Consider the following 115,343-nt stretch of genomic DNA (forward strand, 5'->3'; position numbering starts at 1 on the left):
TTTCAGCCTGAAGTCCACGGGCGAGCGTTTCGAGGAATCGGCCGAGATTCAAATTACTGTCAAGTAAAGTAACCGAAGCGGACCCCAAAAAACCGGCTCCTATACATCAGGAAGCCGGTTTTTGACATGGGTATCGATCCCGTAGGGATGAGTGAAAGCTATACTTTAATGCGTCCGAGCGCCTTCTCCGCCGGCACGTAGTCGTATCCGAGGTCGCGGGCCACCGCCTCGTAGGTGATGCTGCCGTTGACCACGTTCGCCCCGCTGCGAATGGCGCTGTTCGTTGCCAGCAGATGCTGCAGGTCTTCGCCGGCCAGCTTCAGGGCGAACGGCATGGTGGCGTTCGTCAGCGCCAAGGTGGACGTCTGCGGCACCGCGCCCGGCATGTTCGCCACCGCGTAGTGCACGACGCCGTGCTTCACGTACGTCGGGTTATCGTGTGTCGTGATATGGTCGATCGTCTCGACGATGCCGCCCTGGTCGATCGCCACGTCCACGATGACCGAGCCCGGCTTCATCGATTTGACCATCTCCTCGGTGACGAGGCGCGGCGCTTTGGCGCCCGGAATCAGGACGGCGCAGATCAGGAGGTCCGCCTCCTGAACCGACTTCGCGATGTTCGACGGGCTGGACACCAGCGTCTTGATCTGGCTGCCGAAAATATCGTCCAGCTGGCGCAGCCGCGGAATGCTGAGATCGAGCAGGGTGACGTCGGCGCCGAGACCCACGGCGATTTTCGCCGCGTTCATGCCGACCGTGCCGCCGCCGATGATCGTCACCTTGCCGCGCGATACGCCCGGAACGCCGGAGAGCAGGATGCCCTTGCCGCCATGCGGGCGCTCCAGCAGTTGGGCGCCGATCTGCGCCGCCATGCGTCCGGCCACCTCGCTCATCGGCGTGAGCAGCGGCAGGGTGCCGTTCACGTTTACGGTTTCGTAGGCGATGGCGGTAACGCCGGACTGCACCAGCGCCTCGGCCAGCTTCGGCTCGGCGGCCAGGTGAAGGTACGTGAACAGGATGAGCCCTTTACGGAAATATCCGTATTCGCTGGGAAGCGGCTCCTTCACCTTCATAATCATATCGGCCTGGGACCACACCTCCGATGCTTCCGTCAGAATGGTGGCTCCGGCCTGCTTGTATTCTTCATCGGGAAATCCGCTTTCCGCACCGGCCTGATGCTCGATATATACCGCATGTCCGTGCTGAATCAGTTCGAGGGCACCTGCCGGCGTGACGGCGACGCGATTTTCGTTGTTTTTAATTTCCTTGGGTACTCCGATTTTCATGACAGATCACCTCACCTCATAATATATTAAAAGTGTACAATCGAATCGGCGCGTATTCATCATACGTCTTGTCAATCCGTTTGCCGCAGCGGCAGGACATAATGTTCGGCTGGTGTTACCATAATTAACATAAGGGATGTGAATGCCGATGAGCAGCGGCTTCAACCTGCATATCCGGGAAGTGTTGGAGCGCCCGGTGTTCAAACGGGCCCGGCTGATTGCCGGAGCGAACGGCCTGGACCGTGAGGTGGGCTGGGTGCATATTCTCGAAATCACGAACGTGGCCCCGTTCGTGACGAAGAACGACCTGATCCTCACCACCGGCCTTTGGCTCCATCATTACGAGCAGGAGCGCCTGTCCTACATGCAGCAGCTCATCCGCCAGCAGGCGGCGGGGCTGTGCGTGGAGCTGGGCACGAGCATCGAGAATATTCCGGAGGAAATAATTGAGCTGGCGGACCAGTGCGATTTTCCGCTGCTCGTGTTCGAGCAGCCTGTCCGCTTCGTTGAAATCACCCAGGATATTCACGGGCTGCTGATCAACCAGCAGCATCAGCTGCTGAAGGATCTGGAGGCCTTTTCCCGCCGGCTGCAGCAAATTACCCTGCAGAGTACGGATGTTCATGCCGTTCTCCATGTATTATATGAATACACGGGATATCAAATTGTGTATCATTCGTCCGTGGAGGCGAATAAATTTTGTCCGAAGCCGGCAACCTCGGAGGAGGCCGATGAGCTGACCTTTTTCTACCGCAAGCAGGTTGAGGGAAATGAAGCGGCCGCCCAGGAGCCCAGCCGCTTTCCGATGCCGGGCGACCGGCTGCTGCTCTCGCAGCCCGTCATCTGCCTCGGCGAGACTTTGGCGTACGTGGGGATGATTCTCCCAGGCGAGCAGCCGCTGGACCGGATCGTCCTGCTGCTGGACTACACGGCCAAATCACTGGCTACGCTGCTGCTGCGGATGCTGTTCCTGGAGGAGAAGCATCTGCGGGATCAGAACCAGCTGATCCAGGACATCCTGTCCCACCAGCTGCAGGACGAAGAAACGGCGCGATCCCGGATGGGTGTACGTCCGGCCAAGCAGGGAGAGGTCCTCTTCATCGGCGGCATCGTCGAGCTGGAGTATCCGGACAGCGCCCTGCGGCCCGACAGGGACCGGATCGAAGCGGAGGAGCAGGATCTCCTCGTCCGGCTGCGCGCCCTGCTCAAGAAGCACGGGCTGCGCAATTTGCTGATGCAGAAAGGGCACCGCATCTACATTTTGTGCGCGCGGGAGCGTTCTGCTTCGGGAGACAACGCGGCGGCCTTGAAGCAGGCGGTGCGCCGGATCGTGGAGAGCCTGCGCCTGACGGGCGTGGGTCTTACCCAGCCGTTCAGCCTGCACGCAGGCTTTGGCAGCATCCGCCCGCGGATGACCGACATGCACAAGAGCTTCAAGGAAGCGGAGCAAGTGATGGAGGTGTCCCGCTCGGTGGAGCTGATGCGCAGCAGCCTGTTCTACGAGCGGATCGGCGTCTACCAGTTGCTGAAGGCCATCCCGGACAAGGCGTTCCTCCAATCGTTCGTCGAGGAGCAGCTTGGGGCGCTGATGGCTTACGACAAGGAGCATCACCTGCATTTGGTGCAGACGCTCGACGTCTATTTGCAGTACATGGGCTCGAAGAACGATACGGCCAAGGCGCTGTTTATCCATCGGCAGACCCTGTACAACCGTCTGGACAAACTAAATGAAATTCTCGGGGAGGACTTTTTGGAGCCGGAACGCCGTATATGCCTGGAAATGGCGCTGCTGGCCTGCCCGCTCTTGTCCTGACCCGTAAACCTGTTGATTTTCCAACTCAGAAAGGCAGTGCAGATAAAGGATGATGAAGTTATGAACAAAGTCGGACTGGTCATGAGAAAGATCCAATTTACCGAGAGGCAGGGGCCGCGCGTCTTTGCGGACCGCCTGCAGGCCATCGGCCGCGAGCTGGGGGTGGATATCGTCTTCATATCCCCGGAGCGCCATGTGAGCGGGTATGACTGGGTGCCGGGATATGAGCATGAGAAGGGTGACCTGGTGAACTATGACATCGTGCTGGACCAGATCTACGCGAACGGCATCGAGCACGTGATCTATACCGTATCCGGATTTACCTATCTGAAAATGTTTCTTAAAAACAGCGTACTTTTTCCGCACAGCTTTCCCGATCCGGCCCTGACGGGGTACGATATGATGAAGCCTTTTTATCAAATGGTGGACAAGGCGGTCGTGCAGACCGAGTTTTTGAAAGGCGAGCTTGCCCGCAATTTCGGGGTAACCGACGTGGATGTGATCCCGATCGGATTCAGCGAGGATCTGGCGGAGCGGCATTTTGACCCGTCGCAGATCGTGAACAACCGCATTCTGTGGATCGGACGGGACGAGGAGAACCGCCGGCCGGATCTCGTGCTGGAGTACGCCCGGCGGAATCCGGACAAAGAGGTATACATGGTCTTCGGGGGCGAACGATACCGGGAGAGCATGAAGAAATACGACATCCCGCTCAATGTCCGGCTGCAGTTTGCGCTGAGCCAGGATGATATTTTTAAGCTGATGAACACGGCGAAGGTGTACTGGAACTGTTCGAAATTCGATACGTTCGCTATGCCGTTGACCGAAGCGCTCGCCATGGGCAAAATTGTCGTAAAGCCCGAGCACCCATGCTACGGCCATATCAGCGCCCGGCATTCCTTTTCAGGGAACGAAAAAAATTGGTTTGAGCTGGTCAACATGGCTGCGGCATCGCCGTCTTCTTATTCCTGGGACAACCGGAGCTACGCGTTCGAGAGCTTTTCCAGCCGCATCATGAAGGAAGGTTACCGAGAGTTTTTTGACAAGTGGCTTAGGGAATAAAAGGTTTTTGCCGGATATTGGTCGTGACAGATGACCGAAAAAGGAGTAATCTTCACTAGTGTATATGTCTTAAATTACATATCGGTGAACATGTAGCTTTACCTCAAATAAGCGTAAAAAGGTGATGCAGCCATGTCCTTTTTCAACAAGTATGTCAAGAAATACTGGAAACTGTTTTGCGTAGCGGTATTGTTTCTGGCGGTAGAGTCGCTGTGCGACCTGCTGCAGCCGACTATGATGTCCAAGGTCATCGATGTCGGGGTGGCCCAGAGCCGGATGGATCAAGTCCTCCATTACGGAGGGCTCATGCTCCTGATCACCGCCGTCGGCGCGGTGTCTGCCTCCACTCGGAACATCATTTCAAGCCATGTGTCACAGCGGTTTGGGGCGGAAATGCGGTCCGATTTGTTCCGGAAAATCCAGTCCCTGTCGTTTGAGGACATGGATAAGTTCGACCGGGCCTCGCTCATCACGCGGCTAACAAATGACGTCACCCAGGTGCAGAACTTCGTGAACGGGATGATGCGGTTCTTCGTGAAGGCCCCGCTGCTGTGCGTGGGCAGCCTCATTATGGCCATCCGTTTGGATGTGCATTTGTCGCTCGTGCTGGCGGTGGTGGTGCCGATTGTGGCCGTTCTCATCGTGCTGAACATGAAGATCGGTTTTCCATTCTTTATCCGGGTACAGCGGGCGCTGGATAAAGTGAACGGCGTCATGCGCGAGTATTTGTCGGGCGTAAGGGTGGTCAAGGCGTTCAATCGCTTTGATTACGAAGTGGAAAAATTTGAAAGCGCCAACACGGAGCTGTCCAGCCGCTCGGTTCTGTCGATGAGGGTCATGTCCGTTTTCGGACCGGGGATTTCGCTCTTCCTCAATTTCGGCATCATCGCCGTCCTCTGGATCGGCGGGATTCGGGTCGACAACGGGCAGATGCAGGTCGGCAGCATCATCGCGTTCATCAACTACATGACGCAAATGCTGTTCTCGCTGATGATGATCAGCAACGTCTTCAACATGTTCGTGCGGGCCAAGGCGTCCGCCGGCCGGATTGGTGAAGTGTTTGCCGAAGGAAGCGGGCTGGATGATGGAGGGAAGTCGGCGGCGAAACGCGATTCTCAGCGCGGACGCATCGACTTCGAGCATGTGAGCTTCTCCTATGCTGGGACCCAGGGCGACCCGGTCATTCGCGATTTTACGCTGACCTGCCTTCCCGGGGAGACAGTGGGGATTATTGGCTCGACCGGTTCGGGAAAAAGCACGCTGGTCAGCCTGATTCCGCGCTTTTACGATGCCGGCGAAGGGCGGGTCAAAGTGGCCGGCACCGACGTGCGGGACATGGACCCGCATGCGCTGCGCGAGATGATTGCTGTCGTTCCGCAGAAGATCATGCTCTTCACCGGCACGGTGGAGGACAATTTGAAATGGGGTAAGGAAGACGCGAGCCGTGATGAAATGGAAGAGGCGTGCCGGATCGCCGAAGCGCATGACTTCATCATGGCTTCGCCTGAAGGATATGCCAGCCGGATCGGCCAAGGCGGCGTCAACTTCTCAGGCGGACAAAAGCAGCGCTTGTCCATTGCCAGGGCGCTGGTGAAAAAGCCGGAAATTTTGATTCTCGACGACTGCACGAGCGCGGTGGACGTCGCGACAGAAGCCAGAATCAAGGAGGCGCTGCGGACGTATGCCAGCGAGCTGACCTGCATCCTGATCGCCCAGCGGATCACGTCGGTCATGGATGCCGACCGGATTGTGGTGATGGACCGCGGGGAGATGGTCGGCACGGGCACGCATGAAGAGCTGATGGAGACGTGCCGGGTCTACCAGGAGATTTACCAATCCCAGATGGGAAAGGAGATGCATCCGCATGCCGCAGAATGAAGCAGCACAGGCACAGCAGACGCCGCCTCCGGGAGCACCGGGTCCTGCAGGACGCCCTGGCGGGATGATGAGGGGACCCGGAAGCGGGGGAATGGGCCGGGGCAAGCCGGTCAAGCCCAAAAACTTCCGGAGAACGATGGGGCGCCTGTGGCGTTATTTCGGACGCGAGCGCAAGCTGCTCAGCCTGATCATGGTGTTTATCATCATCGATGCGGGCGTAACCCTGATCGGGCCGTTTCTGATCGGCAAATCGATCGATGCTATGTCCGCGAACCATGGACGCGTTGCTTTCGGGCTGCTTCAGTCGTTTATTATCGTGCTGGCAACAGCCTATATCACGGACGTCGTGCTCGTCTTTCTGCAGGGCTGGCTGATGGCCGGCGTGTCGCAGCGAATCGTTGCCGGACTTCGCCGTTCGTTGTTTCAGAAGCTGCAGAAGCTTCCGGTATCTTATTTTGACGCCCGGTCGCACGGGGAAGTAATGAGCCGGCTGACCAACGATATCGACAATGTGAGCCAGACCGTTTCCCAATCCACCACGCAGCTGATGGCCGGCGGTATCGCCATTATCGGCTCGCTGGTGATGATGATCGTGCTCAGCCCGATCCTTACCTTGGCGAGCCTTATTACCGTGCCGATCCTGTATTTGCTTACGCGCACGGTCACACGCAAAACGTCGGTGCTGTTCAAGGAGCAGCAGGTTCAGCTCGGCATGCTGAACGGACATATCGAAGAGACGATTTCCGGTATGGAAGTCGTCAAGGCGTTCAATCACGAGCACCAGGCGATTAACGAGTTCGAGGCGGTCAACGGCCGCTTATTTGAAGTCGGGCTCAAAGCGCAGATTCGCTCCGGGTTCATGATGCCGCTCATGAACGTCATCAACAACATCGGCTTTGCCGCCGTCGCGCTCGTCGGAGGGATTCTCGCCGTCAAGAGCCTCATTACCGTCGGCGTGATCGCGAGCTTCCTGAGCTACTCCCGCCAGTTTGTTCGCCCGCTGAACGACCTGGCGAACATCTATAATCTGCTCCAGTCCGGCGTGGCGGGTGCAGAGCGGGTGTTCGAGGTGCTGGACGAGCGGGAGGAGCCGGACGATTTGCCGGATGCGGTACGGCTCGATCGCACCAAAGGCCATGTCGTATTCGAGGACGTAAGCTTCGGGTACCGGCCAGAGGTGCCGATCCTGAAAAGGGTCAGCTTCGAATCGAAGCCGGGGACCAGTACGGCGTTGGTGGGGCCGACAGGGGCGGGCAAGACGACGATCGTCAATCTGCTGACACGGTTTTACGACGTGACCGGGGGTTCCATCCGGATCGACGGCGTCGATATCCGCCATTACACCCGCGACAGCCTCCGCCGCATGTTCGGGATCGTGCTGCAGGACACGTACCTGTTCTCCGGCACGATCAAGGAAAACATCAAGTACGGCAAGCCTGACGCGACGGATGAGGAAATCCGCGAAGCCGCCGTGATGGCGAACGCCGACGTATTCATCCGCCGCCTGCCGGACGGCTATGAGACGGAGCTGTCGGAGAACGGTGGCAATCTCAGCCAGGGTCAGCGCCAGCTGCTGGCCATCACCCGCGTCATTCTGGCGAAGCCATCGATCCTCATTCTCGACGAGGCGACGAGCAGCATCGACACGCGAACCGAGCTGCATATCCAGGATGCGCTGCTCCAAATCATGAAGGATCGTACGACCTTCATTATCGCGCATCGGCTCAACACGATCCGGGACGCCGACAACATCATGGTCATCGATCATGGCGAGATCGTGGAGCAGGGCAACCACGACGAATTGATCGGGCGCCAGGGCTTCTACGCCCGGATGTTCGAGAGCCAGTTCAAAAACCTGGAGAGCGCAGGAGAATAATTGGTCGGCTTGCGCTCCCGGAGCTTGTTCACGATTATATTGAATTTGTCTTACTTAATTGAACAAACTCAGATTTCATCCTTCCAATGAGTTTGGTTTACTTAAAAAAATTGAGATGTATCTTTCAATGAAGTCTGTTTATTGACAACGAACAAATTCAGCTTTGTATCTTTCAAGTTGTCCGTTCACTGACAACAAACAAATTCAGATTGCATTTTTCAAGGTGTTTGTTCACTGACAACGAACAAATTTAGATTGTATCTTTCAAGGTGTTTGTTCACTGATAACGAACAAATCTCGATTTTGTCTTTCAAATGCTGGACACTAACACTATATCTTTGCTCTCAGTCACCATCCCATATATTGATTTAAATATAAGTATTAACACAATATATAGGAAAATTTACTATTAATCCGCCTGTAGAAGAATATAGCGTCGTGTCCTCCTTTTGTAAAACAAAACAAGGATATGTCCATTATATGAGGACAGAGGATGTACGAGAGCTATTACAAAATGGAAAGTCTCGGGGAGCAGCTGGTGGGTTTGAGATTTGTGGAGTCTCGGGGAGCAGTTGATTGACTTAGGTTTGTTGAGTGCCAGGGAGCAGTTAGTGGGTTTGTTTGAAACCAGAAGAACAACGGGGGGAAGCCGAACGGTTGTACCCTTGTCGCCCTGATGCTGATTCCCGATTAGACCAGTTTTGTCTACTGACAACGAACATATTGCGATTTTGTCTTTTAAAAGGCGGACAATAGTACCATTCTTTGGTCCAGTATAAAACTTCTATATATAGATAAGGGCTGGGTTTTAACGCTAAATATAGGGGTGAACTCTTCGAATGGCGATCTGAAGAATATTAGTGCCGTGTCTTTCATTTGTAGGACAAAATGGAAAAGTGTCCATTGGATAAGGACGTTTTTGGTGTATCCTCTCTGTTACTCTTATAGGGTAAAGCGAAGGTTCCAATAGAATTGGGGCGTGCAAGAATATACCAGCCACTCAGGTTGGAAGGCCCAGGATGAAAATAACAAACAAGCAACTGCCCCCATCGAAGGGACCCTCAATGAAAAAGCAGCCGTTCCCCATAGGGGAGGCTGCTTTTTATCGGTTTAATGGGCGTTGCGTTGGGCATATTAGCGCTTCTCGACAAGCTGCTTCACCGAAGACTCGGAGGAAGTCTCTTCTTCCTCGACGATTCCGCGCGTGGAGCTTCGGAACTCGCGGAGCGTGTCCCCGAACGCTCTTCCGAGCTGCGGGAGCTTCGATGGCCCGAAGAGGACGAGGGCGATGGCCAAAATAATGACCAGGCCGGATACACCAATGTTGTTCAGCATAGCATGTACACCTCTTTTCTGGATTAACGTCCTAGCCCCAGATGACTGAACGCTGGACGAATGGCGGCTATCGTCTGGTCAGGACTGCGACCCCCGAGTTGCCGGAATACGGAACTGATGCGGTCTCGGGTAGACGGAGAGTGCAATTCCCTAGTTGCCAGACGGATTGAACTGCTGCAGTTGCCAGACTTTGAGGCTGTCCAGCTGCTGATGAGCAGGAACTGCAGTAGTCTAGCAACCGGATGGTCAGGACTGCAACGATTTAGCTGTCAGACGGGCTGTGCAGCTGCTAACGAGCAGGAACTGCAGAAGCCTAGCAACCGGATGGCGGGAATGCAACGACCTAGCTGCCAGACGGGCTGGACTGCATTTTCCGCCACTGGCGGCCGGATACGTAAACGCTGATCTCGAACAGCAGGATGAGCGGAATGGTGACGGACAGGTGCGAGACGAAGTCCGGCGGCGAAATGCAGGAGCCGAGGATCGCCAGCCCCAGGTAAGCGTATTTGCGCGTCTTTTTCAGCGTATCGGGCGTCAAGATTCCGATTCGGGTCAGGAACAGAATGACCACTGGAAGCTCGAAGGCGATGGCCATCGGGATGACCAGATCGAACAGGAACCCGAAGTACCGGTCAATCCCGTACGTTTCGATCGCCCCGATCGTTTGGTTCATGCGCTTCATGAACTTCAGCATCATCGGAAACACGACGTAATAGCTGAACGACAGCCCGGCCAGAAAAAGCATGAATGCGACCGGAATGAAGGGGAACGCGCTCTTCGCCTCATGCTCCGTGAGCCCCGGCTTCACAAAAGCCCACAGCTGGTACAGCAGGACGGGAACCGTGAACATGAGCGCGAAGATCAGCGCGCATTTCATGTAGATCAGAATGCCGTCCGTAAAGGAAAACACGTTCCAGGCGATCGGCTCCGCCAAAGGCTGAGACTTGAGGTAGAGCAGGATGCCGGGGGCGGCGTACAATCCGGCGGCAAACGTCACGATGAAGCAGATGCCGACGATGATCAGCCGCTTTCGCGCCTCGGCGACATGAACAATCCAGTTGTCTTGATCCATTTGATTCCCTCCGCATTTTCCTTGCCCACAGGCGGTGTTTTCGCTTAAACGAGAGATCCGCCTGATTTCAAATATTTCGCAATACCTTCCGCAGCCCGGTAAGCGAGGGCGCCAACGGTGCCTGTCGGGTTATAACCGCTGTTATGCGGGAAGGCGGATGCGCCGACGACAAACACATTTTCGGCATCCCACATCTGGAGATAGTTGTTGACGACCGAAGTTGAAGGGTCCGATCCCATAATCGCCCCGCCGGTGTTGTGCGTGGATTGATACGGCACGATATTGAACGGCCCCAGCTCTTTGGAGGAGCCGATGGACGATGGCTTCATTTCCTTCATGATGGCTTCGGTTTTATCTGCCATGAAGGCGATCATTTGCCGGTCCTGCTCCTCAAAGTCGAACGTGATCCGGACCAGCGGTTTGCCGTAGGCGTCTTTGTAGGTCGGATCCAGATCGAGATAGTGATGCCTCCAAGGCATGCTCGATCCCTGCGCCGCCACGGTCAAGTAGTTGTTCGCATATTTCAGCGAGGTCGCTTTAAAGTCTTTGCCCCACGTTGGCGTCCCTTTCGGAACCGAATTGTTCGCGATCGGGCGGAGCCCGGTTTGTGAAATCCGGATGCCGGCACCGTGGATGAAATTCAGATCGCTGTGGTCAAAGTTGTCGCCGTTGAAGTCCGGGATTTCCATGCCAAGCGCGCCGGCTCCGGCAAACAGGTTGAACTGCTTGTCGTCATAAAAACCGGTCGCTGAACCGCCATTTGTTTGGTAAGCGTAGTTTTTGCCCACAACGCCCGTTCCCGAATTCGGATCGTACGGCTTGCCGAGCTTGGACGTCAGCAGTAGCCGGACGTTGTTGAACACGTAGCTCGCCAGAATGACGACGTCTGCCGGCTGTTCGTATTCCTGGCCGGTCAACGGGTTGACATATTTCACGCCGGTGGCCTTTTTCCCGTCATGCAGAATATCCGTCACATTGGCATACTCACGGAGCTCGAAATGCCCGGATTTCTGTGCGACCGGAAGCACGGTCACGACCGGATCGGCCTTAGCGCCGTATTCGCAGCCAAAGCGCTCGCAATAGCCGCAGTACTGGCAAGGGGCGCGGGTAATGCCGTCCGGGTTCGTATACTGCTCGGACAGGTTGGCCGACGGCATCATATACGGATGGTAGCCAAGCTTTTTGGTCGCTTCCTCGAACATTTTGATCATCGGCGTCTTGGTCATCGGCTTGGTCGGGAACGGCTTGGAGCGTTTGCCGACCATCGCCGCCTGTTCCTGATCCCCGGAAATGCCCGCGACCTCTTCGAACTTGTAGAAATAGGGCTCCAGCTCGTCGTATGTAATGCCCCAGTCCTGAATGGTCATGCCATCCGGAATTTTTTTCTTTCCATAGCGCTCGATCGTTTTGCTCCGGATCTCGAAATCGTACGGCAGAAACCGGTACGTTTGTCCATTCCAGTGGATGCCCGCGCCTCCGAGACCTTCCCCGAGCAGGAAGGCGCCGTATTGGCGCATCGGCAGGGCGGTCATTTTCGACGTGTTCCGAAAAGTGATCGTTTCCTTGGACAAGTCCTGCATCAGCTCATAGCGCTGGGCGTAACGGAGCTCGTCATGGACCATGTAATAATCCTCGGTGGAACGGGGTTTACCGCGTTCCAGGCCGACGACCTTGATTCCCTGTTTGCTTAATTCAGCGGCGATAATGCCGCCGATCCATCCCATCCCGACGATCAATACCGGGACTCTTGGCAATTTCGTAGCCATGGATAACTCTCCTTCTCTGTCAGCATGTAAAAATTAATGTGTGGCCAAATGGTCATGCAGGCTGAGCGGATTTGTTTTTGCAAAAGCGTCCTCACCGACAATTTTGGCATAGGACATCTGGTTGCCCGGATAGTTCCGCATCTTCCAGCCCTCCATGTTGACGTTGCCGCCATAGAGCGGGTCCGCATATACGCCTTCGAGCGTCATATTGCGAAGCAGATCGAAGAAGCTTTTGCCGGTGATGCCGTTAATCACTTCAATGTCACCTTTTTCGAGCGAAGTCAGAATGGCGTCTTTCTCTTCGTCGGCAAGGTCGGTAAACCCCTTTTGGTACTTTTTCTGGCTTGCATTGTCAATGGCGGTAAGCCCGAGCAGGAAGACCTCGTTACGGTTAATGCTCTGATAGTCGCCCTGTGTGGCTTCCCCTTTAACAAAAGGCCCCATGCGGTATTCGCGGGCGTTGAAGCCCCAGTGACCGGCTAACTGGTGGTCGATATAGTAAGCAACACCCAAATCGTTGGCTCCAGGACCGTTATCGTCCTTAGGAAAAATGCGCTCTGTCGCTGCCTGTGTAATTTGCAGCTGGCGCTGGTTGAAGTACATGGTCGCATGGTTATAATCTGCAGCAGGCTGCGTTCCGGTTTGCGGCGAAGTCGGCGCATTTGCAGCCGGCTTTTTCTTGTTGAAGCCGCCGGTAATGGCCCCGCCAATAACGCCACCGACGACCAGACCGCCGATCGCCGTCCCTGAATATTTCAGGAACTGGCGCCTGGACCCGCTTGGTGGTTGTTCCTTTTGTTGTTCTGCCATGGTTTCATTCCTCCTTGTGGGATATGTTCCCCTTTGCTGGGTATATTATGCACTTGCCATGCCAAGCCCAAAAAACCGCAAATACGAAAAATCATGATAATCCGCGTACATGAAAAGCTTATTGCTGGGGCATCGTAGCTGTATTGAGGCAAATTTGAAAAAGTTGAAGGGAGACACCTCCAAATGAAAAAATCGATCATTTTCCTGAGCCTGCTGCTCGTTCTTTCCCTGTCCGCCTGCGGTAAAAGCAGCGACAATAACAACAACCAGGGTGCAGCCAATAACAACGCCGGCACTACCGGGAATACGGGTACAACGACCGGGCAAACCGGCGGCAACGCAGCAGCCGGCAACGGGGAAGCGACCTTTAAAGCCAACTGTGTCAGCTGCCACGGCAACAATCTCGAAGGCGCCGTAGGACCGAACCTGCAAAAGGTCGGAGCCAAATACTCCGCGGACGAAATCGCCGGGATCGTATCGAACGGCCGCGGCGGCATGCCGGCTTTCAAAGGCCAACTGTCCGATGCTGACATTCAAGGCGTAGCCCAGTGGCTGGCTGCCAAAAAATAAGCTGCGCTTCGGCCCAGCCATGCAAAAAGCAGCCTTTCCGTCAGGGGGCTGCTTTTTTTACTTCGCCGGGAAGACGGCGCTGCATTCGCATGTTCGCCGCAGGCTTCATGCTTGGCGGCTTGTTTATTTTTCGACAAAATCGGGTAATTTTAGAGAAAATTCAACATCAAGAATTTCGATATGGGGGGTTTCGCATGAAAATGGGAAGAATCCTTCTGGCCTGCCTGCTGCTCGCGTCGATGCTGACGGCCTGCGGGAATAACGGGGAGAACGCCGGGAAGGTCAAGCTGGAGTTTTTTCAAAACAAGCCGGAGGCCAAAGGCTCCTTTGATAAGCTGGTGGCCAAGTTCAACGCTTCGCACCCCGGGATCCAGGTCACCCAGGTGAATCCGCCGGATGCCGAAACGGTCCTCAAGACAAGGGTCGTCAAGAACGACATTCCCGACGTCATCGGCATGGGGGCGACCGACACGTATTCGATCCTGGCGCAGAGCGATATTTTCGCCGATCTGACCCAGAGCAAGCTGGTCGAATCCATTGATCCGAACTACATAAAAATGCTCAAGGACGTAACGGGGCTGAGTAAAATTACCGGCATCCCTTACGCAACCAACGCCAACGGCATTATGTACAACAAGGACATCTTCAAGAAGCTGGGGCTGAGCGTTCCGAAAACGTGGGATGAGCTGATTGCGACTGCCCAAAAGGTGAAGGACAGCGGCATCATTCCGTTTTATTTTACATACAAGGACGACTGGCAGACGAATCTGCCGTTTAATGCGCTAGCACCCAACCTGGTCGGCATCGATTTCTTCAAGCAGCGCCGTGAGAATCAGGTGACCTTCCAAGAGAAGTTCCGTGAGGTGGCGGAGAAGCAGCTGAAGCTGCTCGATTACGGACATGGGGACAACTTCGGGAAAACGTACGCGGACGGCAACCGTGCTTTTGCACGCGGGGAATCGGCCATGTATATCCAGGGCAGCTGGGCCATTCCGGAAATCCGAAAATCGAACCCGAACGCGAATATCGGCTTCTTCCCGTTCCCGACCGGAAACGACCCGGACAAGAACAAGCTGATCTCCGGGGTGGACACGCTGCTGACCATCTCCGAGAGCACCAAGCATAAAAAAGAAGCGGAGGAATTCATCGCTTTTCTCCTCGAGCCGGACAACATCGGCCAGTACATCAAAGAGCAAACCGCGTTCTCGGCCGTCAAGGGCGTAACGCAGGACGACCCGGCGGTTGCCGAGCTGCAGCCTTATTTCAAGGCGGGCCGAGTCGTCGATTTTGCCGACCACTATATCCCGGCCGCCGTGCAGCTGAACTCGATCGTTCAGGGATTCCTGCAAAACCGGAATATCGACGCCTACCTGAAAACGCTCGATACCGAGTGGGACAAAGTCCAGAGCCGGAAATAACACCATGACCAAAAGAGGAGGATGAAGGGATGTCCAAACGACTTACGGCGTTTTATTGGATGACCGTGCCGGCGGTCGTACTGTTCTTCGTATTTATGACACTGCCTGCCCTGCAGGGCATTTACTATTCGTTCACGAACTGGAACGGGTTCGGGAAACATTACGACTTTATCGGGTTCCGCAACTACGCAAACCTCTTTACGGACAGCAATGTGGGGAACGCCTATCTGTTCACCTTCAAGTTCGCGATTGTCGTCACCATTCTGATCAATGTGCTCAGTCTGCTGATCGCCCTTGGCCTGAACGCGCGGATCAAGGCGCGCAACTTCTTCCGCGGCATTTACTTTCTGCCGAACATTTTGAGCGTGCTGATCGTCGGCTACATTTTCAACTATCTGTTCTCCAACGTCTTTACGATCTGGGGTCAGAATCTGGGCATCCATGCGTTCTCAACGAACATTCTGGGCAACGAAAATCTGGCCTGGATCGGGGTCGTCATCGTGGCGGTATGGCAGGGGATTGCGTTTAATACGATTCTGTATCTGGCGGGACTCCAGACCATCCCGGCTTCGCTGTATGAAGCTTCAAATTTGGACGGGGCCAGCCGTTGGCAGGAATTCTGGAGAATTACATTTCCGCTCATTTCCCCGTTTTTCACGATCAATATGGTGCTGGCGATGAAAAACTCGCTGATGGTCTTCGACCAGATCGTCGCCTTGACCAATGGCGGGCCCGGCCGGGCGACACAGTCCATTTCGCACCTGATCTACATCGGCGGGTTCCAGGGAGGCGAGTTCGCTTACCAGTCCGCCAACTCGGTCATTTATTTTATCGTCATTGCGATCATCTCCATCCTGCAGCTTAAATTTCTTCAAGGAAGGGAGAGCGATATGTAATGAGAACGAAAACGAACTGGGCCGTCATGATCCTGATTGCCCTGGGGACGCTGCTGATTTTGTTCCCGCTGTACATGACCTTGACCATTGCACTGAAAAATCCCGAGGAGATGACACGGTCGGTCTTCGCGATTCCGACGACGTTTCACTGGGAAAACTTCTCGAACGCGGTGAAAATGACCAATTTCTTCCGCGCATTCCGCAACAGTGCGCTCGTGACGATCTCGACGGTGGTGCTGACGCTGCTCACCAACTCGCTTGTGGCGTACGCCATCGCCCGGAATATGCACCGGAAGTTCTTCAAGGGGCTGTACTTCTATTTCATCAGCGCCATGTTCATTCCGTTCCCGATCATCATGCTGCCGATCGTCAAGCTGGCGTCGGCGCTGCATATGACCAATCTGGTCGGCCTGACGATTTTGCATACGGTTTATGCGCTGGCCTTTAACGTCTTCGTCTACGTCGGCTACATCCGCTCGATCCCGGCGGCGCTGGAAGAGGCCGCCACGGTGGACGGGGCGACGACGTGGGGCACGTTCTGGAGGATCATTTTCCCGCTGATGGCGCCGATCAACGCCACCGTCGGCATCCTGATCTGCCTGTCGACCTACAACGACTTCCTGCTCCCGCTGATCATCATCAGCGACCAGTCGAGCTATACGCTGCCGCTCGTGCAGTACATTTTCCAGGGACAGTTCAACACGGACTACAACCTGGCCTTCGCTTCGTATCTGATGGCGATGCTGCCGATGATCATCATCTACCTGTTCGCACAAAAATGGATCATCAACGGCGTGACACAGGGCGCCGTCAAATAAAACGTAAAGCGTTCGTTACAAGCCGCTCCCCGGGCAAGCACCAGGGGCGGCTTTTGACGTTCTAAACGATTGCCAGTGCTGCAAGCGTCCGGTCATCGCAGCCGCCGTCTGTCCCACAGCTGTTAGCTGCTCGTTCGTTTGCGCTTGGCCTTAGTCCTCCTGCCGAACTTCGGCTTTGATCCGAGGGGCTGCGGATTTTTTTCTCCGTTTCAGGTACACGACGAGAGCCAGGACCGCAGCAGCCACCAGGATAGCGGCAAGCGAATACTGGGAAATTAAATGCAGAAACTGCTCGATCTTCGAGCCGACCAGCCTGCCGATCATGACATAGACGATAACCCAGGCGAGTCCGCCAATGTAGTTATAGATAAAGAAGGTCCGTACATTGATCCGGAGCACGCCGGACACGTATCCGGTAAAATGCCGAAGACCAGGCACGAAGTAACAGATCAGAATGAGCTTGGTGCCGTACCGGTCGAACCAGCCGGTAATTTTGGCGATCCGGGCCGGGTTCAGGAGGACGTACTTGCCGTATTTTTCAAAGAAGGGCGTTCCCATACGATACCCAATAATATACGTCACCGTCGTGCCGACGATGGCGCCGATATACGAATACAAAATAATTTGCAGCAGGTGAAAGCTCCCCAGCGTTGACATATGGCCAGAGATGGCCATGGCCAGCTCTCCCGGGAAGGGAATCGCCAAAGATTCAGCGAAGAGGCCGCCAAACAGCACCATATACCCGTATTGTTCAAACAGATGGATGATCCACTCCATAGTTTCTCTCCTTACCGGCCCTCGCCGCCTGCAGTCAAATCCAACCTGAGGCCGATGCCGTCTCATGCTTTCGTCCATTCTAACGGAACGGCGGGTCATCCAGAAACTGTCTCTGGACTAGGATCAAACTGGACTTTGGTCTTGGAGATTGCAGAAACTTTGCGAAAATCCCTGAATAATAAGAAAAACGCCTATCGACGTACCTTCAAAGTAGACAGACCGCGGTTAGAGGTTGTTTTTCTTACGATATAAGGAGGAGCACTCTCTGGAGCTTATACTTTCTTATATCTTCAAATAAAAAGAGCACTTCCCCTTCGGTCGAAAGGGAAATGCCTTTTTAAGGTTTACTGGTTATTTCTTCGTGCCATGCTGCTTGGTCGGAAGCTTTGCGCTGGCTCCTTTGCTGATGCCATCCTTGTGTTTGCGGGCTTTTTCCTGGGTATCGTGGAGCTTCTCCACATACTCATGCGTGCTGTCCATGGCTGTACAACCTCCTTGTATTTGCAGTCGGCATTCCCTGTTACTATGACCACTCCGGGCGGCCTGCATTCATCTTGCGGGAGGAAGGCAGAAGAATAAAAATACCCAGAAACGTTTGACAAAAACCGGTCAGCTGTTAGAATAATAACTAAGTCAGTTAATTGAGAATGAATATCATTATTAATTAGATCGAAAGTGACATATGCTTTTTCGGAATATTTTCATTATTTTCAATGACTGGCCAGACTATAGAAAGCGTTGGATAGCCATGAAAAACACTTACCTGTGGACGCTGTGGATCCTGCTTATCGTATTCTCAGCCGCTTCTTTGTTTATCGGGGTGAAGGATATCTCCCCGCTGGATCTGTTTCATCTCACAGCCGAACAGAAGCAGGTGCTCTGGATCAGCCGACTGCCGCGCCTGATCAGCATTATCATCGCCGGCACGAGCATGAGCATTATCGGCCTGATCATGCAGCAGCTGACGAGAAACAAGTTCGTGTCGCCGACGACGGCCGGAACGATGGATTCGGCAAGGTTCGGCATTTTGGTGGCCCTCATGGTGTTTGGTAACGCGGCGCCGCTGGTGAAAATGCTGGTGGCCTTCGTTTTTGCCCTGCTGGGAACGATGATCTTCATGCGGATCCTGGATAAGGTCAAATACAAGGATGCGATTTTTATTCCGCTTGTCGGACTCATGTTCGGCAACATTGTCAGCTCGGTCACGACGTTTTTTGCCTATAAAAACGATCTGATCCAGAACATGTCCTCCTGGCTGCAGGGCGACTTTTCCATGATCCTCAAGGGCCGCTACGAGATGCTGTACATCAGCATTCCGCTCCTGATCATCGCCTATCTGTTCGCGAACCGCTTTACGATTGCGGGCATGGGGGAGGAGTTCGCGGTAAACCTGGGGCTTAACTATAAAGCCGTCGTCAACATCGGACTGGTCATCGTTGCCGCTATTTCATCGGTCGTGATTTTAACCGTGGGGATGATTCCTTTTCTGGGCCTGGTCGTTCCGAACATCGTCACGATGTATCTGGGGGACCATCTGAAGAAAAGCCTGCTACATACTGCACTGCTGGGAGCCGTGTTCGTGCTGTTCTGTGACATTCTGGGCCGGGTCATCATCTTTCCGTATGAAATCTCCATCGGCGTCACCGTCGGGGTGATTGGCAGCGCGATCTTTATCTATTTACTGCTGAGAAGAAGGGCTTATACATGAGCAAATCCAACCTGACCAAGCTGATCGTTCTAACCGTCATCGCACTTGTCCTGATTGCTGTCTTTATGGTGATCCAGTCCGGGGGCAACTGGGACTATATCCTTCCGCGCAGGGGGAAAAAAGTGCTGGCCATGGTCCTGACCGGCGGAGCGATCGCCTTCTCGACGGTCGTGTTCCAGACGATTACCAACAACCGCATTTTGACGCCGAGCATTATGGGGCTGGATTCCCTTTATATGCTGTTTCAGACCTTCATGGTCTATGTTTTCGGCTCGATCAGCCTGACGGCGATGGGCAAAAACGTGAATTTTCTCATCTCCGTCGCTATGATGGCCGTGTTCTCGGTGGTGTTCTACAAGCTCCTGTTCAAAAGGGAAGGGCAAAACATTTATTTTCTGCTTCTGCTCGGTCTGATCTTCGGCACATTGTTTCAGAGCCTGTCCTCCTTTATGGAGGTGCTCATTGATCCGAACGAGTTCCAAATCGTCCAGGACAAAATGTTTGCCAGCTTCAACAACGTCAATACGGATCTGCTGCTGGTGTCGGCGGCCGGGATCGTGCTGGTGACCGCCTATTTTACGCGTTATACCAAGTATCTCGATGTTATTGCTATGGGAAGGGATCACGCTGTCAATCTGGGCGTCGATTACGACCGTGTTGTAAAAAGGCTGCTCATTGTGGTGGCGGTGCTCATTTCCATCGCGACGGCGCTCGTCGGGCCAATCACCTTCCTGGGGCTGCTCGTGGCCAACGTGGCCTATCAGCTGATGCGGACCTACCGGCACACGCTGCTGATTCCGGCTGCGGTGCTGATCAGCATCGTCGCCCTTGTAGGCGGGCAGCTGCTGGTGGAGCGGGTGTTTACTTTCTCCACGACGCTGAGCGTCATCATCAATCTGGTCGGCGGCGTGTACTTTATCTATCTTTTGCTAAAGGGGAGTAAATCATCGTGATCGAGGTTAAAGGGGTTTCCAAACAATATGGCGGCAAAACAGTGGTCGACAACGTCTCGGTGAACATCGCCAAAGGGAAAATCACCTCCTTTATCGGTGCCAACGGGGCGGGCAAAAGCACGCTTCTCTCCATGATCAGCCGCCTCATTTCCTGTTACGGCGGTGAAATCCTGATCGAAGGGGAGCGGGTGGACCGCTGCAAGAGCAGCGAACTCGCCAAGAAGATCTCGATTCTGAAGCAGTCCAATCATATTAACGTCCGCTTGACGGTTAAGGAACTGGTAAGCTTCGGCCGGTTTCCTTACTCGCAGGGCCGGCTGAAGCCGGAGGACTGGAAATACGTCCAGGAAGCCATCGATTATATGGAGCTCGGCGATCTGCAGGACCAGTACCTGGACCGGCTGAGCGGAGGGCAGCAGCAGCGGGCCTTTATCGCGATGGTCATTGCCCAGAACACCGACTATGTGCTGCTGGATGAACCGCTGAACAACCTGGACATGAAGCACTCGGTGCAGATCATGAAGGTGCTGCGGCGGATGGTGGATGAGCTGGGCAAGACGGTCATTATCGTCATTCATGACATCAATTTTGCCTCCGTCTATTCGGACGACATCGTCGCGCTGAAGAACGGCAGAGTCGTGAAGGAAGGAACGGCGGACGAGATCATCGATACGCCGGTGCTGAAGCAGGTCTACGGGATGGATATCCCCATTGAGAACATTAACAACAACAAAATTTGCGTTTATTTTAACTGAAGCCTGAGGCCCGGGAGAGGTAAGAAGCAGCTTGTTTCAACAATAAAATTCTCCCTGAGTTGATTCGGGCCAGGTGAAGAGATCATGTGCAGTGCTAACCAAGGGAAATTATATGCGTGGACTCATCCCAGCCAGGCGCCGGCGGGTAGTTCATCACATAATTTTATACATTTACGGCTTGGTTCAAGCCGAAAACCAAATCAGAACATGGGGTGGATGAAGTTGAAAACAAGAAAGATGATGCTGTTCGTCATCACGGCCGTATTGGTCGTCGTGCTGGCGGCATGCGGCAATAAAAATACGGCAGAACCTGCGAAAGAGGCGTCTGCTGAACCAACCAACACTTCGGCGGCTTCCGGTTCCGAGGAGCTGACGATTAAGCATAAGCTTGGCGAGACAAAGGTCAAAAAAAATCCGCAGAAGGTCGTCGTGTTCGACTTTGGCATTCTGGATACATTGGATAAATTGGGCGTTCAGGTCACCGGGGTTCCGCAGGCGAACATTCCCCCGTACCTGTCCAAATACGCCGACAAGGATGCATACAGCAACGTGGGGAGTCTGAAAGAGCCGGACTTTGAAAAAATCAACGCGCTGAGCCCGGACCTGATTATTATCTCGGGCCGCCAATCCGAAGCTTACGAGGAGCTCAGCAAGATCGCGCCGACGGTCTACCTGGGCCTGGATACGGCGCGGTACATGGAATCGTTTAAGGAGAATATGAACACCGTCGGCCAGATCTTCGGCAAAGAAGACGAGATCCAAACGGAGCTGGACCATGTCGACAAGACGATCGCGGAAATTCACGATAAAGCCGCTGCTTCGGGCAAAAACGCCCTGATCGTGCTGGCGAACGAAGGCAAGCTGAGCGCTTACGGCGCGGGCTCCCGCTTCGGCCTGATCCACGATGTGCTGGGCTTTACGCCGGTGGATGCAAACATTGAAGCTTCTACGCACGGTCAAAGCGTCACATCCGAATACGTAGCCGAGAAGAATCCGGACTACCTGTTCGTCGTGGACCGCGGCGCGGCTGTGGCCGGAGAAGGCGGAGAATCCGTGTCCGCCAAGCAGACGGTGGAGAACGATCTGATCAAAAATACGAAAGCCTTCAAAGAAGGGCACATCGTCTATCTTGACCCGAACTACTGGTACCTCTCCGGCGGCGGACTGCTGTCGGTACAGGAGATGGTCAAGGAAGTCGGAGCAAGCATTCAGTAGTTAGGCAAAGAGTGCGCGGCCGTTGAGGCGCGTTACTTCCCGGAGCTGTCGCGGAGGTCCGTAAGGACGCCGCGGCGGTTTTTTGCGTTTCTTCTCTGCCCCCTTATCGCTGCGGTTCCGCCAGCATCAGGAAGTAGGTGACCAGATAAGCGCAAGAGGTTGCTCCAAACCATGCAAATATGCCCGGGGTCATCGCGAGGTACAAACTAATGGGCAGGGACCAAAGAAAAGCGATCAGCATAAGCGCTTTAAGGCGAAACCATGCAGATACGATCGCAAGGGCAGCCGGCACGCACAGCGTAAAGAAGGTGATTTGAAGGGGGCGGGTTTCGAGGCTGGATGAATACGGATTGAAAAAGCCCAGCATCATCCAAAGCAGGATGGTGGCTGTACCGGCAATCGTTGCGAGCAGAGCTGCCGGGCGTCTGAGTTGACGTATCATCGATAAAACACCTCTTTCGTCACCTTAATGAATCGGGTTGACCCCGACATCTACTTATCTATCGGTTCCTTTTCTTCCCCATCTTGGCCGCTCCTTCCGCCAGAACCGGGGGTTACCTCCAATTCAGAAAAGGGCGACTGGTGGACCATAAAGAAGAAACGGGAATGCCCCATAACGGACAGCTCTTGAGCTTCGTTATTCCCTTTTACGGTCATGCTGGTAATCTTCGGGTCAAACACTTTTCCGGCAAGAATATTCACATTACGCCCCTTCGCGGGTTGAACGGTAAAGCCCCCGGTCATATAAGGAGTATCCTCTCCTTGAAAGTTCCGATAGGGGGACAACCGGTACCACTGATACCCGCGGGACCCCTCGTTCACCCCACCCACTCCGAAGGCGCCGTATTTTTCGTAAAAGATGAGCTCTTCCCCGTCGACCGTAATGGTCGTGAGTACGTCGGACAGTTCAACCTGCTCTTCATGAAGGCCATATTCTACGGCCTGTTCAGCACTGTGAAACCATGGAGAGCCGGGCGACGCCGACGTTGCACGGCTGCAGCCTATCAACAGACAGATGACATATAACACAACCGGTACCATGACCAGTCTGGTTTGAATTTTGATCACGGCTGTACCTCCTTCTCATACCTCAAAACCCAACGTCCTTTACTCTTAAACGTTAATCTGTGATAAAAGTTGGCTGATGGCATCATTTCACCACCCGACCTCCATCCTATTGTGCGGCAAATCGGGAATATGCTTAAATAACAGAAAGGGTTAAAAACGGTCGCCAACATGCGCGGTTGAAGAAAGGGGGCGAGGATGGTGGCCCAGCTGGATTTTGATCCAAGCGGATATACGGTCAGTTACCAGGAGGAGCGCATTTCGCTGCTTGCCAAAGAGTATGCGCTGCTGCAATTTTTATACAGCCATCGCGGTCAGGCTTTTAGCCGGGAACAGCTGCTGGACCGGGTATGGCCGATGGAATATCCAGTGGAGCGGACGGTGGACGACCACATTTACCGTCTGCGTAAGAAGCTGCGTCCTTGGAGTAACCGGGTCTTTCTGAACACGGTGCGCGGCTATGGCTACAGCCTGACGGTCAAAGAGCCGGATCTCCGCAATCCGTCGATGCAGGATACCGAGCTGCAGGCCCAAATGCGGCAGCTGATGAACAAGTACCTCATGTACGGTCAATGCAAATCGATGATTACGCTGGCGAGCCAGCAGGATCTGCTCGGGTTTGAGCTGCCCCCGTCCCACCTGATTTTTATTCGGTACGCGCAGGCGGATATCCACTGGTTTTTAACGGATACCGAATTCCCGCTGTCGAGCAAGCTGTATTATTTGCTGCATTTTTACTTGTACTTTTATCATGAACAGGGAAAATGCCTGGATTATTTCGAGCGAACCATGGCCGCCAACATTGGTCCGGAGGATCATCAGCGGGAGCTGAGGATTTTAAATATTATCGGGCTGTATACCGACAACGGCCGGCCCGAAGAGGATCTGTCCAAGGTTGAGGCGGCATACGAGGCCGTTCGTGAAGCGGGGGGAGATCTGGATATTTTCAATGTCCATATCAAAATGGCGGAGATGTACGTCCACCTGGGTGCAGACAACCTGCCCGAAGCCGAACGCTGCGCGGGCGAAGTCGAACGGATGCTGGAGGAAACCCCGTATTTGCGGGAAATTTGCTTTTATCACGGGCTTAAAGGCCGGTTGCTGCTCCGGCAGGGGAAACGCGCCGAGGCCGCGGCTGCCCTGAACTACGGCATTGAGGTTGGAGAGATGACGCACAACGTGCCGCTGATCGTCGGATCGATCCGGGAAACGCTGGTTTTTCTGGAGCACAACGTGCAGGATCCACAGCTTCATCGCCAGTTTGCCGCGAAATACGCCGAATATAACCGGAAGTATCAACTGGAAGCCAATAAAGTGCCGATCGAAGAAAAAATCGAAAGCATCCTGGGTGCTGTCTGATATTCCTCTGATATTCCTTCGTTACAGTGAGAGTACGCCATATTCTGACTGAACGGAGGAATTTTTCATGTCTACCCTTGTTACTGAGCCGCAGCCCCCCGCAAAATCGGTGTGGGCCAATCGCATCTATGCCAAAATGTTTACGGCTTACGCCATCTCGTCGTTCGGTGAATGGTTCGACGCCTTCGCGATCCAGGTTCTGGTCGCCTACCGCTGGCAGGCCGATCCCTTAATGATTGCGCTGATCCCGGTCATGATGGCCCTGCCGGGCATCCTTCTCGGGTCGCTCGCAGGGGTGGTCGCCGACCGTTGGAAAAAGGTCAACCTGATGCTGATCGCCGATGCGGCCGAGACCGTTCTAACGGTCCTGCTGCTGTTTGCTCCCGGCATGCACTGGCTGCTGCCGCTATTGGCGCTGCGTGCCGCTATGGGCGTATTCCGCGTCCCGTCCCATCAGGCGCTGACACGCCAGGTGGTCCATGAGGATCAGCTGCTGAAGGCGACTTCCTACAACGGTCTGGTCAACCAGTTCTCCAAAATCGCCGGTCCGCTGCTGGGTGCGGTCGTCCTGACGGTGCTATCCCCGCAGCTGTGCATTCTGATGAATGCCGTAACCCGGTTAATCTCCTGCCTGCTGCTGTTTACGCTGCGCCGTATCGAGGCAAATCATACGGCTCCTCAGGCGGACATGAATCCGGGTGAAAATGCTGGTCCGAAGCACGGACAAGGCTTCATCGAACAATGGAAGCAGGGATGGGCGGTGCTGCTGCAGCGCCGGATTCTGCTCACCACGCTGATCGTAAATATGACGGTCATCCTCATTATTCTTATGATTGATTTCCAATTTCCTACGCTCTACAGAGAGATTGCGCCGGATAACGAATCTCTTCTGGGCTGGATGGTCTCCTCAACCGGCGTGGGTGCCGTAGCCACGATCATGATCTTGAACCGCCGGAACCGGATCGGTTACGGCACCGGAATCGGTGGTGGCATCGTCCTGGTAGGCGCTGCGATCGGAGCGATGGGGCTGCTGAGACCCGGTTCTCCGGAGATCTGGAGCATCGTGCTGGGCCTCGTCATCGGGATCGGCAACGGGCTGTTTATGGTGACGAACAATTACGCGCTGCAAAAAGAAACGCCGGAAGGGATGACCGGACGGATATTCGGCATTCAGAACATGATGTCCAGTACGATTATGATCGCAGCTCCATTGGCCGGTGGTTTGCTGATCAAAGGATTTGGCGTGGGAGAGGTGTTCTGCGTCCTAGGCCTGCTCGTTCTTGTTTTTGGCCTCATCTGCCTTTTTCTGCAGCGGATACTCTGGCCGACGGACGCCAAGAAACGCGCCCATGAAGAACCCCTGCGGCAGGTATCCGGGTAGACGGTGCTGCCTTGATCCTGTGCAGTCCGGATAGCTCCCGGACATGAGAACTCCTTCTGCGAGCTCATCCAGAAGCGGCTTGGCAGCCAGACAAACAAAGCCTTAACAAATACAGCCCTGAGCCAATCAACCGGCTCAGGGCTGTTTGTTCTGGCTGAAACTCCCCCTGCTTATTCTGTGAGCGAACTAAACAATGAAGAGGCTTGTATCCCGCACTTTGGTCGGGGGCGGCATCGACCAAAGTCCAGGAAAAAGTCTGGACCCCGGATAGAATTGCCGGAACCTCCTTCTCTGTACAATAAGACGTAATCAATGCCAAAACGTTCGGATGGAGGAGATTATTCATGGAAATGGTCAATGTAAGGAGCGTGGGCGCCCGGTCGGCGTTCCGCTGGTTTGAAGGGGAGAAGTGGCTGGTCCTGACCGCTGTCTTGGGATTTCTGCTGTCCGCCTTCTGCGGAATCTGGACCCTTGTGAACGGGGCGGAAGTAGCCCCTGGGGGCAATGTTCAAAACGCATTTTCTTTTAACGCTGCGATCGGGATATTTTTGCTGTCGACGGCTCTCATTATCCCGTATTCGGGTCTAGGACGAAGAGGCAGAGCCCTTTACCGCTACCCCTACATCGTGCTCGCACTGTATTCCTATTTTGCCGAAACGGTACAAAATTTCCGGGGAGTTAATCCCCGGTTTGTCAAAGACGGGTCCGCCTTTGACAAGGCAGTGGGCAACGTTTTTGCGTTCATCGCCCTGCTGCTCGTCGTCTTTTATCTGTTCCTGGCCGCGCAGTATTTCCGTCGCAAAGTATACGCGGCTCATCCTGAGCTGGTGACGGGCATCCGTTATGCCATGGTAGCCGTGATGCTGTCTTTTGCAGCGGGGATCTGGATTTCGGTTAACCAAGGCCGGACCGTGGGGCTGCATGGCAACATTATTTGGCTGCACGGCTTGGGCTTCCACGCGCTTCAGGCCATCCCGCTCGTCGCCTGGCTGAGTACTCGGACTTCGCTCTCCATTTGGGTACGTCTCCGAATGATCCACCTGACGGGCATTTGCTACGTGCTTGGCTTGGTCTTCATCGGATGGCAGACTTTGTTGGGCCATACGGTTCTTGAATGGTCAACGCTCACTGTCGCTGCCGGCTTCTGCTTCCTGCTCTCCTTGGCTGCCGGTGCTTTGATGCTGCGCAACGCGGACGGATTATTGAGAAAAATGCATTGAGTCATTTGTCTACAGCAAGCAGCCAGAGGAGTAACCTTTTAGGAGTACAGCGCCGCGAGCTTTTCGGCGGTCCGGCCCCATGTGTAATACTGAAGTACCATGCTGCGTCCGCTGCCGCCAAGGCTGCGCCGCAGCTCTTTGCTTTGCCCCAGTGTGACCAGATATTCCGCAAAACCTTCCGGACGCCAGTAGTCATCCACCAGGTAACCGTTTACCCCGTGCTTAATAATCTCAGGAATGCCGCCGATCTGCGAAGCGATGACCGGAAGCCCGGATGCCATCGCCTCGACGTTGACGAGGCCGAAGGCTTCGTGCCGCTGGGAGGGACAGACAAAGCAGTCAGCCATCCGGTAGATGTTGTGAATTTCGCTGTGGTTTTTGTTGCCGGTCCAGGTGACCGATACTCTCAGCTTGGCGGCCTCGGCTCTCAGCTTCCGGATATACCCCTCCTTGCTCCGGCCTGCAATCACAAGATGCAGAGGGACCTGTTTCCTTGCGATTTGCGCGGCCTTCAGCAGAACGGGCACGCCTTTTCTCGGGATGATCCGTCCAGTGAACAGCACGGTGAAGACATCCCCGATTCCATACCGGCTGCGGGCCTGCTCCCGCTCAAAATCGGTTGGCGGACGGAACCGGTCGGTGTCGACGCCAAGCTCGACCGTACGTATTTTGTGCGCTTGTGAGGGAAACCGTACGGACAGCTTTTGCTTTAGCGAAGCGCTGTTGGCGACAATCCACCATGCATGCTTCAGTCTCGCGGCAACGAGCCGTGTCGAAGGCACGAACGTGAGCGAATGGAGAAACAGGGTTACTTTGGCCTGGGGAAAAGCCCGCTGAATAGCAGCCATATATTGGGGACGGTTATCCACCTGGATGACATCGTAAGCTCTCCCTTGAATGAATCGAAGCACCGACGCGAGGTAGACTTTGGAGCTGCCGGAACGGACCCTGACAATACGAACCCCCTCATCCGTGCTCTCCAGAGGCAGTCCCGCGGAGGCTCTGCTTAAGACGGTTACCGCATGCTTCTTGGCAAGCTGCCTGGCGATGGATAAAATGCAGATTTCCACCGAGCCGCTGCCGGGAACAGGGAGCCGTTCGGGGGCTACGATCAGTATGTTCATGCCGCTTTCCTCCCTTACAGCAAAGATGCTGATCCCCGCACCTGCTGCTTCAATTGTTCCATTCTATTATTTATGCTTGCTCCCATAAGGGAGTACGGGATTCCAGCCCAGAAACAGAATCTATTATTCTGCTTGCGGGATGAATGTCCTGTCCAGTCCGCCGTGCCTTGCATACAATAAACAGGTTTTGCAAGCGCGTTACAATCAATTTTGAAGACAGGACAGGAGAGATTGGTGGATGGGGGAGAAGAACCGCACGGCAGTCGTCAGCAAGTGGATTAAAACGAAAGTGCTGCTTGGCAGCAAGGAAGTCCGGCCGTTTATGCTCGATACCCGTAAAATCAGCAAAACCGACCTGAAGGAGATGCTGAAGTCGTACCGTATGGTCTATGTCAAACCGGAAAACGGCACCCACGGCAAAGGGGTGATTCGGGCCGAACAGCTGGAGAACGGAGATTATACGTATCAGGTGGAGACGGTAAAAAAGACCTTCAGCAGCTATGATCCGTTCTATCAATCGCTGCAGAAGCTGACCGGGAAGCGAAGCTACCTGATTCAAAAAGGGATTCATCTCGTAAAGTATCGTAAGCGCCGTTTCGATATCCGGGTGATGGTGCAGCGGCGTCCTGGAGGAGATTGGGAGGCGACGGGTTTGATCGGAAGAGTCGCCCACGAAGGCAAAATCGTGACCAATTACCACAGCGGGGGCACGCCGATGGATGTCAAAACGCTGCTCGGGGCCCATTTGAATGAGAAAGAGACGGCTAAAGTCATCCAATCCCTGAACGAGCTCGGAGTGACTACCGCAAAGCATCTGCACAAAAAGTACCCCGGTTTCCGGCACATCGGCCTGGACATCGGCTTTGACCGGACGTGGACGCCGTGGATCATTGAAGTGAATACGAAGCCCGATCCGTACATTTTTAACCAGCTGAAGGACAAATCCATGTATCGTAAAGTGATGAAGTTCAGACAGGCTTGGAAGTAAGCAAGCATCCACCGGATGCCGTTCATAAGCATTATATGCGGGGAAGGGCTCGGCTGAAGCGCCGGCCTTCTTTTTTTGTTCGACCAGACGAAGTAGAAAAATCAGCCTTCGCGACCTTAGCCCGGGGGAGTGTATAATCATTTAAAAATGATTCCTACGTAGGGCCGCTGGAGTAACACGGCACCCGTGCGAGGCGGAGGAGATGAAGGAGATGGAGCTGCTCCACAGGGCGCTGTTGGACGCTGGAGCCGGAATGTTTGGACTGCGGAATGAAGAACTGGAAAAAACACACGCGTCGGAGCACAGTTTGATCGGCTCTTACCCGTATGGGGAGGGCAGGGTCTTTCTCCGCATCACGGAGGAGTCCCATAAAACGTATGCCCATATCCTGGGTGAAGTCCAGTGGGTGAGCTTTCTGGCTCAAGAAGGATTACATGTATCCAGCCCTGTCTGTTCGGCTCAGGGACGCCTGGCAGAGCAGATCTCCTTTCAAGAACGCCTCTATACGGCCGTTTGTTACGAAGGGGTTCCGGGGCAACCGTCGGGAGAATGCGCTGCCGACGAGGACTTGTATAAGCGCATGGGTGCGTTTATGGGCCGTATGCATCGCATTAGCAAGCATTATGTCCATCAGGATCCCTCCACGAAGCGCCCTGACTGGTCCGTTGAGGCAGACCGAGTGCAGCGAATAGACCTTCCGTCCTCGGAACGGGACATTGCCGGCCTGTACTGCAGTTTGCGCCGTTATATTTCCTCGCTTCCGGTAACGGCGGACGCTTACGGGCTTATCCATGCCGATTTTCACTACGGCAACTTCTTTGTGAACGAGGGACGCTTATACCTGATTGATTTTGACGCCAGCCGATATTCCTGGTTCGTAGACGACATCGCCGTGGCTGCTTTTTTCGCCGGGATGATGGGAGAGGCAGGGGACTTGGGAACGAACATGGGGCCACATTGGTTCCTGCGTCCTTTTTTAGATGGGTACCGCACCGAGCATGATCTGGACGAACGCTGGCTGAGAGAGATGCCGTATTTTATGAAGCTGAGGGAAATGGGCCGTTATATCAAGCTGTATCAGGCCTGTGAAGGGGACCTGGATCGGCTTCATCCATGGGGACGGTCGTTCATGACAGGCCGAAAGGCACTTATAATCGGCAGCTTCCCCGAATGTTAAAAATGCAGCCATTGTCCAGCGGGTAAACCCGCAGTCAAGGCTGCTTTTTCCGTATTAGGGCGTTTGCCCAACCTCCCGTTCAAAACCGACGATCCAATCGCCCTGGACCGCGGCATACCCCTCATCTCCTTCGGCAACCAAGCCGTACAGATGCTTCACGTCCAAATATTCCTTCCGCTCCCCGTTATCAAATTCCAGGGTGATGTAATAGTACGTTCTGGAGGAGCTGCCAGAATTTACAAAACCGCTGCCGTTATCATGATGGCTGCCGCTGTGATGGCGGATGTCCATCCGCTTGGAAACGACGCGGGCGTACGCGGACGAACGGGGCGTACGGGCATTTTTGAAATAACGGGCACCATTCATAATGATGCTGGCAACGATGATGATGAACACGATGCCGAAAATAAAGGGGAAAATTCTAAACATAAAATCGAAGAAGTCAAAGCCTCCTCCGCCAAATGGCGGTGGTCCGGGAGTCACCATAACGTGTCATTCTCCTTTCATGATGCCGGTTTGGTGTGCATTCAACCGGACATTGTGTAGAACGCGTAAAACGCAGGAAAGTTGTCGATTATCGGCAAAAAATACGGCGATTGTATGATTCATGGTCCGCTTCCATCTCTATATCTGCTATGCTAGTATTTGGAAATATAAGATGATAGGGGGAGCTGCTATGCCAGAATCAAACCATGAGCCGATCATCTCCATCCAAGGACTCGAAATGAACTATGGGGGAAAGCAGGTTCTGAAGGGCATCAACCTGGATGTGTATGAAGGGCAAATTATCGGATATATCGGCCCGAACGGCGCGGGAAAAAGTACGACGGTCAAAATCATGCTGGGACTGATCAAAGGCTACAGCGGCCGGGTTCGCATCTTCGGCAAGGAGATTTCGGACGGAGAGGTAGAGTATAAGGCTAGGATCGGCTATGTTCCGGAGATCGCTGAGATGTACGATAGCTTGACCGCCCAGGAATATCTGACGTTCGTTGGCGAGCTGTACGGTCTTGAGCGGCGGCTTGCCGATCACAAGGCGCAGCGGCTGATGGAGCAGTTTGGCTTGGAAGAGGTGTACTTTAACCGGATCTCCTCTTTAAGTAAAGGCATGCGCCAGAAGGTACTGTTAATCTCAAGCCTCCTGCATAATCCTGACATTCTTTTTTTAGATGAGCCGCTCAGCGGACTGGATGCAAACAGCGTTATGGTGGTGAAGGAAATGCTGGCGAGCCTTGCAGCCGAAGGCAAAACGATCTTTTATTCGTCTCATATTATGGAGGTTGTGGAGAAGATCAGCAGCCGGATCGTTTTGCTGAATGAAGGGAACGTTGTCGCCGACGGCAGCTTCGAGCAGCTGCAGGAACAGCTGCATGAAGGAACACTGGAAGAGATTTTTACAGAGCTGACCGGGTATCATGAGCATAAAGATACGGCAGCCCGAATCGTGTCCATTGTAAAAGAGGTACAGCGATGAATGATTTCAAAACGCTGATTGTGCTGGACCGCTGCAAGGCTCTTTTCGAAAAGGCAGGGATGGATTATGTGCAGATGCGCCGTATACTACAGATCAAACTCACAATGGATGGCCGCCGGGCGCCGACACTCATCGGTAAAACTTCCCGATCTGCTGATCCTGATGAGCTGTCGAACCAGTTTCTTAAGTCGCTGTGGATCTATGCCGTGATGGGGGCGGTCATGACGCCATTCGTGGTCAGGGGTCACAACCTTATTTTTCAGATGAGCATCGTATTCGGTATCTTGATGTTTATGATCACGACGTCGCTGATTTCCGACTTCTCCTCCGTATTGCTGGATGTTCGGGACCATACCATTTTGGGTTCCAAACCGGTGAACGCTAAGACGATCAATATGGCCAAGGCCATTCATATCATGATTTATTTGTTTTTTATTACAGGCTCGATTACGGCCGCACCGCTCGTTGGCGTCCTGTTCCGACATGGCATTGTATTTTTCTTGATCTTTGTGCTGGAGATCGTGCTGATGGATCTGCTGATCGTCGCGATAACGGCATTGTTGTACTGGCTCGTCCTCCGCTTCTTCGACGGAGAAAAGCTGAAAGACATCATCAATTATGTGCAAATCGGCCTCACGATGGTAATGGCGGTTGGTTATCAGCTCATCGCCAGAGTGTTCAATTTAGTGGATCTGCAGATCGGGTATGAAGCCCAATGGTGGCATGTATTTCTGTTCCCGGTCTGGTTTGCGGCTCCGTTTGAATGGCTGTTCGGTGGATATAGGGGAGAGGCGATCATCGTTTTCAGCCTATTGTCGGTCCTCCTGCCGCTCCTGGCCGTATGGATTTATGTTCGGATGATCCCTTCGTTTGAAGCCAATTTGCGGAAACTGTCCACCCAGACTTCCCGCAAGAAGGGAAGAGGCGGACGGTGGCCGGATGTTCTGGGGCGCTGGATCTGCAGAAGCCGGGAGGAGCGGGTGTTTTTCCGCTTTGCGCTCGGCATGATCCGGAAGGAGCGGGATTATAAACTAAAGGTGTACCCTTCGCTGGGACTCTCGCTCATCTTTCCGTTTATTTTCATGTTTAATACGTTTAATTCGGGCAGCAGCTGGGAGGAGATTCGTTCAGGTAACTCTTATTTGTTTATGTATTTCTGTGCCGTGATGATCCCCAGCGCCGTCATGATGCTGCAGTACACCAGCACGCCGAAAGGGGCGTGGATTTTCAATACCGTACCGCTGCGTAATCATGAGCCTGTCTATAAAGGCACGCTTAAAGCATGCATTGCTCAGCTTATACTGCCGATTTTCGTTATGGAGAGCATAATCTTTACGGTGATTTTCGGCGTCAGAATTCTGCCGGATCTGCTGGTCATACTCATTATGACCCTGCTGTATACCGTGATCAGCTTCCGGCTGATGGGTTTGGAGATGCCGTTTACCGAACCTGCTCAGGCAGGAACGCAATCCGGAAGGGCCGGCCTGATGCTCCTACTATTTTTAATATTGGGGGCCATGGCAGGGCTTCATTTTGCACTCCGTTTCTCGACTTACGGAGTATATGTGCTGATGGCTGTGGCCTTGATCGCCAATATTGCCGCATGGAAACTGGCCTTCCGTAACCTTTAAGCTAAGGGCCAAAAAATATCTGCAAGCGGTCTTCTATCAAGCTGTACATAAAGCGGCTCCGCCAATGCGACGGAAGGCCGCTTTTTAATGCCCAAAATCGCTATTGACATCCCAATTGAGAACCAATATCATTTAGATATTTAATTGATACTGATTCTCAATATCAATATTAATACATAGTAGAGAGGGAGATTGTATTCATGAAGACATTCCGGTTTAAACGGGGGCTGTTCGCCCCGTTCATCGTGTGCTGCCTTATCGCTTTATTCACTGCAGGCTGCAGTACGGGGGGAGAAGCCAGGGAAGGAGCTGCGGCACAGGCTGGCAGCGGAGATTCAAGCACACCGGCCCAACAGGAGGAGGTTCGCACGATTCAGCACTCGATGGGAACCGCCGAGATGAAAGGGACGCCGAAAAACATCGTCGTTCTGGAATGGACGTACGCGGAGGATTTGATTGCACTGGGCATTCAGCCCAAAGGTGTCGCCGACGTAGAAGGGTATAAGAAATACGTGAACGCCCAGCCGGGGCTGTCGGCGGACGTCATCGATGTAGGTACGCGGCAGGAGCCCAGTCTGGAGCTGATTACAAGCCTCAAACCGGACCTGATTATCGCGGAAAATTTCCGCGTGAAGGATACATACGAGCAGCTAAAGGCGATTGCGCCGACCGTAGTTTTTGATAACTACTCCAAAGAAGCTTCCCAGGATCAATACGCCACGATGGAGAATTCCTTCCGGACGATTGCCGATATCGTCGGCAAGAAAGAGGAAGGCGAGAAGGTGCTCGCTGACGTGCAGGCCACCTTTGACAATGCCAAAGCGAAGCTGAAGGCCGCGGGCAAAGAGCATGTGAAATTCGCTTTGATTCAAGGCTTTTCGAATCAGGATGCGGCGGTCATGCTGCTGTACTCGGACAACTCGATTGCTGCAGGCGCGCTGAAGCGTGCGGGCTTCGAGAATGCCTATCAGCCTAATCCCCTTCCGGAGGACGGCTATGCCCAGACGACAGTGGAATCGCTGGTTCCTGTACAGGATGCCAATCTGCTGTACGTCGTTCAGGACGATGATAACATCATCGAGAAACAGATGAAAAACAATGCGGTCTGGAACGGCCTGCATTTCGTCAAGGAACAACAAACGTATCCTCTGGGCGGCGATATGTGGGTATACGGCGGCCCGCTGTCGGCGAAAATCCTGGTCGATAAAGCGGTCAGTCTGTTGACGCAATGAAGCCGGTAATGGAGCCGGTGATGGAACCGGGGGCAGCCGTAAGGCCGGAAAATCGCCGAATCAGCCTGAATCTGCTGGTGTTTGCCGGGGGAGGCGTCCTGCTCATATTCCTGCTGGCGCTGAGCCTGACGCAAGGGGAGCTTCATATTCCGCTTCGTACGGTGTATGAGGCGATCGTTCACCCGCAGAACATTGCGGAACACCAGACCATTCGCGGCCTGCGGCTGCCCAGAGCCGTCATGGGCATTTTGGCTGGTGCCGCCCTGGCTGCGGCAGGCGCCCTGCTGCAGACGGTGACGCGGAACGCCCTGGCGGAAGCGGGAACCTTCGGGATCAATGCCGGCGCTTATTTTGCCGTGGTGCTGTGCACGATCTTTATGCCGTCCCTGATTCATTCGTCACCGCTTATCACGGCTTTGCTCGGCGGCTGCCTTGGCGCAGGGCTGTCTTACCTGCTGGCCGGGGCAAGCCGGAGCACGCCGGTCCGGATGGCGCTCTCCGGCATGATCGTGTCGCTGGTGCTCGCCTCGTTCACCGGCGCGCTCCAGCTGCTGTTTGAGAACGAGACGAATGGGCTGTTCGTCTGGGGTTCGGGCTCGCTGAACCAGAACGATTGGCACGGAGCGGCCTCCAGCTGGCCGTGGGTGACCGGCGTCCTCGTTCTGGCATGGCTGTTCCGGCGCCAGCTGGACCTGCTGGAGATGGGGGACGAGACCGCCCAGGCGCTGGGCCAGCGGGTTGGGCTGGCCCGCACCGCCGCACTCTCCGCGGCGGTCCTGCTCGCCGGGGTCACCGTCAGCGTGGTGGGCCCGATCGGTTTTGTGGGGTTGATCGCCCCGCATCTCATTCGCTTGCTCGGGATGCGGCGGCATGCGCTGCTCATTCCAGGCAGCGCGTTATGGGGCGCGGTCATCCTGCTGGGTGCCGACGCCATTGCCCGGTTGTTCCGCGGCACGCTCGGGGAGCTGCCGGCGGGGGCCGTCACGGCGCTGTTCGGCGCGCCGTGGCTGATCTGGCTGGCGCTGCGGGCCAGCCGCACGGCTGCGGCAGACGGCGGAGGCGGGATGAGCGCCGGCGTGCTGCATAAGCGCCCGCCGTACCCGATGCTGCTTGCCGCCATGATTGTGCTGATCCTGCTGGCATCGGTCATCGGCATATCGGCAGGCAGCCTGCGCATCCCGCTGGGCGATACGCTCGCGGTCCTGAGCGGCGGCGGGGAGGCGATGTACCGCAATATCATCCTTGATATGCGTCTGCCCCGCCTGCTCGTATCGCTGCTGGCCGGAGCCGGTCTCGCGGTGGCCGGCGTCATGCTGCAGAGCACCGTCCGCAATCCGCTGGCGGATGCCTCGGTGGTGGGCGTCACCTCCGGCGCGGGCGTTGGGGCGCTGCTGCTGATCGTGCTCTTCCCGGCCGCCTCCAGCGGATGGCTGCCGGCTGCGGCCATCGTGGGCGCTGTGGGCGCAGCAGCCGTGGTCGGCGTGCTGTCCTGGCGAAAGGGGCTGGAGACCAGCACGCTGACGCTGGTCGGCATCGCCGTGTCGGCGGCCTGCGCCGCGGCAATCCAGTTCCTGGTCATCCGCTCCGGCATGGGGGCTGCTCCGGCGCTGGCCTGGCTGGCCGGCACCGTCTATGCCCGCGGCTGGAGCGATTTGATCAGGCTGGCTGCGCTGCTGATCGTCCTGCTTCCGGCGGCCTGGCTGATCGGCCGCCGGGCAGACCTGCTGGGATTCGGCGATGCCGTATCCCAGGGGCTTGGCCTGGCGCTGACGCGGGCCCGGCTGCTCACAGCGCTGATCGGCGTGCTCATCGCGGCCGCCGTCGTTCAGGCCGTTGGCACGGTCGGTTTCGTCGGCCTGCTGGCACCGCACGCCGTCCGCCTGCTGACCGGGCATCATACCCGGCGCGCGGTCGTGCTGTCGGCGCTGCTCGGGAGCCTGCTGATGGTCGTATCCGATATCGTCGGCCGGCTGCTGATCGCCCCCAAGGAAATTCCGGTCGGTCTTGTCGCAGCGGTCATCGGAACGCCTTATCTGCTCTTTCTGATGTTCCGCTCCAACCGGCTCAGGAAATAGCCTTCCGCCCCGGCTCCCTTCGCCTCAGCTGGAATAAGCTGGGGTGAAGGGGGTGAGACGCATGACGACATCCAAGCATTATTCGGCAGCCAAGAAGTATATGAACCGCCGGGTAAAGATCAAGACGAAGTACGGAAGCACGTTCTACGGTAAGATCGTCAAGGTCAGCAGTTCCAAGGTATACCTGAAGGTTTCCTCGGTCTCGAGCAGTCCCGGAAAGGCGCATATCTCGTTTTTTCCTTTCATTCTGCCGCTCGTACTGTTCGATCTGCTGGTGATAGTGCTGGCGGACGGCCGTCACCATCATGTTCCGCATCCACACTATCCACACGGTCCGTATCCCGGCCCATACCGTCGTCTATAATCGGACTTGTTTCTGCAGCTAACAACCGTTTACACCAGGCGGATTTCGACAAAATGGCTGGTAAAAGTTATTCTTTTGTCGTAATTTCATACAAAAAATGAAGCCGCACGCATGCCGCATTAAAGCGCTCTACATCCGGCAGCTGCGGGTTTCCCGCTTTGGAAGGCCCCCGAAAGGGGGCTTTTTTATATTTCCGGCACTTGGCACTATTTCTCACTTTGATTCTGTCCCTCAGAAGTAGTACATTATTAATTGAAATCATAAGGAGGTTTCCGAATTAATGTTCTATGAAGACAATGAGAATTTGAGCATCATGACCTACACCTTGAATAGCGGCATTAAAGGAACTGTACCTTTATCCAATAAGCAGATTCAGGAATGGATCGAGTGCTATCGCACAGATGCGAAATTCATCACAGCGATCGGTAAGGAGTTTTTCGGCCTGAATCCGGAGCTGGTCGCCGATTTTAAAGTGCATAATCGGTTCTCCAATTACGCTGAACTGATCAAGCCCGTGGTTCCTTCTTCGGAGTCCGACAACACGGATCAGCTGTCGAAGGCGTACGAAGAAAACCGGGTGTACTTCAAGGTCGATTGCAAATGCGGTACGACTTACACGACCTTTTCCCAATACTACACGACCAAATGGTATTGTTCCAAGTGCAAGGAAATCGTATTTTTGGACAAGAAGAAGGGCAGAGTGCCGACCGATAAGGGCGATGCCTGGTACATGACCAATAAATACTATGTGGCACGGGACTAGCATGATTTCACGAACGAGCCTGAAGCAGGCAACATATATAGAGGAACTGAAGAATTGGACGGCTGCGCCGAAAGGTGCGGGCGTCTATTTTGTGCTTGAAGGGCCTCATTTTTTAATATTTTGTGACTAATTTCACAAAATCAACGATTTGGGCTTGGTATTGTGACATAAATCACAATATTCGGATTCAAAGTCTGCCATGATACAGGAAGAAACGATGAAGCCAAGTTATCGGAACCTGTTAGGCGGGTTTTAAGAATAACGACAGGAAAGAGGGAAGAGACGATGGATGTAGTTATGCTGTCACGTATCCAGTTTGCCGCGACGACGATTTTTCACTTTTTCTTCGTGCCGCTGTCCATTGGACTGGTGTTCACGATCGCGATCATGGAAACGATGTATGTCGTCAAAGGCAAAGAAGAGTACAAACGAATGGCTAAATTTTGGGGGAAGCTGTTCCTGATCAACTTCGCCGTCGGCGTGGTGACAGGGATCTTGCAGGAGTTCCAGTTCGGCATGAACTGGTCGGCTTACTCCCGCTTTGTAGGTGACGTCTTCGGGGCGCCGCTGGCGATCGAAGCGCTGCTTGCATTTTTCCTCGAATCGACGTTTATCGGCCTGTGGATTTTCGGATGGGAGCGCCTGTCCAAAAAGGTCCACATGATCTGCATCTGGCTGGTCGCGTTCGGCACGGTGATGTCGGCGTTCTGGATTTTGGCGGCCAACTCCTTTATGCAGCGTCCGGTCGGTTTTACGATCCATAACGGCCGCGCAGAGATGAACGACTTTCTAGCTTTGATTACGAACGGCCAGCTGCTGCTGGAGTTCCCGCACACGATTCTGGCGGCTTTTATGACCGGGGCCTTTCTGGTCACCGGGGTCAGCGCCTACAAGCTGCTGAAGAAGCAGGATACCGCCTTTTTCAAAAAATCTTTTGCCATCGCGGTGATCATCGGGCTTGTGTCCTCGATCGGCGTGGCATTGGTGGGCCACCAGCAGGCGCAATATTTGGTGAAGACCCAGCCGATGAAAATGGCTGCGACCGAAGCGCTCTGGGAAACGAGCAGCGATCCCGCACCGTGGACGGTCACCGCATTTATCGATACGAAAAATCAGACCAATACCGGGGAATTCCAAATTCCCTACCTGCTCAGCTTCTTGTCTTACAGCAAGTTTTCCGGCGAAGTGACGGGGATGAAGGAGCTGCAGTCCCAGTATGAGCAGCAGTATGGCCCCGGGGATTACATTCCTCCGGTGCGCACGACCTTCTGGAGCTTCCGCATCATGGTGGCCAGCGGCTCGCTGCTCATTGTGCTCAGCTTGTATGGCGCCTATCTTGCGGCACGAAAAAAGCTCGACAACCGCAACACCTGGTTTATGCGCCTGATGCTGTTTGCCATTTCGCTGCCGTTTATCGCCAATACGTCGGGCTGGATCATGACGGAGATTGGACGCCAGCCTTGGACCGTATTCGGGCTGATGACGACCGCCGACGGGGTGTCGCCGAGCGTCACGGCCGGCCAGGTATTGTTCTCCATCATTGCTTTTACGGCCATTTACGCCATTCTGGCGGTGGTCATGGTGTATCTGTTCGTCCGCGTCATCAAGAAAGGACCGTACGCCGACAACGCTGCTCACTCGAATGAGTCGGCCGATCCATTTGATAAGGAGGGAGTTCCGCATGCTGTCTCTCAATGAGCTGTGGTTTGTCCTTGTAGCTGTCCTGTTTATCGGATTTTTCTTTCTGGAGGGTTTTGACTTCGGGGTCGGGATGTCCACGGGCATTCTGGCCAAAAACGATACCGAGCGCCGGGTGCTGATCAATTCGATCGGCCCCTTCTGGGATGCCAACGAGGTGTGGCTGCTGACGGCCGGCGGCGCGATGTTCGCCGCATTCCCGAACTGGTACGCGACGCTGTTCAGCGGTTTTTACACACCGCTGGTGCTCCTGCTGCTCGCCCTGATCGGGCGCGGGGTGGCTTTTGAATTCCGCGGCAAGGTGCAGACCGCTGCTTGGAAAAAAACGTGGGATGTCGTCATCTTCATCGGCAGTCTGCTGCCGCCGCTGCTGCTCGGCGTCGTCTTCGCCGACCTGATCCGGGGACTGCCGATCGACCAGGCGATGGAGATGAAAGCCGGATTTTTCGGGGACATCGTCAACCTGTATTCCGTAGTCGGCGGGCTCACCATGGTAGTGCTCTGCCTCGTGCACGGACTCATGTTTACGACGCTTCGGGTCACCGGCGACCTGCAGGTGAGGGCCCGCCGCTTGGCGGAGGTGCTGCTTGCACCGCTGGCGGTACTGATCGCGGCGTTCGGAGCGATGACCTATTTCGAAACGGACATTTTTGAGGGCCGTGCCTTCCTGCTGACCGTCATGGGTGTGGTGATCGTCGCCGCTTACGTGCTGGCTGCCGTCTTCATCGCCAAGCGCCGTGACGGCTGGGCATTCGGCATGACGGGCGCCGTCATTGCGCTGACGATTGCCTTCTTCTTTGCCGGACTGTTCCCGAACGTCATGATCAGCTCGATCGATCAGGCGTTCAACCTGACGCTGACCAACGCCGCATCGGGTCCGTATTCCCTGAAAGTCATGACGATCGTGGCTTTATCCCTGCTGCCGTTCGTGCTTGGCTATCAGATCTGGAGTTATTTCGTCTTTCATAAACGGGTTCACGAGCAGAACCATCTGGAGTACTGAGCACGATGGATAAGCAGCTGCTGGGTTACAAAGGGATAAAGCCCGTTTTCGCCGTCATGCTGCTCCTGACGGTTCTGCAAGGCGTCTCCATCCTGATGATGGCCAAGGGGCTGGCCGAGGCCGTATCGGCCCTGTTCGCCGGGGCGCCGCTATCCGGGCAGACCGGCAGGATCGCGATGTTCCTCGGTGCCTTCCTGATCCGGCACGGGCTCGGACTGCTGCAGCAGAAAATCGGCAGCGCGTTTGCGGACCGCACCGCGGCCGATGTTCGGGGGCGGGTGCTGCGCAAGCTGTTCCGGCTCGGCCCGCGGTTTGCGCGAACCGAAGGCACGGGCCATCTGGTCACGCTGGCGCTTGAAGGGACGGAGAAGTTCCGCAAATACCTGGAGCTGATCCTGCCCCGGATGGCAGGTATGTCCATCATTCCTTGGCTGATTCTGGCCTACGTCTTTTTCCGCGACATCACGTCCGGCGTCATTCTGCTGGTCTCCATGCCGATCCTGATCGCCTTCATGATCCTCATCGGGCTGGCGGCCCGCAAGCAGGCCGAGAAGCAGATGGACACCTTCCGGGTGCTGTCCAACCACTTCGTCGATTCGCTGCGCGGCCTGGAGACGCTGAAGCTGCTGGGGCAGAGCCGGGAGCACGGCGCATCGGTAGCCAAGGTGAGCGACCGCTACCGGACGGCGACGATGCGCACGCTGCGCGTCGCCTTCCTGTCCTCGTTCGCGCTCGACTTCTTCACGATGCTGTCGGTGGCCGTCGTCGCTGTCGGCCTTGGCCTGCGGCTTGTGAACGGCCAGCTTGAGCTGGTCACCGCGCTGACGGTGCTGATCCTGGCACCGGAATATTTCCTGCCCGTCCGGCAGGTCGGTACGGATTTCCATGCGACGCAGGACGGCAAAGAGGCGGGCGCCGTGATGCAGTCCATCCTGGACCGGCCGGAGGGAGAGCCGGCTGATTCCGACGGAGCGCCGGGTCCGGGCGCCGATTGGCGCTGGTCGCCGTTCAGCCGGTTGACGCTGTCGGGGGTGACCGTGCAGCACCAGGCTGAGGCGTACGGTTCAGCACCGGAGACGGTTGGTGCGGAACGCGGACGGGAGGCTGGAGCTGACCGGCCTGCAGATGGCCGTATAGATGGGGCCGGGCAGGAGCAAGGGCAGGGGCAGAACCCCCAGAGCCCTCAGAACCCTCGTTCATTGGATGACGCGTCCTTTGAGGTTCAGGGCATGCCGACCATCGGCATCATCGGCGCCAGCGGCGCGGGCAAATCCACGCTGATCGACGTGCTGGGCGGGTTCCTCGCCCCCGATGCAGGCGAGATTTGCCTGAACGGGACGCCGGTCGGTTCGCTGGCCGGTGAAGCGTGGCGCAGCCAGATCACCTATATCCCGCAGCATCCGTATCTGTTCAGCTGCTCCCTGCTGGACAACATCCGGTTCTACTCACCGGAGGCGTCCCGGGAGGAAGCGCAGCAGGCCGTGGAAGCAGCCGGCCTTGCCGGGCTGGTCCGTAGCCTGCCGCGAGGCCTGGATGAGCCGATCGGCGAGGGCGGGCGCCAGCTGAGCGGCGGGCAGGCGCAGCGTGTGGCGCTCGCCAGAGCTTTTCTGAGCGACCGGCCGATTATTTTGCTGGATGAGCCGACGGCCCATCTCGATATTGAAACCGAGTATGAACTGAAGCAAACGATGCTGCGCCTGTTCCGGGGCAAGCTTGTTTTTCTGGCCACCCACCGCCTGCACTGGATGCCCGATATGGACCGTGTATTGGTGATGGATCAGGGCAGGATCGTCGAGGAGGGCACCCATTCGGGGCTGCTCGGCAAGGGCGGGGCGTATGACGCTTTGATTCGATCGCAAATGGAGGGAGTAAGGTGAGAAAAGAAGGATGGATTGTACCATACATCCGGGCCCACTGGGGACGCTGCCTGCTGATTATCGGGCTTGGCAGTCTCGCGCTGCTGTTCGCGGCAGGCCTGATGTTCACCTCCGGACTGCTGATCTCCAAATCGGCGCTGCGCCCGGAGAACATTCTGATGGTGTACGTGCCGATCGTGCTCGTCCGCACGTTCGGCATCGGGCGGGCCGTCCTGTTCTATGCCGAGCGGCTGGCGGGCCATGATACGGTCCTTCGGATCGTATCCTCCATGCGCGAGCGGCTTTACCGGATCCTGGAGCCGCAGGCGCTCTGGATCCAGTCGCGGTTTCGCGCCGGAGACGTATTGGGCGTGCTGTCCGCTGACATCGAGCATCTGCAGGATGTGTATTTGCGGACCGTGTTTCCCGGAGCGTCGGCGCTGGTCATGTACGCGGCAGCCGCAGCGGCGGTGGGCCGCTGGGATCTTCGCTTTGCCCTGGTTCTGGCGTTGTATATGTTCATCCTTGTCGGCATTCTGCCGTGGCTATCCCTGATGATGACCAAGGCCAAAACGAAGCTGGCCAAAACACAGAAAGCCGGCATGTACCGGCAGCTGACCGATGCCGTGCTGGGTATGGGCGACTGGGTGATCAGCGGCCGGGAGGCCCAGTTTCTGGCGGCATACGAGGCGAAGGCCGGGGAATCCGCCCGAACGGATGCGAAGCTCCGCGCCTGGGTACGCTTCAGACAGCTGGCTGCCCAGTGCGTTGTCGGCCTGATCCTGCTAACGGTGCTGGTATGGGCGGCAGGGATGCATGCGGACGGGAAGCTGCCGGCCGTGCTGATCGCGGCCTTTGTGCTGGTCGTGTTCCCGGTGACGGATGCGCTGCTCCCGGTCTCGGAAGCCGTGGAGCATCTTCCCCGCTACCGGGATTCCCTGCGGCGGCTCTCGGATTTGGAAGGGGAGGAGTGCAGCATGAATGGACACGGAAAGGGACAGGTGAGCGGCAATCAAGCCGCAGCGATGGCCGGCGGCGCCGTTCATATTCGGGTGGAACGCGCCGGCTTTCGCTATGAAGGCGATTCGTCCTGGACACTTCGGGATATATCCCTCGATATTCCGCAGGGCAAAAAGGTCGCCATCATCGGCCGCAGCGGTGCGGGCAAATCGACCCTGCTTAAGCTGCTGGAAGGGGCGCTTACTCCTAGCGAAGGCGAGGTCACGCTGAACGGCGTTCCGGCCGCGGCGATTGGGGAGCATATGCCCCATATCGTTTCCGTGCTGAACCAGAATCCGCATCTGTTCGATACGAGCGTGGCCAACAATATCCGGCTCGGCAGCCAGGACGCCGGCGAGGAGGATATCGTGCGGGCCGCCCGGCAGGTGAAGCTTGACCGGCTGATCGAATCACTGCCGGACCGCTACCATACCCGGATGCACGAGACCGGGCAGCGGTTCTCCGGAGGCGAGCGCCAGCGGATCGCTTTGGCCCGGATTTGGTTGCGGAACAACCCGGTGGTCCTACTGGACGAACCGACGGTTGGCCTGGACCCCCGGACAGAGAATGAGTTGATCCGGATCTTGCTCGATTCGCTGCAGGGGAAGTCGCTGATCTGGGTGACGCATCATTTGGCCGGAGCGGAGCATATGGACGAAATCGTGTTTATGGAGGACGGCAGGATCGTGATGCGCGGCAGTCATGCCGAGCTGATGGAGAACGAGCCCCGCTACCGCAGCTTGTACCAGCTGGACCGGCCGGAGGCGCTGCTGATAAAGGCCAATTAAATGGTTCTAGAAGGCGCGGTATGCATAAAAGAACCGGATTGGTGCATCCTACCACTTGGGCAGTTTTTGCAATTAAAGGAGGTGCACCCGGGACATGACGAATCACAATGATCAAGAGCCTAGCAAATACGAAGTCCAAAGAACCGAGCTGAACAAAATGCCGGTACCGGACAAACAAAGAGAAGAGTTCGCCAAAGAAATGGTGAAGGACGCTAAAGAAGCGTTCAGCCAGCAGCCAACCCAGGATAACGAATAATCGGCCCTCGGGCTTTGGCCAAATGACCATTTTCCATTCATAGCAGCGATACGACGTCGGGACGCCCTTAAGGAGATCGTGAAGATCGGGGCGTCCCGCCTGTTTTTGTGCAAAATACTTGACTGTACGTTCAAGAAAATGTTATCCTCACATCAGGATCAAGAAAGGGGCGTTTACGGTATGGGCAGACACAAGGAATTTGACCAGGAGAAAGCCATCGACCAGGCGCTGGACCTGTTCTGGGAGAAGGGCTACGAGAGCACCTCAATCCAGGATTTGTGCGATCATCTCGGGATTCACCGGGGCAGCCTGTACGATACGTTCGGCGACAAGCATGAGCTGTTCTTGGCCTGTCTGGACCGTTTCAGCGCAAGGACGGACGAGAATTATAACTATATTTTAAAAGAGGAAAGCGACTCGCCCAAGGAGCAGCTGGAGCGTTATTTTTCCAGAGTGATGGACGTTTCGCTGAGTAACGCGGCCCGGGGGCGCGGCTGCCTCATGACGAACACGACCCTGGGAGCGGTAGCTTATGTCCCGAACGTCGCCAGCCGGATCGATGCGCACTATATGCATACGGAAGCGCTGCTGTTCAGCTTCTTGATGCGGGCGCAAAACAAAGGGCTGGTGCGAAGCAAGCAAAGTCTGCGACAACTGGCCCGTTTTTTGAACGGCGTCAAGCAGGGCGTCCATGTCATGGCCCGGACGACGGCTGATCGCGGTGTGCTGGAGGATATTTGTGCCGTCGCGGTATCTACGGTTTTTTAAAGATAAATAGAAATGGGGAAGTTTTCAGCGAGTGTGGACCCTATTTTTTGAGATTTTCTTGAACGAGCGTTCAGATAAATGTAGTTACAGCACCGGCTGCTTCTCCCTTTTGTAGGTAGGAGGCCGATTTTTATACCTTTTTCTTGAACGAACATTCCAATAAAAGTGAGGGTGATCATATGAAGCGCATGCTTTGGATCATTTTGATGATGTCGATCGGGGCGACGTTTACGTCCCCGTTATTTCCGCTCTATCAGGAGCGTTACCATTTAAGCAGCCTGCAGATCACGATTTTGTTTGCGGTATACGCCTTGTTCCTGCTGCCGTCACTGCTGGTTTCCGGATCCCGGGGAAGCGGTTGGGGGCTCAAGCGGGTGCTCCGGATCAGCATATGGATCTCCATATTTGCCACTCTGGTATTTATGGGCAGTCAGCAGGCATGGCTCGTGTATGCCGCAAGGATTCTGGAGGGGATCGCTTACGGGACGTTTACCGGTACCGCGGTGGCGTTTCTGCTGAAGCAGACGCCGGGTGATAAAATCCCGCTGGCCATCACCTTATCGGGTATAACGGTATCGGTCGGATTCGGTCTCGGTCCGGCTTTGACGGGACTGGTCATTCAGTATCTGCACTTGATGCCGCTGCGCGTTCCTTTCTGGCTGTTGACGGCATTATTGTTGACCGCGTGGATGGCTCTGGAAACGTTAAAGGATGCCGATTTTCTGGCGCAAAAAGGCAAGCCGAAAGCGGCACCTGCACCGATATCGCTTGGAGTGCCGTCCGAGATCAGCCCGCATTTCTGGTCGTTCAGCGCCCTGCCGATCTTTACGCTGTTTACGCTGAATGGTATTATTTTGTCCCTGATTCCTTCCTTTGTGAAAAGCGTGCTCCATTCATCCAACCTGTCCGTCTCCGGCCTGCTGATCCTGCTGCTGCTTGGAGGAGGGGCACTGCTGCAATTGTTGCCGCTGGCGAGCGAACCGGTTACCCGTCTGCGGCTGGGCATCGCGCTGCTGTCGATCGGGGCATGGCTGGTCGTCTTCTCAGGATCCACCGGAAGTATCGTTCTGCTGTGGATCGGGGTGCTGGTTCAAGCCCTTGGCAGCGGCTGGACGTTCCAAATCAGCTTGCGTCTGGCTGGTGAGCTGCCGCACGCCGAGGCTCGGTCAAAGGTCATCACGACCTTTTACCTTGCCGGCTATGCCGGGTTTATCGTACCGGTTATCGGCACCGGCGTGTTGACGTACTTTTTCGATCTGCATGTGTCGCTCGTGGTGCTGAACACGTTGGCCTCGCTGCTGGTGCTGTATATGCTCGGTTATTCCGTCCGCTTCCGGCGTTATTACGCCGCGAGAAAGCAGGAGGAAATCCGGCTGGCACGCTCCAAAGCCAAACCTGCCGCCGCTGGGGCAGACCGAGGGGCAATGACAAGCTGAGGGGAGAATGGTGAGAGAAATAAAAAAGTCGAGTAGGCCAGGAAGATTCCTGACCCTAACTCGACTTTTTTGCTTCTATCTCTAACTATTCCTTCGGATGAATCATTTCCTCCGGACGCACGACCGCGTCGAACTGCTCTTCGGTGAGCAGGTTGCTCTTCAGGGCCGCTTCTTTCAGCGTCAGGCCTTCTTTGTGTGCCAGCTTGGCGACCGCGGCGGCGTTTTCGTAGCCGATGTGCGGATTGAGCGCCGTCACGAGCATGAGCGACTGATTCAGGTTGCGCTCGATGACTGCGCGGTTTGGCTCGATGCCCACGGCGCAATGATCGTTGAATGAGCGCATGGCGTCGCCCAGCAGGCGGGCAGACTGCAGGAAGTTGTAGATGATGACCGGCTTGAACACGTTCAGCTCGAAATTGCCTTGGCTCGCCGCGAAGCCGATCGCTGCATCGTTGCCCATAACCTGGCAGACGACCATCGTCAGTGCTTCGCTCTGCGTCGGGTTGACCTTGCCCGGCATGATGGAGCTGCCCGGTTCATTGGCCGGGATCGTCAGCTCGCCGATGCCGCAGCGCGGACCGCTGGCCAGCCAGCGCACGTCGTTGGCGATTTTCATGAGATCAGCGGCAAGCGCTTTCAGCGCGCCGTGAACATAGACGATCTCGTCATGGCTCGTGAGCGCGTGGAATTTGTTTTCCGCCGATGTGAACGTTTTGCCGGTCAGCTTGCTGATATTGGCTGCCGTCATCTCGCCGAACTTCGGATGGGCGTTAATCCCGGTTCCTACCGCGGTCCCGCCGATCGCCAGCTCGCGCAGGGATTCCAGGCTGCTGCGGATCATGCCTTCGCTTTTCTCCAGCATCCGGTGCCATCCGCTGATTTCCTGTCCCAAAGTCAGCGGAGTCGCGTCCTGAAGGTGGGTCCGGCCAATCTTGATAATATCCATAAACTGCTCGCTCTTCGCCCGGAAAGTCTCCTTCAGCTTCACCAGGGAAGGCAGGACTTGATCCTCCACGGCGATCAGGGCGGCAATATGCATAGCGGTCGGGAAGGTGTCATTGGAGCTTTGCGACTTGTTGACGTCGTCGTTCGGATGGATACGCTGGTCGCTGCCTTGTTCCTGAAGCAGCTGGTTCCCCCGGTTGGCGATGACCTCGTTTACGTTCATGTTGGACTGGGTGCCGCTTCCGGTCTGCCATACGGCAAGCGGAAAATGATCGTTCAGTTTGCCGGCAATCACTTCGTCGGCCGCTGCGACGATAGCGTCGGCTTTTTCTGCATTCAGCTTGCCGAGCTCTTTATTGGCGAGGGCCGCGCTTTTTTTGAGGATGGCGAATTCACGAATCAGCTCAAGGGGCATTTTCTCCGTGCCGATTTCAAAATTTTCAAAGCTGCGCTGGGTTTGCGCCGCCCAAAGCTTGTCCGCCGGAACCCTGATCTCGCCGATGGTGTCTTTCTCAATTCTGAATTCCAATTGTGTTTCCTCCTTCTCCACTTCTATGAAAAATAGGTCTTCCTGATATGAAATATATCATAATCCGGGGACCAGGAGAAAACAGATTTCACCCGAAGCCAGTTTGGACCTGTCCGGCTCCGATCCGCTTGCCTCTTCGTAAAGATGAAATACATTTTACAAACTCCGTCATCCCGTTTAACAATCGGCTCCTATAATGGGGACATGCTAGAATCCTTTAAAGGAGTGAATGATGAATGAAACGCAGTAAACGTCTGGTTCAAACCGCTTTCTGCCTGAGCGCGGCGGCAAGTTTAATTTTTACGGGCTCGGTCAGCGCCCAAGGAAACTTGAAAGCCCCTTCGCCCAATGCGGGCAAAGCCAAAAACGTGATCCTGTTTGTCGGTGACGGCATGGGCACCGCAGCTCGCGATGCAATCCGTCTGAGCACGGTTGGCGTTAACGGCAAGCTGCAAATGGACGATATGCCATATGTTGGACTTCTGCGCACTCATTCCACAACTACGGTCACCGACTCCGCTGCAGCGGCAACGGCGATTGCCAGCGGCGTGAAGACTTACAATGGAGCCGTCGGCGTGGACGCCAACAAAAAACCGGTCAAAACGCTGCTTGAAATCGCCAAGGAGAAGGGCAAATCCACGGGCCTGGTGACGACGAGCCAAATTACCGACGCAACGCCTGCAGCATTCGCATCGCATGTGGAGGACCGCTCGAAGCAAAGCGATATCGCCAAGCAATACTTGGAGAAAAAGGTAGACGTGCTGCTGGGCGGCGGTGAGGATTTCTGGTACCCGCAAGGAACGCCGGGTCCGCATCCAGATCAGCCGGCTGAAGACCCCGAAGAAGGCAGCAAGGGAACCCAGGGCAACCTGGTGGAGAAAGCCAAGCAGCTCGGATATCAATTTGTAACGAACAAAGAAGAGTTGAGCAAAGCGAAGAACGGCAGAATTCTCGGCCTGTTCGCCAATGAAGAAATGTTCCAGCAAAGAGAGGAAGGACAAGGCGACCTGTACAACCCGACGGTACCGCTTGTGGATATGACGAAAAAGGCGCTCGATACCCTCTCTACGAATAAAAAGGGCTTTTTCCTGATGGTCGAGGAAGAAGGTACCGACGAAATGGCGCATGAAAATAACGCCAAGCTGACGATCAAAGCCGGCCAGGAGCTGGATAAAGCGGTAGGCGTCGCCAAGGAATTCGCTAAAAAGCATCCTGATACGCTGGTGCTTGTGCTGGCCGACCATGAGACAGGCGGCCTGACGATTGAGGCACCGGATGACAAGGACGAGTCCGGAGACGGCATTTCCAAGGAAGACGGTCCATTCGCCATCGCGAACTCGAAGGATCAGTTCTATGTGGACTGGACGACTTCCGGCCACTCCGGCGTGGACGTGCCGTTGACGGCGATGGGCAGCGGAGCCGAGCTGTTTGCAGGCGTCTACGAGAACACGTATGTGCATGATGCCATTTTGAAAGCTTGGGGAATCAAGAAGTAACGAATCTTAAAAAGGTATCCTTAGTCAATCATTTCAAAGCCGCAGTTTGCAGGATGGCGAAAGTCCCTGCAGTTGCGGTTTTTTGGTATTTCGGGGCCCGCCATAAAGTACATAACATGTCACCTCCAGGGGATGATAACAGAGTTCGACCAATACGGTGGAGGGAATCATTTATGGCACAGAATCAAGGCTCCCAGACGAAAGAAAAGAAACTGAACTGGTGGCAGCTGTCGCTCCTTGGGGTGGCCTGTACGGTCGGTACGGGTTTTTTCCTGGGCTCTCATATTGCGATTGAGATCGGCGGCCCTTCCGCGGTCGTTGCGTACGCCCTGGCGGCGTTCGGGGCCTATCTGGTCTATGACAAGCTGTCTCAAATGACAGCGGAGGATCCGATGGAGGGCTCGTTCCGCTCCTACGCCAAGAAGGCTTTCGGCCGGTGGGCAGGGTTCAGCAGCGGCTGGGTGTACTGGTCGTCGGAGCTGCTTATTATGGGGAGCCAATTAACGGCGCTTGCCTTGTTTTCGCGCTTTTGGTTTCCGCAGGTTCCGATGTGGTGCTTTGCGGCGGGGTACGGTGTTCTCGGGCTCCTTATCATTTGGATTGGAACCAAGGGATTCGAGCGAATGGAGAACATTTTTGCCGTGCTAAAAATTGCGGCGATCTTCATGTTTATGGTCATCGCCATTCTGGCGGTATCCGGCGTACTCCCGACCAAAGCTCACGGTCCCGCTTTTCCGCGGGATTGGATACCGGGCGGGCTCACAGGATTTTGGGCAGCGCTCATTTTTGCTTTTTACGGATACGGGGGACTGGAAGCGTTAGGTCTGATGACCATGAGGCTGAAGGATCCCAAAGACGCGCCGAAGGCTGGCAAAGTGATGCTGCTGCTGTTAGTGTCCATCTATGTCATTTCCATCGGACTGGCGCTTATTCTCGAGCCGTGGAAATCCTATGCCGCCGAGGAGAGCCCGTTTGTGGTGGCCCTTGTCGATTATAAGCTTCCGTTTGTGCCGCATTTGTTCAATGCGGTCCTCATTATTGCCGGCTTCTCGACGATGACGGCCTCGCTGTTTGCGGTGACGACGATGATCGTTACGCTGGCCAGCGATGGGGACGCACCGCCCTTTTTCATCAAGGGCAAGAAGAAGGAAGGCAAAAAGCCCCTGCCGGCCATCGGTCTGACGGCTGTGGGGCTCCTCGCTTCCGTGGTATCCGCTCTGCTAATGCCAAAAAGCGTATATGAGTACATTACGACGGCTGCGGGCATGATGCTGCTGTATAACTGGATGTTTATTCTCGTCACGTCCGGCAAGCTGCTGGAGCTAACCGGATGGGGCAAAGCCAAGCGTTATATCGGCATGGCGCTGATCGCCTTGACACTGATCGGAACGCTGTTTCATAAAATCAGCCGTCCCGGTTTTTTCATCAGTCTCGGATTTATCGTCGTGATCGGCTGTGTTACGCTGGTCATGCGCCATTTCTGGAACAAGACCGATGGGCCGAAGAAGGGCTCGTACGATACCGAAGAGCACGCAGAGTCTGGCCCAAGAACGATCAGGACCCGAACAAAATTCGGTATGCCTCGTATCCGAAGTAGAGGCCGAATCCGATAAGCGAAATGCCGGAAATGACCGAAATCGCGCTGACCAGGCGCTGCGTAAGCACCCGCCGGAACATGCTGGCTACGATTGCCATCAGCACATCCCACAGCAGGAGGCCGGCCATGATGGCGCAGCTGTACAGGAACACCTCTTTGGCTTCGTACTTGGCGATCATGTCGGCGAGAACCGACCCGTAAATCCCCATCCAGAACAGGATAGACAGCGGGTTAGAGATGGACATGATAAAGCCGGCGCTGAAGGATTTCACATGCGATTCATTACTGCTGCGGGTTTCCATACCCGCTTTTCCTGCGGTCAGGAGGCTTTCTATGCCGATATAAGTCAGGATAAAGAAGCCGAACAGCAGCAGAAACGTTTTCATAAAAGGGATGTTAAGAAAATGAATGACCCCGAAATACACAAGCAGCATAAAAATTCCGTCGGCCACCATGGCCCCGAGGCCCACCAGCCACGCGTGTAAAAAGCCTCCGCGCAGCCCTCGGTCCATCTGTGCCGCATTGATGGGACCAATCGGAGCGGCCAGTGAAAGGCCAAGCAGGAAATGGCTGATCCATACACCCATTCAAAGAAAACCCCCTTTATCGATCTGTCGCATTGTTACATCCTATGAGAGGGGCCCTGCTTGTACGACTAAAAAGGCAAATCTTGTCCGAAAAATAAAAGAGCCGTTATCCCACCGGGATAGCGGCTTTGTACATGGTGCTGTGCTTTGGGTCTAGAAGCTTAGGGCTGCTTGGCCGGGCTGCCGGACCGTTTGCCTTTGCGCGCCCGGCGCAGGAAGAGGGAAAAGAACAAGGCGGCGATGGCGAACCAGGTCGCCACGATAAAGGCGTCGTTGATGCCGTTGATGCTTGCATTCGACGACACCAGCCCCAGCACCGACTGCAGTGCCAGCGATACGCCGGTCTCGGCGGGAACCCCTGCGGTGGTGGCAACCTCCTGCCCAAGTGCGGCGATATCCTGCATGATGAACGGATTGTCTTCGTTGTAGAGCGTGGACGATTCCGCGATGTGAAAAGTGGTCCGCGTCGACATCACCGTCACCAGCAGCGCGGTCCCGATCGACCCGGCCACCTGCCGCATCGTATTGGACATCGCGGTTCCGTGGCTTCCGAGGTAGTAGGGAAGCTGGTTGAGTCCCTCGGTTTGCACCGACATCATGATCAGCGACATGCCGAAGCTGCGAATCGTATAGAGTATCATCAGATGAGAATACGTCGTGGTGTCGGTTAGCCGGCTGAACTCAAATGTCATGACCGCAGTGATGAGCAGCCCGATAATGGCCAGGGGCCGTGCGCCGATTTTATCGAAAATCGCCCCCGAGATCGGGGACATAATCCCCATCAGGATCGCCCCTGGCAGAAGGAGCAGGCCGGACTGGAGCGGGGTGAACCCGCGGATATTTTGCAGGTAAATCGGAAGCAGCAGCATCGCTCCGAACATCGTCATGTTGACGAGGCCGCCAACGACCGTCGAAACCGAGAAGATGTCGTACTTAAACACGCGGAAATCGAGCATCGGCGATTCCATGTTCAGCTCGCGCACGATAAACAGGATGATAAATATGGCGCCAACAATCAGCGAGCCAAGCACCGTAAAGCTGGTCCAGCCCTTGTCTCCGGCGGAACTGAACCCGTACAGCAGGATCCCGAAGCCCAGGGTAGAGAAGACGACGCCCCAGAAGTCGAATTTCGGTTTGGTCAGGCGGTTGATGTTTTTCAGCCACTTCAGAGCGAACAGAATATCAAGAACGGCCAGTGGAATGACCATGAAAAACAGGATCCGCCACGTATAGTGCTCCACGATCCATCCCGATAACGTCGGTCCGATCGCCGGTGCGAACATCATGGCAATCCCCATCATGCCCATCGCGGTTCCGCGTTTTTCGGGCGGGAAAACCGTCAGGAACACGTTCATCACGACGGGCATAATGATCCCCGCCCCGCTGGCCTGTACAACGCGGCCGAACAGCATCAGCGGAAAGTTGGTGCTGACGGCGCAGAGCACCGCACCGATGGTGAATAGGCTCATGGCCGTAATAAAGAGCACCCGGGTCCCGTAGGACTCAATCAGAAAAGCCGTGACCGGAACGAGCACGCCGTTCACCAGCATGTAGGCGGTGGACAGCCACTGCACCGTCGTTGCGGACACGTTGAAATCGTTCATCAGGTGGGGGATCGCCACGTTCAGCAGTGTCTGGTTCAGGATGGAGACGAACGCCCCGAGCATGAGTACCGTCAACGTCCGCCCCAAGTGTATATTTTCCATTAGACAAGCCCCCTAAATATGGATTCGGACAGTCGCATTCATGCCTGGAACGAGCCCGAGGCCTTTATATCCTTCAATGGTTACGACGATAGGGATGACTTGCGTCACTTTGGTGTAGTTGGCGTTGGAATTAGTCGTTGGAAACAGCGAAAACGTAGACGCGGTGGCCAGTCCGATTTGATCGATCTTGCCAGTTAGCGTTGTATCCGGAAAAGCATCAACATAGACGTCGACGGTTTGGCCGACCTTGATTTTATCCAGCTTGGTTTCTTCAATATTGGCTGTAACCCACAGGTTGTTCAGGTTGAAGGCTCTTGCCAGCGAAGTTCCTGGGGATACAAAAGAATTGGGAACCGCTGTTTGCTGAACGATGGTGGAGTTCACAGGGAACGTAATATCGACCCGGGTACCTCCGGAAGTTACGCTTCCTACGACATCGCCGGAATTGTAATATTTACCGACAGATCCGTTCCAGGTCGTAAGCTTGCCGGCCGCTGGTGCGGTGATGGATACCCCTTGTCCGGTGACTTGAGCATTGTCGGTTTTAATGTAATTGGACGTCTGGTTGTAGTAATAAATGGCCGCGCCGCCCAGGACGAGCACAATGATGACGACTACAACGTTGACCAGCAGTGCACGCGAATTCATAAAAGCACGATCCCTCCTAAAGTTGCTTCCTAGTTATCGATTGAAAACAGATATCCAAGAGCATCTCCTAATTGCCCCATTCATATTCAGCAGAGGAATTTCCCGGATCACCGGTAGGATAAAGGAACGCTGCCCTGGGGATAAATAAGAAATCCAGTTGATGAAAGGGGAGTTATACATGAAAGTGTACGTGGTTTACGACAGCGAAAACGGCCACACGGAAGCTTTGGCCCGTTCCGTATGGGAAGGGGCTAAGGGCGTGGACGGAGCTGAGGCAGAGATCGCTCACGTCAATGAAGCGGACATTTATAAACTTGAGGATATGGACGCCATCGTATGGGGGTGTCCGGGGCATTTTGGAACCATCAGCTCAGGACTCAAAAATTGGATTGACCGGCTCGGCTACCTGTGGGCGCAGGGCAAACTGGTCAACAAAGTAGGGGCCGTATTCTGCACGACAGCAACCGTGCATGGAGGGGTGGAATCCACCATGATCAACCTGCTGACGCCGATGCTTCACAACGGCATGATCGTTGTCGGTCTTCCCGGAAACATACCGGAGAATGCCCTGTACGGATCGTATTACGGCGTAGGTGTAACGTGTCCCGTGGAGCTTTCGGATGACGATCCCAAAAACCTGCCCGGCGAAAACGACCTCGCCCTGGGCCGAGCATTAGGCAAGCGCGTAGCCGAATTGGCCGGACGATTCTCCTCGGCAGCAAGGTAAGGTACAGGCTATGATTATCGCCTTTATCGTTCTGGCTGTCCTCGCCCTGGTTTTTCTTTTTATTTACAATGCCCGGATGTCCAAGAAAACGGCGAAAAAAAAGGATGCTCAGGAATCCGTCCAAAACAACCCAGAGGCGGCGGAGCCAGCCGCTCATCTTGATCCTGTGAAGGCGGCGGAACCGCCGCCGGCAACCACCGGACCGGTGGCCTCTGAACCGGTAAGAAGACCCGAGCCGGTGCCGGTGACAACCCGGAGGCCGCAGGCTGCGGAGCAGCAGGGCGACCGGGCTTACCGCGATGCTCTCCGGCAGTTCGCCGGAGGCACGCCGGCCAAGGAAGAGGAGCCGCCGGCGCCAAAGCCGGACTACAGCACGGACAACGCCTACCGGGAAGCGCTGCGGTCGATGGCGAAGAATAAGAAGTAGCACGATCCTGCAGCACAGCGAACAGCCGCTTTCGGTGATGGACCGAAGGGGCTGTTTTTTGCGTGACCGGGAGAAACGGACGCAGAACCGCCATTGTATGCCGTGCTGCGGAATGTTATTTTATACATATCCAATAATCGCCTAAGACCGGGAGGGAAAGTTCACCATCATGTTCACCGCCGTATGGGTCGCCATCATTTGCCTGGCCGTGATCGTTTTGCTGCTGGCCGCGGCAAGTGCTTATTTTTATAATGTGGGCATCAAGCGCAGCACGAAGGAGTTTTTGGAAGCCGATCCGGCGCTGGTCAAAGAAGAGCACCCCTGGGAGCTTGAGGAGGAGTGGCTCCGCAGCCAGCCCGTTGAAACGTTGGAGCTGACGTCCTCGGACGGAACTGCCCTCAAAGGATATTTCATCCCCGCAGCCACGACTGCCCGCCAAACCGCCATCGTCGTGCACGGCTATTCCAGCCAGGGCCGGGAAATGGGGGCTTTTGCTAAGCTGTACCATGAGATGGGCATGAACGTCCTGATGCCGGATAACCGGGGACACGGCCAAAGCGGAGGGAATTACATCGGGTTTGGCTGGCCGGACCGCAGAGATATTATGAGGTGGATCGGCACGGTCATTGACCGCAGCGGACCCGGGGCGGAAATCATACTGCACGGCGTATCCATGGGCGGAGCAACGGTGCTGATGGTAAGCGGGGAGGAGCTCCCGGGTCAGGTGAAGTGCATCGTATCGGACTGTGCCTACACGTCAGTGCGTGACATTTTGACCCATCAGCTCAAGCAGATGTATAAGCTCCCGCCATTTCCGCTGCTGCCGGCAACCAGCCTGATGTGCAAGCTTCGGGCAGGATACTCCTTCGGAGAAGCCTCAGCGTTGAAGCAGGTCGCCCGGACGAAGCTCCCGATTCTGTTTATTCACGGGGACCGCGATACCTTTGTCCCATACGCGATGCTGCACCGTCTTGTAGATGCCGCGGCAGGGGATAAGGAAGTCTATGTGGTTCAGGGGGCTTCGCATGCGAACGCTTATTTTGTGGACAAAAAAGAGTACGAACGCAGGATACGCCAATTTATTGGGCGTTATATCCGGTTAGGGGAGGGGACGGAAGAGGAGATGATTCCCGAACCGGAGCCGCGGGCTGTTCTGACCCTGTGGAGGGTTAAATCCTGACCTGACAATATCGTTCACCAAAAAACTCCGGAAGCACTCATAATGGCATCCGGAGTTTTATTTAAGAGATCAGAAAGTATAAATTTCGGAGCTTTTGCTTCCTGATCTCGCAAGAAAAACTTCCTTTAGACGCGGTCTGTCTTCTTTGAAGGTACGTCGATAGACGTTTTTCTTATACCCAATAAGTTATATCGCCCGCTGAAACTGGCTGGTATACAAGTCATAATAAAAACCTTTGGCTTCCAGCAGCTGATGGTGGTTCCCCTGTTCGGCAATGCGTCCGCCGTGGATGAACAGAATCCGGTCCGCATCCTGAATCGTGCTCAGCCTGTGGGCGATGACAAAGCTGGTCCGTCCCTTCATGAGCGTCTGCATCGCTTCCTGGACATGCATTTCGGTCCGGGTATCGACGCTGCTGGTGGCTTCGTCCAGTATGAGGATGGCCGGATCGGCGAGAATCGCCCGGGCGATGGTCAGCAGCTGGCGCTGGCCGTGGCTCAGATTGCTGCCCTCGGCGGCCAGGATTGTATCATACCCGTCCGGCAAACGGGATATAAAGCGGTCGGCATTCGCCAGCCTGGCGGCATGCTCCACTTCGGCATCGGTCGCATCTAACCGTCCGAACCGGATGTTTTCACGAATGCTGCCGGAAAAGACGTAGGCGTCCTGGAGGACGATCCCCACCTTGCTCCGCAGGCTGTCTTTATCCATATGGCGGATGCTCACCCCGTCGATGCAAATGTCGCCTTGGTCGATCTCGTAGAACCGGGTCAGCAGGTTGATGATCGTCGTTTTGCCTGCACCCGTAGGCCCGACGAGGGCGATCATCTGGCCGGGCTCGGCGGTAAAGGATACGTCCTGCAGCACAGGCATTCCCGGTTTATAGCTGAAAGTTACATTCCGGAATTCGACGCTGCCCTCCACCTCTCCAAGCTCCGCGACGGCCCGCTTGTGGTCTTCTGTATACTCGGTGTCGAGGTCGAAAATCTCAAACACGCGCTCGGCCCCCGCAATGGCGGACTGCATCAGGTTGAACTGGTTGGCCAGTTCGGTGATCGGCCGGCCGAACTGCTTGGAGTAGTTCAGAAAGCTGACGACGATGCCGACGGAGGTGTGCCCTTGCAACACCATCCAGCCGCCGGCTGCCGCGATCAGGGCGAAGCTGAGGTTGTTCACCATGTTCATGACCGGCCCGACCATGCCGGAGGCGATCTGCGCGCGGATGCCAACCTGATTCAGCTTGTGGTTGATCTTCTGGAACTGCTCGACCGCGACAGGCTCCCGCCGGAACAGCTTGACGATTTTTTGCCCGCTGACGGTCTCCTCGATAAAGCCGTTGAGCTCGCCGAGATGCTGCTGCTGGGCTTTGAACAGCTTTCGGGTCAGCCGCGTGATTTGGCGGGTTGCCACGAGCACGAGCGGAATGCTGATGAGGCTGACGAGCGTAAGGGGCAGGTTGAGCCTCAGCATGATGACCAGCGATCCGGCCAGCGTAATGATACTGTTCAAGAGCTGCGTTACGCTCTGGTTCAGCGTGTTCGACACGTTCTCGATGTCATTGGTCGTGCGGCTCATCAGCTCTCCGGTCGGATGGGTATCGAAAAAGCGCAGCGGCAGCTGCTGGTATTTATCGAACAGATCCTGGCGGAGGGCTAAGACGGTGCGCTGGGAAACGGCCGTCATGACGTACACCTGAATCCAGGAAACGACGCTGCCCAGTGCATAGATGCCGATCATCAGCAGGCAGAGAGACCAGAAGCCGTCATGCTCTTTCGGCATAATGAAGCGGTCGATCGCTTTGCCGAGCAGGAAAGGGCCGATCAGGGAAATGACCGCGCTGAGAATGGTCGTAACGTATACGATAATCAACCCGAATCGCTGGCGGCTCAAATAGGCCCACAGTCTTCTGAGGGTAGCACCAGCCTGCTTGGGTTTGGCTTTCTGCATGACCATGTTTCGGCCGGGTCCATGGCCCATCATGGGAGGGCCTCCGCGGCCGGCTTCAGCGCCGGCGGGTTTAGTTGGTTGCGGCATGCGTATCTTCCTCCTTCCGCTGCGAACGGTAAATATCCTGATAGATCGCGCTGGTCCGCAGCAGTTCTTCATGGGTCCCACGGGCGGCAATGGAGCCGTTCTCCAGCACCAGAATCTGGTCGGCCTCCATGACCGAGCTGATCCGCTGCGCGATGATGATGTTGGTGCTGCGGTTCATCAGCTCCTTCAGCGCCGCCTGGATGCGCGATTCCGTGCCAACGTCGACCGCACTCGTGCTGTCGTCCAGGATGAGGATCCGCGGCTTAACGAGCAGCGCGCGGGCGATCGACAGCCGCTGCTTCTGCCCGCCGGACAGGTTGATGCCTTTTTGCCCGATCACGGTCTCATAGCCGTCCGGCATCTGCATGATAAAATCGTGGGCCTGGGCGGCCTTGGCCGCCACGGTCACTTCCTCCAGCGGAGCGCCGGGCCGGCCGTAACGGATGTTATCCAGCACCGTACCGCTGAACAGCACGGATTGCTGCAGCGTCATGCCCACCATCCCGCGCAGGATGTCCAGCGGGATGTCGCGGACATCCGTGCCGCCGATGAGCACGCGGCCGCCGGTGGGGTCATAGAGCCGCGGGATCAGGTGCACGAGTGAGGATTTGCCGGATCCGGTAACGCCGAGAATGGCGGTCGTCTGTCCCGGTTTGGCTGTAAAGCTGATCCCGCTGAGCACCGGATCGGCATGCGGATGCTCCCCGTAACCGAAAGATACATTCTCGAAAACAACGTCCGCGGCCTCCGGTTCCTTGGCCTGGGCGCCGGTGGGATCGACAATGTCCGGCTGTGCGTCAAACACTTCCTGCACCCGAGCCGCGGAGACTCTAGCCCGGGAGATGAAGGTCAGCATGTTGCTTACCATCAGCATGGCGAACAGGAGCTGTGTCACGTAATTGATATAAGCGATTAAATCGCCAGCGGGAAGGGATCCGCCGCGGGTAAGGGCGCCTCCGTACCAGAGCACCGCCACGATGCTCAAATTCAGGATCAGCGTCATGACCGGCATGTTCAGCCCCAAGAGCCGGTTGGCCGAGATGGCCTCCTTCGTGTATTCGCCGTTAGCGCCGGCAAAGCGCTTGCGTTCATAGCCTGCGCGGACGAAGGCCTTGACGACCCGAATGCCGGCGAGGTTCTCCTGCAGGACGCCGTTCACCTGGTCGAGCATCGACTGAACCCGGCCGAACAGCGGAAAAGACTTCCGGATCAGCAGCACCAGAAAGACGACCAGGACAGGGATCGATACCGCCAGGACCAGCGTCAGCCGGGGGCTGATCCAGAGGGCCATGATGAGGCTGCCGAGGAACAGCAGCGGGGAGCGGATGCTCCGCAGGATCATCTGGACCACCGTCTGCAGCTGAACGACGTCATTCGTCAACCGGGTGATGAGCGATCCGGTCTTCAGCTCGTCCAGATTGCGGAAGGAAAAGGTTTGTATTTTCCGGAACAGATGGTCCCGGAGATCGGTGCCGAAATGCTGAGAGGCATAAGTTGAAAAGATGGTGCACCCCACGCCGCCAAGCAGGCCGACTACGGCAACCCCAATCATCAGAAGACCCGTTCGCTCGATGTATGCAAGGTCGCCGGGGACAACTCCTTTATTAACGATGTTCGCCATCAGCGCTGGCTGCAGCAGGTCCATGGATACCTCAAGCAGCATCAGCAGCGGAGCCAGCAGGGCCGACACCTTATATGGGCGAAGGTAGGATATCATCAGTTTCCACATGCGCGGGACCTCACTTGGTATCAGAATCGGCTGCCTGCGCCTGGCCTCCCGGCGAAGAACCCGGGGCTCCGCCGTCCCCCGTTTCGCGCAGCTCGAACGTATGGATGTACTCCTGGATCAACTGGTCAACGGCTTTCAACTCACCGGTAATGACCTGCTGGATCGGCTGGAACTCGGGCTGGCTCAGCTGCTGCATCAGCGTGCTGCGCATGACCTGCATACGCTCCAGAAACATCAGCACGCGGCCGCGCCGAAACGTCTGGGCGCTCTGAAAGCTCCGGCCGCCCTCGTCCTCGCTGTGATGCTCCCTTTTGCCGCGCCGGCCGTGGTCGTGGTGCCCGTGTCCGCGGCCCCCGCTGCGCCGATCGCCTCGCTCCCATCGGCCGCCCTCCAGTATCCGGGGATCAGCAGCTAATTCCGGCTGCCGGCCTGCCTCGTTGTTCATATCTTCTTTCATTGACGTCACTCCTTAGAATTAGTGGATGTGTATACGTGTATTACCGTTTGTATACAAATGTATACGATTGTGTAATGGGAGTCAATTCTTTTTACCCTAAATCTGGAAAAGTCCGGCTTTCTCTGTTCTTCGTTATCGTCTCTATATAATGCCGGCGCCCATTTTGTTATAATGTTGTTGATTCTGCAGACTAACAAACATGGTTCCAGAAACGGCTGTATCCGGACCCGGAGCACAACCGGTGTCGTAACCGCCTTGAAAGCGGCACGCCCGATGCAGCCCTTTACGATATTCGTAACATGAATGACAGTTTATTTGAGGTGAAATAGAGACGATGGCCAAAAAGATTACGATGCAGCAAATCGCCGACCACCTGGGCGTATCGAAATTCGTTGTATCCAAGGCGCTGTCCGGCAAGGGCGGAGTCAATGAAATGACTCGGGAACGGGTAATTCAGGCGGCTTCCCAGCTCGGGTATTTTTCGCAAAAGAAAGCCTATATGAGAAGCCCCCGCACGGAACCCAACACGCTTAAGCGCAGCGGTGCCAAGCATTCCGTGATCGTCCTGATGCCCAATATCCGTTTTCAGAACAGGGAATCGCTGTACTGGGGCAAGATTATGGAGGGGATTTCGATCAGCCTCGAGGAACGGGGACTGGGCATGGTGATCATCTCTGAGCAGAACGTGGACAACTTTGTCAGTCTCCTGAATCCGGAAGGGATTCTCGGACTCATTGGGGTCGGGGAAATTTCCACGCCGCTGCTGCTGGAGGTGCACCGGATGGGGCTGCCGATCGTGCTGGTCGACATGGAGGATCCGCTCATTCCGTCCGACACGGTCTTTGCGAACAATATGGATGTGATGGCCCGGCTGACGACCCACCTGATCGGCATCGGCCATCAGCGGCTGCAGTTCATCGGAAACGACCGGTATTCGCGCAGCTTCCGGGACCGCTCCATCGGGTACCGGACGGCGCTGGATGAGCAGGGGCTGCCGAGCCAGGAAGGGCTGGTCATTCCGCTTCCCGATTTGGAGAACGGCAGCTTCGAGCCCGAGATCCGGTCGTGGATCTCGCGGAAAATCAAATCCAAATCGCTGCCGACCGCACTGGTCTGCGCCAACGACGCGATTGCGCTGACGGCCCGGGATATCCTGATCGAGCTTGGCGTGCGGGTTCCGGAGGAGGTGTCGGTCTCCGGATTCGACAATATCGCCGATGCGGCCAAGGGCAGTCCGTCCCTGACGACCGTCCATGTTCCGAAGGAGGCGATGGGCCGCCGGGCTGTCGAGAAGCTGCTCGAACGAATGGACAAGGCGGATACGCCTCTGGAAAAGATCCTGCTCGCTGGCGATATCGTCTACCGCGATTCCACGGCGCCGGCGCCGGATGGCTCCGGGAGCTGACATCACGGCAGGTACGATACAATCTCAGCCGACCATAACAAAAAGCATCCCGCCCAACAGGCAGGATGCTTTTTATCGATAAAGGAAGTTTCGAAGTTTCCGGAGAGTGCACAAGGTTGCGATATGTGCGGGCTGAAAGAGCTGAAAAATCGCGAGGTTCTGTCTTCCTGTGCGCCCTTTAGATCGCTTACGGCTGGGCAGGCAGTCCACTGAGCTCGCGGGTTTGTGCCGTGTAATGATCGTGGATGAGGCGCTCCGCCTTTTTTGCATAAGGGCAGTAATCATCATTCCCGGCGGCGTCCCCTGGTGCATACAGTGCTGCCGGCCAGTCCCACAGCATAAATCCTCCCACCCATGAACGGCTGGCGCAGGCTTCAAACATCCGCTCATAATAAGCGGCTTGTTCGTCCTCGTTTGGATCTCCGGGCAGTCCCCAGTCGTTTGGAATCCGGCTCGATCCGGTCCGGCTGGGACATCCCGCCTCCATAAAGAAGAAGGGCTTGCCGTACCGGCGGACGACCGGCTCAATGCGGTCCAGCTGCTCTTCCCAGCTATCGATCGGGTAATAGCCGCTGGATGAAATGACATCCACTGCATCCCACCAAGCCACCTGGCCTTCCTGATATTTATCGCAGTTATAGGTAACGATGCCGGAGTATACTTGCCGAACCTGGCGGATGAGCTCGCGCCATTCCCGTTCCCTTCGGTCGGTCTGCACCATCTCGCACCCGATGCACAGCATTTCGCAGCCGGTTTCCTCGGCCATAGCCGCATAGTGCAGCATAAACCGGGTATAAGAGTCAAACCACTCGGACCATTTCGGTTCACAAGGCACGTCAATATCGAAAAAGTTGATATGGGCCCGCCAGGTTCCGTCGGCGCAGTTGACGACCGGTTTCAGGCAGACGCGCAAGCCGAGACGCTTGGCGGAGGCAATCGCATGGCGAACCTCTTCATCCGTTACAGTCGGCTCTTCCGCAAAGTGGATTTCCGTCGAATGGGCCGTATCCTGCAGGGCCGCAAAGGTGACGGCCGTCCAGTTCACGCCGAGGTGTTTTACCATTTCCTCCATCGAATGTCCGGCCTCAGGCGTGTTCCATGTTCCCCGGATGCCGGTCCATCCCCAGGTCATGCCGCCGATATATCCTCCCAGCAAGTTATTGCGCATTAAATTCACCGTGTGCACCTCTTCTTGTGTTATTTTGTTAGCAAATTTCGTTATTTAGTTATGATAACTTTATGTATTTGTTATAAACAAAATACGCCTGAAGATCAAGTGTGCGGCAGAAAAAATATGATGATTATAGGTTGTCTGCCCGTGTTGGTGTGGGGATGGGTTGTGTGAAAAGTAGATAACACATTGATAACAACGGCAAAAAAATAAAAGCCCTGCCCGTAAATTGTACAGGCAAGGCTTGATATGCATAAGGCCATTCTCTATTTAAGCGGCTGCTGATTCACGTAGCTGTCGGACAGGTTCAGGAGCTTAAGCGCCCGGTTATATTCATCTTCGGTGGTCCCGCCGTCCACCGAGGTCCGGCCGCTCAGCGGGTACTGCGCTCCATCCTCGTATCCGGCTCCCGACACGAAGAGCGCATTACCGGTCAGGAAGGAACCGGTCGGCAAATAATACCGCTCCGGAATCAGATTGGAGCTCTGATTTAAGAGGTCCTGCCCGAAATGAATATGGTCTTTGACGGAAACGCCCGTCAGATTGGCGACCGTCGGCAGGATGTCGACCTGTCCGCCCACCGTGTTGTTCACTTCCGGATGTTTGATCGAGCCGCCGGCCAGAATCAGCGGAATGTTAATCATATCTGAATAGGAATATTCATGTCCGTAAATTTCCTTCATCAATTCTTTATCATCACGATCCAGGGAGTACAGCGGCAGTCCCATGTGATCCCCGTAGATGACGATGAGGCTGTCGTCCCAGAGGCCGTTAGTCTTCAGTTCATCGATAAACTGGCCCAGCGCATAATCCGCATAATTCTGGGCGCGGATATAATCCCCGACGAACGTACCCTCGTACCGCTCTGGCAGCTGCATGTGGTATTTTCTCTCCGGAATCGTAAACGGATGATGCGCCGACATCGAGATGACCTGGGCATAGAACGGTTTGTCTTCCTGGTCCATTTCCTTCATTTTCGCGGCAGTCTTCTTATACAGCACTTCATCCGATGGGCCGAAGAAGAAGGAGTCTTCGTCACCGAAGAAAGACTTGTCGTAATAATGCTGGAAGCCAAGGGACGAATACAGCTCCCCGCGGTTCCAGAACTCTACGTCGTTCGTATGGAAGGTCGTGGTCGCGTAACCGTTGCTCTCCATCAGCCTCGGCAGGCTCGGCAGCTTCTTGTCGACATAGTTCTGCGTGGCTGCCCCGCTCGGCGGAACATAGAACGAGGTGTTCACAACGAATTCGGCATCCGATGTATTGCCTTGGCCGACCATTTGGTTGAAATTCGGGAAGTAGTACTGCTCTTTGGCCAGCTTGTTCATATTAGGCGTAATTTCCTGGCCGTCGATCTTCAGGTTGATCAGGAAATTCTGAAACGATTCCAGCTGGATAATGATCACGTTCTTGCCTTTGGCATCCCCGAAATGCTGCGGATGATCGATTTTCTTGATGCCTTTGAGCTCATCGATCGAGGCCTGGGTAATGCTGTTCAGCGGAACGATGTCCTCTTTCTTCTTGGAGAAAATCGTATACGCTTCATAATTCAAAATGCCCATTTGCTGGGCTTTTTTGATCTCGTTCATGCTGGCCCGGTTCGGAACGATATTAAACAGGCAGATCACCAGGGACAGGATGAACAGCGCGGTAACGACGCTTCGGCGGGCCCGGCGGCTGGTCTGATCCTTCCATTGCCGCGCTTTACGGCCGCGCACCATGATGACAAAGATTACGATGATGTCGACGTAGATCAGCAAATAGTAAGGGTCCATCAGCGAAAAGACACTGTTGCGGACGGCCGTAACCTGGTTGACCTGCTCAAGGGCATGATAAGTCGCGATGACGCCATAATATTTGAAGTACATAATGACGGCGAAAAAGATCGTGGTCAGCAGCAGGTTGGCGATGACATAAGCGCCGAATTTCCGCTTGCCGGCAAACCACTCAATCAGACAGAACACGAGCCAAATAAACGGAATTTCGGTAATGATGGGCTTCCAGGGCATCAGGTCATTAAACGTAACGGCCCATGCCAAATACCCCTTTAAAAGTAAAAGAATGGTGAATAAGACAAACGGTTTTCGCAGAAATCCACGAAGTGAAGACACGTTACCAACTTCCTTCCTTTAAATGACGGGCTGACTGGCTGATCTAAGCCGGGCAGCTGAGTATATCGCGCGCGAAAAGGTGGATGATTGCGCATAAAATTGAATATCCTGCGGTTGCTTGAGCCCTTTTGTCGCATGGAATCGAGGGCAATAGGTTTATTATGCCTTCGGCTCAGAAAGATGTCAAAAGGCGAATCCTTGTCATTTCTAGTTATCATTTACCATATTGGGAAGTAAATGAACCGCTTCCGCCGCTCCTCTGAACCATTCTTTGAAAACGTCCGGAATTCCGATCCGCCCGGGTACGGCGGGCTGAGCCGTAACACCACGACACCCCGATAAACATTGCGGTGCACTGCTTATTTCCCACCGGTCAATAACCCCCTAAAAACTGTAAAATATTGTGTTGAACCGGGCCTGTATTTTAGGTAAAATGTGCGAAAACCATATTGTGTTAAATAAGTTAACGCATAATGTAATGTTCTATGAAGGGGTTGAGGGGGATGTTTGACTGGCTTGGCTTTAAAACAGGTCGACCGCTCTGGTGGTCGTACCGGTTAAACCGTCATTTGAAAGAGGATATCGAAACCATTTTTGAGGGAATCGCCCAGAATCGTATACAAATATTAGAGAGCTGGGTTACGGAGTATTGGTCCCATTTGGAGCGTTTGAGCATACAGCTTGGCCCAAACTTCGGCCACATCGTCCAGGATCCTGCCGGGGCCGCTGCATTGGAGCCGATGTTCGCTTCCTATATGAAGAGAGGTGCCGATTTCTCGGAGATTTTCCTGATTCGTGACGACATGAAGGTGGTGTACTCCACCCATCCGTCCCGAATCGGGGCAAGCTGCAGTGGGGAGGGCCTGATCACGCCGGGTCTGAAGTATTCGCTGCAGGGGAGTCCTTGCCTGTTCGGTCCCTATTCCGACCCGGCCACCTTAGAGATCGGCCCAAGCACTTCAGCGTTTCACGACGCGATGACGCTGATGTTTATTCTGCCGGTTATGGAGGATGGCGTATGGAAAGGGGCACTGTGCGGCCGGGTTCCAAACGATGTCCTGGGCGACTTGATCCAACGGGAGCAGGGGCATGTATATCCCGATTCGGGTGATAACTACATTTTCATGGCCAAGCCGGGACTGAACAAGAACATTGCACCCGGAACGGCGCTGTCGCGGAGCCGCTTCGAGGACTTTACCTTTACGCACGGCGATAACCTGAAAGAAGGGGTTCGGACCGACTACGGGACGGTTCAGGTAAAGAACCATACCGAGCTGGAGCTGGTGTTCAAGGACCCGGCCACAGGAGAACTGCATCCAGGGGTGGCGAACACGATACGGAACGGAAGCAATCTGTTTGTGGAGTTTCCGGGATATTCGGACTACCGGCACATTCCGGTGATCGGTAAAGGGGTTACTTTTCAGCTTCCGCATTGCCCGGACGTATGGGGGATGATGTGTGAAGGGGATTTGGAGGAAGTGTACCGCTTCCGGAGCTTCGGTTGGAAGATGAAGAAAATGCATCTGATGACAGGCCTGGCGGGCGTGGTGCTGAACGGTCTTCTATTCGGCCTGCTGGCCTGGAGTCTGCCTCCTGCCACGGGGCTGATCGTGGTTCTGGCGGCAAACCTGCTGTTCGGCTGGATCGCGGTCTCCTTTCTTGAACGCAGGGGGACGCGGCGGACGGCGGAGCATTTTCGCAGCCTGAGCCGGTTCATCCGAATCAATGCCGAAGGCAAAGGGGATTTGACGCAGCGGTTGGACCTGCGGGAATTTGCGGATGACGAGGCCAAGGAGCTCGGCAAATGGGTAAACAGCATGATCGATGCCCTGGAAGGCATCATGCTGCAGGTTAAGCAGGCGGCGCAGGACGTTCAGGACAGCCAGCATGTGCAGCATGCGACAGCCCAGTCGACCGCCAGCTCCACGGAACGGGTAAGCGGGAAGGTTCACAGCATGATCCGCGGCATCCGCGGCCAGTTGAAGGATATTGACGTGGCCAAGGACGTGTCGGTGGAGATGAGCGTTACCCTGCGGGAAATCGAAGAGGCGGCCGCTCAGCAAATTGCGGTGGCGCAAAGCGAAGTGCAGCATATCGGCGACAAGATGAAGCAAATTCAGGACAAGGTGGAGGAGAGCCACCGGACCATTCGGACGTTTATGGAAACGACGCGGGATATTGCCGGCCTGCTGACGGCCATCGAGAACATTTCCAAGCAGACCAATCTGTTATCGCTGAACGCGTCAATTGAAGCGGCGAGGGCGGGCGAGCACGGGCAAGGCTTCTCGGTAGTGGCGGGGGAAATCCGCAAGCTGGCCGAGCTTACCCGGCATTCCACCGAGCAGATTCAGCGGACGCTGCGGCAGATCGGCGGGCAGGTGGAACTGGCATTTGCCTCCATGGACGAAGGCAGCCAGGCGGTGGAGGAGGGCACGAAAATCGTCGCTTCGGCCTCTGAAATGCTGGGACAGGCTGGCAGCCAGGACAGCCTCAAGACCAAGATGGTCGGTGAAGTGGTGGGCATCATGGAAAAGGTAGCCGCCGTCAGCATCGAAAACCGCAGCATTTCGGCAGAGGTGGAAGGCACCCTGCAGGAGCTGCAGGAGGACATGCAGCATGTCCGCGGCACATCGGAAAATGTGGAGTCCATCACCGGATCGCTGCTTCAGCTTGTCAACCAGTTCCGCCTGACCGAGACGCGGAGAAGATAGCAGGAAGACGGTGGCGCCGTGTGACCTGACGCTGCCTGATGAGTTCATTAGACAAAGCTCGTGCCCCTTTATCAGGGCGGCACGGGCTTTTTTTAGTGGATAGCGAATTGGGACTGCCTGCTCCAGTTATGGTATGATAGGAAAAACAAGGGGAACGGGTGATCCTATGTCTGAAGAAAACCGGGAGCGGGCGGAGGTTCGGATATCGGTCCGGCCGCTGGTGGAATATGCTTTCTCAAGCGGGGATATCGATTCCGGATTCCGGTCGGCCACCGCCATGGTTGAAGGCACACGAATTCACCAGCAGGTGCAGAAAACTTACGGGGAAGGCGACCAGAAGGAGGTGTTCCTGAAGCGGGAAATCCCGTTCGGGGACCTGACTTATGTCATCGAAGGAAGATGCGACGGCCTGATCCAAACGGATGACGGCTGGATGATCGATGAGATCAAATCGACAGCTGCGAGCCTGGATGCGATGGAGGGGGACGGAAAGCTGGTTCACTGGGCACAGGCACAAGTTTACGCCTATATTTATGCCATGGACCACGGCCTGAACCGGATGACGGTGCAGCTCACCTACGTCGAGACGCATACCGGCACGGAGCGCCGTTTCCGGCGGATGTTGACCCTGGCGGAGCTCGAAGCCTTTGTGATGGGGGTGCTGGAGGTCTATACCCCGTATGCCGCGCTCCGGCTGGAAAATGCGCGCCTCCGGGATGAGAGCATCCGCGCGCTGCCGTTCCCGTTCGACACTTACCGGGAAGGGCAGCGCAAGCTGGCGGGAGCGGTCTATCAGGCGGTGAAGGAGAAGCGGAAGCTGTTTGCCAAGGCCCCGACGGGAATCGGCAAGACGATGTCCACGCTGTTCCCGTCCGTGAAGGCGATCGGGGAGGGGTTGCTTGGGCAGATCTTTTATTTGACGGCCAAGACGATCACCCGAACGGCCGCTGAGCAGGCCTTTGCGCTGATGCAGGCCAAAGGGCTGCGGATGCAGACGGTGACGATTACGGCCAAGGACAAAGTCTGCTTTCAGGAGGAGACGGTCTGCCGGAAGGACGCCTGCCCGTTTGCGGACGGCTACTATGACCGGGTTAACGGGGCGATTCTGGACATGCTGTCCCAGGAAACGGTGATGGACCGCGCCGTCATTGAGCGTTACGCGCGCAAGCATCAGGTATGTCCCTTTGAGTTTTCGCTGGACGCGGCCTACGCAGCGGATGCGGTCATTTGCGACTATAATTACATCTTTGATCCGCGGGTTTCGTTCAAGCGGCTGCCTGAGGAACAAAAGAGGCAGACGGTCCTTCTAGTGGACGAAGCCCATAACCTCGTTGATCGGGGCCGGGACATGTTCTCGGCTGAGATCGGCAAGGCGACATTTCTCGAGCTGAAGCGCGGATACAAGGGCGTGGATGCCGGGGTTCAGAAGGCGGCGGATGCGGTCAATAAATTTTTTATCGAGCTGAAAAAGGAAATGGGCGAAGTCCGCCAGAAGCAGTGGCAGGAACAGCCTCGGGAACTGGGTGAGCGGCTGGAGCTGTTCATAGCCGAAGCCGAGCGGGAGCTGCTGGCGCCCAAAGGGGACCCCGGGCTGCAGGAGCAGCTGCTGGATGCCTATTTTGCGTCGCAGCATTATAACCGGATCGCCAAGCTGTATGACGAACGCTTTCTGACGTATGCCGAGATTCACGGCGGCGACTGTGTGCTGAAGCTGTTCTGCATGGATCCGTCCTACCTGCTCGCCCAGGCGGGAAAAGGCTTCCGCTCGACCGTGTTCTTCTCGGCCACTCTGTCTCCGCTGTCCTACTACAGGGACATGCTGGGCGCCGGCGAGGAGGACTACAGCTTGTCCGTGCCGTCGCCGTTCAGCCGGGAGCAGCTGGATGTGCGCATCGAGCCGCTGTCCACCAGGTACCGGGACCGGGACGACACCCGGGACGCGCTGGTGAAGCTGCTGCATAGCCTCATATCGGAGCGCAAAGCGAATTACATGGTCTTTTTCCCGTCGTACCAATATATGCGTATGGTGGTCGAGCCTTTTGCAGAGCTGCACCCGGAGGTTGGCATCATCGTGCAGGATACCGGAATGGCCGAGGAGGAACGGGAGCGGTTCCTCGCGGCGTTCCAGGCGGACAATGCGGATACGCTCGTCGGCTTCGCCGTGCTCGGGGGCATTTTCTCCGAAGGAATCGACCTGCAGGGGGACCGTCTGGGAGGCGTCGTCGTGGTCGGCGTGGGCCTGCCGCAGCTCGGTTTTGAACGGAACCTGATTCGGGATTACTTCAATGAAAACGGGAAAAGCGGCTATGATTACGCCTATGTGTTCCCGGGGATGAACAAGGTGCTGCAGGCCGGAGGGCGGCTGATCCGCTCCGAGCAGGATACGGGCGTGCTGGTGCTGGTCGACGATCGTTTTCTCCAGCGGCACTATCAGGGGCTGCTCCCGGATGAGTGGAAGGGATTCACCGTCGGGAGGCCTTAGACGGGCGCGCTCGGCACAGCAAGTGGTGAGCCAGGCAGCTTGGTCTCGTCGGAATTTGGTTCCGCGAACGGGATGGATACGAGGGCGTGCGATGCGTTCCCAACAAATCGTAGCCAAACGGGACGGCCCCCGGTATAGTGGAGAAAACAGGATAAAGGTGGGATCGCGCAGGATGACACTTCGTATCGGATTGATCGGAACCGGATGGTTCAGCGGCGTACATGCCGACAACTTGGCGGCGATGGATGGAGTAAAGCTGACGGCGGTTTGTGGTACAAGCCTGGAGAAAGCAGACCGGATGGCGCGGCGTTACGGCGCCGAGGGGTATGTGGATCTGGATGCCATGCTGGACGCGGGGCCGCTCGACGCGGTATATATCTGCGTGCCGCCGATGGCACACGGCGAAATCGAAATGAAGCTGATTGAGCGCGGTATTCCGTTTTTGGTGGAAAAACCGCTTGGGCTCGACACCAGCTTGCCGGAACAAATTTTGGCCCGGGTCCGCGAGACGGGGCTGTTGACGTCGGTGGGGTACCATTTCCGCTACCAGCACAATGCGGCGCGGCTGAAGGAGGAGCTGTCGAACCATACGACCGGCATGGTGCTGGGGCGGTGGATGGACAGCATGCCGGGCGTGTCCTGGTGGAGACGGCAAAGCGGCTCCGGCGGGCAGTTCATCGAGCAGACGACGCATATGGTCGACATGCTCCGGTATACGGCCGGCGAAGTGGAAGAAGTGTATGCGCTTTACGGGGACCGGGTCAAGCAGAGCCAGGTGGACGGGGTGGAAGTTGCCGACGTGGGAACGGTCGCGCTCCGCCTGGCGAGCGGCGTGGTAGCGAACATCTCCAACACATGCGTCCTGCCGGAAGGTGGCGGTCTGAGCCAGACGGGACTGACATTCTATACGGACCGGGGGATCGTCGATTGGAACCCGCAGCGGCTGCAGCTGGCGGCGCCCGGCGTCACGACAGAATATGCGGAGCAGGGGAGCCCCTATGTACGCGAAACGGAAGCGTTTCTCCATGCGCTGCGCACCGGAGACCGCTCCCGTATTCTTTCAAGCTATGAGGATGCCTGCCGGACGCAGGCCGTGACTTGTGCCGCGTTGGTCTCGGCATCTACCGGCAAGCCGGTCCGCCTCTAACTCCTTACCACATCAGCATGAGCAGCGGCGCCGCGCCGAGCGTGAACAGGGCGGCCAGAATCATCGAGACGCTGGAGATCGCTCCGCTCATCGAGCTGAAGCCGAAGGCCAAGGACGTCCCCGTCCCGTGGGCGCTCGTGCCGAGCAGCACGCCGCGGGCGATTTCGTTCTCGATCCGCAGGAGGCGCAGAATCATCGGCCCGAGCACGGAGCCGAGCAAGCCGGTCATAATGACGAAGACCGCCGTAATGTTCGGCACCCCGCCGATGACCTGCGATACGTTCATGGCGATCGGCGTCGTGATCGAGCGGGGGATCAGGCTGGTCACCAATGAAGTGTCCAGCTTCAGCCCTTTGGCGAGCACCGCCGAAGAGATCATAGCCATGAAGGAACCGGTAAGCACGCTGACGACGATTTCGACGGCGTGCTTTTTGAGTACTTTGAAGTTTTTATAGAGCGGCACCGCAAAGGCGACCGTTGCAGGCTGGAGCATATCGCTCAGCCATTTCCCGCCGGCATTGTAATGTTCATAGGGAATATGCGTGCACAGCAGGAAAATAATAATGATGCAGGGCGTCACCAGCAGCGGCGACAGATACACTTTGGGATACCGCTTATACAATCGTTTGGCTGCCATGTAGATCACGAGGGTTAGCAGCAGACAGATGAGACCGATCATCATGACACCTTCCGTTCTTTATGTTTGGCAATGCGTGCGGCGGTCAAGCCGGAGCTGGCCATGACCACGACCGTGCTGAAAATAACGACGAGCAGGATTCGCACCCCGTCGCTCTCCAGCATCGCAAAATATTTCATCACCCCGACGGCGGCCGGGATAAAGAAGAGCAGGAGCTCGGCGAGCAGCCAGTTCGCTCCGACTTCGATCCATTCGAGCTTGACGACGCCGGATTCGAGCAAAAGAAACAACACGATGATTCCGAGAATGCTGCCCGGCACCGGCAGATGCAGCAGACCGGCCAGCTGGTTCATCGCATATGAAAACAGCATTAAAACGGCGACCTGAAAGGTCCCTTTGACGGCATGCTTCATCAATTGTTTTCGCCTTCCTTTCATTTATAATGAAAATTTTACAGCATTCATTTTCATAGGTAAAATGCATATATCGAATGGATATCATTCCATTTGGCTATGGCGAAAGGATGACGTATAGTTGAAATATTGAAATGGATGGTAGGGCAAGTACGTAAAATGTCCCTACGATCACTCTTGTTTTCGGATTTCTTGATTGTATTGAACCCACGTGAGGTAGAAATCCGAAAGCCAAGGTATATGCTTCCGATGTCAGCTTTCCTTTGGAAAGCTTTTAGACCGCTTCGCTTCTTCGGAATCATTTTTCTCCCTTGCTTGCATCGTATTCTTTAATTCAACTTATATGGATCCACCGCAGGCCACGTGGACTCCATACTTAAGGGAAGGAGAACGACGTATGGACATCCGCCAATTGCAGTATTTTATGGAGGTCGCCCGGCTGCAGAGTTTTACGAAGGCGGCGGAATCGCTCTATATCACGCAGCCGTCGATCAGCAAAACGATCCGCAACATTGAGGAGGAGCTGGGCGTCACCCTGTTTGACCGTTCGGGCAAAAAGGTGGTGCTGACCGATGCCGGCCGGATTATTTACGAGCAGGCCCAGCCGATCGTGAAGTCGTTCCAGAGCTTGTCCTCCGAGCTCGGCGATTTGAAAAATCTGAAGAAGGGCCATATCCGCCTCGGCCTGCCGCCGATGGTCGGATCGAGCTTTTTCCCTGAGGTGATCGGGCAGTTTCATCAGAAATACCCGCAGGTGACGATGCAAATCTTTGAGGACGGCGCCAAGAAGGTGGAGGTCGACGTAGAAAGCGGTTTGCTCGACATTGGCGTCGTGGTGCTGCCGACCGACGACTCGCTGTTCCACTCGTTTTCGTTCGTCCGGGAAAACCTGATGCTGCTGGTGCACCCGTCTCACCGTCTTGCGCATCGCGAGTGCGCCAGTCTTGCCGATCTGGCGGAAGAGAACTTCGTGCTGTTCCGGGAGGACTTTGCGCTGCATGACCGGATCATTACGGAATGCGTCAAGGTCGGCTTCCAGCCGCATATCGTCTACGAAAGCTCCCAATGGGACTTGATCAGCGGCATGGTCGCCGCCAATTTGGGCATCGCCCTGCTGCCGGAAACGATCTGCCGGGAAATCAACCGGGAGCGGATCCGGATTATGCCGCTGGTGGAACCGGTTATTCCGTGGCAGCTGGGGATGATCTGGCGCAGGGACCGTTACCTGTCCTATGCCGCGCGGGAATGGATCGCGTTTACGCAGGGGAAATTGATGGAGGACAGGGGGTAACCGGGCAGACTGGAACGCATTATTTTAATGAGGTTACAAGAAAAAAATACATTAAACCCACACCCTCTCAGACCTCTTATTTTTTGCTTTTAAAGCGTTTTTGGTTCAGACATGTATCTCCTCATTATTTTTATATTCTACAACCCTTAAACGGCCGTATAGATGCCTTAAAACTCGTGTTTTCATGCGATTTCAGTCTGATATAATGAAAGATGGAAATGCGCATTTCTACGGAAACTACGAGCGAAAAGGACTGATTTACAATCAACCATGATGAAATGAGCAGCCGGTTTGCCGCGGGGAGCATCCCCAAGCTGCTGTTGTCTCTTGCACTTCCGGCGATTGCGGCTCAAATCGTCAACGCGCTGTACAATGTCGTCGACCGGATGCTGATCGGCAGGATGCCGGGAGGTGGTACCTTTGCATTAACCGGACTGGGCATCGCCTTCCCGCTGATCATGACCATCTCGGCGTTTGCGGCCCTCATCGGCCTTGGCGGCGCTCCGCTGGCCTCCATGAAGCTGGGGGAAGGGAAACCCAAGGAAGCGGAGAAGCTGCTGGGCAGCTGCTGCCTGATGCTCCTGCTCGTCTCGGGAGTGCTGACGGCGGTGCTGCTGTGTTTTCACCGTCCCCTGTTGATCGCCTTCGGAGCGAGCGGTAAAACACTACCCTATGCCAGTGATTATATGGGCATCTATTTGCTGGGGACGGTCAGCGTGCTGATGTCCCTTGGGCTGAATTCTTTTATTTCCATTCAGGGTTTTGCCAAAACGGCAATGGCCACGGTCTGTGCCGGAGCCGTGCTGAACGCCATCCTGGCACCCCTTTTTATATTTCCGATGCATATGGGAGTCCGCGGGGCCGCCTTGGCAACCGTCATTTCCCAGACTGCGTCTGCTATATGGGTGCTGTCGTTTCTTACATCCAGGCGCAGCCACCTCCGCCTTCGGCTCCGGAACCTGCGGGTGAACCCCCGGATGGCGTGCCGCATCCTTGCGCTGGGGCTGTCCCCTTTTATCATGCAGTCGACGGAAAGCCTGATCCAGATCGTGTTTAATATTTCCCTTGCACGGTATGGCGGCGATTTGTATGTGGGCGCAATCAGCATTCTGACCAGCCTCATGCAGCTGTTTTCCCTGCCTTTATCCAGCTTTGCGCAGGGAGCGCAGCCGGTCATCGGCTACAATTATGGATCGGGAGACTATGCAAGGGTGAAGGCAGCAATCCGGTTTTGTACGGCCGTTTGCGGTGTCCTCGGCATCGTGATGTGGGCGGTGGCGGTGTTCTTGCCGCGGTTTCCCGTCATGATTTTCACGGATCAGGCTGAGTTGATTGCGCTGACGGAAAGGCTGATGCCGGTCTTTTTTCTGGGGACATGCATTTACGGCATTCAGCTGGCGCTGCAGCAGATGTTTCTTGCGCTTGGGCAGGCTAAGGTGTCCATCTTTATTGCCGTTCTGCGTAAAATTATTTTGCTGATTCCTTTGGTTTTTGTGCTGCCGGAGTTCATATCGCCCAAAGCCGATGCCGTCATTATGGCCGAGCCGATTGCAGATGCCTGCGCGGCGGTCACCTGCTGCATATTGTTTGCGGCGACGGTCAAACGTCTGCTGCGGAATCCTGATCTTGCAAGCACAGCGGATTCATGAACAAAATATTGTTAGACTTTATTAGATATGTTTTAATTGACATATAAATCGGAAAGGTCATATAATTAGGTTGCCTATTTAATTGGTAACCTAATTATTTTTTTGTGCGGGATATCATTCTTCATAGCACGTTGGGGAAAGGAGGATTGTTTGCGTCATGAACGACGATGGCAACAACCGTCAGAAAGCCTTCTGCCAGGGTACCGAATCGCAGGAGCATGATCAGCACCACGAAACCGTTGTCCAGCTGCTTCAGGCGGTCATGCGATTTAACAGGGGTGAGTTTCGCCACCGGGTAATCGAAGGCCTGAAGATGAGCGAGATGGGGCTGATGGTCCTGCTCATGCGTCATGTCGAGCCGGATAGCCCGGGACTGAAGGTGTCCGAGATCAGTGGGATGCTGGGGGTCACTTCTCCGACCGTCACCCAGTTTGTCAAAGCGCTGGAGAAGAAGAAATGGATCGTACGGACGCCGGATGAGGCGGACCGAAGGGTGGTCCGGATCAAGCTCAGCGAGGAGGGGCGGGAAGCGATTATCCAAGCCCGTAAGGCGACGATCCATTCCTTCAAGGGGCTTGTCGATCACCTGGGCATCGAGGAGAGCGAGAAGCTGTCCGAGCTGCTGACCAAGGCTTATAAGTATTATGAAAGCAAAACGCAGAATGATTCATCGGATGGAGGTGAAGTGTCAACATGCTAAAGCTTTTTCGTTCATTGAAGCCGTTCTGGCTTCTGATCCTGTTCACATTTGTGCTTGTGTTTCTGCAGTCCATGTCGGACCTGTATCTCCCGACGCTGATGTCGGACATCGTGGATAAGGGCATCATCGAGGGAGACATTCCTTACATTTGGAAAATTGGCGGCTTTATGCTGGCCGTAGCTCTGGGGGGAGCCATTTGCTCCATCGCCGCGAGCTACCTGTCCGCCAAAGTGGCGGGCGGCTTCGGCAGATCGATGCGCAGCCGGGTATTCCAGCATGTCCAGAATTTCTCCCTGCAGGAATTCGACAAGCTGGGCACGGCTTCGCTCATTACCCGCACCACCAATGACATCGCTCAGACCCAGCAGGTGCTGACCATGATGCTGCGGATGATGATCAGCGCGCCGATGATGTGTATCGGCGGGATTATTATGGCGGTGTCCAAGGACGCCAAGCTGTCCCTGATCATCGTCGTGATCGTTCCGGTGCTGGCTGGCTCTATTGCCATCATAGCCGGTATGGGAATGCCGCTGTTCAAGGCGATGCAGGTCAAGCTGGACAAATTAAACCGGGTGCTCCGAGAAAACCTGACCGGGATCCGGGTCATTCGTTCGTTTAACCGGATTCAGCATGAGCAAGAGCGTTTCAAGGAAGCCAACTACGATCTGACCAGCACAGCGGTCCGGGTCAACAAAATCATGGCGGCCATGATGCCGATTATGATGATCGTCATGAACTTATCGACCATCGCCATCGTCTGGTTTGGCGGCCTGCGCATTAGGGACGGACATATGCAGGTCGGGGACCTGATGGCTTTTATCCAGTACGCCATGCAGATCATGTTCTCCCTGATCATGGTTTCTATGGTCTTCGTCATGGTACCGCGCGCTTCCGCATCCGCTGCGCGGATTAACGAGGTGCTCAGCATTACGCCGGATATCGACGATCCGCTCGTTGCACAATCCTCTGAAGAAGGACGCGGCTATTTGGAATTCCGGGACGTGACGTTCAGTTATCCGGGCGCGGAGCAGCCGGCGCTGTCGGGGATTTCATTCACCGCCAAGCCGGGGGAGACCACGGCGATTATCGGCGGCACCGGTTCCGGCAAGTCGACGCTGCTCAGCTTGATTCCGCGCTTCTATGATGTGGCGGAAGGCAGCGTGCTGGTCGACGGGGTCGATGTCCGCGAGATGACGCAGGAGGAGCTGCGCGCCAAGATCGGCTTCGTGCCGCAGAAGGCGCTGCTGTTCACCGGGACGATTGCGGACAATATCCGCTACGGCAAAAAGGACGCCACCGATGAAGAGATCCGCGAAGCGGCGGATATCGCCCAGGCGACCGAATTTATTATGAATATGAAAGACGGCTTTGAGTCGGAAATTGCCCAGGGCGGAAACAACGTGTCCGGCGGGCAGAAGCAGCGCTTATCCATCGCGCGGGCGCTGGTACGCAGACCGGAAATCTATGCGTTCGACGACAGCTTCTCGGCGCTTGATTTCAAGACGGATGCGAAGCTGCGCAGCGCGCTGAAGCCGGTGACGCGGGACGCAACCGTTCTGCTCGTGGCGCAGCGGGTCAGCACGGTCATGGACGCCGACCGGATCATCGTCCTCGACGAAGGGCGGATTGCCGGCATTGGCACCCACCGCGAGCTGATGGAGACCAGTGACGTTTATCGCGAAATTGTATCCTCACAGCTGTCAGAGGAGGAGATCGCATGAGTGAGCAAACAAGAAGACCCGGACCCCGGATGGGAGGACCCCGGCATCCCGGCGGCCATCCCGGCCAAATGATGCCTGCGCAGAAGGCCAAGGACTTCAAGGGCTCCCTGAAGCGGCTGGTCGGCTATCTGCGGCCACGGCGGGGGACGCTGATCGTTATTTTTCTGACGGCGATTCTTAGTACAGTGTTCAGCATCGCGAGCCCGAAAATTCTCGGCAAGGCGATTACCAAGCTGCTGGAAGGCGTCATCGCGATGGCGAAGGGGACGCCGGGCGCTGGCATTGACTTTACCTACATCACCCAAATCCTGCTGATTCTGATTGGTCTGTACCTGTTCAGCGCAGCTTTCAGCTATATTCAGCAGTATCTGATGGCCGGCGTGGCGCAGAAGGTTGTGTACGATATGCGGGAGCAGATCAACGCGAAGCTGTCGCGCCTGCCGCTGAAATATTTTGATTCCCGGACGCATGGGGAAATCTTGAGCCGCGCGACCAACGACGTCGACAACATCAGCACCACGCTGCAGCAGAGCTTGACGCAGCTGATCACGTCGATCGTGACGCTGGTCGGCGTCATCGTGATGATGCTGTCGATCAGCCCATGGATGACGCTGATTCTGATCGTGACGCTGCCGCTCAGCTTCATCGTCATCAAAGCGGTAGCTTCCCGGTCCCAGAAGCATTTTATGGCCCAGCAGGCTTCTTTGGGACAGCTCAACGGCCACGTGGAAGAAATGTACACTGGCCATAAAATCGTGAAAGCCTTCGGCCGCGAGCGGGAGTCCGTCGAGGATTTCAACAAAATCAACGAAAAGCTGTACAGCTCCGGCTGGAAAGCCCAATTCATCTCCGGCATCATTATGCCGATGATGATGTTTATCGGCAACATCGGCTATGTACTGGTCTGCGTGGTCGGGGGGATCTTCGTCACCCACGGCCGCATTACGATCGGGGATGTGCAGGCGTTCATCCAGTACGCCAGACAGTTTACCCAGCCGATTATGCAGACGGCCAACATCGCGAACATCATCCAGTCCACCATCGCTTCGGCGGAGCGCGTGTTCGAGCTGCTGGATGAAGAAGAAGAAGTGCCGGAAGCGGCAGATGCGGCTGTCTTGAACAATCCAAAAGGTGCCGTGGAGTTTGAGCATGTGCGGTTCGGCTATAAGGAAGACGCAATGCTCATTGAAGACATGAACATCGACGTGAAGCCGGGACAGACGATCGCCATCGTAGGGCCGACCGGTGCCGGCAAGACGACGCTCATCAACCTGCTCATGCGCTTCTATGAGCTGAACGGCGGGGCGATCACCATCGACGGTGTGAACATTACCCACTTGAAGCGCGGCAATTTGCGCAGCATTTTCGGCATGGTGCTCCAGGATACCTGGCTCTTCAACGGGACGATTATGGAGAATATCGCTTACGGCCGTGCCGGCGCCACGAACGAGGAAGTGATCGAGGCGGCCAAGGCGGCTCATGCCGATCACTTCATCCGAACGCTTCCGGACGGCTACGACACCGTGCTCAACGAAGAAGCGTCGAACATTTCCCAAGGGCAGAAGCAGCTGCTGACGATTGCGCGTGCCATTCTGGCCGACCCGTCTATCCTCATTCTGGATGAAGCGACCAGCAGCGTCGACACCCGGACGGAGGTCTTTATTCAGAAGGCGATGAACGACCTGATGAAGGGCAGAACGAGCTTCGTCATCGCCCACCGGCTGTCCACGATCCGTGACGCCGATCTGATCCTGGTCATGAACCAGGGCAGTGTGATCGAGAAGGGCAACCACGAGGAGCTTCTGGCCAAAGGCGGCTTCTACGCCGATCTGTATAACAGCCAGTTTTCCGGCGGAAGCATTCAAGAGGTTGTCTGAGGGTGAAGGCGACCCCACCCGTGATCCTTATCATCCGCATTTCAAAAGAGCAGCCATCACGGCTGCTCTTTTTTTTGGAATATTGGCAGTTTATGCTTGAATATCGAACGTGTGTTTGTCAATATTGATCATAGAAGTTCATTCAGGAATAAAATCGCAGACCGAACCTGCGGCGAATGCTTGATCACTTTACAGGAGTCAGGAGGTACGGAACATGAAAGAAACGATCCCGCTGCTTACGCCCTTTAGCATCGAACGAACCATGGTCGCGGTCAGGGGGCAAAATCCCCGGCTCGTGCTGGCTCATCCGGAATACCCGGTATTCACGAAGGTGATTCCGGCGGAAGGGCGCGACATTCCGGTCACTGTGTCCTTGGTGGAGACCGACCAGGGACCGGCGGCGGAGGTGGAGCTGCTGCAGGCCTGTAATTCGAAGGAAACCGAAGCCGTCCGGGTGTATGTAGGCAAAATGCTGTCCAACCATGTGGACCTCAGGCCGTTCTATGCGCAGCTTGAGGATGAGCCTGTTATTGGCTCCATTCTTCCGGGGCTGCACGGGCTGAAAATACTGCTGGAGCCGAATCTGTTTCAAAATCTGGTGCGGACGATTATCGGCCAGCAGATGAACCTGAGCTTTGCCGCTTCACTCGTCTCGCGAACCACCGAGCAGTACGGCACCCCCGTGACGATCGGGGACCATACGCTCTACAGCTTCCCGAAGCCGGAAGCGCTGGCCGCGCTCGAACCGGACGAGCTGCTGCCGTTGCAGTTCAGCCGCCGCAAAGCCGAGTATATTACTGGCCTGGCGCGGCAGGTAGCGGACGGATCCCTCGACCTTAACGCCATGCCGGACCTTGCGGACGAAGAAATTTTCAACCGGCTGCTCCCGATCCGCGGCGTCGGCAAATGGACGGTCGAGTGCTTCCTGCTCTTCAGCGTGGGCCGAACCGATTTCTTCCCGGCTGATGACATCGGACTGAAAAATGCAATGAAAGTGCTGTGGGGCTTTGATAGCCAGCCGCCTTCTCCGCTCATGCTGGAGATCAGCCACAGCTGGTCGCCATGGCGGAGCTACGCCGCTTACTACTTATGGGCTTGGCTCGACGAGTGGAAGCTGCGGCAGAAGCAGGAGAAGGAACAGAAGAAGCCGGCCCGTGGCAAGTCGGCCCGAAAAGCCTCGGAACAATAGCGGCGGCTGAGCTACGCCATATTCGAGCCGCATGCCACCAATCCATCGAGGCCGCATTTAGCCAATCCTCATGCTACGCTTCCTGCACGCCGACCCCGTTCCAGAACATGTTGACGATCTCCTGGGCCAGTTCGCCCGCGGACGGGGCGAATTCTTTGGCAATCTCCCGGTTGCCGATCATCAGCATGGATGCCAGCGTGTGCGCCATAAGGAGCGGGTGTGCGGAGCGCACCTCCCCGTTTTTGATCGCCTCGGTGAAGCTGACGGTCAGCACATCGTGAATCTGGTCCTCGCTGACGCGGATTTCCTCCAGCTGTTCGGGCGCCAGTGAGGCGCTGGCATCGCGCATGATCGTTTCAAAGTCTCCGTGCGGGAAACGAAGCTTGTTCTCGGCCAGCTCCACGAGCCGGTCGTAGAGCGGCTTGTCCTGCTGCATAATCCGGAGGGAAGCATTGCGCGCCTTCTGCATCATGGCGGTGACGGCCGCCGTGAAGAGCTGGGCTTTATTTTCAAAGTGATAGTAAATGGAAGCCTTGGTTACGCCGCATACCTGGGCAATTTGCTGCAGCGAGACCGGCTCATAGCCGTACTCCATGAACAGGGCGGAAGCTGTTTTCAGGATGAATTCGTTCATGGGAGTGTCCTCCTGCCGGCGTTTGGGCCGGCCCGGGGAGCGTTTAGCCGGATGTTTTCCCTGGGATTGTTCCATATCGTTGTCCTCCATAATCTAAGTAGTTGATCGTTGTCCTCCAGTAATTCCGCAATCCTGTTCTAAATCCTGATTGATAATTAACCTTCCGGTATATATAATTAATGTGGCATGGCAACAGCGGATGTGCCTTTCATTGAAATTTTGCGATTGTATGCCGCCTGATAAGGCTGAAAAGTAGGGCGGTCCGTACTGTCCCATATTGTATCACGGAGCCTGCGGAGGCCGCACTTTATCGGCATGAACATGTACTTATACTATACCATTTTGGCACCTGTAACAGGTGGGGAGGAGCAGAATATGGGGGATTCCGGATACGGGCGCTGGGTCGCCGGAAAAAGAAGCAAATGGATTACGCTGGCCGTTTGGGTCATCATCGTGGGCGTGCTGAGTGCCATCTGGCCGATGGTCAACAGCGAGGTCCAGAATAATGCGGCCAATCTGGACGACGCCAAGCCTTCGGTTCAGGCTGAACGCGTCGCGGAGGAGCAGTTCAGCACTGATGCAGGGGTTCCCGCCCTGTTGGTCTGGCATCGTGAAGGCGGGCTGAAGGACGACGATTTACAGCATGTGCAGAAGATGTACGCCGAGTGGAGCACGAATCCGGTTCCTTACCAGGATTCTGTTCCGCCGTTTAACCAAATGCCGGCGGCCGCGATGAAAGCGATGCTGTCCGAGGATCAGAGCACGCTGGTCACCCCCGTGCTGTTCCGCAAAGACGCAGACAGCGACCAGTTGAAAGAAGGGGTGGAGCAGCTCCAATCCGGGATCACGGAAGAAACCGGGCAGGATCCCTTCGCCGCAAGCCATAACTCCGGTTCGGACCTCAGCGTCCGCGTCACCGGTCCGGTCGGCATTTCGATCGACGCGACCGGCCTCTTCAAGAACGCGGATTTCAAGCTGCTCATGTCCACCGTCATTTTGGTACTGGTCATCCTGCTGCTCATTTACCGCTCACCGATTTTGGCGCTGATTCCGCTGATCGCGGTCGGCTTTGCATATGGCGCAGTCAGCCCACTGCTCGGCCTGATGGCCCAGAAGGGCTGGATCACCGTCGATTCCCAAGCCGTTTCGATCATGACGGTGCTTCTGTTCGGGGCCGGGACGGACTACTGTCTGTTCCTGATCTCGCACTTCCGCCATTTGCTGAAGGAAGAAGAGAGCAAGACCCGGGCGCTGCTGCGGGCCGTGACGGAATCCTCAGGCGCGATCGCCATGAGCGGCTTCACGGTGGTCCTGTCGCTGCTGGCCCTGCTGCTGGCGAAGTACGGGGCATACCACCGTTTTGCGGTTCCGTTCAGCGTCTCCATTCTTGTGATGGTGATCGCGAGCTTGACGCTGGTACCTGCGCTGCTGGCGATTTTCGGGCGGACGTCGTTCTTTCCGTTCATTCCCCGCACGCCGGAGATGGAAGAGGAACGCGCCCGCAAGAAGGGCAAACCGGTACCCGCACGCAAGCCGAAGCGTCCCGGCTTTGCCAGCCGGCTCGTGGTCCGCAGACCTTGGATGATCGTCATTGTGACGGTGATCGTGCTGGGCGCGCTCGCTTCCGTATCCAGCCAGGTGAAGTTTACCTACGATATTATGTCATCTTTTCCGAAAGATATGGCCTCGCGTGAAGGCTTCGATACGATCGGGAAGCAGTTCAGCCCCGGGGAACTGGCTCCGGTGAAAATTATGGTCGATACGGAAGGCAAACCGGACGGCCTGGATCAGAAGCTGAAAGAGCTGCCATATGTGGATGAGGTGTCAAAAGGGCAGCCGGGCAGTCAAAACGCCAATATTATCGCCTACGACGTCACGCTCGACATGAATCCTTATTCCAGCGAAGCGATGGACCGAATTCCCCACCTGCGGAGCACGGCAGAGCAGGCGCTTCAGGCGGCGGGGGTGGGTTCCCCGGCGGATAAAGTGTGGATCAGCGGCCAGACCGCCGAACAATACGATACCCGCGAGACCGGCGACCGTGACACGATGGTCATTATTCCGGTCGTCATCGGGATGATTACGCTGCTGCTGCTCGTGTATTTGCGGTCGATCACCGCAACGGTGTATTTGATTTTGACTGTTATTTTGTCTTATTTCTCGGCGCTCGGCCTGGGCTGGCTCATCATCCATTACGGGCTTGGCGCGGACGCGATCCAAGGAGCGATTCCGCTCTATTCATTCGTATTCCTGGTGGCGCTGGGCGAGGACTACAACATCTTCATGATCTCGAGCATCTGGAAAAAACGGAAGCATATGCCGTTAAAGCAGGCGATCCAGGAGGGCGTGTCCGAGACGGGCTCGGTCATCACCTCCGCCGGCCTCATTCTGGCCGGGACCTTCGCGGTGCTCGCCTCGCTGCCGATCCAGGTGCTGGTCCAGTTCGGCATCATTACCGCCGCGGGTGTCCTGCTGGACACCTTCATCGTCCGGCCGTTTCTCGTGCCGGCCATTACGGTGATGCTGGGCCGCTATGCTTTCTGGCCGTCTTCCCATTCGGAGGCCGAGAACACCAAGGCTGGCATGCCGTCCTGATCCATCAATGGAGGAGTCCCTGTTTTCAGGGGCTCCTTTTTTGTGCTCCCACCGAACATCCGTCGTCCGCCGCCCAACCCGACTCATCCAGCCCGCCGCAAGATTCACCATTTGCTCAAGCCTTACACGGCTGTGGCTTCGGCGTCTGGCTTATAATAGGGAGAGACAGACCCTTTTTACGAACAACGAGGTGAACGCGGCATGAAGGTGTATGACGTTCTGCAGAAAGATGCGGAAGAATATATATTATTGTGTTATCAGGAGCTTGGCAAGACAGAGGCCGAGACCGTCCGGAGGCTCGCGGAGATCAGGGCCAGCATTGAAGAGACCGGAACGTATGAGCATACGTACGAGGAACTGGTTCACGGGGCAAAAATGGCCTGGCGCAACAGCAACCGCTGCATCGGCCGCCTGTTCTGGGACTCGATGCAGGTCATCGATGAGCGGGGCCTTGAGCGGCCCGGCGACATTGCCGAGGCGCTGCTGCGTCATATCGAACGCGGCACGGGCGGCGGCAAAATCGTGCCGACGATCACGGTATTTAGGCCGTCGGTACCCGGCATGAGCGATATCCGCATCCTGAACCACCAGCTGATCCGCTATGCGGGGTACGAGAACGGTGGGACGATCACCGGTGATCCGGCTTCCGCCCTGTTTACGAGGCTGTGCATGAAGCTGGGCTGGACGGGAGAAGGGACGCCTTTCGACGTCCTTCCTCTTGTCATTCAAGGAGGGGAAGGCGGGCCTGAGCTGTTTCCCATTCCGCCGGAGCTGGTCATGGAAGTGCCGATCACGCATCCGGATATGCCCGCCTTCGCCGAGCTGGGCCTGCGCTGGTACGCCGTGCCAATCATTTCCGATATGGAACTCGTGATCGGCGGCATCCGCTATACGGCGGCTCCGTTTAACGGTTGGTACATGGTGACCGAGGTCGGTGCGCGAAATTTCGCCGATGAACAGCGGTATAACATGCTGCCGCGGGTGGCGGAGCTGATGGGCTTGTCCACAGCGAGCGAAACTTCGCTCTGGCGGGACCGCGCACTCGTCGAGATGAACGTCGCCGTGCTGCATTCGTACAAGCAGGCGGGGGTCAGCATAGTGGATCATCATACGGCGGCTTCCCAGTTCCGGCTGTTTGAAGAGCGGGAAGCCAGGAGCGGCAGAGAGGTCACCGGGAACTGGACGTGGTTGATCCCGCCGTTATCACCGGCGACGACTCATATTTTTCACCATTCGTATGACAACACGGTCAAGACGCCAAACTTCTTTAAGAGAGAGGCGCCAAACGCTACGCCTGTACACGCGGGATGCCCTTTTCACCATTAGCTTATCGACTCCGACACCCTGCAGACCCGAAAAAAGTGCTTGATTGCTTGTTGCTTTTCGCCTGCTGCGTCGTATAATGATTTATTAGGTTATTTGACATTAAAGGGGATAAAGATAGAGCGTTGAACACCATACATTTGAACGAAATCATCCGTGAGCTGGTCGGACGGTCGGGACTGGGCGTTCAGGTCCGTCTGAGAACACGGTCCCGGGATGGACGCCTGATCGGCGGCAAGTACGGGATGGTTTCCAAGCGGATCACGATGTATACCGGTGTGATCGAAGAACAATGCATGCAGATGTTCGGATCATTGGACCGGGTGGAGGAGTATTTTACGATTGTCCTGGCCCATGAGCTGGGGCATGCCGCGGATCGGGAGCTGCCTGCGCTCTCCGAATCGCTGGAAGACATGAATCTTACTGAGGAACAGCGGATGCGAGTGGCACTGCAGATTGAAGAGAACGCATGGAACTATGCGCTGGAGCTGATTCCCGAAGCGGATCTGCCCATGATGAGCGCCATTATCGACGAGTCGCTGTATGCATACCGGCTTCAGGTGGAGGAAGCGGGAGCCGAGGCGGGTATCGCCTGATGTCAGTCGGAACCGGCTGCCGCGTGGTCAGAGGCGGATCAGCTGCTCTTATAAATATAATAAAGGATAGGCTCGGCAGACCCTTTGGATCTCTCGAACCTATCCTTTTTTGGTTGCTCGGGCAAAGTCCGCCTGCCCTACAGCATCGACTGCTTATTCCGCTGCGTTCAAGGGGCTGACGACGAGCTCATACTGGTTCAGCGTAGAGCCGAGCAGGACGTCCTTGCTGCCTCCGGCCCCGCGGTGAGAAGCGCGGAAGGACTCGCTCTGCGTCCAGTTTTTAAACGACGCCTCGTCCTCCCAGACGGTGGACACCTTCAGCTCCTCGGCGTCCGCCTCCTTGCTCTTGCCCAGCCATACCTCCATCCGGACAAAGCCCGGCATGTCCTGCACGCCCTTGGCATTCGCAAAACGCTCGGCCACGGCTTGTCCGTGCCCTTCCTTGATCAAAATCGTATTGGTGATGACTATCATAAGGAATCGCCTCCGATTGTGGTATCGTTCCTTAATTCAGTCTACTCGTGTGCATCCAGTTTCTCAAGCGGCTTGATGGCCGGTCCTTCAAACACGACCCCGTCATAGGAAAACCGGGAGCCGTGGCAAGGGCAGTCCCAGGTCCGCTCCGCCGCGTTCCACTCGGTCTCGCAGCCCATATGCGTACACGTGTTATCCACCAGATGAAGATTGCCCTCCGGGTCTTTATAAGCACCGGCTTTTTTACCGTTATGGCGGACCACGGCGCCTTCGTCAGGATTCAGGTCTTCGATCCGGGTGTGGACGAGGCCGACTTTGCCGGAAATCAGCTCTCCGGCCACATCCGCATTTTCCTTCACCAGGTTCATAATCGACGGGTCCGCGAGGAAACGGGACGGCGTGTACAGTTCACTGTACGGATTGTCCCTGCCGATGATTTGATCCGATAACATCCGCCCGGCGAGAGTGCCGCTGGTCATGCCCCATTTGTTGAAGCCGGTTGCCACGTAGATCCCTTCGTCCTTGGACGTAATTTGTCCGATGTACGGCACTTTGTCGATGGTGACCAGATCCTGGGTTGACCAGCGGAAAGGAATGCCTTTGCTGCCCAGCAGTTTGCCCCCATAGGCTTCGAGCGCCTCATAGTAGGAGAAGGTGCACATATGCTGCCCGGTTTTATGCCCTTCGCCGCCGACGATGACCACCTCTTCGCCGTTCCAGGAGGCGGCCCGCAGCGAGCGCGTCGGCTTGTCCGCACTGATATACATGCCGCCGGCAAACGCCGTCTCCGGCTTCATAGCCAGCGCGTACGAGCGGTCAGCATGCAGCCGCGCGAAATAAAAACCGCCCTCATCCAGGAACGGGAAGTGGGTAGCAGCGACGACATGGCTGCATTGAATCTTGTGGCTTCCGCGGTAGGTGACGACCGTTAACGGCCCCTCCTTGTCCACCTTATGAACCGTCGTATTCTCATATACTTGTCCGCCAGCCTTCACGAATTCCTCCAGCAAACGCCGCAAATAATGCAGCGGATGGAACCGGGCTTGTCCCGGCAGCTTGATGGCACCCGATGCGAACTGAGGAATCGGCAGCTTGTTGACCCATTCGCCGGGGATGCCCAGCTTCTCATAAGCTTCGAATTCCTTCTCCAGCTTACTGAGATCCTTATCCTTCTCCATATATACATAGGCGTCTTCCTCATGGAGACCGCAGTCGATATTCAGCTTGGACGCCGTATCCCGGATGAATTGCAGCGCATCCCGGTTAGCGTGATAATACATGGATGCCCGTTCCTGCCCAAAATGGCTCAGCAGTTCATCGTACAGCATGCCGTGCTGGGCTGTAATTTTGGCGGTCGTATGTGCGGTGGTGCCGTTCAGTACTTTCCCCGCTTCGATCAGGGCGACCTTCAGCCCTTCCCGGGCAAGCAGGTACCCGGTCGTAATGCCTGCAATTCCCGCGCCTACGATAGCAACGTCCACCTTGATGTCTTCCGCCAGACGCGGAAAGGAAGGGAGGTCCGTTGTCGCTCTCCATAAAGATTCAGGGTACTGCGGTAGCTCATTGGATATCGGTTCAGATGGTTGCATAGCATCGTAGCCTCCTAAGTATTTTCATTTCATTTATTACCACTTTTCGCCAAAAAGAAACGGAGCCTGCCCGGGCGGCGGCTTTTCTTCCCTGCGGGGGTTGTTTACAATAGTAGGGAAAGCCTAAATCGTCCTGCGGGCGGGCAGAAAACCTGCCTTAGGGCGGCCAATTGGGGAATCCCGATATGAACAAGGAGGCGCTGATGCAACGATGAAATACCGGAGACTGGGAAGAAGCGGACTGAAAGTGAGTGAAATCAGCCTGGGCAGCTGGCTGACTTACGGCGGATACGTGGAGCGCGAAAATGCGGTTCAGGCGATCCGGACGGCCTATGACGAGGGCGTAAATTTCTTTGACACGGCCAATGTGTACGAGCGGGGTGCGGCCGAGGAACTGTTGGGGCAGACGCTGAAGGCGTACCCGCGGGAGTCTTACGTGCTGGCAACCAAGGTGTTCGGAAAAATGGGGGACGGGCCCAACGACCAGGGACTGTCGCGGAAGCACATTATGGAGCAGTGCGACGCCAGCCTCAAGCGGCTGGGCCACGACTATGTGGACCTGTACTACTGTCACCGGTATGATGCCGAGACGCCGATCGACGAAACGCTGCGGGCGCTGGATGACCTGGTTCGCCAGGGCAAGGTGCTGTATGTCGGCGTCAGCATGTGGACCGCGGCGCAGATGGAGGCCGCGCTCGGCACGGCTGACCGCTACCTGCTGGACCGCATCGTCGTAAACCAGCCGGTATACAATATGTTTCAGCGGGAGATCGAGCACGAGGTTATTCCGCTCGGCGAAGCGAAGGGTATCGGCCAGGTCGTCTACTCGCCGCTGGCGCAAGGCTTGCTGACAGGCAAATACACGGCGCCCGGCCAGGCTCCGGAAGGCAGCCGCGCCGCCAAGCTCGGCTGGAAGGAAGACCGCATCAGCGAAGAGAAGATCGCCAAGGTGCGCCAGTTGGAGAAGGTCGCCGCCGAGCTGGACGTCAAAGTAGGCCAGTTGGCCCTGGCCTGGATTCTGCGGCAGCCGAATGTGGCAAGCGCGCTGGTGGGTGCGAGCCGTCCGGAGCAGGTCACCGAGAACGTGAAGGCCTCGGGCATTGAGCTTTCGGCGGACGTGCTGGAACGGATCGAACAAATTTTGAACTCCTAATGATCGAATAAGGCATGGCGAAGGCCGTCCTGCAGCGGGTATCCCGATACCGCGCTCGGGGCGGTCTTTTTTTCTCCAGACCGAGAATATATCGCTCGTCTATGCCAACCGGATAACGGGAATGCTCTAGATACGCCAAGGGCCCCCGCCGGGCCGCAGCTTTACATCGGGCGGAGCAGCTTGTAAAGTAGTTCTACGTTGAATCTGTTGCGGCAAGAAAGCCAAGTGGAGGAAATCGGATTGAAACACAGATACGAGTTTATCGAACACCATGAGCATATGCCTTTTACGCTGTTCATCAACAGCATTGACCATATTCCGTTTCATTGGCATAAAGAGCTGGAGCTGATCTACGTCCTCAAAGGCTCGGTGGAAATCCATGTCGCCCAGGAACGGCTGATCCTGCGGGAAGAGGACCTGCTGGTCATTAACAGCATGGACGTGCACAAAATCGATAAGACCGGCGAGGCCAACGTCCTGCTTACCCTGCAGGTCGATCCCGGCACGGTCCAGGCCCAGCCGCAGCAGTCCAAAAACCGGATCGACTGCAGCTCCGTGAACTCCCGGATTGCGGACGAAGCCCGCTTTGCGCCCATCCGCTCCGGTCTTGCCCAAATGATGTGGGAGCTGAACAAGCGGGAGGACGGCTACGGCGACAAAGTGATGGGGCATCTGCATCTTTTGCTGGGCCAGCTGGTTCGATATTTCGCAACCGCGGAGCGGCTGGACGACAGCGCGAATGCGAGCGACGTGGATCTCGAGCGCCTTCGCCGGATCATTCAATACGTGGACGAGAACTATATGTACAAAATCAACCTGAACCAGATGGCCGAACAGGAGCATTTGAGCTTCTATTATTTCTCCCACTTTTTCAAAAGCAAGATCGGCATCTCCTTTCAGAAATATTTGACCCTCATCCGTTTGGAAAAAGCGGAGACGATGCTGAGGGAGACGACGAGCAACATTATCGACATCGCCGCGGACTGCGGGTTCGCCAATGTGAAGCTGTTTAACAAGAGCTTTAAGGAAAAAATGGGCGTGACGCCTTCCGAGTACCGGCAGAAGCATGAGCGGCAGAGCGGAGGAGCGGATGACAAGCATCTTCCTTTTACGAGAGATACATCGGAGAGCGGCTCCTACATCAAGGTCGATACGGTAAAAGTGCTGGAGGGCTTGTACCGGCATCTGCCGCAGGTTGAAGCTGCGGCACCGTCCATGCCGCCCGCCCCTGCGCGGAGCGTTGAGGAAAGCCTCGTTCTGGATGCGGACGCTCCCGGAGAATCGTACGAGCCTCACTGGAACCGGCTGCTGACGGCGGGAAGGGCCGCTGAAGGCCTGCGCGAGGACTGGCGGAAGCAGCTGGCGGAAATTCAGGCGGAGCAGCCGTTTCAACATATCCGGTTCCACGGCATTTTCAATGACGAGATGATGATTTACGACGAATTGGGGGATGGGACTCCGCGGTACAATTGGAGTTATGCCGATGAGCTGTACGATTTTTTGCTGGGTCAAGGGATACGTCCCTTCGTTGAGCTCGGGTTTATGCCCGGCAAGCTGAAGCGTTCGGATGAGACCCTCTTTTGGTGGAAAGGGAACATATCGCCGCCGAAGGATATGGCCAAGTGGTCGGAGCTCATCCGCCAGTTTGTCCGGCATCTGGTCAACCGCTACGGCATGGAAGAGGTGCGGCAGTGGTACTTTGAAGTGTGGAACGAACCGGATGCCATCGAGATCTGCTGGTCGGGGACGAAGGAGGAATATTTCGAATTTTACGCCGCCACCGCGCTGGCGATCAAGTCGGTCTCCCCGGATCTCCGGGTCGGCGGGCCGGCGCTGAATTATATTACCGTGTGGGAGACGGACTGGATTCAGACCTTCCTGCAGTACTGCCACGAGCACCGAGTGGATATCGATTTCTTTTCCTTCCACAGCTATTCGGAATATTGGCCCGGGGACGAGCGCTCCGGTGGTCTATCCCATACACAGCCGCCGGAATTTTTTGTGGATACGATCCACAAGGTCCGCGAACGGATCGCCGATTCTCCGGCGGAGGCATTGGAGCTGCATCTGACGGAATGGAACTTTTCCTTGTATCCGCACAATCTGCTGCATGACACGATGTTCATGGCGCCGTTTATTATCAAAAACGCGGTCGATTCCATCGGCCTGCTGCAGTCGCTCGGGTTTTGGACGTTCACCGACATTTTTGAGGAGATGCGGGCGGGCGACAGCCCGTTTCACGGCGGATTCGGGCTGATCAGCATGCACGGGCTCAAGAAGCCCTCCTATTACGCTTTTGCGCTGCTGAATAAGCTCGGCCGCCGGGTCTTGGCCAGAGGGCCGTATTATATCGCGACCGAGGAGAACGGAGACATCCAGGTGCTGCTGTACAACTATACACATGTGGACAGCTTGTACGCCAAAGGCGAATGGTCGGGCATCAGCGAGCAAAACCGGTACGACGTGTTTGAAAGCAAGGAGGCGCTGGACGTCAGCCTCGACATTCGCGGTTTGCAGGGGGGTTACAAGGTGTCGCACTACACCCTGGACCGGGAGCACGGATCGGTGTTTGACGCATGGCAGGCGATGGGAGCGCCGGACTTTCCCAGTAAGGATGAGGTCGCCTATCTGCGCCGCCAAAGCGGGCCCGACTTGAAGGTGTCCCAAATCCGGGACGCTTCTTCCTATACCGTTCGGGTCACCGTACCGCCGCACGGCGTGCAGCTGATCACGCTCCATAAACAGTATTGAACACTGCTCCGAAATTTCCCGTTCCTGTGCCGGACGGAAATTCGGGGCTGTTTGCGATATGCCTGCAGCAGCCGGGGATGACCGCAAAAAAAGGGGTGCTTTTAGGCAAAAGAGAACAAGAACGGGCTTTTGCTTCAGGGTTAGAATGAGAACAAGCAGTCATTTGCTGATTCTGCAAACGTCTACATGGGATGAACTAAAGAAATGGATGTTATAGGCCCGGTTGGACCGTTATATAACAGGAAGCTCCATGCAAAACTTTAGTTCAATCTATGTACAATCCATGATTAAAGGAATGAGTCATCATGAATACATCCATAGATAAGCTGCTGAAATCGCTGACCCTGGAAGAGAAAGCGGCGCTCGTCGCGGGAGCCGACATGTGGAAGACGCAAGAGATTAAACGGGCGGGCGTTCCGTCCATTACGATGTTTGACGGTACCAACGGCGTCCGCAAGCCCGGAAGCACGCAGGAAATGGGATTGTTTTCGGAAAATATGCCGGCGACCTGCTATCCGACCGGCGTGGCGCTGGGGTCCACCTGGAACACGGAGCTCATTGAGGAAGTGGGCGAAGCCCTCGGCCGGGAAAGTCTGGCGCTGGATACGCAGATTCTGCTTGGACCCGGCGTCAATATGAAGCGCTCACCGCTTGGCGGACGGAACTTCGAGTATTATTCCGAGGATCCGGTGCTGACCGGGGAGCTGGGCGCGGCCATGGTGAACGGGCTGCAGCGCATGGGCGTCGGTGCATCGGTCAAGCATTTTGCCGGCAACAACCAGGAGACCGAGAAGATGGTTTCGAATTCCATTGTGGATGAACGCACCCTGCGGGAAATTTACTTGACCGCGTTTGAAATCATCGTCAAGAAGGCGAATCCTTGGACGGTGATGACCTCGTACAACCTGCTGAATGGAACTTATACCAGCGAGCATGATTTTCTGCTGCACCAGGTGCTGCGCGAAGAATGGGGCTATGACGGGGTCGTCATGTCGGACTGGACGGCCGTCCACGACCGCCTGAAGAGCCTGCGGGCCGGGCTTGACCTGGAAATGCCGGGACCGGCGAAATACAACGCCGTGAAGCTGGTTTCCGCCGTGCAGAGCGGCGAGCTGGACGAGAGCGTGCTGGATGCGTCCGTGCGGCGCATGCTGGAGCTGGTTGCCAAGGTCACCGCCGCAGCCGGCAGCAAGGAGGCGCGGCAGCCTTGGGACGTGGACGCGCACCATGAGCTGGCGCGCCGGGCCGCAGCGGAGAGCATCGTTCTCTTGAAGAACGAGAACGGCCTCCTGCCGCTTGCGGCCGGGAAGCTCCGCCTTCTAGCCGTCATTGGCCAGAAGGCGAAGAAGCCGCGCTACCAGGGCGGCGGAAGCGCACGGGTAACGCCGACCCGCCTGGACATCCCGTACGATGAAATCGCGGCGATGGTTGGCGGGGAGGACCAGCTGGCGTACGCGGAAGGGTACCGCAACGACAACGAGCCGGACGACGCTCTGATCGAAGAGAGCGTGCGGCTGGCCAGCCAGGCAGAAGCGGCTGTCCTTTTCGTCGGCCAGCCTGAAGGCACGGAATCCGAAGGATACGACAGCAAGACGATCGACCTGCCGCCGGCCCAGGTGAAGCTAATCCAGGAAGTTGCAGCGGCTCAACCGAACTGCATCGTCGTCCTGTGCAACGGTACGGCGGTGGCGATGCAGGAATGGATCGGCGGCGTGCCGGCCGTGCTGGAGATGTGGCTGTCCGGACAGGGCAGCGGCCGGGCGGTGGCGGACATCTTGTTCGGGCGGGTGAACCCTTCCGGCAAGCTGTCCGAGACGTTCCCGGTGAAGCTGTCAGACACGCCATCCTACCTTACATTCGGCGACGGCAACCAGCAGGCGGTGTACAGCGAAGGGATTTTTACCGGTTACCGCTATTACGACAAAAAGGAGCTTGAGCCGCTGTTCCCGTTCGGCCACGGCTTGTCCTACACGTCGTTTGAGTACGGCGACCTACGCGCCCGCACAGCTGGCGGGGTGACGACGGTCGAAGTGGATATCCGTAACGCGGGGGACCGCGCGGGTCAGGAAGTCGTCCAGCTCTATGTTCGGGACGAAGAGAGCCGCCTGATCCGGCCGGTCAAGGAGCTGAAAGGCTTCTGCAAATTGCAGCTGGAGCCCGGGGAAACGAAGACTGCCGTCTTTAAGCTGGCCCCGCGGGACTTCTCTTACTATGATCCCAAGCGGGGGCAATGGGTGGCGGAAAGCGGCTGGTTCACGCTCATGGCCGGCAGCTCCTCTGCGGATATCCGCGCGACGGCACGGGTAGACATGGCTTTTGAGTCGCAGCAGAGTCCAAGTCTGCACCGATACAGCCTCATTCGCGATTGGATGGCGGAGTCCCGGTCCTGGGAAGTGCTGGAGCGGTTCATGGAGCGTATGAACGGGCAAATTTCCGATCCGATTTCGCTAAGCGAACAGTCGCTTGAGTTTCTTGGTGACTTTCCGCTCATCAAGCTGATCCAGCTGTACGGTCAGGAAATGCTGATTGAGCGCTCGCCTGAATCGATAGTCGACGAGCTGCTCGCTTCGGTTCACCAGACGAAGGTTTAAGTACAGCCCATAACGTTCACTCTATAAGGTACAGCTGTTCTTTGGAACGGCTGTACCTTTTTTGCGCTTTTCGGGCGTCATAATTTCCCTAACTGCCGCAGGGACCCGGATGCAGCCGGACCGGTTCAACAAAAAACGTGAAGGTTCTGAGCAAAAAACGCGATGAAAGCGATATCAAGCGTTTCCTATAATTGAATATATCAGGAGCTCACCTAAACATCCTGAATGAAGAATTTTTGAAAGTGGGGCAATCACATGGGAGCTAAAACATCAGCGGCATCAGTGTACGGCAAGCTCAGCTCATTCAGAATGATGGGATACGGGCTGGGCGACGCGGCCAACAACTTTGTGTGGGGCATGACGTCGGTCTACCTGATGTTCTTCTACACGGACGTCTACGGCATCAGCCCGGCGGCCGTCGCATCGCTGTTTCTGGTCGCCCGGTTCTTGGATGCCATTTTTGACCCGATCATCGGGATGATCGTCGATAAAACGAATTCAAGATGGGGACGCTTCAGACCTTATTTATTGTTCGGCAGCATTCCGCTGTCGGTTATGTTCGTATTATGCTTCTCGACGCCGGATATGGGGAACACCGGTAAACTGGTTTATGCGTACGTGACTTATATTTTGCTCGGATTTCTGTATTCCCTGGTCAACATTCCTTATTCGGCCATGTCGCCTGTCATTACACAGGATCAGAGAGACCGCACGAAGCTGATGACATACCGCATGATCTTCGCGAATGTTGCGACGCTCATCGTATCGTATGCCACCAGCCCATTAGCCAGCTGGTTCGGCGGCGACAACACCGCCAAAGGCTATCAATACACGGTGGGGCTGTACGCCATCGTAGCGATCGTGCTGCTGCTGGGCTGCTTCAAGAGCACGCAGGAGCGGATTCCGATCCAGAAGGAAGTCAGCACCAAGGGCGGATTGAAAACGTTGGCGAAAAACAGACCGCTCCTGCTCTCGTCCTTTGCCATGATGCTGAGCGGCGGGGCCAATACGATTTTCTTCGCCATTCCGGCGTATTATTTCAAATATAATGTAGGCCGGGAGGACCTGGCGGCGTATTACATCCCGGTGGTCCTTCTGATGGGCATGATCGGCATGGCCTGCGTTCCTTTTGTGGAAAAGAGAATCGGCAAGAAAAACACGCTTCAGCTTGCTTTTCTGATCACGATCGTCGGCAGCGTGTGTCTGTACTTTACGAGCTACAGCAGCATTACGCTGATCTTTATCTTCTCGGCTTTGATCGGCTTGACCCTCACCGTGCCGTGGGTCGTCGGCTGGACGATGGCGGCGGACTCGGTCGACTACGGCGAATGGAAAACCGGGGTCCGGGCCGAAGGTATCAGCTATGCTTCCTTCAGTTTCGCCCAGAAGGTTGCGACGGCGCTTGCCGGCTCGCTCTCTGGTATTCTGCTTACGCTGACCGGGTATGTGGCTAACCAGGCACAGACGGTTACCGCGCTGCACGGCATCGCTTTTTCGCTCACGCTGGCTCCGGCCATTCTGACGCTGGGCGCGATGGTCCTGATCTTCTTCTATAATTTGACGGATCGCAAATACGCCGAAATCATTCAGGAGCTGGAACAGCGCAAAGCGCAGCAGGCTTAAGTTACGATACAGCTGGACAAGGCAGTCAATCTTAGGGTTGGCTGCCTTGTTTTTGATATGTGTGTTGACATTGTGTACACATTGTGTGTAATATCGTACGTATATTGATGCTAAAATAGGAGGAACGACCAATGGATTCAAGTTTGCATATCCGTCTCCCGAAAGAGCTGAAAGAAAGCTTTCAGCAGGCGGCAAAGGATAATCATAAGGATACTTCCACCCTGGTCAGGGACTGGATTGCCGATTATGTCGCCGAGCACCGTAAAACCGACGAAGAAACGGCGGCTGATTTGTATGTGGCGGGTTACCGGCTGCAGCAGGAGCTAGGAGGGAGGGAGCAGATCGATAAGGACTTTGTAAAGCAGCTTCAGGAGTTCTCTCTAACGGATCAAAAACAATTCACGCACCGCATCCTCTCGATGTATCTGGAACATGATCTGACCGTTCCCGCGATTGTGCAGAAGCTTCATGGCGGGTTTGCTTATTCCCAAATGTTTTTGCTTGGTTTGATCGGAGAAAAACCGAAGGACAGCGTTTAGTGCTTCTCTGCCCCCTATTCATGAGCGCCTGACGGCGTTTCGATTGTTTTCTCATTTGCCTTGAGTCCCCCGCCTGCCGCTCTCCGCGCATTGGCATTCCGCCGGGGAGAACGATATACTTGGGGGAGAATCTTGAATGGGAGGAACGGAATGGACTGGCTTAAAATTGATGATGTGGCGAAGGAAACCGGCCTGACCAAGCGCACGATCCGCTACTATGAGGAAATCGGCCTGATCAAATCACCCGAGCGCTCTGACGGAGGCATGCGATTATATACAGAAGATGACGTGCAGCATTTGAAAAATATCGTGTTGGCCCGCAAGGTGCTCGGCTTTTCTCTGCAGGAGATTCAAGAGTATTTGCAGATTCATGAGCAGGTGGAGCTCCACCGCAGCAAGTTTTCGTCCTCGTCTGACGATGACCAGCGCACGGCTGAGCTGGAGCAGATGGGGGAAGCGGTTACCAAGCAGATCGGCCTGCTGGACGTCAAAATCGAGGAGATCGCCCGCGTTCGGGAAGAGCTCGTGGCGCTGCAGGAACGGATTACGAACGCGTTAAAACGATAGTCTGCCTTCAGAGGCAAACAGCGATGATTTTATTTACCGGGAGTCAATAATCAGCAGCAAGTCGGCAAGCAGTCTGGGTGCATAGCACCAGGCTGTTTTTTTGTGCAAAACGCCGTATCCCTCGGAGAAAATGCCTTGAACTCTATCGGATGAATGACACCTGAGAGATGCTTTTACTAGTTCATATTACCTATTGATAAGTTCAAAAATTTTAAAGAAAATGGATATATGTAGAAATGTTATGGGGATGAGCAAGAACAATCTGTGATAATGTGCTCATATAGACCATGACTCAAGTAACAAGTTTGAGGGTGGGAGATACAGATTACCCAGTAGAAAGGAAACTGCTAGTGAAACGAATGTCGCTGTCCATTAAACGAAAGTTGCTGGTATCGTATCTCGTCGTACTGATCATTCCCAGCGTCATGATCGGAATGCTGTCTTACCAGTCGGCCAAAGGGAAAATTGAGGGAACGCTGATGACCAACGCTCTGGAGAGCAGCCAATCCGCTGACCGGATCATCACGCAGAACATCCAGGCCAAGGTGGATGATCTCGCTTACCTGATTCAGCAGCCTTATGTAGCCAGTGCTGAAAGCGATCCCACCGGCAAGGGAGGCGAGCTCAAGGCTCAGCTGAGGCAGTATCTCACCCTGCATAAGGAGGTCAAGGATATATTGCTGGGCACGGATAGCGGCGATTTCGTCCGGGCCTCCGAGGACCCGCTGCCGGAACGGTACGACGTCCGCAAGCAGGACTGGTATATCCGGGCGATCAAGCAGGGGAAGGGCACGACCATCTCGCCTGTGTTTAAAGCGGCCAACGGCCAAATGTCCGCTTCCATCGCCCAGATGCTCCCATCAGGCAAAGGCGTCATGTCGATCGAGCTCAATCTGGATACGATTCGCAGCCTGACCCAAATGAAGCTGGGCAAGGACGGATACATCGTGATCGTCGATACGGCAAAAAACTATGTGGTGCATCCGGACAAGACGGGGGAACCCGCGGAAGAAGTGGTGACCAAGCATCTGTTTGCCGGCCAAGAAGGAACATTCAGCTATACATACGACAATGAGAAGAAGCGGGCGTCCTTCACGACGAACGAGCTCACCGGGTGGAAAATAGCCGGAACGATGTACGACAAAGAGGTGGCCGGTGCCGTCAGCGGCATCCGCAACACGGTGATCCTGGTCATTTCGATATCCATTCTGGCTGCCCTGGCCATCATCCTGTTCAATATCCGCTCGATCATTAAGCCGATTTCTGCGCTCACCTTGGCGACCGAGCGCATCAGCAAGGGGGATTTGCGGGAGGATCTGGACACGGCGAAGAGGGATGAGATCGGCAATCTCAGCCGTCACTTCCAGACGATGGTGGACAATCTCCGCACAATGATCGTCAGTGTCCAGGAAATCACGGAACACGTGAACGCGTCCGCCAAGGGGCTGGCGGCAGGCGCTGATCAGACGACCAAAGCGATCGAGCATGTGACCGAAGCCATCCAGGAGGTCGCCGCCGGAAGTGAGCAGCAGCTTCGCAGTGTGGAGCAGAGCATGGTGAGCATGGAGGTCATGTCCAAGGAGTCCGAGCGGATTCGGGCCAACATGGACGATGTCATGCAGACGATGCAGCGGACGACCCAGTCGGCGGAAGAAGGCAACGCGGCCGTGATCAGCGTCACGGACAAAATCCAGAGCATCCACGAGACGGTCAGCGATCTCGACGGCATCGTGGATACGATGAACGAGCGTACTTCCCAAATCGGCGAAATCGTCAATTTGATCACAGGCATTGCCCAGCAGACCCATCTCTTGGCGCTGAACGCGTCGATCGAAGCGGCCAGAGCCGGAGAGCATGGACGGGGCTTCGCGGTCGTTGCGATCGAGGTGCGGAAACTGTCGGAGCAGTCGGAGCAATCGGCCCAGCGGATCGAGGCGCTCGTCAGCGGCATGAAGGGCGAGATGACACGGATTCTGTCCGCCATGAACGACGCGAAGACGAGGGTGTCCGAGGGTATCGAGGCGGTGGATTTGACAGGACGGTCATTCACGCGGATCCGCAAGGCCGTCAAAGGAGCCAGCGTGGACATCGCCTCGGCCGCCGAGGCGTCGCGCTCGCTTGCGCAGAGCGGCGAAAGCGTCGAACAGTCGATTCGGCTCATTCAGGGGTATTCGGAAGCAGCCGCAGGCAACACACAGGCCGTCTCGGCTTCCGCCCAGGAACAGCTTGCCTCCATTGAGGAGATTGCCTCTTCGGCGGCCAGTCTGAACAAGCTGGCTGAGCAGCTGCTCGAACAGGTCGCACAATTTAAAATCTAACGGCGATGAATAGGCAGGCGCCACCCGAAGCTGCAAGCGGGTGGCGCCTTTTTTGTACATTCCCCGAGCCATCCACATAATTTATCCAATTCTGGCACAACCTACAGATAAATTCCTTCTTGCTGGCAAGGAGCGGAAATCGAGGTGACTAGTGGAGATGAAAAAAGACGGTACAACACCGGATAAGCCGCGCATGGCCCTTCCAACAGGCAGGGCACTGGGTCTGCCGTCTCCTTCGTTGGATAAGGTGCCGATCCAGAAGGATCTGAAAGTCAATACGGAGATGCTGAAGGATATCTTCGATGACTGCTCGGACATGGTCTACCGGAGCATGGAGGTTGCCCCGGGCGTTGAGGGCCTGCTCGTATACGTGGAAGGGATCGTGTTCTCCGAAGAACTTCAGATCCATATGATTCAGCCCATTATCCAGGGATTGGTGCGCCTGAAGAATGAGGGGGACGAGAGCAAGGAGCAAGACCCTGATCTGGAACCATTGGAAAATACGCGCGTATCCCTGTCCCAGGTCAACAGCGCCACCATGTGGGGGGACGTCATCGAGGGGCTGATGAATTCCAGCGCGGTCATCCTGGTGGACGGGTATTCGGAAGCCCACCTGTTCAATGTGAAGGGCGGATTGCGCCGAACCGTATCCGAGCCGGAGACCGAAGCGGTCATCCGCGGGCCGCGTGAAGGATTCACGGAGATGCTTCGCGTCAATACAGCGCTGCTGCGTTTCAAAATTAAGTCTCCGAGGCTGAAGATGAAGAGCATCGTTCTCGGGACAGAGACCAAAACGGATGTGGTCATTTCGTACATCGAGGGACTGGCGAATCCCAAGATGATCCGGGACGTCGAGAAGCGGCTCAAGGACATTGAAATCGACGGAATACTGGAATCCGGCTATATCGAGGAGATGATCGAGGACCATCCGTATTCGCCTTTTCCCCAGCTCCAGTACACCGAGCGCCCCGACACCGCAGCAGCCCAGCTGCTGGAGGGACGTTTTGCCATATTCACGGACGGTACGCCGTTCGTTCTCATCGGTCCGGTGACCTTTTTTCAGCTGATGCAGGCGAGCGAGGATTATTACGAGCGGTTCTTCATCACGAACTTCATCCGGTGGATCCGGTATTTATTCGTGTTTATCGCCCTCTTCCTACCTGCATTGTATATTGCTACGACCACCTATCATCAGGACATGCTGCCTTCGACCCTGGTGCTCAGCATCGCGGCTGCCCGGGAGGCAATTCCGTTTCCTGCGCTCGTCGAGGCTCTCATTATGGAGATTTCCTTTGAGGCCTTGCGCGAGGCAGGCGTAAGGCTCCCGAAAACCGTCGGCCAGGCAGTCAGTATCCTGGGGGCACTCGTTATCGGTCAGGCTGCGGTCGAAGCCGGCATCGTATCGGCCCCAATGGTCATTATCGTGTCGATGACGGGGATCGCCTCCTTTACGATTCCGCGCTTCAACCTGGCCATCACGGTCCGCCTGCTGCGGTTTCCGCTGATGATTCTGGCCGGGGTGTTCGGATTGTTCGGCATCGTGCTGGGCACGGTCTGGATTCTGGTCCACGTGACCCAATTGACCTCCTTTGGCGTACCGTATATGTCCGGCATCAGCCCTTTCCATGTTCAGGATAACAAGGACGTGTTCGTTCGCGCCCCATGGTGGAAGATGAAGCGGCGCCCATCCTGGGCATCGAAGAAAGACCGGGTGCGCGAGAAGAAGGAGATCAATGGTACCCCGCAATCAAACAAGGTGTGGTGATATGGACATGATCAAGAAATGGGCGGTAGCCGGTCTATTGCTCCTGAGCCCGCTTGCGCTGGCCGGCTGCTGGGACCGTAAAGAAATCAACGACGTTGCCTTCGTCATCGGATCTTCCGTCGACAAGGAAAACGGGATGTACCGAAGTGCCCTCCAGATCGCCCTGCCGGGGAATTTAGGCGGGGCAGGCAGCAAAGGCGGCGGCGGAGGCACCAGCGGCGGAAAGTCCTACTACCTGGAATCGAAAACGGGCATTACGCTGCGCAGCGCCAATATGGAAATCCAGGCCGGCAACTCCCGGAACCTTTCCTTCTCCCACCGGCGCGTGCTGCTTATCGGCGAGGATTTCGCCAGGGACGGCATTGCACCGATGCTGGACCAATTTGCCCGGATTCCTCAGAATCGCCTGTCATCGCTGGTGGCGGTGACAAGCGGATCGGCGTACAAAATTTTGGACGCCGCAGCGCCGATGGAGCAATTCTCCAGCGAGATGATCCGGGAGCTGATCAACGAATTCACGAAAAGGCCCGACTCGCTGAAACAGCTGGTCAACACGCTCATGACAGATGGCGTGGACGTGGCCCTTCCGTACCTATCTATTCAAGAAGCGGTACCTCCGGGCGTGGGAACGTCCAAAAATAATATCCAGGTTACGGGCCTGGCCCTATTTGATGAAGACAAGTTCGTGGGAGCCCTGGAAGGGCAGGAAGGCAAAATCATCAATCTGGCCATGAACCAGGCCCCCTCACCGGATATTATCGTCGACGGGCCCGGAGGCAAGGGCCACATTTCCATCCGTTTCAGTGAAAATGAGGCCAAGCTGAAACCGGTTGTCCGCGGCAACGATATCACGATGACCATCGAAATTTACGCCAAGGGTGCCGTGTACGAAAATGATTCAAACAGCATTATCAGCGATGAGCATAGCCTCCGGGACCTGGAGCGCCGGGCCAGCGAGGAGATTGTCGATAAAGTGCAGCTCGCCATGCGTTCTCTGCAGCATAAATACAATTCGGATATTCTGGGATTCGGCAGGACGATCTACGAGCACGACCCGAAGGCCTGGCAGAGATTTAAGGGCAATTGGAAGAAAGTATATCCTGAGGTCAGGGTTATCGTAAAACCTGAGCTTCATATCGAGAATATCGGAGCCGTCGGCAAGCCCTTCGGCAGAAAGGAAATCAGGAATGATTAAGCTTCTGGGGCTGTATATCTTGGCCGCTATATTGGTAATCCTGATTGATCGGAAGGTCATGCGCGACATTCCGGGGATTAACCGCTGGATGGCCTATATTCTGCTCGCAGGCGGGTTCGGAATATGGGCCTACTGCCTGCAGTTTGGCCACGTCGTGTACGGATCGGTACTGGCGGGACATTATCTCGACAAATTCGTTCCTTTTTGAATGTGACATCGCAATAAAGGAGGCAGGGCTGTGAATAAAGTGACGAACCGGCAGTTTAGGATGCTCGGAATTACCTACATCTTGAACACCACATTAATCCACGTACCGAGTGAGCTGGCCAACTATGCCAAGCAGCACGCCTACCTGTCCTTTTTTCCGGCGGGACTCGTCGTTGCGCTGATGTTTCTGCTGCTGTCCAAAAGCGCCAAGCGGTTCCCCGGGAAGGACCTGTTCCAATCGCTGAACGGCCGGCATAAAGTACTCGGAAGAGTGATTACCTTCCTGTACCTGATATTTTTCTTTATCATCCTGGCCAGAGATATCCGTATGGTTGCCGACTTTACCAATGTCGTCCTGCTGCCGCTCACGCCGATCTTCATCATTTCTATTGCGATTACGGCGACGGTGATTTTTATTGCCAGAGGAGGCGTGCAGACGGTGATGGGCATTGCCGACCTGTATGGGCCGATGATGACAACGGTGGTCCTCATCATACCGTTTATCGTTGCCAAGGATTTTGATTTCAGCTATATCAAGCCTTACTTTTATGTCGATTGGGCGGGCGTCGGCAAAGGGAGCTGGGTCGTCTTTTCTTACCTGGGCCAGATCTTGGCGCTCCCGTTCATCTTCTCAAGCAAAGATTACCGGATCCGTGACGGGATGTACGCTTTGCTCCTGTCGACAGGGCTGCTGCTGCTGATCGTCATTATGATTTCGCTGCTGGTAGGCATCCCCATTGCCGAAAGCCTGATGTACCCGTCTTACGAAATGTCCCGGCAGATTAAAATAACGGATTTCCTCGATCGGTTCGACATGCCGCTCGTTGGCCTCTGGTTTCCGGCAGTTCTGCTGAATATCGCCACCAGCTTGTTCATCATTTGTTACGGATTAAAAACGATGATCCCGCAGATTTCTGGAAAAATGATGACCTCGCCCATCGGGTTATTCGCCGTGGTCACAGCATTCTGGATCTATCCCAATTCGGTCGAAGTGTTCCGATTCGACAGGGAGTGGACAGTCGTGGCCTTGGTGTTTGTCATCGTGCTGCCGATCTTCATCTTTTTGTTCCATCGGCCCCATCGAAAACCCCGGATGCAGGAACCCCGGGAGGACGCTACCTGATCCTTCTGTCGGCAATAATAAAACAGGCTCTTTCGGTTAGATTAGAGGGGATAAAAGTGATACAATAGAAGGAACGGGCGGCCCTGAAGCCTGCGGCTGAAGGGGATGTCCTGCCTGCTAGGCAAACCTGAAGGGTGATTACATGACAACCAAATCGAAAAAGCACAACATTTTTCATAAGTTTTACCGGAAAATCAAGCTGAACATGATCAAGCTGTTCCGTTCCCCGGGTGGAGCACGCAAAGTGTCGCTCGGATTTGCACTCGGGTTCGGGCTCGAGATGATCGTCATTTCCACCGGATCGCTGGTGTATTTGATTTTTTACCCTACGGTAAGGTTGGCCGGCGGCTCGCTTCCGGCAGCTATTATAGGCAATGTCATCGGCAAGCTCACTTTCCTTCCTATCGTCCTCCTCCCTTTTGCCAAGAAAATCGGAGAATGGTTTTTTCCGAAAAAAGTGGTGGATATTCCGGTCCAGGAACATGCTTGGAGAAACCTGCTGTCCGGCGATTTCACCATATTTAAGCATTTGCTGCAGGGTGGTCTTCACGTGCTGATCGGCATGTCGGTGTTCGGCCTGGTGCTTGGCGTCATTTCCTTTTTTGTCGTTCGATTCTTGTATAACCAGCGTAAAAGGCACCGCCTGTTGAAGCGCCAGAACGCCGCTGCCGTCAAAAGTCTGTGAATCTTTTCATCTCCTTGGGCGGAATTTCAAGTATACTGTTTAGTAAAACAGTGGCGGGTTCCATGAACCCTGATGAGGAGAAGGATGCATGGCTCGGAATTTGGCAGGTAAAAAAATTGCGTTAACCGGTCCCCGCAAAGCGGCCGAAATGGCCAAACTTGTGGAGAATATGGGAGGCATTCCGCTGATTCGTCCCGCACAGGGAACGGTATTCCTCGACGATGTGAAGCTGCGCAAGGATATTGAAGCCTGGATCGCCAATCCACCCGCCTGGGTCATATTGACGACGGGCATGGGGCTCGACGCCATCGATCAGGTGGCGGAGGAGATGGGGGCTGGCGCTGCACTGCTCGAAGCGCTGCAGGGCTCGTCCATTGCCGCCCGCGGGTACAAGACGGTGAATGCGCTGAAGAAGAGAGGGCTGATCCCGATCGTACGGGATGACGATGGAAGCACGGCCGGTCTGATCCGGGGGCTGACGTCTTATCCGTTTCAAGGGGCTGACGTCATTCTTCAGCTGCACGGCGATCCGGCCCCGAAGCTGACGGCCTGGTTGCAGGAACAGGGGGCCCGGGTGCGGGAAGTGCTGCCGTATCAGCATATTGCTCCGGAGGAAGCGGAGCTTGCGCGGCTGCTCGCCGAAATTACGGCAGCGGAGCTGGACGCCGTGGCGTTCACCAGCGGGCCGCAGGTGCGCAACCTGATCGAGTACGCCCGGGCGAAGGGCGAGCTCCCGAAGCTGGTATCGGCTTTCTCCGGACCGGTGGTCGCGGCGGCTGTCGGCAAAATTACGGCCCAGGCGTTGCGGGAAGAAGGCATCGAACGCGTCTGCTCGCCGGAGGAAGATGAGCGGATGGGCAGCATGATGGTGGAACTGGGAAGGTATTTTGTTCGAAACTGACGGAAGGGATATGTCTATACAGACGGGGGATGCGGCTGGCTGCATCCCTTTTTCCTTCATCAAAACGAAAGGAATTAAAGGTTTTTTCCAGAAAGTGTGGAATGCTATAGGGAACGAGAGCGAGCAAGGAGGAACATAATGAACAAGAAAAAAAGCATTTTACTCGGTGATTACACACATCCGAAATTTCACCCTTTGCAGGGGGTAGACGCGCAGATCAGCCATATTTTGAACGATGTCATTTCGGTTCAATGCAGCGAAAACAAAAATTTGCTGCTCGAGGAGCATTTGAAGCCGTTTGACCTTTGCATATGCTATTTCGACTTGTGGGACGAGAAGGTGTCTCCGCAGCAGACAGCGGGTTTGCTGTCTTACGTGAGCCAGGGAGGAGGCCTGCTTGTCATCCATAACGGCCTGTCTATCGGCAACCGGCGCTATGAGCTGGCCCAGCTGGCCGGCGGCCGTTTTAACGGTCATCCGCCGTACCAGCCGCTGTCGTTCCGGGTGAGCGCAGAGGACCAGGTTACGAAAGGCATCGAGCCTTTTGAACTCGACGAAGAGCCGTACCAGATTGATTTTGACCCGTTTGGCGAAAGAACCGTGCTGCTGGAATACGAACTGGAAGGAACGTGGCATCCGGCGGCCTGGAAGCATAGCTACGGTATGGGAAGAGTCGCCTTTCTGATGCCGGGGCATCACGAGCCGACATTCCTCCATCCGCAGATCCGCCGGCTTATTCTGCAGGCCGCGCAGTGGGCGGCGCATCTTCCGGGTTAATACGGCCCCCGGGTTTATATGACCCATCATTTGGGGGTATAATATATTGACTATAGCTTTGGGAGGAATAACCATGAGTGATCTGTTTAAAAAAGCAATTTCATTAGGTTGGGGCCTTACCATTGTGAGCAAAGAGAAAGTCGAGAAGATCGTGGACGATCTGGTCAAACGGGGCGAGCTGGCGCCGTCGGAATCCAAGGATCTGGTCAACCGGCTGGTGGAACGCGGCGAGGAGGAGCAGTCCCAATTTAAAACGTGGATTCAAGACCAGGTTCGGCGTGTATTAACGGACATTCACGTTCCTTCCGATCAGGATATCGTCAGTCTGGAACAGCGCATTGCAACATTGGAGAAGAGGGTGGCGGAGCTCGAAGCAGAGCATTCCGGGCCGGCCGCGGAATAAGATGGCACTGCGCATCAGACATACCGGTCGTTACCGGGAGATCGCCATGGCGCTTATGCGTCATGGCTTTGGTTATATCGTAGAGGAGCTGGGCCTGTTCCAGATGCTGTCCATCCCAAAACGGTGGATCACCCATCAGACGCCGCAAACCAAGACGCTGGGGGAACGGATCCGGCTGGTTCTGGAAGACCTGGGGCCGACCTTCGTCAAGCTGGGGCAGCTGGCCAGCACCCGGTCGGACCTATTGCCGGAGCCGATCATCCGGGAGCTGATCAAGCTTCAGGATCAGGTTCCGCCCTTCTCGTCCGAGTCGGCCAAAGGCATTATCGAGCAGGAGCTGGACGACGCCATCGAGGATATTTTCTCATGGTTTGAAGAGTCGCCGATTGCGGCGGCTTCTATTGGACAGGTTCATCTCGGCAAGCTCAAGACCGGCGAGGATGTAGCGGTCAAAGTCCAGCGTCCGGGCGCTCTGCAGATGGTGGTCAGAGACCTGGAAATCCTCAGGGACCTGACCGCGCTAGCGGAGAAGCGTTGGGTGTGGGTCAAGCAGTACCAAATCGCCCGCCTGGTGGAAGAGTTTGCGAGCTCCATGCGGGCTGAGCTGGATTATACCCAGGAGGGCCGCAACGCGGAGAAAATCGCACTTCAGTTTCAGAACGATGAGACCGTGTGCATCCCGCGAATATTTTGGCAGTATACATCTTCGCGCGTCATGACGATGGAATACGTCCGGGGCATCTCTTTAAGCCATCAGGAGGAGCTTGTGGCGAAGGGATATGACTTGAAGGAAACGGCCGAGAAGCTCGTGGAGAGCATGCTGCACCAGATTTTCATCGAAGGCTTTTTCCACGCCGATCCGCATCCGGGCAATCTGCTCGTGCGTAAGGACGGCAGCCTTGCCTATCTGGATTTCGGTATGGTGGGACGGCTTAGCGAGGAGATGAAGGATCATCTGTCTTCGCTGATTATCGCCCTGATGCGGAAAAACACCGACAGCATGGTCCGCGCCGTGCTGAGGCTGGGCATGATGCCGGAAGACGGCGATATTCGCGAGCTGCGCAGAGATTTGGACAGTCTGCGGGAGCAGTACTATAATATTCCTTTTTCCGAAATCAGCATGGGGACGGCGCTGAACGATCTGTTCGCGGTCGCCCAGCGTCACAAAGTGATGATTCCGCCTGATCTGACGCTGCTCGGCAAGGCGCTGCTGACGATGGAAGGCGTCATCGAGAAGCTGGATCCTACGCTCAGCATCATCGACATGGCGGAGCCGTTTGGACGGAAGCTGATCAAGGACCGCTTCAGCACCCGCAACCTGCGCAAGAAGCTGCTGGGCGGAGCGGCGGGTCTGGCGGAGGCGCTGTTTGACCTGCCGGACCAGGCAAGGCAGATTTCATCGTTAATCAGCAAGGGCAAGCTGAAGGTTGAGATCAGCGTTCCGGAGATGGAAGCCCTGATGAGGAAGCTCGACCAGATCAGCAACCGGCTGTCTTTCAGCATCGTGCTGCTTGCCTTCAGCATCATTATGGTCGGACTGATCATCGGTTCTTCCCTGAATCAGCAATCCTCGGTGCTGTGGCATTTTCCGGTGATCGGAACCGGCTTTATTGTGGCGCTGTTGATGGTGCTGTGGCTGCTGTTTTCCATATTTAAATCCGGCAGGTTTTAGCTGTCCGTATTGCCGCCATTATGATCCATACATTGTTATTCATGCGTTTTTCATTTCATCCTTTAAGGGAGGTCTGTCCGGCGGCCCTGCACGGGTCACGTGACGGTCCTCCTTTTTAAGATATAGAAGTACAAGCGTCTGAACCGAGTTAATCCACTATATATCCCGCTAAAGGCGGAACTTAATGAATGAGGTGCATTTTTGTTGAAGTTTTCAAGTTTGGGCGTTAACGAATCATTGGTCAATACACTGAGGGCGAACGGTATTGCCATCCCGACACCGGTGCAAGTGGAGACGATCCCGCTCCTGCTTGCAGGGAGCGATGTGATCGCGAGGGCACGTACAGGAACCGGCAAGACGCTGGCCTTTATGCTGCCGATGCTGCAAAAAATAGACCCGACGCAGCTGTACCCGCAGGCGCTTGTCGTTGCGCCTACACGCGAGCTGGCGCTGCAAATTACCGAGGAAGCAAAAAAGCTGGCAGCTGGGACCGATATCCGAATTCTGGCCGTGTACGGCGGACAGGACGTCGAGAAGCAGCTGCGGAAGCTCGAAGGAGGGCGCCAGCTGATCATCGGCACGCCGGGCCGGCTGCTGGATCACCTCCGGCGTGGCACGCTGGAGCTCGGGCGCGTCAAAATGCTCGTGCTGGACGAAGCCGACCAAATGCTGCACATGGGCTTCCTGGACGAGGTCGAGACGCTGATTCAAGCGCTGCCCTACAAGCGCCAGACGATGCTGTTCTCGGCCACGATGCCTGCCGAGGTCAAGCGGCTTGCGGCAGCCTATACCCGGGACGCGGAGGACGTGGTGATCAAAGGGGAGAAATCGCCGGTACCGCTGGACCATATCCGGCAGATCGTCGTGGAAGTGACGGACCGGACGAAGCAGGAGGCGCTGATCTCCATGATCGACACCTACCGACCGTTTCTGGCGATCATATTCTGCCGCACTAAGCGGCGGGCGTCGACGCTGAACGAGGCGCTGCTCGAACAAGGCTATAACTCGGACGAGCTGCACGGCGACCTTTCGCAGGCGAAGCGTGAAGCGGTCATGAAGCGGTTCCGCGAGGCGAAACTGCAGCTGCTGGTCGCCACGGATGTGGCTGCCCGCGGGCTTGACGTGGAAGGCGTCACGCACGTGTTTAACTACGATATTCCGCATGACGTGGAGAGTTATATCCACCGGATCGGCCGCACGGGCCGGGCCGGGGAGAAGGGCATGGCCATCACGCTGGTCGCCCCGAAAGACAAAGGCGAGCTGGCAAGCATCGAGCAGCACATCCAGTACAACATTGAACGGCGCCGGTATGACAAGGGCGCCGGCATCACCGCCGCGGGGACCAAGGCGCGCTCCATCCATGCGGAGCAGGGCGAACGCGGACGCGGCGGCAGAGACGGCGGGCGCGGCGAAGGCCGTCCGCGCCGGGATGACCGCCCCGCACGCGCGGGCGGTGAAGGCAGAGGCGCCCGCGGCGAGGCCAAGCGGGCGCGCGGCGCCTACGCCGGAAGCGAAGCCGGCGCAGGCGGTGCAGGTGCCGGCCGCTCCCGCACTGGTGCGGCCGGGCAGCGTGACGGCCGCAGCGCTGGCGGCGGCCGGGGCCAAGCGGCCCGCGCGGAACGCGGCGCGCCGGTTGGCGGTTCCCGCGGCGGCCGGGATGCCAAGCGGAGCGGCACGGGCCGCCCATCCGCTCCCGGCGGCAGAGGCCGGAGCGCGGGAGGACGCGGGCGCCGGAAATAACGGCGCCCCGCGGTCAAGGCAAAGGCAGCAGCTAACCCAGGAGGGGTCAGCTGCTGCCTTTTTTGTCCACACGGATGCCCCGAAATTTAGGGGCAAATCTCCAAATCTGCTAATGAGGTGAGTTGGCCGCCCGTGCAAACCGTACACTATCGCCGCGAGGCCGATTTTGTTTTCTGATTCGGATGATTCGGGCATCCTCCCACTTTACGGCCAAGCGTTTCAGCAGCCCGTCACGCGCATGATATAATAGCAGGGCAGCTCGTCCAAAACCTGGATGCCGCTGCTGCAATAGCAGTTAGCACCGGCTGTAATCAGTTATAAGCAGAAAGGTCTTGATGCGTAATGATCAAGCTGAGCATATTGGATCAATCAACGATATCGGAAGGCAGCAATCCGGTGGAAGCGCTGGCCCAGACAGCGGCCATGGCCCAGGAAGCCGAACGGCTCGGATACCATCGTTTTTGGGTATCGGAGCATCATTTTTCCCCGAACCTTGCCGGCTCCAGTCCGGAAGTGCTGATCTCCCATCTGGCGGCGAAGACGTCGACGCTCCGGGTTGGATCGGGCGGCGTGATGCTGCCTCACTACAGCTCTTACAAGGTGGCGGAGAACTTCCGGCTCTTGGAAGGCCTCTATCCGGGCAGAATCGACCTGGGGCTCGGACGTGCGCCGGGCGGCATGCCTTTGGCCACCCGTGCCCTTCAGGAAGGGAAGATGCGCGGCGAGGACCGCTACGCCGATCAAATCGACGACTTAATCGCCTATTTGACGGATTCCCTGAGTCCGGAACACCCTTTTGCGGGCCTTCTGGCCACGCCGATGGTCCAGACCGTTCCGGAAATGTGGCTGCTTGGCTCCAGCGGGGGCAGCGCCGGAATTGCCGCCATGCAGGGAACCGGCTTTGCTTTCGCCCAGTTTATCAACGGTTCCGGCGGCAGTGATGTGATGCGCTGGTACCAGGAGCATTTTCAGCCGTCGGCCATTTTTGACAAGCCCCAGTCCCTGGTGGCCATCTTTGCCGTATGCGCAGAGACGGAGGAGGAAGCGAACCGGATTGCGTCCAGCATGGATCTCTCGCTCATTTTATTGGAAAAGGGCGGATCGTCTGGAGGCACTCCGTCGGTGGAGAAAGCGCTGGAATATCCGTATTCGCGGTACGACCGAATCCGGATTGAGGAGAACCGCAAGCGGATGGTCGTCGGTTCCCCGCAGCAGGTGAAGCGCAGGATTGAAGAGCTGTGCGAGGAATACAATGCCGATGAGGTGATGATCGCCAGCATTACCCATCGTTTTGAGGATAAGCTGCAGTCCTTCCGGCTGATCGCCGAAGCGTTCGGACTTCCGGCGGACGCCGCCGGACGATAACAGAACGAACAGGCGAAATTAGAATAACGTTTAGAGACTTATTTTCATAGGAGACGGAACGCGTTTAGCGTTAACTTTTCTCGCGGTATCAAGAAAGCCAAGTTTTCGAAGCTTATACCTTCTTATATCTAGTAAAAAGACGGCCCCCTGGATGTTACCCGTCCGGGGCGCCGTCTTTTGGCTTCGTGTAGGTGAAGCCGGGGTACTTGACTACAGGCGATTTTTCCTTGCGCAGCGCATCCAGCAGATCGGACCCGACGTTCAGGTTTTCCGCCACCAGCTCCCGCGGTGTCAAGGCCATCCACTGGTTCAATGACACATCCGCGAACCGGTCGCTTTTGAACATTTCCAAAAACCAGAGGCTGTCTGTTCCGGTATTCTGGATATAGTGTCCGAAGGCGAACGGCACATAGCCGACGTCGCCCGCGCGAACGTTGAACGTACGGGCCTTGCCGCCACCGGCGAATACGGTCATTCTGCCTTGGCCGGTAAGGTAATATTGCCATTCGTCCTGATTCGGATGCCAGTGCATCTCCCTCATTCCGCCGGGTTTGATTTCCACCAGTGCCGCCGCTACGGTGCGCGAGATCGGGAAATTGGACGAATCTACGATCCGCACGCTGCCGCCGGATGTGATGATCGGAGGCTGCGCGAGCAGGCGGTGCGTAAAGGTTTGGGGCACCTCCCCGTAGGGCGAGGTTACCTTTTGGCCGTCCAGTGGACCGGGAACGGGTTCCTGCTCGATGTAAACCTGGCTGGGAGGGATGCCTGCAAACGCGCTTTCCGGAACGCCGAAATTGGCTGAGAGCACCTCCTTGGGCGTGTGGGCGAACCAGTCGGAGATGCTGAGGGTATTCAGATCGGAGAAATGTCCGTCGTCAAAAACAAGCAAAAACTCGCAGCCTTCCTCCAGCCCTTGGATGGAATGGGGGATGCCTGGCGGGAAATACCAGAGATCTCCGGGACCCACATCGGCAATGAAATTGCGCCCGTTTTGGTCCACCGCCGTAATGCGTGCCCTGCCGAGCAGCATAAAGGACCATTCGGCCTGCTGGTGCCAGTGGAGCTCACGCAGGCCGCCAGGGGTGAGCCGCATGTTGACGCCGGCCAGCGTGGTTGCGATGGGCAGCTCGCGAACCGTCACTTCCCTGGACCATCCGCCTTCATTAAGCTGCATGTGCGTATCGGAGAAGGAAAATTTTAAATTGGGTATCAGCCCGTTATCGGTCTTCGGGGGAACGAGCATGTCGGGATTCTCCATGTCCCGAAGCACGTCGCGCGGCCCCTCGTCGGTCGCCCCTTCGCGGCCGCGGATCGGCTGGGGAATCCGCCTGCCCGACTCCGGCCGATTGGATGAATGATTCATGCGTATGGCCCCTTTTCAGCAGTAATCATGCTTTTAGCTATAGGAAAGTATATGAACCGCCGCATGCCGATATGAGGCTTATTCCCGGCTTCATTGGATTCGCTTGGGGCCGGACTTGCATCACGGCCGCTTTGGAGTATCATGGAAAGTGGATCGTAAAATCACAGCCCGGTCGGTAGTCCGCGGCGCATGTACAGAGGCAGAGGGCGATTCGCCAGCACTGCCTCCCGGATCACATGTCAGTAACCTTCCCCCCTCGGGATGTCCCTCGGTCCGATTTATACAGAGGGGGAATACTGGTGAAACTCACGGTATTTTTTGAAGATCCTTATTGGGTCGGCGTCGTCGAAGTTCAGGAAGCAGACGGGCTTAAGGCAGGCCGTCACGTCTTTGGTGCCGAGCCGTCTTTGCAGGAAGTGTGGGAATACGTTATGAACGATCTTCCCGCGCTGGTGGAGCGTTTATCCTGCAGCGTCCCGGCCGCGCGGCTGCCTGTGAAGTCGGTCAATCCCAAGCGGCTTGCCCGGCAGGCGGCGAAGGAGTCTCGCTCCCGCGGCGTCAGCACCCAGAGCCAGGAGGCGCTTCGCCTGGAGCTGGAGAAGTCAAAGAAGCAGCGCGCCTGCCGAAGCAGGGAACAGCGGGAAGCCCTGGCCGCTTACAAGCGGGAGATCGCCGTAAGGAAGGCCAAGGCCAAGCATCGGGGTAAATAGCAGCAGAATACCAATTCTATATGAAGGATAGAAAGGGGTAATCACATGTCCGTGTACCAATTCACAGCAGCCAAGACCTCTGGTCAAGAGGTGTCTCTTCAGGATTATGAAGGTAAAGTGCTGGTCATCGCCAATACGGCAAGCCAATGCGGATTAACGCCGCAGTATGGCGACCTGCAGAAGCTGTATGACCAGTTCAAGGCACAGGGGCTCGAAATCCTTGGATTTCCCTGCAACCAGTTCGGAGGACAGGAGCCGGGTACCAGTGAAGAAGCCGCATCGTTCTGTCAGCTGAATTATGGCGTTCAATTCCCGGTATTCGCCAAAGTGGAAGTGAACGGAGAAGGGGCTCATCCGCTCTTTCAATATTTGAAACAGCAGCAGCCGGGGCCCGAAGACGGCGAGATTCAATGGAACTTTACGAAGTTTCTGGTGAACCGGCAGGGAGAAGTGGTTGCCCGCTTTGAGCCGAAGGAGTCGCCTGAGGCCATGACGGAAGCCATTCGCGGTTTGTTGTAAAATGCCGTGAAGCATCCTGGAAGGGATACGAACCGATAATATCTTGAAAAAAAGGTCTGTCCCGAAAACGGGACAGACCTTTTTGATAATATCAGAATGTATAAACTCCATAGCCATTGCTTCCTGATATTGCAAGAAAAACTTCCTTTAAACGCGGTCTATCTTCTTTGAAGGTACGTCGATAGACGTTTTTTTTATAATATCAGAAAGTATAGACTCCATAGCCTTTGCTTCCTGATATTGCAGGAAAAACTTCCTTTAAACGCGGTCCGTCTTCTTTGAGGGTACGCCGATAGACGTTTTCTTACGTCTCCGGCGCCATCCCGGAGTTGAAGTACGGATAACCGTGTTCTTGCTGCATCCCACAAACGGAGGTTACTGCGGAACGCTGCCGTTTAATCCCTTCAAGGCTTCCTCCACCGGGGTATCGCCTTCAAGCAGGTCGAACGACTGGTTATGGGTCTGCCGGATTTGCAGCGCCGCGAGAACAGCTGCGGCCACATCATCTCTGGATACCCGGCCGTGACGCTGCAGCTCCGGAGCGGCATGCACCTTGCCTTTGCCCGGCTCGTTTGTCAGCCCGCCCGGACGGATAATCGTATAGCTCAGTCCGCTTTCCTCCAGGATGGTCTCGGCCTTGCGTTTGGCCATCAGGAAGGGCTTCAGGAAGGAAGGCATGGCGTCCGGATCCTTGGTGCCCATAGAGCTGATCAGCACAAACCGCGGAATTTGCTCCAGCACGCTCTGCTCAATGAGCCGAACGGTTCCGACATGGTCCACATGCTCCGGATCACCCGAGGTGCCGGCCCCTGCGGCGCAGACGACGATGTCCGCTCCTTTCATACCGTCGGAGAAAGCTCCCGACAAGTCTCCAAGATAACCCTTGGCTCCTGTGGATTCCAGATCCCGGAGGTGGTCTTCTTTACGGACC

Annotated in this window: 96 protein-coding genes (2 of these 96 cut by a window edge); 69 read left to right on the forward strand and 27 right to left on the reverse strand. The window is 55.9% G+C overall.

What is annotated here, in order from left to right; all coding sequences use genetic code 11:
- Positions 1-67: the 3' end of a stalk domain-containing protein gene (locus tag GCU45_RS18155; protein ID WP_167527159.1), read on the forward strand. Its footprint begins 692 nt before the window's first position; only the last 67 of its 759 coding nucleotides appear in the window; its start codon lies beyond the left edge, outside the window; it ends in the stop codon at positions 65-67.
- 91 nt (positions 68-158) lie between these two features.
- Here the strand turns inward: GCU45_RS18155 and ald are convergent, their stop codons facing one another.
- Positions 159-1,286: an alanine dehydrogenase gene (gene ald / locus GCU45_RS18160; RefSeq protein WP_089549627.1), complete on the reverse strand. Its 1,128-nt coding sequence runs from the start codon at positions 1,284-1,286 to the stop codon at positions 159-161.
- A gap of 148 nt (positions 1,287-1,434) precedes the next feature.
- On the opposite strand from ald, the gene GCU45_RS18165 reads away from it, so the two are divergent.
- From GCU45_RS18165 to GCU45_RS18180, 4 genes are all read left to right on the forward strand, one after another.
- The gene (locus GCU45_RS18165) at positions 1,435-3,099 is read left to right on the forward strand and encodes a PucR family transcriptional regulator (protein WP_152399875.1); all 1,665 of its coding nucleotides are present in this window, start codon (positions 1,435-1,437) and stop codon (positions 3,097-3,099) included.
- A gap of 60 nt (positions 3,100-3,159) precedes the next feature.
- Positions 3,160-4,161, forward strand: a complete 1,002-nt coding sequence (locus GCU45_RS18170) for a glycosyltransferase (protein ID WP_152399876.1) — start codon at positions 3,160-3,162, stop codon at positions 4,159-4,161.
- A 132-nt stretch (positions 4,162-4,293) separates the two neighbouring features.
- A complete protein-coding gene (locus GCU45_RS18175) occupies positions 4,294-6,039 on the forward strand; it encodes an ABC transporter ATP-binding protein (protein WP_152399877.1) in 1,746 nt (581 codons plus the stop codon).
- Complete coding sequence (locus tag GCU45_RS18180) at positions 6,026-7,915, forward strand: ABC transporter ATP-binding protein (protein WP_425281201.1); 1,890 nt, start codon at positions 6,026-6,028, stop codon at positions 7,913-7,915. Before GCU45_RS18175 ends, GCU45_RS18180 begins: the two co-directional genes overlap by 14 nt.
- A 1,134-nt stretch (positions 7,916-9,049) precedes the next feature.
- Here GCU45_RS18180 and GCU45_RS18185 read toward each other — a convergent pair.
- The 4 genes from GCU45_RS18185 to GCU45_RS18200 all read right to left on the reverse strand — a co-directional run bounded on the left by GCU45_RS18185 (position 9,050) and on the right by GCU45_RS18200 (position 12,898).
- Positions 9,050-9,250 carry a twin-arginine translocase TatA/TatE family subunit gene (locus tag GCU45_RS18185; protein ID WP_076172013.1) on the reverse strand — a complete coding sequence of 67 codons (201 nt, stop codon included), beginning with the start codon at positions 9,248-9,250 and terminating at the stop codon, positions 9,050-9,052.
- A gap of 343 nt (positions 9,251-9,593) precedes the next feature.
- Complete coding sequence (tatC, locus tag GCU45_RS18190; protein ID WP_089549631.1) at positions 9,594-10,322, reverse strand: twin-arginine translocase subunit TatC; 729 nt, start codon at positions 10,320-10,322, stop codon at positions 9,594-9,596.
- Between the two features lie 44 nt (positions 10,323-10,366).
- Positions 10,367-12,088 (reverse strand): GMC family oxidoreductase, encoded by a 1,722-nt coding sequence (locus GCU45_RS18195; RefSeq protein WP_152399878.1) that lies wholly within the window; start codon positions 12,086-12,088, stop codon positions 10,367-10,369.
- 33 nt (positions 12,089-12,121) lie between these two features.
- Positions 12,122-12,898 (reverse strand): gluconate 2-dehydrogenase subunit 3 family protein, encoded by a 777-nt coding sequence (locus GCU45_RS18200; protein WP_152399879.1) that lies wholly within the window; start codon positions 12,896-12,898, stop codon positions 12,122-12,124.
- Positions 12,899-13,081: 183 nt separating this feature from the next.
- Here GCU45_RS18200 and GCU45_RS18205 point away from each other — a divergent pair, with 183 nt between their 5' ends.
- From GCU45_RS18205 to GCU45_RS18220, 4 genes are all read left to right on the forward strand, one after another.
- Positions 13,082-13,468 (forward strand): c-type cytochrome, encoded by a 387-nt coding sequence (locus tag GCU45_RS18205; protein WP_116233377.1) that lies wholly within the window; start codon positions 13,082-13,084, stop codon positions 13,466-13,468.
- Between the two features lie 194 nt (positions 13,469-13,662).
- Positions 13,663-14,886: an ABC transporter substrate-binding protein gene (locus GCU45_RS18210; RefSeq protein WP_089549633.1), complete on the forward strand. Its 1,224-nt coding sequence runs from the start codon at positions 13,663-13,665 to the stop codon at positions 14,884-14,886.
- A 29-nt stretch (positions 14,887-14,915) separates the two neighbouring features.
- The gene (locus GCU45_RS18215; protein ID WP_089549634.1) at positions 14,916-15,782 is read left to right on the forward strand and encodes a carbohydrate ABC transporter permease; all 867 of its coding nucleotides are present in this window, start codon (positions 14,916-14,918) and stop codon (positions 15,780-15,782) included.
- Positions 15,782-16,600, forward strand: a complete 819-nt coding sequence (locus GCU45_RS18220; protein ID WP_152399880.1) for a carbohydrate ABC transporter permease — start codon at positions 15,782-15,784, stop codon at positions 16,598-16,600. Before GCU45_RS18215 ends, GCU45_RS18220 begins: the two co-directional genes overlap by 1 nt.
- 150 nt (positions 16,601-16,750) lie before the next feature.
- On the opposite strand, the gene GCU45_RS18225 is transcribed toward GCU45_RS18220, so the two are convergent.
- Both GCU45_RS18225 and GCU45_RS18230 read right to left on the reverse strand, forming a co-directional pair.
- The gene (locus GCU45_RS18225; RefSeq protein ID WP_152399881.1) at positions 16,751-17,377 is read right to left on the reverse strand and encodes a DedA family protein; all 627 of its coding nucleotides are present in this window, start codon (positions 17,375-17,377) and stop codon (positions 16,751-16,753) included.
- Positions 17,378-17,728: 351 nt separating this feature from the next.
- Complete coding sequence (locus tag GCU45_RS18230; RefSeq protein WP_076171988.1) at positions 17,729-17,857, reverse strand: DUF4023 family protein; 129 nt, start codon at positions 17,855-17,857, stop codon at positions 17,729-17,731.
- Between the two features lie 268 nt (positions 17,858-18,125).
- Here GCU45_RS18230 and GCU45_RS18235 point away from each other — a divergent pair, with 268 nt between their 5' ends.
- The 4 genes from GCU45_RS18235 to GCU45_RS18250 all read left to right on the forward strand — a co-directional run bounded on the left by GCU45_RS18235 (position 18,126) and on the right by GCU45_RS18250 (position 22,008).
- Entirely contained in the window at positions 18,126-19,085 is a 960-nt protein-coding gene (locus tag GCU45_RS18235) for an ABC transporter permease (protein ID WP_089549636.1), read from the forward strand.
- Positions 19,082-20,038: an iron chelate uptake ABC transporter family permease subunit gene (locus tag GCU45_RS18240; RefSeq protein WP_152399882.1), complete on the forward strand. Its 957-nt coding sequence runs from the start codon at positions 19,082-19,084 to the stop codon at positions 20,036-20,038. The genes GCU45_RS18235 and GCU45_RS18240 overlap by 4 nt, the downstream gene beginning before the upstream one ends.
- Positions 20,035-20,793 (forward strand): iron ABC transporter ATP-binding protein, encoded by a 759-nt coding sequence (locus GCU45_RS18245; protein ID WP_152399883.1) that lies wholly within the window; start codon positions 20,035-20,037, stop codon positions 20,791-20,793. The genes GCU45_RS18240 and GCU45_RS18245 overlap by 4 nt, the downstream gene beginning before the upstream one ends.
- A 237-nt stretch (positions 20,794-21,030) precedes the next feature.
- Positions 21,031-22,008 carry a siderophore ABC transporter substrate-binding protein gene (locus GCU45_RS18250; RefSeq protein WP_244364636.1) on the forward strand — a complete coding sequence of 326 codons (978 nt, stop codon included), beginning with the start codon at positions 21,031-21,033 and terminating at the stop codon, positions 22,006-22,008.
- Between the two features lie 103 nt (positions 22,009-22,111).
- Here the strand turns inward: GCU45_RS18250 and GCU45_RS18255 are convergent, their stop codons facing one another.
- Both GCU45_RS18255 and GCU45_RS18260 read right to left on the reverse strand, forming a co-directional pair.
- The gene (locus tag GCU45_RS18255; RefSeq protein WP_152399885.1) at positions 22,112-22,450 is read right to left on the reverse strand and encodes a hypothetical protein; all 339 of its coding nucleotides are present in this window, start codon (positions 22,448-22,450) and stop codon (positions 22,112-22,114) included.
- Positions 22,451-22,500: 50 nt separating this feature from the next.
- Positions 22,501-23,076 carry a hypothetical protein gene (locus GCU45_RS18260; protein ID WP_152399886.1) on the reverse strand — a complete coding sequence of 192 codons (576 nt, stop codon included), beginning with the start codon at positions 23,074-23,076 and terminating at the stop codon, positions 22,501-22,503.
- 195 nt (positions 23,077-23,271) lie between these two features.
- Here GCU45_RS18260 and GCU45_RS18265 point away from each other — a divergent pair, with 195 nt between their 5' ends.
- The 3 genes from GCU45_RS18265 (at position 23,272) to GCU45_RS18275 (ending at position 27,033) form a co-directional block, all read left to right on the forward strand.
- Positions 23,272-24,432 carry a winged helix-turn-helix domain-containing protein gene (locus GCU45_RS18265; protein ID WP_152399887.1) on the forward strand — a complete coding sequence of 387 codons (1,161 nt, stop codon included), beginning with the start codon at positions 23,272-23,274 and terminating at the stop codon, positions 24,430-24,432.
- A gap of 67 nt (positions 24,433-24,499) precedes the next feature.
- Positions 24,500-25,813, forward strand: a complete 1,314-nt coding sequence (locus GCU45_RS18270; RefSeq protein WP_152399888.1) for an MFS transporter — start codon at positions 24,500-24,502, stop codon at positions 25,811-25,813.
- A gap of 344 nt (positions 25,814-26,157) precedes the next feature.
- Entirely contained in the window at positions 26,158-27,033 is an 876-nt protein-coding gene (locus GCU45_RS18275) for a hypothetical protein (RefSeq protein WP_244364149.1), read from the forward strand.
- A gap of 38 nt (positions 27,034-27,071) precedes the next feature.
- Here GCU45_RS18275 and GCU45_RS18280 read toward each other — a convergent pair whose 3' ends face one another.
- Entirely contained in the window at positions 27,072-28,157 is a 1,086-nt protein-coding gene (locus GCU45_RS18280; protein WP_152399889.1) for a glycosyltransferase family 4 protein, read from the reverse strand.
- A gap of 238 nt (positions 28,158-28,395) precedes the next feature.
- On the opposite strand from GCU45_RS18280, the gene GCU45_RS18285 reads away from it, so the two are divergent.
- A complete protein-coding gene (locus tag GCU45_RS18285) occupies positions 28,396-29,145 on the forward strand; it encodes a YheC/YheD family protein (protein ID WP_152399890.1) in 750 nt (249 codons plus the stop codon).
- Positions 29,146-29,356: 211 nt separating this feature from the next.
- On the forward strand, positions 29,357-30,322 hold the full coding sequence (locus tag GCU45_RS18290; RefSeq protein ID WP_152399891.1) for a phosphotransferase enzyme family protein: 966 nt from the start codon (positions 29,357-29,359) through the stop codon (positions 30,320-30,322).
- Positions 30,323-30,376: 54 nt separating this feature from the next.
- On the opposite strand, the gene GCU45_RS18295 is transcribed toward GCU45_RS18290, so the two are convergent.
- Positions 30,377-30,805 (reverse strand): DUF2500 domain-containing protein, encoded by a 429-nt coding sequence (locus GCU45_RS18295; RefSeq protein ID WP_425281300.1) that lies wholly within the window; start codon positions 30,803-30,805, stop codon positions 30,377-30,379.
- A gap of 193 nt (positions 30,806-30,998) precedes the next feature.
- Here GCU45_RS18295 and GCU45_RS18300 point away from each other — a divergent pair, with 193 nt between their 5' ends.
- The 13 genes from GCU45_RS18300 to GCU45_RS18355 all read left to right on the forward strand — a co-directional run bounded on the left by GCU45_RS18300 (position 30,999) and on the right by GCU45_RS18355 (position 46,665).
- Positions 30,999-31,796, forward strand: coding sequence for an ABC transporter ATP-binding protein (locus GCU45_RS18300; RefSeq protein WP_152399892.1), 798 nt, complete (start codon positions 30,999-31,001; stop codon positions 31,794-31,796).
- Positions 31,793-33,427: a hypothetical protein gene (locus GCU45_RS18305; RefSeq protein WP_152399893.1), complete on the forward strand. Its 1,635-nt coding sequence runs from the start codon at positions 31,793-31,795 to the stop codon at positions 33,425-33,427. Before GCU45_RS18300 ends, GCU45_RS18305 begins: the two co-directional genes overlap by 4 nt.
- Positions 33,428-33,627: 200 nt before the next feature.
- A complete protein-coding gene (locus GCU45_RS18310) occupies positions 33,628-34,659 on the forward strand; it encodes an ABC transporter substrate-binding protein (RefSeq protein WP_208837057.1) in 1,032 nt (343 codons plus the stop codon).
- 20 nt (positions 34,660-34,679) lie between these two features.
- Entirely contained in the window at positions 34,680-36,734 is a 2,055-nt protein-coding gene (locus tag GCU45_RS18315) for an iron ABC transporter permease (RefSeq protein WP_244364150.1), read from the forward strand.
- 61 nt (positions 36,735-36,795) lie between these two features.
- Positions 36,796-37,098, forward strand: coding sequence for a hypothetical protein (locus GCU45_RS18320; RefSeq protein ID WP_076171949.1), 303 nt, complete (start codon positions 36,796-36,798; stop codon positions 37,096-37,098).
- Positions 37,099-37,378: 280 nt separating this feature from the next.
- Entirely contained in the window at positions 37,379-37,861 is a 483-nt protein-coding gene (locus tag GCU45_RS18325; RefSeq protein ID WP_076171947.1) for a hypothetical protein, read from the forward strand.
- 285 nt (positions 37,862-38,146) lie between these two features.
- On the forward strand, positions 38,147-39,559 hold the full coding sequence (locus tag GCU45_RS18330; RefSeq protein ID WP_152399894.1) for a cytochrome ubiquinol oxidase subunit I: 1,413 nt from the start codon (positions 38,147-38,149) through the stop codon (positions 39,557-39,559).
- On the forward strand, positions 39,543-40,562 hold the full coding sequence (gene cydB / locus GCU45_RS18335; RefSeq protein WP_152399895.1) for a cytochrome d ubiquinol oxidase subunit II: 1,020 nt from the start codon (positions 39,543-39,545) through the stop codon (positions 40,560-40,562). Before GCU45_RS18330 ends, cydB begins: the two co-directional genes overlap by 17 nt.
- Positions 40,563-40,567: 5 nt before the next feature.
- On the forward strand, positions 40,568-42,439 hold the full coding sequence (locus GCU45_RS18340) for an ABC transporter ATP-binding protein/permease (RefSeq protein ID WP_152399896.1): 1,872 nt from the start codon (positions 40,568-40,570) through the stop codon (positions 42,437-42,439).
- Positions 42,436-44,205, forward strand: a complete 1,770-nt coding sequence (gene cydC, locus GCU45_RS18345; RefSeq protein ID WP_152399897.1) for a thiol reductant ABC exporter subunit CydC — start codon at positions 42,436-42,438, stop codon at positions 44,203-44,205. Before GCU45_RS18340 ends, cydC begins: the two co-directional genes overlap by 4 nt.
- A 94-nt stretch (positions 44,206-44,299) precedes the next feature.
- Positions 44,300-44,461, forward strand: a complete 162-nt coding sequence (locus GCU45_RS33825; protein ID WP_163881934.1) for a hypothetical protein — start codon at positions 44,300-44,302, stop codon at positions 44,459-44,461.
- A gap of 180 nt (positions 44,462-44,641) precedes the next feature.
- Positions 44,642-45,229, forward strand: a complete 588-nt coding sequence (locus GCU45_RS18350; RefSeq protein ID WP_167527161.1) for a TetR/AcrR family transcriptional regulator — start codon at positions 44,642-44,644, stop codon at positions 45,227-45,229.
- A gap of 179 nt (positions 45,230-45,408) precedes the next feature.
- Entirely contained in the window at positions 45,409-46,665 is a 1,257-nt protein-coding gene (locus tag GCU45_RS18355; RefSeq protein WP_152399899.1) for an MFS transporter, read from the forward strand.
- An 85-nt stretch (positions 46,666-46,750) separates the two neighbouring features.
- Here the strand turns inward: GCU45_RS18355 and fumC are convergent, their stop codons facing one another.
- Positions 46,751-48,139: a class II fumarate hydratase gene (gene fumC / locus GCU45_RS18360; RefSeq protein WP_152399900.1), complete on the reverse strand. Its 1,389-nt coding sequence runs from the start codon at positions 48,137-48,139 to the stop codon at positions 46,751-46,753.
- A 236-nt stretch (positions 48,140-48,375) separates the two neighbouring features.
- On the opposite strand from fumC, the gene GCU45_RS18365 reads away from it, so the two are divergent.
- Positions 48,376-49,635 (forward strand): alkaline phosphatase, encoded by a 1,260-nt coding sequence (locus tag GCU45_RS18365; protein ID WP_152399901.1) that lies wholly within the window; start codon positions 48,376-48,378, stop codon positions 49,633-49,635.
- A gap of 173 nt (positions 49,636-49,808) precedes the next feature.
- The gene (locus GCU45_RS18370) at positions 49,809-51,248 is read left to right on the forward strand and encodes an amino acid permease (protein WP_152399902.1); all 1,440 of its coding nucleotides are present in this window, start codon (positions 49,809-49,811) and stop codon (positions 51,246-51,248) included.
- Here GCU45_RS18370 and GCU45_RS18375 read toward each other — a convergent pair.
- The 3 genes from GCU45_RS18375 to GCU45_RS18385 all read right to left on the reverse strand — a co-directional run bounded on the left by GCU45_RS18375 (position 51,190) and on the right by GCU45_RS18385 (position 54,173).
- Positions 51,190-51,819: a LysE family transporter gene (locus tag GCU45_RS18375; protein ID WP_152399903.1), complete on the reverse strand. Its 630-nt coding sequence runs from the start codon at positions 51,817-51,819 to the stop codon at positions 51,190-51,192. The two genes, GCU45_RS18370 and GCU45_RS18375, sit on opposite strands and share 59 nt — an antisense overlap.
- 161 nt (positions 51,820-51,980) lie before the next feature.
- Positions 51,981-53,525 (reverse strand): DHA2 family efflux MFS transporter permease subunit, encoded by a 1,545-nt coding sequence (locus GCU45_RS18380; RefSeq protein WP_152399904.1) that lies wholly within the window; start codon positions 53,523-53,525, stop codon positions 51,981-51,983.
- 12 nt (positions 53,526-53,537) lie between these two features.
- On the reverse strand, positions 53,538-54,173 hold the full coding sequence (locus GCU45_RS18385) for an HlyD family secretion protein (protein WP_116233405.1): 636 nt from the start codon (positions 54,171-54,173) through the stop codon (positions 53,538-53,540).
- 178 nt (positions 54,174-54,351) lie between these two features.
- On the opposite strand from GCU45_RS18385, the gene GCU45_RS18390 reads away from it, so the two are divergent.
- The 3 genes from GCU45_RS18390 to GCU45_RS18400 all read left to right on the forward strand — a co-directional run bounded on the left by GCU45_RS18390 (position 54,352) and on the right by GCU45_RS18400 (position 56,507).
- Positions 54,352-54,900 carry an NAD(P)H-dependent oxidoreductase gene (locus tag GCU45_RS18390; protein ID WP_076171918.1) on the forward strand — a complete coding sequence of 183 codons (549 nt, stop codon included), beginning with the start codon at positions 54,352-54,354 and terminating at the stop codon, positions 54,898-54,900.
- Positions 54,901-54,910: 10 nt separating this feature from the next.
- On the forward strand, positions 54,911-55,327 hold the full coding sequence (locus tag GCU45_RS18395) for a hypothetical protein (protein WP_152399905.1): 417 nt from the start codon (positions 54,911-54,913) through the stop codon (positions 55,325-55,327).
- 169 nt (positions 55,328-55,496) lie between these two features.
- On the forward strand, positions 55,497-56,507 hold the full coding sequence (locus tag GCU45_RS18400) for an alpha/beta hydrolase (RefSeq protein ID WP_152399906.1): 1,011 nt from the start codon (positions 55,497-55,499) through the stop codon (positions 56,505-56,507).
- 186 nt (positions 56,508-56,693) lie between these two features.
- Here GCU45_RS18400 and GCU45_RS18405 read toward each other — a convergent pair whose 3' ends face one another.
- The 3 genes from GCU45_RS18405 to GCU45_RS34035 are packed head-to-tail and all read right to left on the reverse strand — an operon-like array spanning position 56,694 to position 60,727.
- Positions 56,694-58,541, reverse strand: coding sequence for an ABC transporter ATP-binding protein (locus tag GCU45_RS18405; RefSeq protein WP_425281202.1), 1,848 nt, complete (start codon positions 58,539-58,541; stop codon positions 56,694-56,696).
- Complete coding sequence (locus GCU45_RS18410) at positions 58,525-60,270, reverse strand: ABC transporter ATP-binding protein (protein ID WP_152399907.1); 1,746 nt, start codon at positions 60,268-60,270, stop codon at positions 58,525-58,527. The genes GCU45_RS18405 and GCU45_RS18410 overlap by 17 nt, the downstream gene beginning before the upstream one ends.
- Positions 60,271-60,280: 10 nt before the next feature.
- Positions 60,281-60,727: a hypothetical protein gene (locus GCU45_RS34035; protein WP_208837058.1), complete on the reverse strand. Its 447-nt coding sequence runs from the start codon at positions 60,725-60,727 to the stop codon at positions 60,281-60,283.
- Between the two features lie 334 nt (positions 60,728-61,061).
- On the opposite strand from GCU45_RS34035, the gene GCU45_RS18420 reads away from it, so the two are divergent.
- Positions 61,062-62,132: a LacI family DNA-binding transcriptional regulator gene (locus tag GCU45_RS18420; RefSeq protein ID WP_076171904.1), complete on the forward strand. Its 1,071-nt coding sequence runs from the start codon at positions 61,062-61,064 to the stop codon at positions 62,130-62,132.
- Positions 62,133-62,319: 187 nt separating this feature from the next.
- Here the strand turns inward: GCU45_RS18420 and GCU45_RS18425 are convergent, their stop codons facing one another.
- Together GCU45_RS18425 and GCU45_RS18430 are read right to left on the reverse strand one after the other, a co-directional pair.
- Positions 62,320-63,300 carry a glycoside hydrolase family 113 gene (locus GCU45_RS18425; RefSeq protein WP_152403191.1) on the reverse strand — a complete coding sequence of 327 codons (981 nt, stop codon included), beginning with the start codon at positions 63,298-63,300 and terminating at the stop codon, positions 62,320-62,322.
- A gap of 269 nt (positions 63,301-63,569) precedes the next feature.
- The gene (locus GCU45_RS18430) at positions 63,570-65,414 is read right to left on the reverse strand and encodes an LTA synthase family protein (RefSeq protein ID WP_244364151.1); all 1,845 of its coding nucleotides are present in this window, start codon (positions 65,412-65,414) and stop codon (positions 63,570-63,572) included.
- Between the two features lie 503 nt (positions 65,415-65,917).
- Here GCU45_RS18430 and GCU45_RS18435 point away from each other — a divergent pair.
- From GCU45_RS18435 to GCU45_RS18445, 3 genes are all read left to right on the forward strand, one after another.
- Positions 65,918-68,125, forward strand: coding sequence for a methyl-accepting chemotaxis protein (locus GCU45_RS18435; RefSeq protein ID WP_152399908.1), 2,208 nt, complete (start codon positions 65,918-65,920; stop codon positions 68,123-68,125).
- A gap of 166 nt (positions 68,126-68,291) precedes the next feature.
- Entirely contained in the window at positions 68,292-70,607 is a 2,316-nt protein-coding gene (locus GCU45_RS18440; RefSeq protein WP_152399909.1) for a helicase C-terminal domain-containing protein, read from the forward strand.
- A 172-nt stretch (positions 70,608-70,779) separates the two neighbouring features.
- On the forward strand, positions 70,780-71,754 hold the full coding sequence (locus tag GCU45_RS18445; RefSeq protein ID WP_152399910.1) for a Gfo/Idh/MocA family protein: 975 nt from the start codon (positions 70,780-70,782) through the stop codon (positions 71,752-71,754).
- Between the two features lie 4 nt (positions 71,755-71,758).
- Here GCU45_RS18445 and GCU45_RS18450 read toward each other — a convergent pair whose 3' ends face one another.
- A complete protein-coding gene (locus GCU45_RS18450; protein ID WP_076171896.1) occupies positions 71,759-72,433 on the reverse strand; it encodes a CidB/LrgB family autolysis modulator in 675 nt (224 codons plus the stop codon).
- Positions 72,433-72,804, reverse strand: a complete 372-nt coding sequence (locus tag GCU45_RS18455) for a CidA/LrgA family protein (RefSeq protein WP_089549661.1) — start codon at positions 72,802-72,804, stop codon at positions 72,433-72,435. The genes GCU45_RS18450 and GCU45_RS18455 overlap by 1 nt, the downstream gene beginning before the upstream one ends.
- A 397-nt stretch (positions 72,805-73,201) precedes the next feature.
- On the opposite strand from GCU45_RS18455, the gene cidR reads away from it, so the two are divergent.
- The 6 genes from cidR (at position 73,202) to GCU45_RS18485 (ending at position 81,231) form a co-directional block, all read left to right on the forward strand.
- A complete protein-coding gene (gene cidR, locus GCU45_RS18460; protein WP_152399911.1) occupies positions 73,202-74,095 on the forward strand; it encodes a cidABC operon transcriptional activator CidR in 894 nt (297 codons plus the stop codon).
- A gap of 278 nt (positions 74,096-74,373) precedes the next feature.
- Positions 74,374-75,744, forward strand: coding sequence for an MATE family efflux transporter (locus GCU45_RS18465; protein ID WP_152399912.1), 1,371 nt, complete (start codon positions 74,374-74,376; stop codon positions 75,742-75,744).
- Positions 75,745-75,901: 157 nt separating this feature from the next.
- Positions 75,902-76,444 carry a MarR family winged helix-turn-helix transcriptional regulator gene (locus GCU45_RS18470; RefSeq protein WP_152399913.1) on the forward strand — a complete coding sequence of 181 codons (543 nt, stop codon included), beginning with the start codon at positions 75,902-75,904 and terminating at the stop codon, positions 76,442-76,444.
- Positions 76,438-78,165: an ABC transporter ATP-binding protein gene (locus GCU45_RS18475; RefSeq protein ID WP_152399914.1), complete on the forward strand. Its 1,728-nt coding sequence runs from the start codon at positions 76,438-76,440 to the stop codon at positions 78,163-78,165. The genes GCU45_RS18470 and GCU45_RS18475 overlap by 7 nt, the downstream gene beginning before the upstream one ends.
- Positions 78,162-80,042, forward strand: coding sequence for an ABC transporter ATP-binding protein (locus GCU45_RS18480; protein WP_145948046.1), 1,881 nt, complete (start codon positions 78,162-78,164; stop codon positions 80,040-80,042). Before GCU45_RS18475 ends, GCU45_RS18480 begins: the two co-directional genes overlap by 4 nt.
- Positions 80,043-80,256: 214 nt before the next feature.
- Complete coding sequence (locus GCU45_RS18485) at positions 80,257-81,231, forward strand: DNA-3-methyladenine glycosylase family protein (protein WP_152399915.1); 975 nt, start codon at positions 80,257-80,259, stop codon at positions 81,229-81,231.
- 73 nt (positions 81,232-81,304) lie between these two features.
- Here GCU45_RS18485 and GCU45_RS18490 read toward each other — a convergent pair whose 3' ends face one another.
- Positions 81,305-81,865 (reverse strand): TetR/AcrR family transcriptional regulator, encoded by a 561-nt coding sequence (locus tag GCU45_RS18490; RefSeq protein ID WP_240913409.1) that lies wholly within the window; start codon positions 81,863-81,865, stop codon positions 81,305-81,307.
- 375 nt (positions 81,866-82,240) lie between these two features.
- Here GCU45_RS18490 and GCU45_RS18495 point away from each other — a divergent pair, with 375 nt between their 5' ends.
- The 3 genes from GCU45_RS18495 to GCU45_RS18505 all read left to right on the forward strand — a co-directional run bounded on the left by GCU45_RS18495 (position 82,241) and on the right by GCU45_RS18505 (position 86,379).
- Positions 82,241-84,460 carry an MMPL family transporter gene (locus GCU45_RS18495; RefSeq protein WP_152399916.1) on the forward strand — a complete coding sequence of 740 codons (2,220 nt, stop codon included), beginning with the start codon at positions 82,241-82,243 and terminating at the stop codon, positions 84,458-84,460.
- Positions 84,461-84,661: 201 nt separating this feature from the next.
- Positions 84,662-85,786 carry a nitric oxide synthase oxygenase gene (locus GCU45_RS18500; protein ID WP_152399917.1) on the forward strand — a complete coding sequence of 375 codons (1,125 nt, stop codon included), beginning with the start codon at positions 84,662-84,664 and terminating at the stop codon, positions 85,784-85,786.
- 122 nt (positions 85,787-85,908) lie between these two features.
- Positions 85,909-86,379 (forward strand): hypothetical protein, encoded by a 471-nt coding sequence (locus GCU45_RS18505; protein ID WP_152399918.1) that lies wholly within the window; start codon positions 85,909-85,911, stop codon positions 86,377-86,379.
- A gap of 153 nt (positions 86,380-86,532) precedes the next feature.
- On the opposite strand, the gene GCU45_RS18510 is transcribed toward GCU45_RS18505, so the two are convergent.
- Positions 86,533-86,853, reverse strand: a complete 321-nt coding sequence (locus GCU45_RS18510; protein ID WP_105445548.1) for an antibiotic biosynthesis monooxygenase — start codon at positions 86,851-86,853, stop codon at positions 86,533-86,535.
- A 41-nt stretch (positions 86,854-86,894) separates the two neighbouring features.
- Positions 86,895-88,442, reverse strand: a complete 1,548-nt coding sequence (locus tag GCU45_RS18515) for an FAD-dependent oxidoreductase (RefSeq protein ID WP_152399919.1) — start codon at positions 88,440-88,442, stop codon at positions 86,895-86,897.
- 211 nt (positions 88,443-88,653) lie between these two features.
- Between GCU45_RS18515 and GCU45_RS18520 the strand changes: the two genes are divergently transcribed.
- From GCU45_RS18520 to GCU45_RS18605, 18 genes are all read left to right on the forward strand, one after another.
- Positions 88,654-89,595, forward strand: coding sequence for an aldo/keto reductase family protein (locus GCU45_RS18520; RefSeq protein ID WP_152399920.1), 942 nt, complete (start codon positions 88,654-88,656; stop codon positions 89,593-89,595).
- Between the two features lie 240 nt (positions 89,596-89,835).
- Positions 89,836-92,346: a GH39 family glycosyl hydrolase gene (locus GCU45_RS18525; RefSeq protein ID WP_152399921.1), complete on the forward strand. Its 2,511-nt coding sequence runs from the start codon at positions 89,836-89,838 to the stop codon at positions 92,344-92,346.
- Positions 92,347-92,651: 305 nt separating this feature from the next.
- The gene (locus GCU45_RS18530) at positions 92,652-94,937 is read left to right on the forward strand and encodes a beta-glucosidase family protein (protein WP_152399922.1); all 2,286 of its coding nucleotides are present in this window, start codon (positions 92,652-92,654) and stop codon (positions 94,935-94,937) included.
- Between the two features lie 255 nt (positions 94,938-95,192).
- Positions 95,193-96,560: a glycoside-pentoside-hexuronide (GPH):cation symporter gene (locus GCU45_RS18535; RefSeq protein ID WP_076171865.1), complete on the forward strand. Its 1,368-nt coding sequence runs from the start codon at positions 95,193-95,195 to the stop codon at positions 96,558-96,560.
- Positions 96,561-96,691: 131 nt separating this feature from the next.
- Entirely contained in the window at positions 96,692-97,099 is a 408-nt protein-coding gene (locus GCU45_RS18540; RefSeq protein WP_076171863.1) for a ribbon-helix-helix protein, CopG family, read from the forward strand.
- 150 nt (positions 97,100-97,249) lie between these two features.
- Complete coding sequence (locus GCU45_RS18545; protein ID WP_105445556.1) at positions 97,250-97,666, forward strand: MerR family transcriptional regulator; 417 nt, start codon at positions 97,250-97,252, stop codon at positions 97,664-97,666.
- A 359-nt stretch (positions 97,667-98,025) separates the two neighbouring features.
- Positions 98,026-99,984, forward strand: a complete 1,959-nt coding sequence (locus tag GCU45_RS18550) for a methyl-accepting chemotaxis protein (protein WP_244364639.1) — start codon at positions 98,026-98,028, stop codon at positions 99,982-99,984.
- A gap of 193 nt (positions 99,985-100,177) precedes the next feature.
- The gene (locus GCU45_RS18555) at positions 100,178-101,749 is read left to right on the forward strand and encodes a spore germination protein (RefSeq protein WP_244364641.1); all 1,572 of its coding nucleotides are present in this window, start codon (positions 100,178-100,180) and stop codon (positions 101,747-101,749) included.
- 7 nt (positions 101,750-101,756) lie between these two features.
- Positions 101,757-102,944, forward strand: a complete 1,188-nt coding sequence (locus GCU45_RS18560) for a Ger(x)C family spore germination protein (RefSeq protein WP_167527163.1) — start codon at positions 101,757-101,759, stop codon at positions 102,942-102,944.
- The gene (locus tag GCU45_RS18565; RefSeq protein WP_116233435.1) at positions 102,937-103,152 is read left to right on the forward strand and encodes a hypothetical protein; all 216 of its coding nucleotides are present in this window, start codon (positions 102,937-102,939) and stop codon (positions 103,150-103,152) included. Before GCU45_RS18560 ends, GCU45_RS18565 begins: the two co-directional genes overlap by 8 nt.
- Before the next feature lie 30 nt (positions 103,153-103,182).
- Complete coding sequence (locus GCU45_RS18570; RefSeq protein WP_152399926.1) at positions 103,183-104,274, forward strand: GerAB/ArcD/ProY family transporter; 1,092 nt, start codon at positions 103,183-103,185, stop codon at positions 104,272-104,274.
- 142 nt (positions 104,275-104,416) lie between these two features.
- Positions 104,417-104,959 carry a DUF2062 domain-containing protein gene (locus GCU45_RS18575; protein WP_152399927.1) on the forward strand — a complete coding sequence of 181 codons (543 nt, stop codon included), beginning with the start codon at positions 104,417-104,419 and terminating at the stop codon, positions 104,957-104,959.
- An 88-nt stretch (positions 104,960-105,047) separates the two neighbouring features.
- Entirely contained in the window at positions 105,048-105,860 is an 813-nt protein-coding gene (locus GCU45_RS18580; protein WP_152399928.1) for a uroporphyrinogen-III synthase, read from the forward strand.
- A 138-nt stretch (positions 105,861-105,998) separates the two neighbouring features.
- Positions 105,999-106,637 (forward strand): ThuA domain-containing protein, encoded by a 639-nt coding sequence (locus GCU45_RS18585; protein WP_076171848.1) that lies wholly within the window; start codon positions 105,999-106,001, stop codon positions 106,635-106,637.
- Positions 106,638-106,710: 73 nt separating this feature from the next.
- Positions 106,711-107,040 carry a phasin family protein gene (locus GCU45_RS18590; protein ID WP_152399929.1) on the forward strand — a complete coding sequence of 110 codons (330 nt, stop codon included), beginning with the start codon at positions 106,711-106,713 and terminating at the stop codon, positions 107,038-107,040.
- A gap of 1 nt (position 107,041) precedes the next feature.
- Positions 107,042-108,712, forward strand: coding sequence for an ABC1 kinase family protein (locus GCU45_RS18595; RefSeq protein WP_152399930.1), 1,671 nt, complete (start codon positions 107,042-107,044; stop codon positions 108,710-108,712).
- Positions 108,713-108,913: 201 nt separating this feature from the next.
- A complete protein-coding gene (locus tag GCU45_RS18600) occupies positions 108,914-110,452 on the forward strand; it encodes a DEAD/DEAH box helicase (protein ID WP_152399931.1) in 1,539 nt (512 codons plus the stop codon).
- Between the two features lie 342 nt (positions 110,453-110,794).
- Positions 110,795-111,817 (forward strand): LLM class flavin-dependent oxidoreductase, encoded by a 1,023-nt coding sequence (locus tag GCU45_RS18605; RefSeq protein WP_152399932.1) that lies wholly within the window; start codon positions 110,795-110,797, stop codon positions 111,815-111,817.
- Positions 111,818-111,971: 154 nt separating this feature from the next.
- Here GCU45_RS18605 and GCU45_RS18610 read toward each other — a convergent pair whose 3' ends face one another.
- Complete coding sequence (locus tag GCU45_RS18610; protein ID WP_152399933.1) at positions 111,972-113,183, reverse strand: oxalate decarboxylase family bicupin; 1,212 nt, start codon at positions 113,181-113,183, stop codon at positions 111,972-111,974.
- A 299-nt stretch (positions 113,184-113,482) separates the two neighbouring features.
- Between GCU45_RS18610 and GCU45_RS18615 the strand changes: the two genes are divergently transcribed.
- Both GCU45_RS18615 and GCU45_RS18620 read left to right on the forward strand, forming a co-directional pair.
- A complete protein-coding gene (locus GCU45_RS18615) occupies positions 113,483-113,893 on the forward strand; it encodes a YjdF family protein (protein WP_152399934.1) in 411 nt (136 codons plus the stop codon).
- A 45-nt stretch (positions 113,894-113,938) separates the two neighbouring features.
- Entirely contained in the window at positions 113,939-114,412 is a 474-nt protein-coding gene (locus GCU45_RS18620; RefSeq protein WP_152399935.1) for a glutathione peroxidase, read from the forward strand.
- 375 nt (positions 114,413-114,787) lie between these two features.
- On the opposite strand, the gene GCU45_RS18625 is transcribed toward GCU45_RS18620, so the two are convergent.
- A protein-coding gene (locus GCU45_RS18625) for an SDR family oxidoreductase (RefSeq protein WP_076174814.1) crosses the window boundary here: on the reverse strand, positions 114,788-115,343 show its 3' portion. Its footprint extends 92 nt past the window's final position; only the last 556 of its 648 coding nucleotides appear in the window; the start codon falls outside the window, past its right edge; its stop codon occupies positions 114,788-114,790.

Source organism: Paenibacillus cellulositrophicus (assembly GCF_009363095.1).
Classification (GTDB): domain Bacteria; phylum Bacillota; class Bacilli; order Paenibacillales; family Paenibacillaceae; genus Paenibacillus_AQ; species Paenibacillus_AQ favisporus.

Bases quoted from the DNA above. Each gene is read 5' to 3' on its own strand.
- ald (WP_089549627.1), bottom strand. From the start codon at position 1,286: ATGAAAATCGGAGTACCCAAGGAAATTAAAAACAACGAAAATCGCGTC.
- GCU45_RS18165 (WP_152399875.1), top strand. From the start codon at position 1,435: ATGAGCAGCGGCTTCAACCTGCATATCCGGGAAGTGTTGGAGCGCCCG.
- GCU45_RS18170 (WP_152399876.1), top strand. From the start codon at position 3,160: ATGAACAAAGTCGGACTGGTCATGAGAAAGATCCAATTTACCGAGAGG.
- GCU45_RS18175 (WP_152399877.1), top strand. From the start codon at position 4,294: ATGTCCTTTTTCAACAAGTATGTCAAGAAATACTGGAAACTGTTTTGC.
- GCU45_RS18180 (WP_425281201.1), top strand. From the start codon at position 6,026: ATGCCGCAGAATGAAGCAGCACAGGCACAGCAGACGCCGCCTCCGGGA.
- GCU45_RS18185 (WP_076172013.1), bottom strand. From the start codon at position 9,250: ATGCTGAACAACATTGGTGTATCCGGCCTGGTCATTATTTTGGCCATC.
- tatC (WP_089549631.1), bottom strand. From the start codon at position 10,322: ATGGATCAAGACAACTGGATTGTTCATGTCGCCGAGGCGCGAAAGCGG.
- GCU45_RS18195 (WP_152399878.1), bottom strand. From the start codon at position 12,088: ATGGCTACGAAATTGCCAAGAGTCCCGGTATTGATCGTCGGGATGGGA.
- GCU45_RS18200 (WP_152399879.1), bottom strand. From the start codon at position 12,898: ATGGCAGAACAACAAAAGGAACAACCACCAAGCGGGTCCAGGCGCCAG.
- GCU45_RS18205 (WP_116233377.1), top strand. From the start codon at position 13,082: ATGAAAAAATCGATCATTTTCCTGAGCCTGCTGCTCGTTCTTTCCCTG.
- GCU45_RS18210 (WP_089549633.1), top strand. From the start codon at position 13,663: ATGAAAATGGGAAGAATCCTTCTGGCCTGCCTGCTGCTCGCGTCGATG.
- GCU45_RS18215 (WP_089549634.1), top strand. From the start codon at position 14,916: ATGTCCAAACGACTTACGGCGTTTTATTGGATGACCGTGCCGGCGGTC.
- GCU45_RS18220 (WP_152399880.1), top strand. From the start codon at position 15,782: ATGAGAACGAAAACGAACTGGGCCGTCATGATCCTGATTGCCCTGGGG.
- GCU45_RS18225 (WP_152399881.1), bottom strand. From the start codon at position 17,377: ATGGAGTGGATCATCCATCTGTTTGAACAATACGGGTATATGGTGCTG.
- GCU45_RS18230 (WP_076171988.1), bottom strand. From the start codon at position 17,857: ATGGACAGCACGCATGAGTATGTGGAGAAGCTCCACGATACCCAGGAA.
- GCU45_RS18235 (WP_089549636.1), top strand. From the start codon at position 18,126: ATGAAAAACACTTACCTGTGGACGCTGTGGATCCTGCTTATCGTATTC.
- GCU45_RS18240 (WP_152399882.1), top strand. From the start codon at position 19,082: ATGAGCAAATCCAACCTGACCAAGCTGATCGTTCTAACCGTCATCGCA.
- GCU45_RS18250 (WP_244364636.1), top strand. From the start codon at position 21,031: ATGATGCTGTTCGTCATCACGGCCGTATTGGTCGTCGTGCTGGCGGCA.
- GCU45_RS18255 (WP_152399885.1), bottom strand. From the start codon at position 22,450: ATGATACGTCAACTCAGACGCCCGGCAGCTCTGCTCGCAACGATTGCC.
- GCU45_RS18265 (WP_152399887.1), top strand. From the start codon at position 23,272: ATGGTGGCCCAGCTGGATTTTGATCCAAGCGGATATACGGTCAGTTAC.
- GCU45_RS18270 (WP_152399888.1), top strand. From the start codon at position 24,500: ATGTCTACCCTTGTTACTGAGCCGCAGCCCCCCGCAAAATCGGTGTGG.
- GCU45_RS18275 (WP_244364149.1), top strand. From the start codon at position 26,158: ATGGAAATGGTCAATGTAAGGAGCGTGGGCGCCCGGTCGGCGTTCCGC.
- GCU45_RS18280 (WP_152399889.1), bottom strand. From the start codon at position 28,157: ATGAACATACTGATCGTAGCCCCCGAACGGCTCCCTGTTCCCGGCAGC.
- GCU45_RS18285 (WP_152399890.1), top strand. From the start codon at position 28,396: ATGGGGGAGAAGAACCGCACGGCAGTCGTCAGCAAGTGGATTAAAACG.
- GCU45_RS18290 (WP_152399891.1), top strand. From the start codon at position 29,357: ATGGAGCTGCTCCACAGGGCGCTGTTGGACGCTGGAGCCGGAATGTTT.
- GCU45_RS18300 (WP_152399892.1), top strand. From the start codon at position 30,999: ATGCCAGAATCAAACCATGAGCCGATCATCTCCATCCAAGGACTCGAA.
- GCU45_RS18305 (WP_152399893.1), top strand. From the start codon at position 31,793: ATGAATGATTTCAAAACGCTGATTGTGCTGGACCGCTGCAAGGCTCTT.
- GCU45_RS18310 (WP_208837057.1), top strand. From the start codon at position 33,628: ATGAAGACATTCCGGTTTAAACGGGGGCTGTTCGCCCCGTTCATCGTG.
- GCU45_RS18315 (WP_244364150.1), top strand. From the start codon at position 34,680: ATGGAACCGGGGGCAGCCGTAAGGCCGGAAAATCGCCGAATCAGCCTG.
- GCU45_RS18320 (WP_076171949.1), top strand. From the start codon at position 36,796: ATGACGACATCCAAGCATTATTCGGCAGCCAAGAAGTATATGAACCGC.
- GCU45_RS18325 (WP_076171947.1), top strand. From the start codon at position 37,379: ATGTTCTATGAAGACAATGAGAATTTGAGCATCATGACCTACACCTTG.
- GCU45_RS18330 (WP_152399894.1), top strand. From the start codon at position 38,147: ATGGATGTAGTTATGCTGTCACGTATCCAGTTTGCCGCGACGACGATT.
- cydB (WP_152399895.1), top strand. From the start codon at position 39,543: ATGCTGTCTCTCAATGAGCTGTGGTTTGTCCTTGTAGCTGTCCTGTTT.
- GCU45_RS18340 (WP_152399896.1), top strand. From the start codon at position 40,568: ATGGATAAGCAGCTGCTGGGTTACAAAGGGATAAAGCCCGTTTTCGCC.
- GCU45_RS33825 (WP_163881934.1), top strand. From the start codon at position 44,300: ATGACGAATCACAATGATCAAGAGCCTAGCAAATACGAAGTCCAAAGA.
- GCU45_RS18350 (WP_167527161.1), top strand. From the start codon at position 44,642: ATGGGCAGACACAAGGAATTTGACCAGGAGAAAGCCATCGACCAGGCG.
- GCU45_RS18355 (WP_152399899.1), top strand. From the start codon at position 45,409: ATGAAGCGCATGCTTTGGATCATTTTGATGATGTCGATCGGGGCGACG.
- GCU45_RS18365 (WP_152399901.1), top strand. From the start codon at position 48,376: ATGAAACGCAGTAAACGTCTGGTTCAAACCGCTTTCTGCCTGAGCGCG.
- GCU45_RS18370 (WP_152399902.1), top strand. From the start codon at position 49,809: ATGGCACAGAATCAAGGCTCCCAGACGAAAGAAAAGAAACTGAACTGG.
- GCU45_RS18375 (WP_152399903.1), bottom strand. From the start codon at position 51,819: ATGGGTGTATGGATCAGCCATTTCCTGCTTGGCCTTTCACTGGCCGCT.
- GCU45_RS18380 (WP_152399904.1), bottom strand. From the start codon at position 53,525: ATGGAAAATATACACTTGGGGCGGACGTTGACGGTACTCATGCTCGGG.
- GCU45_RS18385 (WP_116233405.1), bottom strand. From the start codon at position 54,173: ATGAATTCGCGTGCACTGCTGGTCAACGTTGTAGTCGTCATCATTGTG.
- GCU45_RS18390 (WP_076171918.1), top strand. From the start codon at position 54,352: ATGAAAGTGTACGTGGTTTACGACAGCGAAAACGGCCACACGGAAGCT.
- GCU45_RS18395 (WP_152399905.1), top strand. From the start codon at position 54,911: ATGATTATCGCCTTTATCGTTCTGGCTGTCCTCGCCCTGGTTTTTCTT.
- GCU45_RS18400 (WP_152399906.1), top strand. From the start codon at position 55,497: ATGTTCACCGCCGTATGGGTCGCCATCATTTGCCTGGCCGTGATCGTT.
- GCU45_RS18405 (WP_425281202.1), bottom strand. From the start codon at position 58,541: ATGCCGCAACCAACTAAACCCGCCGGCGCTGAAGCCGGCCGCGGAGGC.
- GCU45_RS18410 (WP_152399907.1), bottom strand. From the start codon at position 60,270: ATGTGGAAACTGATGATATCCTACCTTCGCCCATATAAGGTGTCGGCC.
- GCU45_RS34035 (WP_208837058.1), bottom strand. From the start codon at position 60,727: ATGAAAGAAGATATGAACAACGAGGCAGGCCGGCAGCCGGAATTAGCT.
- GCU45_RS18420 (WP_076171904.1), top strand. From the start codon at position 61,062: ATGGCCAAAAAGATTACGATGCAGCAAATCGCCGACCACCTGGGCGTA.
- GCU45_RS18425 (WP_152403191.1), bottom strand. From the start codon at position 63,300: ATGCGCAATAACTTGCTGGGAGGATATATCGGCGGCATGACCTGGGGA.
- GCU45_RS18435 (WP_152399908.1), top strand. From the start codon at position 65,918: ATGTTTGACTGGCTTGGCTTTAAAACAGGTCGACCGCTCTGGTGGTCG.
- GCU45_RS18440 (WP_152399909.1), top strand. From the start codon at position 68,292: ATGTCTGAAGAAAACCGGGAGCGGGCGGAGGTTCGGATATCGGTCCGG.
- GCU45_RS18445 (WP_152399910.1), top strand. From the start codon at position 70,780: ATGACACTTCGTATCGGATTGATCGGAACCGGATGGTTCAGCGGCGTA.
- GCU45_RS18450 (WP_076171896.1), bottom strand. From the start codon at position 72,433: ATGATCGGTCTCATCTGTCTGCTGCTAACCCTCGTGATCTACATGGCA.
- GCU45_RS18455 (WP_089549661.1), bottom strand. From the start codon at position 72,804: ATGAAGCATGCCGTCAAAGGGACCTTTCAGGTCGCCGTTTTAATGCTG.
- cidR (WP_152399911.1), top strand. From the start codon at position 73,202: ATGGACATCCGCCAATTGCAGTATTTTATGGAGGTCGCCCGGCTGCAG.
- GCU45_RS18465 (WP_152399912.1), top strand. From the start codon at position 74,374: ATGAGCAGCCGGTTTGCCGCGGGGAGCATCCCCAAGCTGCTGTTGTCT.
- GCU45_RS18470 (WP_152399913.1), top strand. From the start codon at position 75,902: ATGAACGACGATGGCAACAACCGTCAGAAAGCCTTCTGCCAGGGTACC.
- GCU45_RS18475 (WP_152399914.1), top strand. From the start codon at position 76,438: ATGCTAAAGCTTTTTCGTTCATTGAAGCCGTTCTGGCTTCTGATCCTG.
- GCU45_RS18480 (WP_145948046.1), top strand. From the start codon at position 78,162: ATGAGTGAGCAAACAAGAAGACCCGGACCCCGGATGGGAGGACCCCGG.
- GCU45_RS18485 (WP_152399915.1), top strand. From the start codon at position 80,257: ATGAAAGAAACGATCCCGCTGCTTACGCCCTTTAGCATCGAACGAACC.
- GCU45_RS18490 (WP_240913409.1), bottom strand. From the start codon at position 81,865: ATGAACGAATTCATCCTGAAAACAGCTTCCGCCCTGTTCATGGAGTAC.
- GCU45_RS18495 (WP_152399916.1), top strand. From the start codon at position 82,241: ATGGGGGATTCCGGATACGGGCGCTGGGTCGCCGGAAAAAGAAGCAAA.
- GCU45_RS18500 (WP_152399917.1), top strand. From the start codon at position 84,662: ATGAAGGTGTATGACGTTCTGCAGAAAGATGCGGAAGAATATATATTA.
- GCU45_RS18510 (WP_105445548.1), bottom strand. From the start codon at position 86,853: ATGATAGTCATCACCAATACGATTTTGATCAAGGAAGGGCACGGACAA.
- GCU45_RS18515 (WP_152399919.1), bottom strand. From the start codon at position 88,442: ATGCAACCATCTGAACCGATATCCAATGAGCTACCGCAGTACCCTGAA.
- GCU45_RS18520 (WP_152399920.1), top strand. From the start codon at position 88,654: ATGAAATACCGGAGACTGGGAAGAAGCGGACTGAAAGTGAGTGAAATC.
- GCU45_RS18530 (WP_152399922.1), top strand. From the start codon at position 92,652: ATGAATACATCCATAGATAAGCTGCTGAAATCGCTGACCCTGGAAGAG.
- GCU45_RS18535 (WP_076171865.1), top strand. From the start codon at position 95,193: ATGGGAGCTAAAACATCAGCGGCATCAGTGTACGGCAAGCTCAGCTCA.
- GCU45_RS18540 (WP_076171863.1), top strand. From the start codon at position 96,692: ATGGATTCAAGTTTGCATATCCGTCTCCCGAAAGAGCTGAAAGAAAGC.
- GCU45_RS18545 (WP_105445556.1), top strand. From the start codon at position 97,250: ATGGACTGGCTTAAAATTGATGATGTGGCGAAGGAAACCGGCCTGACC.
- GCU45_RS18550 (WP_244364639.1), top strand. From the start codon at position 98,026: ATGTCGCTGTCCATTAAACGAAAGTTGCTGGTATCGTATCTCGTCGTA.
- GCU45_RS18555 (WP_244364641.1), top strand. From the start codon at position 100,178: ATGGCCCTTCCAACAGGCAGGGCACTGGGTCTGCCGTCTCCTTCGTTG.
- GCU45_RS18560 (WP_167527163.1), top strand. From the start codon at position 101,757: ATGATCAAGAAATGGGCGGTAGCCGGTCTATTGCTCCTGAGCCCGCTT.
- GCU45_RS18565 (WP_116233435.1), top strand. From the start codon at position 102,937: ATGATTAAGCTTCTGGGGCTGTATATCTTGGCCGCTATATTGGTAATC.
- GCU45_RS18575 (WP_152399927.1), top strand. From the start codon at position 104,417: ATGACAACCAAATCGAAAAAGCACAACATTTTTCATAAGTTTTACCGG.
- GCU45_RS18580 (WP_152399928.1), top strand. From the start codon at position 105,048: ATGGCTCGGAATTTGGCAGGTAAAAAAATTGCGTTAACCGGTCCCCGC.
- GCU45_RS18585 (WP_076171848.1), top strand. From the start codon at position 105,999: ATGAACAAGAAAAAAAGCATTTTACTCGGTGATTACACACATCCGAAA.
- GCU45_RS18590 (WP_152399929.1), top strand. From the start codon at position 106,711: ATGAGTGATCTGTTTAAAAAAGCAATTTCATTAGGTTGGGGCCTTACC.
- GCU45_RS18595 (WP_152399930.1), top strand. From the start codon at position 107,042: ATGGCACTGCGCATCAGACATACCGGTCGTTACCGGGAGATCGCCATG.
- GCU45_RS18605 (WP_152399932.1), top strand. From the start codon at position 110,795: ATGATCAAGCTGAGCATATTGGATCAATCAACGATATCGGAAGGCAGC.
- GCU45_RS18610 (WP_152399933.1), bottom strand. From the start codon at position 113,183: ATGAATCATTCATCCAATCGGCCGGAGTCGGGCAGGCGGATTCCCCAG.
- GCU45_RS18620 (WP_152399935.1), top strand. From the start codon at position 113,939: ATGTCCGTGTACCAATTCACAGCAGCCAAGACCTCTGGTCAAGAGGTG.